The sequence below is a fragment of the Paenibacillus xylanexedens genome (assembly GCF_001908275.1).
In the GTDB taxonomy this organism is placed as follows: domain Bacteria; phylum Bacillota; class Bacilli; order Paenibacillales; family Paenibacillaceae; genus Paenibacillus; species Paenibacillus xylanexedens_A.
The window spans coordinates 4267691-4383033 of sequence record NZ_CP018620.1 but is presented as its reverse complement, the minus strand read 5'-3'; the positions used below and the strand labels follow the sequence as shown (position 1 = coordinate 4383033).

At 42.8% G+C, this 115343-nt stretch carries 104 protein-coding genes (2 of these 104 running past the window's edge); 30 read left to right on the top strand and 74 right to left on the bottom strand.

Annotated features, from left to right (window positions below; translation table 11 throughout):
• The 4 genes from BS614_RS19425 to BS614_RS19410 all read right to left on the bottom strand — a co-directional run.
• Positions 1 to 152, bottom strand: the 5' end (the start) of a protein-coding gene (locus BS614_RS19425; protein ID WP_074095196.1) for a sensor histidine kinase. It extends 1588 nt beyond the left edge of the window; only the first 152 of its 1740 coding nucleotides appear in the window; the start codon lies at positions 150 to 152; its stop codon lies off the left edge, out of view.
• 93 nt (positions 153 to 245) lie between these two features.
• Complete coding sequence (locus tag BS614_RS19420; protein WP_074095195.1) at positions 246 to 1832, bottom strand: extracellular solute-binding protein; 1587 nt, start codon at positions 1830 to 1832, stop codon at positions 246 to 248.
• Between the two features lie 65 nt (positions 1833 to 1897).
• Complete coding sequence (locus tag BS614_RS19415) at positions 1898 to 2767, bottom strand: carbohydrate ABC transporter permease (protein WP_074095194.1); 870 nt, start codon at positions 2765 to 2767, stop codon at positions 1898 to 1900.
• 13 nt (positions 2768 to 2780) lie between these two features.
• Positions 2781 to 3728 (bottom strand): ABC transporter permease, encoded by a 948-nt coding sequence (locus BS614_RS19410; protein ID WP_074095193.1) that lies wholly within the window; start codon positions 3726 to 3728, stop codon positions 2781 to 2783.
• Between the two features lie 166 nt (positions 3729 to 3894).
• Here BS614_RS19410 and BS614_RS32585 point away from each other — a divergent pair, with 166 nt between their 5' ends.
• Positions 3895 to 3978 (top strand): hypothetical protein, encoded by an 84-nt coding sequence (locus tag BS614_RS32585; RefSeq protein ID WP_425320282.1) that lies wholly within the window; start codon positions 3895 to 3897, stop codon positions 3976 to 3978.
• Positions 3979 to 4053: 75 nt separating this feature from the next.
• Here the strand turns inward: BS614_RS32585 and BS614_RS19405 are convergent, their stop codons facing one another.
• Positions 4054 to 5439, bottom strand: a complete 1386-nt coding sequence (locus BS614_RS19405) for an MATE family efflux transporter (RefSeq protein WP_244898162.1) — start codon at positions 5437 to 5439, stop codon at positions 4054 to 4056.
• A 179-nt stretch (positions 5440 to 5618) separates the two neighbouring features.
• On the opposite strand from BS614_RS19405, the gene BS614_RS19400 reads away from it, so the two are divergent.
• A complete protein-coding gene (locus tag BS614_RS19400; RefSeq protein WP_074095192.1) occupies positions 5619 to 6500 on the top strand; it encodes a LysR family transcriptional regulator in 882 nt (293 codons plus the stop codon).
• 91 nt (positions 6501 to 6591) lie between these two features.
• Here the strand turns inward: BS614_RS19400 and BS614_RS19395 are convergent, their stop codons facing one another.
• Positions 6592 to 7761 carry an MFS transporter gene (locus tag BS614_RS19395; RefSeq protein WP_074095191.1) on the bottom strand — a complete coding sequence of 390 codons (1170 nt, stop codon included), beginning with the start codon at positions 7759 to 7761 and terminating at the stop codon, positions 6592 to 6594.
• Between the two features lie 268 nt (positions 7762 to 8029).
• Between BS614_RS19395 and BS614_RS19390 the strand changes: the two genes are divergently transcribed.
• Complete coding sequence (locus BS614_RS19390) at positions 8030 to 8578, top strand: TetR/AcrR family transcriptional regulator (RefSeq protein WP_036615561.1); 549 nt, start codon at positions 8030 to 8032, stop codon at positions 8576 to 8578.
• Between the two features lie 111 nt (positions 8579 to 8689).
• Here the strand turns inward: BS614_RS19390 and BS614_RS19385 are convergent, their stop codons facing one another.
• A complete protein-coding gene (locus tag BS614_RS19385; RefSeq protein ID WP_074095190.1) occupies positions 8690 to 10942 on the bottom strand; it encodes a copper amine oxidase N-terminal domain-containing protein in 2253 nt (750 codons plus the stop codon).
• Between the two features lie 232 nt (positions 10943 to 11174).
• Here BS614_RS19385 and BS614_RS19380 point away from each other — a divergent pair, with 232 nt between their 5' ends.
• The 3 genes from BS614_RS19380 to BS614_RS19370 are packed head-to-tail and all read left to right on the top strand — an operon-like array spanning position 11175 to position 14837.
• A complete protein-coding gene (locus BS614_RS19380) occupies positions 11175 to 12638 on the top strand; it encodes a spore germination protein (RefSeq protein WP_074095189.1) in 1464 nt (487 codons plus the stop codon).
• Positions 12631 to 13719: a GerAB/ArcD/ProY family transporter gene (locus BS614_RS19375; protein WP_074095188.1), complete on the top strand. Its 1089-nt coding sequence runs from the start codon at positions 12631 to 12633 to the stop codon at positions 13717 to 13719. Before BS614_RS19380 ends, BS614_RS19375 begins: the two co-directional genes overlap by 8 nt.
• Positions 13716 to 14837 (top strand): Ger(x)C family spore germination protein, encoded by a 1122-nt coding sequence (locus tag BS614_RS19370; RefSeq protein ID WP_074095187.1) that lies wholly within the window; start codon positions 13716 to 13718, stop codon positions 14835 to 14837. Before BS614_RS19375 ends, BS614_RS19370 begins: the two co-directional genes overlap by 4 nt.
• 162 nt (positions 14838 to 14999) lie before the next feature.
• Here BS614_RS19370 and cls read toward each other — a convergent pair whose 3' ends face one another.
• Positions 15000 to 16439: a cardiolipin synthase gene (cls, locus tag BS614_RS19365; protein WP_084174617.1), complete on the bottom strand. Its 1440-nt coding sequence runs from the start codon at positions 16437 to 16439 to the stop codon at positions 15000 to 15002.
• A 186-nt stretch (positions 16440 to 16625) separates the two neighbouring features.
• Entirely contained in the window at positions 16626 to 17105 is a 480-nt protein-coding gene (locus BS614_RS19360; RefSeq protein ID WP_074095185.1) for a GyrI-like domain-containing protein, read from the bottom strand.
• Positions 17106 to 17210: 105 nt separating this feature from the next.
• Here BS614_RS19360 and BS614_RS19355 point away from each other — a divergent pair, with 105 nt between their 5' ends.
• The gene (locus BS614_RS19355) at positions 17211 to 18185 is read left to right on the top strand and encodes a helix-turn-helix transcriptional regulator (RefSeq protein ID WP_074095184.1); all 975 of its coding nucleotides are present in this window, start codon (positions 17211 to 17213) and stop codon (positions 18183 to 18185) included.
• 165 nt (positions 18186 to 18350) lie between these two features.
• Here the strand turns inward: BS614_RS19355 and BS614_RS19350 are convergent, their stop codons facing one another.
• The 7 genes from BS614_RS19350 to BS614_RS19320 all read right to left on the bottom strand — a co-directional run bounded on the left by BS614_RS19350 (position 18351) and on the right by BS614_RS19320 (position 24949).
• Positions 18351 to 19580 carry a multidrug effflux MFS transporter gene (locus BS614_RS19350; protein ID WP_074095183.1) on the bottom strand — a complete coding sequence of 410 codons (1230 nt, stop codon included), beginning with the start codon at positions 19578 to 19580 and terminating at the stop codon, positions 18351 to 18353.
• A gap of 138 nt (positions 19581 to 19718) precedes the next feature.
• Positions 19719 to 20942: a macrolide family glycosyltransferase gene (locus tag BS614_RS19345; protein WP_074095182.1), complete on the bottom strand. Its 1224-nt coding sequence runs from the start codon at positions 20940 to 20942 to the stop codon at positions 19719 to 19721.
• Between the two features lie 69 nt (positions 20943 to 21011).
• Entirely contained in the window at positions 21012 to 22451 is a 1440-nt protein-coding gene (locus BS614_RS19340) for an MFS transporter (RefSeq protein ID WP_074095181.1), read from the bottom strand.
• 121 nt (positions 22452 to 22572) lie between these two features.
• On the bottom strand, positions 22573 to 22860 hold the full coding sequence (locus tag BS614_RS19335; RefSeq protein WP_074095180.1) for a HesB/YadR/YfhF family protein: 288 nt from the start codon (positions 22858 to 22860) through the stop codon (positions 22573 to 22575).
• Positions 22861 to 22881: 21 nt separating this feature from the next.
• Positions 22882 to 23241, bottom strand: coding sequence for a HesB/IscA family protein (locus tag BS614_RS19330; RefSeq protein WP_157116130.1), 360 nt, complete (start codon positions 23239 to 23241; stop codon positions 22882 to 22884).
• Positions 23231 to 23578 carry a winged helix-turn-helix transcriptional regulator gene (locus BS614_RS32580; protein WP_425320258.1) on the bottom strand — a complete coding sequence of 116 codons (348 nt, stop codon included), beginning with the start codon at positions 23576 to 23578 and terminating at the stop codon, positions 23231 to 23233. Before BS614_RS32580 ends, BS614_RS19330 begins: the two co-directional genes overlap by 11 nt.
• Positions 23579 to 23590: 12 nt before the next feature.
• Complete coding sequence (locus tag BS614_RS19320; protein WP_074095178.1) at positions 23591 to 24949, bottom strand: MFS transporter; 1359 nt, start codon at positions 24947 to 24949, stop codon at positions 23591 to 23593.
• Between the two features lie 165 nt (positions 24950 to 25114).
• On the opposite strand from BS614_RS19320, the gene BS614_RS19315 reads away from it, so the two are divergent.
• A complete protein-coding gene (locus BS614_RS19315) occupies positions 25115 to 25774 on the top strand; it encodes a helix-turn-helix transcriptional regulator (RefSeq protein ID WP_074095177.1) in 660 nt (219 codons plus the stop codon).
• 200 nt (positions 25775 to 25974) lie between these two features.
• The gene (locus BS614_RS19310) at positions 25975 to 26376 is read left to right on the top strand and encodes a VOC family protein (RefSeq protein WP_074095176.1); all 402 of its coding nucleotides are present in this window, start codon (positions 25975 to 25977) and stop codon (positions 26374 to 26376) included.
• A 64-nt stretch (positions 26377 to 26440) separates the two neighbouring features.
• Here BS614_RS19310 and BS614_RS19305 read toward each other — a convergent pair whose 3' ends face one another.
• A complete protein-coding gene (locus tag BS614_RS19305; protein ID WP_074095175.1) occupies positions 26441 to 27322 on the bottom strand; it encodes an AraC family transcriptional regulator in 882 nt (293 codons plus the stop codon).
• Positions 27323 to 27476: 154 nt separating this feature from the next.
• Between BS614_RS19305 and BS614_RS19300 the strand changes: the two genes are divergently transcribed.
• Positions 27477 to 28409: a DMT family transporter gene (locus BS614_RS19300; protein ID WP_074095174.1), complete on the top strand. Its 933-nt coding sequence runs from the start codon at positions 27477 to 27479 to the stop codon at positions 28407 to 28409.
• A gap of 22 nt (positions 28410 to 28431) precedes the next feature.
• Positions 28432 to 28764 carry a chaperone CsaA gene (gene csaA / locus BS614_RS19295; protein ID WP_074095173.1) on the top strand — a complete coding sequence of 111 codons (333 nt, stop codon included), beginning with the start codon at positions 28432 to 28434 and terminating at the stop codon, positions 28762 to 28764.
• Positions 28765 to 28891: 127 nt separating this feature from the next.
• Here the strand turns inward: csaA and BS614_RS19290 are convergent, their stop codons facing one another.
• The gene (locus BS614_RS19290) at positions 28892 to 29572 is read right to left on the bottom strand and encodes a TetR/AcrR family transcriptional regulator C-terminal domain-containing protein (protein WP_074095172.1); all 681 of its coding nucleotides are present in this window, start codon (positions 29570 to 29572) and stop codon (positions 28892 to 28894) included.
• A gap of 136 nt (positions 29573 to 29708) precedes the next feature.
• Between BS614_RS19290 and BS614_RS19285 the strand changes: the two genes are divergently transcribed.
• Positions 29709 to 31061 carry an MATE family efflux transporter gene (locus BS614_RS19285; protein ID WP_074095171.1) on the top strand — a complete coding sequence of 451 codons (1353 nt, stop codon included), beginning with the start codon at positions 29709 to 29711 and terminating at the stop codon, positions 31059 to 31061.
• 110 nt (positions 31062 to 31171) lie between these two features.
• On the opposite strand, the gene BS614_RS19280 is transcribed toward BS614_RS19285, so the two are convergent.
• The 8 genes from BS614_RS19280 to BS614_RS19245 form a co-directional block, all read right to left on the bottom strand.
• Complete coding sequence (locus tag BS614_RS19280) at positions 31172 to 32188, bottom strand: alpha/beta hydrolase family protein (protein WP_074095170.1); 1017 nt, start codon at positions 32186 to 32188, stop codon at positions 31172 to 31174.
• Positions 32181 to 32825 carry a GNAT family N-acetyltransferase gene (locus BS614_RS19275; protein ID WP_074095169.1) on the bottom strand — a complete coding sequence of 215 codons (645 nt, stop codon included), beginning with the start codon at positions 32823 to 32825 and terminating at the stop codon, positions 32181 to 32183. The genes BS614_RS19280 and BS614_RS19275 overlap by 8 nt, the downstream gene beginning before the upstream one ends.
• 12 nt (positions 32826 to 32837) lie before the next feature.
• Entirely contained in the window at positions 32838 to 33602 is a 765-nt protein-coding gene (locus tag BS614_RS19270) for a MerR family transcriptional regulator (RefSeq protein WP_074095168.1), read from the bottom strand.
• A gap of 142 nt (positions 33603 to 33744) precedes the next feature.
• Positions 33745 to 34722: an alpha/beta hydrolase gene (locus BS614_RS19265; protein ID WP_074095167.1), complete on the bottom strand. Its 978-nt coding sequence runs from the start codon at positions 34720 to 34722 to the stop codon at positions 33745 to 33747.
• 164 nt (positions 34723 to 34886) lie between these two features.
• Complete coding sequence (locus BS614_RS19260) at positions 34887 to 36185, bottom strand: NCS2 family permease (protein ID WP_017688352.1); 1299 nt, start codon at positions 36183 to 36185, stop codon at positions 34887 to 34889.
• Between the two features lie 364 nt (positions 36186 to 36549).
• Entirely contained in the window at positions 36550 to 41007 is a 4458-nt protein-coding gene (locus tag BS614_RS19255; protein WP_074095166.1) for a carbohydrate binding domain-containing protein, read from the bottom strand.
• Positions 41008 to 41050: 43 nt separating this feature from the next.
• A complete protein-coding gene (locus tag BS614_RS19250) occupies positions 41051 to 41929 on the bottom strand; it encodes a carbohydrate ABC transporter permease (protein WP_017688354.1) in 879 nt (292 codons plus the stop codon).
• Between the two features lie 15 nt (positions 41930 to 41944).
• Positions 41945 to 42895, bottom strand: a complete 951-nt coding sequence (locus tag BS614_RS19245) for an ABC transporter permease (protein WP_017688355.1) — start codon at positions 42893 to 42895, stop codon at positions 41945 to 41947.
• Positions 42896 to 43041: 146 nt separating this feature from the next.
• Here BS614_RS19245 and BS614_RS19240 point away from each other — a divergent pair, with 146 nt between their 5' ends.
• Both BS614_RS19240 and BS614_RS19235 read left to right on the top strand, forming a co-directional pair.
• Entirely contained in the window at positions 43042 to 44751 is a 1710-nt protein-coding gene (locus BS614_RS19240) for a sensor histidine kinase (RefSeq protein WP_084174615.1), read from the top strand.
• An 11-nt stretch (positions 44752 to 44762) separates the two neighbouring features.
• Entirely contained in the window at positions 44763 to 46403 is a 1641-nt protein-coding gene (locus BS614_RS19235) for a response regulator (protein ID WP_074095165.1), read from the top strand.
• A 151-nt stretch (positions 46404 to 46554) separates the two neighbouring features.
• On the opposite strand, the gene BS614_RS19230 is transcribed toward BS614_RS19235, so the two are convergent.
• From BS614_RS19230 to BS614_RS19205, 6 genes are all read right to left on the bottom strand, one after another.
• Positions 46555 to 48201, bottom strand: coding sequence for an extracellular solute-binding protein (locus BS614_RS19230; protein ID WP_074096908.1), 1647 nt, complete (start codon positions 48199 to 48201; stop codon positions 46555 to 46557).
• Between the two features lie 228 nt (positions 48202 to 48429).
• Complete coding sequence (bglS, locus tag BS614_RS19225) at positions 48430 to 49143, bottom strand: beta-glucanase (RefSeq protein WP_074095164.1); 714 nt, start codon at positions 49141 to 49143, stop codon at positions 48430 to 48432.
• Between the two features lie 312 nt (positions 49144 to 49455).
• Positions 49456 to 50160: an ankyrin repeat domain-containing protein gene (locus tag BS614_RS19220; protein ID WP_074095163.1), complete on the bottom strand. Its 705-nt coding sequence runs from the start codon at positions 50158 to 50160 to the stop codon at positions 49456 to 49458.
• Positions 50161 to 50170: 10 nt separating this feature from the next.
• Positions 50171 to 51679: an S-layer homology domain-containing protein gene (locus BS614_RS19215; RefSeq protein ID WP_074095162.1), complete on the bottom strand. Its 1509-nt coding sequence runs from the start codon at positions 51677 to 51679 to the stop codon at positions 50171 to 50173.
• A 119-nt stretch (positions 51680 to 51798) separates the two neighbouring features.
• The gene (locus tag BS614_RS19210) at positions 51799 to 52491 is read right to left on the bottom strand and encodes a response regulator transcription factor (protein ID WP_036615636.1); all 693 of its coding nucleotides are present in this window, start codon (positions 52489 to 52491) and stop codon (positions 51799 to 51801) included.
• 6 nt (positions 52492 to 52497) lie between these two features.
• Positions 52498 to 53967, bottom strand: a complete 1470-nt coding sequence (locus BS614_RS19205) for a sensor histidine kinase (RefSeq protein ID WP_074095161.1) — start codon at positions 53965 to 53967, stop codon at positions 52498 to 52500.
• Between the two features lie 203 nt (positions 53968 to 54170).
• Between BS614_RS19205 and BS614_RS19200 the strand changes: the two genes are divergently transcribed.
• Together BS614_RS19200 and BS614_RS19195 are read left to right on the top strand one after the other, a co-directional pair.
• A complete protein-coding gene (locus BS614_RS19200) occupies positions 54171 to 54998 on the top strand; it encodes a helix-turn-helix transcriptional regulator (protein ID WP_074095160.1) in 828 nt (275 codons plus the stop codon).
• A gap of 79 nt (positions 54999 to 55077) precedes the next feature.
• On the top strand, positions 55078 to 55416 hold the full coding sequence (locus BS614_RS19195) for a cupin domain-containing protein (protein ID WP_074095159.1): 339 nt from the start codon (positions 55078 to 55080) through the stop codon (positions 55414 to 55416).
• 145 nt (positions 55417 to 55561) lie between these two features.
• On the opposite strand, the gene BS614_RS19190 is transcribed toward BS614_RS19195, so the two are convergent.
• The 4 genes from BS614_RS19190 to pdxS form a co-directional block, all read right to left on the bottom strand.
• Positions 55562 to 56698, bottom strand: coding sequence for an alpha/beta hydrolase (locus BS614_RS19190; protein ID WP_074095158.1), 1137 nt, complete (start codon positions 56696 to 56698; stop codon positions 55562 to 55564).
• Entirely contained in the window at positions 56695 to 57354 is a 660-nt protein-coding gene (locus tag BS614_RS19185) for a TetR/AcrR family transcriptional regulator (RefSeq protein ID WP_074095157.1), read from the bottom strand. The genes BS614_RS19190 and BS614_RS19185 overlap by 4 nt, the downstream gene beginning before the upstream one ends.
• A gap of 195 nt (positions 57355 to 57549) precedes the next feature.
• Positions 57550 to 58620, bottom strand: coding sequence for an ABC transporter substrate-binding protein (locus tag BS614_RS19180; protein WP_074095156.1), 1071 nt, complete (start codon positions 58618 to 58620; stop codon positions 57550 to 57552).
• 249 nt (positions 58621 to 58869) lie between these two features.
• The gene (pdxS, locus tag BS614_RS19175; protein WP_200868523.1) at positions 58870 to 59754 is read right to left on the bottom strand and encodes a pyridoxal 5'-phosphate synthase lyase subunit PdxS; all 885 of its coding nucleotides are present in this window, start codon (positions 59752 to 59754) and stop codon (positions 58870 to 58872) included.
• 147 nt (positions 59755 to 59901) lie between these two features.
• On the opposite strand from pdxS, the gene pdxR reads away from it, so the two are divergent.
• From pdxR to BS614_RS19160, 3 genes are all read left to right on the top strand, one after another.
• A complete protein-coding gene (gene pdxR, locus BS614_RS19170) occupies positions 59902 to 61392 on the top strand; it encodes a MocR-like pyridoxine biosynthesis transcription factor PdxR (RefSeq protein ID WP_074095155.1) in 1491 nt (496 codons plus the stop codon).
• A gap of 59 nt (positions 61393 to 61451) precedes the next feature.
• Complete coding sequence (locus BS614_RS19165) at positions 61452 to 63473, top strand: ATP-dependent DNA helicase (protein ID WP_074095154.1); 2022 nt, start codon at positions 61452 to 61454, stop codon at positions 63471 to 63473.
• 144 nt (positions 63474 to 63617) lie between these two features.
• Positions 63618 to 64133: a DinB family protein gene (locus tag BS614_RS19160; protein WP_074095153.1), complete on the top strand. Its 516-nt coding sequence runs from the start codon at positions 63618 to 63620 to the stop codon at positions 64131 to 64133.
• Positions 64134 to 64211: 78 nt separating this feature from the next.
• Here the strand turns inward: BS614_RS19160 and BS614_RS19155 are convergent, their stop codons facing one another.
• The 5 genes from BS614_RS19155 to BS614_RS19135 all read right to left on the bottom strand — a co-directional run bounded on the left by BS614_RS19155 (position 64212) and on the right by BS614_RS19135 (position 70501).
• Positions 64212 to 65153, bottom strand: a complete 942-nt coding sequence (locus BS614_RS19155; protein WP_074095152.1) for a family 43 glycosylhydrolase — start codon at positions 65151 to 65153, stop codon at positions 64212 to 64214.
• Between the two features lie 30 nt (positions 65154 to 65183).
• Entirely contained in the window at positions 65184 to 66899 is a 1716-nt protein-coding gene (locus tag BS614_RS19150) for a discoidin domain-containing protein (RefSeq protein WP_074095151.1), read from the bottom strand.
• 71 nt (positions 66900 to 66970) lie between these two features.
• Complete coding sequence (locus tag BS614_RS19145) at positions 66971 to 68656, bottom strand: type 2 periplasmic-binding domain-containing protein (RefSeq protein WP_074095150.1); 1686 nt, start codon at positions 68654 to 68656, stop codon at positions 66971 to 66973.
• Positions 68657 to 68818: 162 nt separating this feature from the next.
• Positions 68819 to 69688: a carbohydrate ABC transporter permease gene (locus BS614_RS19140; protein ID WP_047843039.1), complete on the bottom strand. Its 870-nt coding sequence runs from the start codon at positions 69686 to 69688 to the stop codon at positions 68819 to 68821.
• An 18-nt stretch (positions 69689 to 69706) separates the two neighbouring features.
• A complete protein-coding gene (locus tag BS614_RS19135; protein WP_244898161.1) occupies positions 69707 to 70501 on the bottom strand; it encodes an ABC transporter permease in 795 nt (264 codons plus the stop codon).
• Positions 70502 to 70908: 407 nt separating this feature from the next.
• Here BS614_RS19135 and BS614_RS19130 point away from each other — a divergent pair, with 407 nt between their 5' ends.
• Together BS614_RS19130 and BS614_RS19125 are read left to right on the top strand one after the other, a co-directional pair.
• Positions 70909 to 72618, top strand: a complete 1710-nt coding sequence (locus BS614_RS19130; protein ID WP_074095149.1) for a sensor histidine kinase — start codon at positions 70909 to 70911, stop codon at positions 72616 to 72618.
• Complete coding sequence (locus BS614_RS19125) at positions 72618 to 73967, top strand: response regulator (RefSeq protein WP_074095148.1); 1350 nt, start codon at positions 72618 to 72620, stop codon at positions 73965 to 73967. The genes BS614_RS19130 and BS614_RS19125 overlap by 1 nt, the downstream gene beginning before the upstream one ends.
• Positions 73968 to 74070: 103 nt before the next feature.
• Here BS614_RS19125 and BS614_RS19120 read toward each other — a convergent pair whose 3' ends face one another.
• The 19 genes from BS614_RS19120 to BS614_RS19030 all read right to left on the bottom strand — a co-directional run bounded on the left by BS614_RS19120 (position 74071) and on the right by BS614_RS19030 (position 90667).
• Positions 74071 to 74517, bottom strand: a complete 447-nt coding sequence (locus BS614_RS19120; protein WP_074095147.1) for a GNAT family N-acetyltransferase — start codon at positions 74515 to 74517, stop codon at positions 74071 to 74073.
• Positions 74518 to 74709: 192 nt separating this feature from the next.
• Positions 74710 to 75564 (bottom strand): AraC family transcriptional regulator, encoded by an 855-nt coding sequence (locus BS614_RS19115; protein ID WP_074095146.1) that lies wholly within the window; start codon positions 75562 to 75564, stop codon positions 74710 to 74712.
• A gap of 106 nt (positions 75565 to 75670) precedes the next feature.
• Entirely contained in the window at positions 75671 to 76795 is a 1125-nt protein-coding gene (gene dnaN, locus BS614_RS19110; protein ID WP_074095145.1) for a DNA polymerase III subunit beta, read from the bottom strand.
• Between the two features lie 27 nt (positions 76796 to 76822).
• Positions 76823 to 77059 carry a ribbon-helix-helix protein, CopG family gene (locus BS614_RS19105; protein WP_167544408.1) on the bottom strand — a complete coding sequence of 79 codons (237 nt, stop codon included), beginning with the start codon at positions 77057 to 77059 and terminating at the stop codon, positions 76823 to 76825.
• Between the two features lie 575 nt (positions 77060 to 77634).
• Positions 77635 to 78501, bottom strand: a complete 867-nt coding sequence (locus tag BS614_RS19100; protein ID WP_074095143.1) for an aldo/keto reductase — start codon at positions 78499 to 78501, stop codon at positions 77635 to 77637.
• Positions 78498 to 78890 (bottom strand): ArsR/SmtB family transcription factor, encoded by a 393-nt coding sequence (locus BS614_RS19095; protein ID WP_084174915.1) that lies wholly within the window; start codon positions 78888 to 78890, stop codon positions 78498 to 78500. The genes BS614_RS19100 and BS614_RS19095 overlap by 4 nt, the downstream gene beginning before the upstream one ends.
• 265 nt (positions 78891 to 79155) lie before the next feature.
• Complete coding sequence (locus BS614_RS19090; RefSeq protein WP_074095142.1) at positions 79156 to 79716, bottom strand: class I SAM-dependent methyltransferase; 561 nt, start codon at positions 79714 to 79716, stop codon at positions 79156 to 79158.
• Between the two features lie 478 nt (positions 79717 to 80194).
• On the bottom strand, positions 80195 to 80602 hold the full coding sequence (locus BS614_RS19085; RefSeq protein ID WP_074095141.1) for a DUF7674 family protein: 408 nt from the start codon (positions 80600 to 80602) through the stop codon (positions 80195 to 80197).
• A 718-nt stretch (positions 80603 to 81320) separates the two neighbouring features.
• A complete protein-coding gene (locus tag BS614_RS32180; protein ID WP_244898344.1) occupies positions 81321 to 81914 on the bottom strand; it encodes a DNA glycosylase AlkZ-like family protein in 594 nt (197 codons plus the stop codon).
• Between the two features lie 236 nt (positions 81915 to 82150).
• A complete protein-coding gene (locus tag BS614_RS32175; protein ID WP_244898160.1) occupies positions 82151 to 82513 on the bottom strand; it encodes a DNA glycosylase AlkZ-like family protein in 363 nt (120 codons plus the stop codon).
• A gap of 110 nt (positions 82514 to 82623) precedes the next feature.
• A complete protein-coding gene (locus tag BS614_RS19070) occupies positions 82624 to 83091 on the bottom strand; it encodes a DinB family protein (protein WP_074095139.1) in 468 nt (155 codons plus the stop codon).
• A gap of 634 nt (positions 83092 to 83725) precedes the next feature.
• Complete coding sequence (locus tag BS614_RS19065) at positions 83726 to 84964, bottom strand: DUF418 domain-containing protein (protein ID WP_074095138.1); 1239 nt, start codon at positions 84962 to 84964, stop codon at positions 83726 to 83728.
• A gap of 164 nt (positions 84965 to 85128) precedes the next feature.
• Positions 85129 to 85869 carry a type I methionyl aminopeptidase gene (map, locus tag BS614_RS19060; protein WP_074095137.1) on the bottom strand — a complete coding sequence of 247 codons (741 nt, stop codon included), beginning with the start codon at positions 85867 to 85869 and terminating at the stop codon, positions 85129 to 85131.
• A 172-nt stretch (positions 85870 to 86041) separates the two neighbouring features.
• Positions 86042 to 86695 carry a hypothetical protein gene (locus BS614_RS19055; RefSeq protein WP_074095136.1) on the bottom strand — a complete coding sequence of 218 codons (654 nt, stop codon included), beginning with the start codon at positions 86693 to 86695 and terminating at the stop codon, positions 86042 to 86044.
• A 13-nt stretch (positions 86696 to 86708) separates the two neighbouring features.
• On the bottom strand, positions 86709 to 87674 hold the full coding sequence (locus BS614_RS19050) for a zinc-binding alcohol dehydrogenase family protein (RefSeq protein ID WP_074095135.1): 966 nt from the start codon (positions 87672 to 87674) through the stop codon (positions 86709 to 86711).
• Between the two features lie 6 nt (positions 87675 to 87680).
• Positions 87681 to 88307, bottom strand: coding sequence for an ABC transporter permease (locus tag BS614_RS19045; protein ID WP_074095134.1), 627 nt, complete (start codon positions 88305 to 88307; stop codon positions 87681 to 87683).
• Positions 88304 to 89074, bottom strand: a complete 771-nt coding sequence (locus BS614_RS19040; protein ID WP_074096905.1) for an ABC transporter ATP-binding protein — start codon at positions 89072 to 89074, stop codon at positions 88304 to 88306. The genes BS614_RS19045 and BS614_RS19040 overlap by 4 nt, the downstream gene beginning before the upstream one ends.
• A gap of 13 nt (positions 89075 to 89087) precedes the next feature.
• The gene (locus BS614_RS19035; RefSeq protein ID WP_074095133.1) at positions 89088 to 90002 is read right to left on the bottom strand and encodes a glycine betaine ABC transporter substrate-binding protein; all 915 of its coding nucleotides are present in this window, start codon (positions 90000 to 90002) and stop codon (positions 89088 to 89090) included.
• An 8-nt stretch (positions 90003 to 90010) separates the two neighbouring features.
• Complete coding sequence (locus BS614_RS19030) at positions 90011 to 90667, bottom strand: ABC transporter permease (RefSeq protein WP_167544407.1); 657 nt, start codon at positions 90665 to 90667, stop codon at positions 90011 to 90013.
• Positions 90668 to 90798: 131 nt separating this feature from the next.
• Here BS614_RS19030 and BS614_RS19025 point away from each other — a divergent pair, with 131 nt between their 5' ends.
• A complete protein-coding gene (locus tag BS614_RS19025) occupies positions 90799 to 91149 on the top strand; it encodes a winged helix-turn-helix transcriptional regulator (RefSeq protein ID WP_074095131.1) in 351 nt (116 codons plus the stop codon).
• A gap of 51 nt (positions 91150 to 91200) precedes the next feature.
• Here the strand turns inward: BS614_RS19025 and BS614_RS19020 are convergent, their stop codons facing one another.
• Both BS614_RS19020 and BS614_RS19015 read right to left on the bottom strand, forming a co-directional pair.
• Entirely contained in the window at positions 91201 to 91731 is a 531-nt protein-coding gene (locus tag BS614_RS19020) for a VOC family protein (protein ID WP_074095130.1), read from the bottom strand.
• 85 nt (positions 91732 to 91816) lie between these two features.
• Positions 91817 to 92779 (bottom strand): helix-turn-helix transcriptional regulator, encoded by a 963-nt coding sequence (locus tag BS614_RS19015; protein WP_074095129.1) that lies wholly within the window; start codon positions 92777 to 92779, stop codon positions 91817 to 91819.
• 130 nt (positions 92780 to 92909) lie between these two features.
• Here BS614_RS19015 and BS614_RS19010 point away from each other — a divergent pair, with 130 nt between their 5' ends.
• The gene (locus BS614_RS19010) at positions 92910 to 94034 is read left to right on the top strand and encodes a GerAB/ArcD/ProY family transporter (protein ID WP_074095128.1); all 1125 of its coding nucleotides are present in this window, start codon (positions 92910 to 92912) and stop codon (positions 94032 to 94034) included.
• Positions 94035 to 94120: 86 nt separating this feature from the next.
• Here the strand turns inward: BS614_RS19010 and BS614_RS19005 are convergent, their stop codons facing one another.
• The 5 genes from BS614_RS19005 to BS614_RS18985 form a co-directional block, all read right to left on the bottom strand.
• The gene (locus tag BS614_RS19005) at positions 94121 to 95389 is read right to left on the bottom strand and encodes a cytosine deaminase (protein WP_074095127.1); all 1269 of its coding nucleotides are present in this window, start codon (positions 95387 to 95389) and stop codon (positions 94121 to 94123) included.
• Positions 95358 to 96635, bottom strand: a complete 1278-nt coding sequence (codB, locus tag BS614_RS19000) for a cytosine permease (RefSeq protein ID WP_074095126.1) — start codon at positions 96633 to 96635, stop codon at positions 95358 to 95360. Before codB ends, BS614_RS19005 begins: the two co-directional genes overlap by 32 nt.
• A gap of 359 nt (positions 96636 to 96994) precedes the next feature.
• On the bottom strand, positions 96995 to 97645 hold the full coding sequence (locus tag BS614_RS18995) for a hypothetical protein (RefSeq protein ID WP_074095125.1): 651 nt from the start codon (positions 97643 to 97645) through the stop codon (positions 96995 to 96997).
• A gap of 191 nt (positions 97646 to 97836) precedes the next feature.
• Positions 97837 to 98871, bottom strand: a complete 1035-nt coding sequence (locus BS614_RS18990; protein WP_074095124.1) for a ketopantoate reductase family protein — start codon at positions 98869 to 98871, stop codon at positions 97837 to 97839.
• A 14-nt stretch (positions 98872 to 98885) separates the two neighbouring features.
• Complete coding sequence (locus BS614_RS18985; protein WP_084174610.1) at positions 98886 to 99632, bottom strand: acetoacetate decarboxylase; 747 nt, start codon at positions 99630 to 99632, stop codon at positions 98886 to 98888.
• Positions 99633 to 99977: 345 nt separating this feature from the next.
• On the opposite strand from BS614_RS18985, the gene BS614_RS18980 reads away from it, so the two are divergent.
• A complete protein-coding gene (locus BS614_RS18980) occupies positions 99978 to 100865 on the top strand; it encodes a LysR family transcriptional regulator (protein ID WP_074095122.1) in 888 nt (295 codons plus the stop codon).
• A gap of 72 nt (positions 100866 to 100937) precedes the next feature.
• Here BS614_RS18980 and BS614_RS18975 read toward each other — a convergent pair whose 3' ends face one another.
• Positions 100938 to 102344, bottom strand: a complete 1407-nt coding sequence (locus tag BS614_RS18975; protein WP_074095121.1) for a family 4 glycosyl hydrolase — start codon at positions 102342 to 102344, stop codon at positions 100938 to 100940.
• 176 nt (positions 102345 to 102520) lie between these two features.
• Between BS614_RS18975 and BS614_RS18970 the strand changes: the two genes are divergently transcribed.
• Positions 102521 to 103372 (top strand): AraC family transcriptional regulator, encoded by an 852-nt coding sequence (locus BS614_RS18970; protein WP_074095120.1) that lies wholly within the window; start codon positions 102521 to 102523, stop codon positions 103370 to 103372.
• Between the two features lie 98 nt (positions 103373 to 103470).
• Here BS614_RS18970 and BS614_RS18965 read toward each other — a convergent pair whose 3' ends face one another.
• Both BS614_RS18965 and BS614_RS18960 read right to left on the bottom strand, forming a co-directional pair.
• Entirely contained in the window at positions 103471 to 104595 is a 1125-nt protein-coding gene (locus BS614_RS18965) for a phosphotransferase enzyme family protein (protein ID WP_244898158.1), read from the bottom strand.
• Positions 104596 to 104716: 121 nt separating this feature from the next.
• Entirely contained in the window at positions 104717 to 105643 is a 927-nt protein-coding gene (locus BS614_RS18960) for an ArsR/SmtB family transcription factor (RefSeq protein WP_074095119.1), read from the bottom strand.
• A 224-nt stretch (positions 105644 to 105867) separates the two neighbouring features.
• Here BS614_RS18960 and arfA point away from each other — a divergent pair, with 224 nt between their 5' ends.
• Positions 105868 to 107361, top strand: coding sequence for an arabinosylfuranosidase ArfA (arfA, locus tag BS614_RS18955; protein ID WP_074096903.1), 1494 nt, complete (start codon positions 105868 to 105870; stop codon positions 107359 to 107361).
• Positions 107362 to 107916: 555 nt separating this feature from the next.
• On the opposite strand, the gene BS614_RS18950 is transcribed toward arfA, so the two are convergent.
• Positions 107917 to 108489: a hypothetical protein gene (locus BS614_RS18950; RefSeq protein WP_074095118.1), complete on the bottom strand. Its 573-nt coding sequence runs from the start codon at positions 108487 to 108489 to the stop codon at positions 107917 to 107919.
• Between the two features lie 184 nt (positions 108490 to 108673).
• On the bottom strand, positions 108674 to 109588 hold the full coding sequence (locus BS614_RS18945) for a DsbA family oxidoreductase (RefSeq protein WP_074095117.1): 915 nt from the start codon (positions 109586 to 109588) through the stop codon (positions 108674 to 108676).
• Between the two features lie 134 nt (positions 109589 to 109722).
• On the opposite strand from BS614_RS18945, the gene BS614_RS18940 reads away from it, so the two are divergent.
• The gene (locus BS614_RS18940; RefSeq protein WP_074095116.1) at positions 109723 to 110070 is read left to right on the top strand and encodes a winged helix-turn-helix transcriptional regulator; all 348 of its coding nucleotides are present in this window, start codon (positions 109723 to 109725) and stop codon (positions 110068 to 110070) included.
• 162 nt (positions 110071 to 110232) lie between these two features.
• On the opposite strand, the gene BS614_RS18935 is transcribed toward BS614_RS18940, so the two are convergent.
• The gene (locus BS614_RS18935) at positions 110233 to 110697 is read right to left on the bottom strand and encodes an NUDIX domain-containing protein (RefSeq protein ID WP_074095115.1); all 465 of its coding nucleotides are present in this window, start codon (positions 110695 to 110697) and stop codon (positions 110233 to 110235) included.
• Between the two features lie 111 nt (positions 110698 to 110808).
• On the bottom strand, positions 110809 to 111693 hold the full coding sequence (locus BS614_RS18930) for a LysR family transcriptional regulator (RefSeq protein WP_074095114.1): 885 nt from the start codon (positions 111691 to 111693) through the stop codon (positions 110809 to 110811).
• A 124-nt stretch (positions 111694 to 111817) separates the two neighbouring features.
• Here BS614_RS18930 and BS614_RS18925 point away from each other — a divergent pair, with 124 nt between their 5' ends.
• From BS614_RS18925 to BS614_RS18915, 3 genes are all read left to right on the top strand, one after another.
• Entirely contained in the window at positions 111818 to 112828 is a 1011-nt protein-coding gene (locus BS614_RS18925; RefSeq protein WP_074095113.1) for an alpha/beta fold hydrolase, read from the top strand.
• Between the two features lie 186 nt (positions 112829 to 113014).
• A complete protein-coding gene (locus tag BS614_RS18920) occupies positions 113015 to 114619 on the top strand; it encodes a type 2 periplasmic-binding domain-containing protein (RefSeq protein ID WP_074095112.1) in 1605 nt (534 codons plus the stop codon).
• Positions 114620 to 114709: 90 nt separating this feature from the next.
• Positions 114710 to 115343 carry the 5' portion of an ABC transporter permease gene (locus BS614_RS18915; RefSeq protein WP_074095111.1) on the top strand. Its footprint extends 257 nt past the window's final position, so the window shows 634 of its 891 coding nt (coding positions 1-634); the start codon lies at positions 114710 to 114712; its stop codon lies beyond the right edge, outside the window.

The window sequence follows — 115343 nt, the reverse complement described above, 5'->3', positions numbered from 1 at the left end:
TCTAATATTTGATTGGTGTAAAAAATGTCATTGGTTCTTATTTCCTTTTGGACATAGCGATAAGACAATTGGCTTATCAAGATGATGCAGCCTAATACAAAGGCAAACACGATAAAAAATAATTTTAAAGGCAAGCTGATTCTTCTTCGCATCCATCATCTTCCTTTTAGTTCCGTTTTAAACTAAGAATAGCATATGCTAATAAAGAGAGGGGCTACGAATAGCCACTCTCTCTTCGTTTATTTTTACTTGATAAGGCCGGCTTCTTTAAATTGCTGGATTGCGGTTTCCTTATATTTCTGCATGTCAAACTTGGTATCCAGCGTCTGGAGGAAACTGTCCCAGTTGGAAAGAGGCTCTTTGCCCGTCATAAATTTAACTAAGCTTTCATTAATGAAACGTTTGCGGTCAGCATCCAAGGTATCGCTAGGGTCTGGGGTCAATAAATTTCCGGGCAACGTTGGCCCCACATATTGCTGATTGTCCTTGAAAGCTTCCGCTGTCTTCGGATTTTGGAAGCTGAAGTACTCCGCATCATCACCACGGCGTGGCATTCTATAATGATCGACCCACAGGTACTTTTCTTTCATTTCTTTTGATAACTCGGAGGTTTTATTTTTGATCTTGCCGTCTACGACATCCCAATGAATCCCTTTGATTCCGTATGCAAAGTTCGGATAGGCTTCCTCATCCGTAAAGAGATAATTCAGCATGGATAAGATCCGAATGATTTTTTCCTCGTCTGCTTTTGCGGATATGGCCCATGAATTACCTTGGAATGATTTTCTCTCTACAATTTGATCCCCGTAAGGACCTTTCATCGGAGGAATAACGATCCATTCCGGCACCTCGCCACTAATTTCTTTCATTTTCTGCTGATAATCCGGCTCCAGTCTGCGAGCATCTCTGATCATGAAGCCAACTCTACCCTTAAACATCTTTTGGTCCAACAGATCAGGCGAATTCATCGTCACCCAATCCGGGTCAACCACCTTGGCTGCCATCATTTTATTAATGTAAGCAAGAGCCTCTTTCATTTTGGGATCGATAAACAGAAATACCGGTTCATTATCTTTTATCTCAACGGCTGAAGGAGGGTTGACGCCAAACATCCACATCAAGCTATCAAAGCCGTAGGTTTGCAGATTGCCTTCTTTATTCATACCGCCGATGAATCCGTACGTATCGTTTTTGCCATTCCCGTCCGGATCTTTCTCTGTAAAGGCTTTCATAACTTCAAACAACTCATCAGGTGTCGTTGGTACCTCCATATTCAGCTTTTTCAGCCAATCGTTGCGGATGAAGAAGCTTCGACTGATACCGTTTACATTATCATAACCTGGAACTCCAATGGTTTTTCCTTGATAGGACATCGCCTCCCACGAGTCGGTGCCAAACCGTTTCTGTAGTTCAGGGAATTGGTCCATATACGGTGTCAAATCCGCAAGAACACCTTGGTCGTAATATTGCGCGAGATCAGCACGACTTTTCAAGAAGATCAAGTCTGGAATATCCCCGCCTGCAATGAGTGTATTCAGTTTGGTTGTTGCTTGCCCAGCCTGAGGAATCATCATCTCCAAGTCGATGTTCATCTCTTCTTCCAACATTTGGCGTTGAATATCTTCATCACGTGGAGGTACTGGAGCAGCAGCATTAAAAGTGCCTTGGTTAAACATTGAGATTTTCAGTTTGGTTGCAAACTGGCCAGACTGGCCTTGCGAATTACCCGAAGTTGTCGATGTAATTTCTTCATTTCCCCCACATCCTGACAATAGCGTTCCAAGTCCTAAGATTGCCGACAGAATAACAAATGAAATCTTTTTACGCTGCATATTGACCTCTCCTTTGCTTGTATATTATCACGGTTTCCCCGTAATAAGTTAGGTTGGAACACCTTTTATCCTTTAACAGATCCCAGGAGTACACCTTTGATAAAATGCTTTTGCAAAAATGGATAAACGATCAAAATCGGGACTGTAGTTACAACAACTGTAGCCATCTGCACAGCGAACGTACTGACAGCCCCGGAATTGGCGAGCGAATCAGCGCTTTGAGTTGCAACGTTAAGCAGAATGTTGCGCAAAATCACTTGAAGTGGCATGTAGTTGGAATCATTGATATATACAATGGCATCAAAATAACTGTTCCAATGCCCGACTGCGTAAAATAAGGAAATGGTGGACAGGACGGGTAAGGACAGGGGTAAAATGATCCGCCATAACGTCTGAAGTTCACTGGCACCGTCTACCCTCGCTGATTCCTCAATTTCACCAGGTAATTGTTCAAAAAAACCTTTGATGATCACCAGATTAAATGCACTAATGAGATTTGGAATAATCAATACCCAAGGACTGTTTAACAATCCCAAAGAGCGGATTAGTAAATAAGTCGGAATTAATCCCCCACTGAACATCATGGTAAACACAATGAAGAGTAAAAACGGACTTCTTCCGGGCAAATATTTTTTGGATAACGGGTAGGCCGCGATCACCGTAAAAAACACATTTAACGCAGTGCCTACAATTGTTCGAAATAACGTAATTTTATACGCCTGCCAGATCCCATGAGAAATGAATACTTCTTTATAGGCCAGAAAGGTAAAGGATTCTGGTATAATCACAATCCCTCTTCTTAATACTTCCGATTCTGGTGTTACGGAGACAGCAACCACATATAGAAAGGGTAGCACGCACAGTAGGGATAATATAATAAGAACTACATAAACGACGGTTTGCCAGACTTTTTCCCCGATTGTCATATGGATCATTCTAAAGACCACCTCACCAGATTTGCCCATCGAATTTTTTGGCGAGCTTATTCGCTGCCAATACTAAAGCAAATCCGATGACAGCTTTAAACAATCCTACAGCCGTAGCCAAGCCAATCTTAAGACGCTCCAACCCTTCCCGGTATACCCATGTGTCGATAATATCGATCTTCTCCTGGTTAAAGGTGTTGGCAAACATGAATATTTGGTCAAAACCCGCATCCAGGATATGGCTTAATTTAAGAATCAGCATCAGAATAATGACTCCTCGAATGCCAGGTAACGTGATATGCCAGAGCTGTCTCCATTTGGAAGCACCATCCATTCGAGCCGCTTCATATAAGCTTGGATCGATTCCTGCCAAGGCGGCAAGGTACAAAATCGCCCCCCATCCAATATCCTTCCATACTTCAGATAAGATGATCAGCATTCTGCCCCAGGCAGGTTCGGTTAGAAACGAAATGGGTTCAACACCAAAATCCTTCAAAATCATGTTAAAGAGACCATCGCCTGGGGCTAGTAAGGCTACCATAATTCCATAAACGATGACCCATGATAGAAAATGAGGCAAATAAGTGATTGTCTGTACGATTTTCTTAAACCATTGGCTGTACACTTCATTGAGGAGTAAAGCCAGCACGATGGGCGCGGAGAAACCAAACAATAGCTTATACAGCGATATGATGATCGTATTTTTCATGATGTCCCAGAAATAAACGCCGTTCATAAAATCGGTAAAATTTTTGAATCCCACCCATGGGCTATCCCATAGTCCCAAAGCCAGGTTGTAGTTTTTAAAAGCAATCATGATTCCCGCCATAGGAATGTATTTGAATACCGCAAAGTAAATTAAGGCTGGTAATAAGAGAGCATACATCACTTTGTGCTTTTGTATCGTCCTTATCCATGTCTTTCGCTTTTTGGAGATGGGAATGGCGTCCGCTGCCAACTTTGCTTGCATTTCATCACCTCGTCTTTGTTTGTATTTGTATAATAGCACCCGCCTATCGGATAAATTTCTGAAATATCAAGAATTTCTTATAAGATTTTAAGGAAGTGTGCCTGGGCTCGTTCCAACAGCTAATTCCGGCCAAGTGGAGGTTGAGCAGCAAGTGAGCGAATATACTATGTTCTATAACCAGAACCGATTCCAGAAAAGACTAAACGGGCGTTCCTCGGTTGAATACCGGGAAACGCCCGTAGCTTCTTAAATTCGTTGCGCCGCAGCTTGGAGCGCTTCTGTGAACTTCGATGCTTAAAGCCATCCCTTCAAGCAATTCGATTAATTATTCAGCTTTCCTGCCATTTAGCTCGGTAGCTTGGAATGTAGTCCATTTCCCATTAACATACCTCCAAATGAACAGCCCTCCTTTTATCAACCAATCACAATAGATAGCTATCCATGTTGCAAACATCCCCATATCAAATAGGTATACCAAGATATAAGCGAACATAATTCTACAGCAAAACATAGTAATCATACTCACTAGCATGGGGTATTTTGCATCTCCAGCAGCCCGAAATACCGATGGAAGTGCATTGCCGAAAGGCCAAATCAATATCATGACAATCGCATGGCTCCACACAATCTCAGTAGTCCACTGCGTTGCTTCTACTGAAAAATTATAAATGCTCAGTATACTTGGGAACAAGGCTAAACTCACCACGGAACTCACAATCTGTGCCACAAAAATGATACCAAGTATCTTTTTCGTATAGTATCTAGCCTGTGTAAAATCTCCAGCACCTACACATCTGGAAATGACTATGGACATACCTAAACCAATGGCCATTCCAGGTAAAGCTTGCAATGAAGTAATCGTACTGCCAACCGAATTTGCAGCTATAGCAGCTGTTCCAAATGTAGATACCAAACTTAGTATCAACAATCGTCCAAAATAGAATATTCCATTTTCTATTCCATAAGGTACACCAATTCGCATGATCTGTTTAATCATCATTGAATTAAACTTATGCTTTACGGTTTTATTCAGATGAAGAATTTGCTTAGGATTTGTTAGATGAATTAGAATGCATACTGCAGCACCTATCCTGGAAATTAAAGTAGGAATAGCAATCCCTGCAATCCCCATATTGAACCCATATATGAACAAGACATTGCCCGCTATATTCAGAATGTTCATAGCCAGCATAATTTTCATAGGCAATTTGGAGTTGCCCATCGTTCTGAATATGGCAGCTCCAGCGTTATAGAGAGCTAAAAAAGGAATAGAAGCTCCGATGATCAATAAATAAGTGTTGGCATAGTTATATACCTCGTCGGTGATATTGCCAAAGAGAATATCTAAAATAAAGCTTTTAAAGAGATAAATAAAAATCATAATAACAAGCCCTGCTGCTCCAGCAAACCAAACTAATTGATTCGAGGCTTCTCTGGCCTGATTTTCCTGTTTTTTTCCGAGATATTGCCCTACAATCACTGTGCCACCCGTAGCTAAAGCTGCGAATAAACTTATTAACAGTAACATAATCATTTCGACTAAAGAAACTGCAGATACGGCTGACTCTCCTATAGAAGCTGCCATGATTGAATCTGACAATCCGATCAAAGATGCTAAAATTTGTTCAATAATTAACGGAATAAATATTTTCATTAAATCTTTATCCGTAAATAACAACGGGGTCGAAAATGGCATTTTCGATTTATTCATAGTTTCAACCTCATATTCTATTATTCACTACATAACTCTCAAGTCACTTTCTCCATTCATTGTAAATTCCTATCTGTATAATTACTAATACCTATGGTGTATTTTGTATCATGCCTAATATGTATCGTATAATCATCTGTGAATGATTTATCCGATGCATTATGAAAGGATGATAAGTTGTGGATATTCGGGTTTTAAAATACTTTTTAACTGTGGCTAAAGTAGGCAATATAACAAAAGCAGCAGAAATCCTTCATATTACGCAACCAACACTAAGCAGGCAGCTTATGGATCTTGAAGAAGAACTGGATACGCGTTTGTTGATACGAGGAAAAAGACAGATTACACTAACAGATAGCGGTCTCTTGTATCAGCAACGGGTAAAAGAGATCATTTCCCTCTTAGACAAGACAGAAAGAGATCTGGCAGAACAAAAGGATTTAATTGGTGGAGTAGTTTCTATTGGATGTGTGGAGTCCATTGTATCCAAAGCGTTGGCAGAAATTGTAGAGAAATTCTCTAACCGGCATCCTAGAGTACAATATGAACTGTATAGTGCAGATGGAGATGACATTAGAGAAAAGCTTGATCGAGGAAATATCGATATTGGCATATTATTGGAACCCATTGAAACTGCAAAATATGACTATGTTCGATTACCCTATCCGGACAAGTGGGGCATTCTGATGAGACGAGATGATCCTCTTGCTCAGAAATCAACCATTGGGATTCAAGAAATACTTTCATTACCCTTAATTCCACCCCGTCGGACAATTGTGCAGAATGAGATTGCAAGTTGGCTTGGTGTGGAGAATGATCGTCTTACTATTTTTGCTTCCCATAATTTATTGACTAATGCGATGCAGTTGGTAGAACGGAAACTGGGGTATGCCATATGTGTAAGCGGATCATATACAATCCGGGAAAGTAATAGCACATGTTTTGTTCCCTTTGAACCTGAACGAATAACAAATCATGTACTCGCTTGGAAAAAGAATAGGATATTTAGCTCAGCTACCGCTCACTTTATTCAATTTATAAAGGATATCTATGGTTCATAATAAAAGTGCGCTTTACCTTTAGTGTGGTTATTCTTCAATAAAACAAGGACACGTTATTAACGTGTCCCCAAGATAACAAAAGGTTAAATTCTCAATGAGAGATTTGTTTTTTAGGAGTATACATATAAATTCTTAATAGGATAAACGCCAGGCTCAATATCAAAAATAACAGTCCACCTACTACAATGTACCGAAGCCCCATTCCTGATATAAACAACCCTCCGACAGTTGTTCCAATGGTTACGCCCAGGTTACCAGATGTTAGAAATAATCCATTCGCGAATTCAGGGGCTTCCGGAGCTGCTGACGTAATCCAATACTGACTAATATTGCTTGCGATTGCATACAGCACTCCCCATATAACAACAATAATGAACATAGGGACAGTGAATTGGCCCATAAAGAACAGGAAGATGTAGACTACTCCAAATACAAATGGATAGATCATTACGGACTTAATTGCATTTTTGGAAAGCAATCTTCCTCCTAATACGTTACCAAACAAACTGGCTGCACCAAATATAACTAACATTAGACTGAGGCCTTTCCCAGAAATATGAGTAATGGTCGCAAGATATTCGGCGAAGTAACTATACACTCCAGCCGTTGCTGCATTTACAAATATAACGGCAACAATAGATTGCCAAGTTATTGCTTTCTTCAATACACGTAGTTGAGATCCGTATGAAAGCCTTTCTCTGACAGGCATGGATGGAACAAATAGCAATACACCAATGAATGCTACTGCATTCACGATAGCAAAAAAAGTCATAGCAGCATCAATTGAAGCGATACTGGCAATAAAAGTTGTGATGGGTACACCTAGCACAATGCCAGCAGACACGCCCATAATGACTTTTGACACTGCTCTAGGGATCTCTTTCTCACTAACCGAACTAGCTGCTGCTGTCAGAGCGATCGAGATATAGACGGGATGTAAAAATGCCGGGATAACACGAGCAATTATTGCGAATGTAAAGTTTGTTGCAAATATAGAGAAAATGTTACTAATCACGAACACACCGAGTACAAGTAGCATTACCCCTCTGCGATTAAAACGCGAAAACACTAAAGGCAGAATGGGACCCGATATCGCAACTGCAAGTGCAAACAGACTTACTAGCAATCCTGCTTGAGACACGCTAACATTGAACTGTTCAGCAATTTGAGGCAATATCCCAATAACGCCCATTTCAGTATTTAAGATTCCGAAGACACCCAAAGTTAATATAAATATAAATAAATTATTTCGTTTAAACATGATTATTACCCCCACCGTTGCTCCATATTCTCTTTCTCATGCTGTACTCCGCCCAAGATGATATTCAAATGATTGAAACCAAACTCTCCTCCTTTTGGCTGTAATCATCTATTTTAATTTAAATTCACATTGAGGGCTTAATACTCATTTGTGTATTATTATATATAAATAAAATGTATCAACAACCACAAAACATCAGGATTCGTGCATTAATACACAACGCGACTCAAATTGTGAATTACTTTTCAAGAAAGTTAGGTGGATGTACATGCTTAAAGTGGACAGAAGAAGTTTGAAATCTCAAGAAGCTATCAAAAAAGCAGTGATAGAACTCATGTCTGAAAAAAGTTTTGATGACATTACGATTCAGGATATTGCTGATCAAGCTAATGTTAATCGTAGAACGATCTATCTGCATTACTTGGATAAGTACGATCTACTGGATAAGCTTATTGAAGAGCATATTGAGGAATTAAAGAGATTGTGTGAATTGGAAGCTGAAACGGATACATTAGAGGGTAGTGCAACATGGTTTTTATATTTTGAACAACATTATTCATTCTTTTCAGCAATGTTAACTAGTAAAGGAGCTCCTTTTTTCCGTAGCAGGTTCCTCGATTTTGTCACAGACGATATTAAGAATGGTTGGGATATGTCCGAGGGAAAAAAACAAGGAATAGATGAAGAGCTTCTTATTCAATTTATCTCACCAGCTTATGTAGGAATTGTAGAATGGTGGTTTATTAATGACATGCCCTATTCACCTCAAGTTATGGGAAAACAAGTGGGAATGTTATTGGAAAATAACCTCTCCTAAACAAAGATGATTCATTCCCAACTATAGTCTGATTTCTTCCAACGCAAAAAAAGGCAACCGAATCATTCCTGTTCGGTTGCCTTTGATTTAGATATAAAACTTTATATACCTTTACTTCTCCGATGGGAGTGGTGTAAAGAGCAGATTGACCGGCAGGTTGCTTCCTGGTGCGGCAGAGAATAGAATGGTCACGCTCTCTCCAGTTGAACCGGTGCGGTAAAGCACGCTTTGTTCACTTGAATTGGCAACCGCAACGTTACCTTCGGCAATCGATACCAACTGAGTGTTCACCAGAGCTACTCCGGAGTACTTCCCTCCACGAGGGTTAAAGGAGATAAGCGTACGTGGTGCAACATTGGTCAGCGTGATTTTGTACAATACGCCAAAATTACCCGCATTGGATGCGTCTGTGTATGCCATCGGATCTGTTCCTACCAGATTGGGATCGCTTGAATTGTCACCAAGTGGCAGACGGGCAGGTTTGATTCCCACGTGCTCATCGTACTTTATAACGCGAGTCGCATTCGGGTACGTACCCCGGTTGTGCACTCCGTCACGATCAAGCACAGGTAGCAATGGCAGAGCCTCGAACGGATCTTTATTTTCTTCCACCAGGATAACGTTATAGTCTAAGGAATAATCGCTATAAGCGTCCGAATAGAGAGAGATGACTTGTCCTTCTTTCATCGGCGTTTTATTAAGTTCGGTCAAAATGAGTTTGCTTTCTCCAGGTTGAAGGTACTCTTTCTTTTGATCCGCTCCAGTCTGAATCGACTTGAACCATTTATCAATAGACAATTTCCCAGCTACGGTAGCATAAGGTGTAGGTCCGGCGAAGCCCATATTCTGTTGTTCAAATACCGCTGGATTTGGATTGTTATTGGTTGCAATCACATACATTTTTACTCTTTTACCTGTATTGTTCACGTGATGAATCATGAAACGGGTCTGCCCTGAAGATGATTCTTTATATACAATGCCTTCCGTATTCACGGTTTCCGGACTGTTACTGCGGATCAGCAAACTTGGCTCATCCATGTACGTATAAGGCACTTTCTCCATCGTAGTCACTTCGCCGCCATTAAAGGTAAATTTCTGTCCTACTGGCGTGAAGAGTAAATTGAAGTCTGTAAATGAATATAATGTCTCATTCGTTATGGTGATGACTTTGGAGTACGTGTTCGTAGCGCCGTGATTGTCAGTAACCGTAAGTGTCACCGTTTTTGGACCCGGTTCAAAGAACGCAAGTGAATTGTTCTCCCATACTACTTTATCAATATTATTTTCGTCATCTGTACTTTGGTCTGTGTATGTTATTTTTTCGCCCATTTTATACTGTTCTTTATCCGTGGCGAACATGGCTACAGGAGGAAGATTAGGACTCAATACTTCAATCGTAGTTGAATAGGGATCGCTCCATTGACCATTGGAATCCTGTACTTGATATGAAATCGTATATGTACCTGCTTGATCAAATGAATCCTGGCGACCAGTCCAGCGTTCGTCAACGATATCCATTCCATTAGGTGAACTGGAAGAAGTCACGTAGTCTACTTGATCACCCGCAAAGATTTCCTTTTGGGAAATGGTAAAGCTTGCAACAGGTTTTGTATTAAGATTCAACACAACCGTTTTAGCCGACTGATTCACTTTATAGGTGATGTTCAGAGCTTGAGTAATGGAAGTTAACGGCACCATGAATGTACTTTTTTGCTGATAAGCAGGGCCTTTCATCGTTCTGGTCTCTCCATTTACCGTATAGTCCTTGCTGTTAGTTTTGAATCGGAGTTCATCTTCACCACTAATAATGATGGTTTCCTTGGTTTTGTTATCATATTTGACGCCATATCCCACACGGTCAACCAGCGCACGGATTGCAACATAGGATACACCGTTTTTTACAGCCATTGGCTGTCCAGCAAGATACGTTTTTCCATCCTGCTCCATTTTGTTGCTATTCATGTACAACGTCAGATTTCCACCTGCTACTGCAGGAGACGTCCCATCAACGGATGGTTGCTCTATCTGAGCAGGCGTAGCTGGCGTTTCAACCTTCTCAGGGGTTTCCTCTTGAACTAAAGGTTTCTCGCTCTCTGTTTTAGGTGTTGCCTCAGTGCCGGTTGAGGTTTGAGTGTCCTTGGCTTCAGTCGGCGGAGTATTGATAGATTTGTTATTGCTCTCCGTCTTCACTTCACGCTCTGCAATCGGCTGCTCTTGCTGTAACACCTCAACTGATTCTACATTGGCTGTGTTTACTGACGCGGTGTCACCTTGCGGTGCTGATTGCGCACTCACAGAACCGACTGCAAATGCTTGAAAAACGGCTAAAGCGGTAAAAATGGATAATTTCTTCTTCATATTCATGTGTTGTCTTTGGCTCCTTCTACTCTCTAGTAATGTATAACCCCTCAAAAAGTCATAGTATTAGACGCTAGATTTAGGAAAAAGTTTCTAATTGAATTGTAAATTATGGATTTTTGCGCAACTATTTTTTCAATGTTTGGTTATAAGTTCTTTGAATAAGAAGCGCCTATTGCATAATAGTCTTGATTTTGCACAAGATAATCCATGTCGTATTTTATAAAGAGGTGGATCAATGACCCCAACCAATCAGGCTTTCTCTGTATTAAAAATGAATATTTCTTATGTGGAACAGTCCCTCTACTGTACTGACGATTTGAAACAACAACAGCTTCTACTTAATGGTGTACAGAGTGTGCTTCTCTATATCGATTCACTTGTAGATCAGGAGATCATTCAAACACATGTCTTAACAGCACTGAATGGCCAAGCTCATTCGGAAATCTACCCATCGTTCACCACTTTAGAAAGTCGAAAAGATACGGATCTGCAACGTGGAATAGATTCACTTATTCAAGGGAAATGTCTTTACATAATCGACGGGCACCCGGAGTTTTACATTCTTTCTACCGAGAAAATGTATGTCCGAAGCACAACCGAACCGGAGAATGAAGGCGTTATTCGAGGGCCGCACAATGGATTCGTAGAGCAGCTTTCGGTTAATTTGAATCTGATCCGTAGACAAATTATTAGTCCATCCTTAATCGTTCGATATTTTAACGTCGGCGAGAAGACACATACCAAAATTGCAGTTGTATATCTTCAGGACTTGGCCAATCCGGAGTTAGTGAACGAAGTAAAAGAGCGAATTACGTCCATATCTTCAGATATGGTGCTCGCTCCAGGTTTTATTGAAGAGTTTATGGAGGATAACCCCTTCTCTCTGTTTCCCCAGCAGCTCAATACAGAAAGACCTGACCGGGTTATTGCCAACTTGATGGAAGGACGTGTCGCCATACTTGCGGAAGGAAGTCCTTCAGCTCTTATCGCTCCAGTTACGTTTTTTGCTTTTTATCAAAGTCCGGATGATTATCATGGTCGCTGGATTGTCAGTTCTTTTTTACGGTTAATTCGCATGATGAGTTTTGTCATTGCTTTTACATTACCTGCTGTTTATATTGCAACCATCTCTTTTCACTCCGCTATTTTACCGATCGAACTGGCACACACGATCAAGAAATCATTGCAGAACATCCCCTTTCCTGCACTTGTAGAGGCAATGTTGCTTGAATTGATCTTTGAAGTATTAAGAGAAGCCGGGGTCCGACTTCCCAGCCGAGTGGGCCAGACCATCGGCATCGTTGGCGGTTTGGTTATCGGAGATGCTATCGTTCGTGCGGGGCTTGTATCCTATACAATGATTATTGTGGTTTCACTAACCGCTATCTCGTCGTTTTTGGTGCCTTCGCATGAGATGAGTTCGGCAGTCCGTATTCTCCGCTTTCCAATGATGATTGGAGCGGCGCTTTTTGGATATATCGGCATCGCATTTGGTCTGGTGATTCTAACCATTCACCTCTGTAAGATGGAAAACTTCGGATCGCCTTATTTTGCTCCAGTGGCCCCTTTCCGATTAGCGGACATGAAGGATGTATGGATTCGATTTCCCATCTGGGCGCTTCGCGGGCGTCCTCATGATGCCCGCCCGCAGCGGCTGAATCAGCAGAAGTTCTCTAGGAGTTGGAAAAAACGTGAATAAGGAAACAACAATCACTCGGGGACAATTATTTTTGCTCATTATGAAATTTGAAATCGGTGTAGATATCTTGTCCCTCCCTTACCGTATACACCTTCTCTCTAAAGGCGGTGGGTGGATCTCTGTATTCCTTGGAGGGTTCCTGATCCAACTTGTCATATTGTTGTGCTGGCTTTTGATGCGAAGATTCCCGAGTTCATCCATTTATGACATTGTAACGCTGATTACGGGTAAATGGATTGGCAAATTGCTGATCATTGCCTACGTTGGATATTTCCTGTTAATGGGTACTTCTGTTCTGGTGAACGGTTACGGTGTGATTAACCGTTGGATGCTGCAGGATACGCCTCGATGGTCTATATTAGCCCTCTTCTTGTTCAGCAGTATCTATTTGGTTCGGCAAAAATTACGAATCATTGCCCGAGTACTTGTACTCATCTCCTTTTTGGTCTTGCCCATGATGGTATTGATCAGTTATGGACTCAAGGAAATCAATCTGTTATATCTTTTGCCTTTAACCGAAGCGGGATGGCCCAATATCATTAGTGGATCAACCGAAACATTAATGGCTATGTTCGGATTCGAGTTTTTTCTCGTTGTGTTTCCTATGGTTGAAGGTAGCAGCGGTGGCAAACTCAAGTCTGTTGCTTTAGCAAGTGCTGTAGTCGTGGTGTTGTATGCATTCACCGTGTTCATTTGTTCAACGGCGTTCAGTCCCCAGCAGCTTGACTTAATGCCTGAACCGGTCATATATCTGCTCCGCTCTATCCCACTCGGGACAATGGATCGGGCCGATTTCCTGTTCCTCCCTATCTGGTTAATATCCATTTTTGGGGCCATATGTGGCTATTACTATACGGCATCCTATGGTATAAGTTATCTCTTCAAACAAAAACACCATAAAAAAGCGGTGCCTTATGTCGTTCTTGCTTCTTGCATAATTGCCTATCTGCCACAACAGAAGGAAAAACTTGAGTTAATTAGTACGATAGCCAACAGATCGGCATACTTTTTTCTCATGATCCTGCCTCTGCTCCTGTTGGTCCTATCTTATATAATGAAACGAAAAGAGAAGATGATATGAGTAACCGGGGGAAAATCCTCATCCTGCTGCCCCTGCTCATGGTGATGACGGGATGTTGGGATCAGGATAGTTTAAAAGATGCAAGACTGGCTAATGCTTCGGCGTTTGACATCACCTCAGAGGGTGAAATTAAACAGACGCTTGAAATTGTCGATGATTCTGAGAGTCAACAAGGGAGCAGCGGTAATGAAGTCCACTCAGGCACCGGGAGATCCGTCCGTCAAAGTACAGATAGAATTCGCGCTAAAGTGACTGGTGATATCCGGTTTTTCAAATATGGGATGATCTTATACGGCAACAAACTCGCACAAAATGATATCTACCCCTACCTGGACGTCTTATATCGGGAACCCGATTACCCGACCTCACATGTGAAAATTGCGATTGTGGATGGCGATGCCGGAAATCTGTTACACCAAAAAAAAGTTGGCAGCATATTGATTGGTGATTTTATTACGAAAAAAATTAAGAGTCTGGAGGAATTATGTATTTTTCCGGAAATGACGTTAGAGACCCTTCTCCCTCCCATGCTGGATCCGGGACAGGATTTTACACTGCCCTATCTATATAAGGATGGAGAGGAGATTGATGCTCGGGGAATCGCCCTGTTTCATGGGCAAAGGTTCAATGGGAGTCTTACTACCGAACAGGCTCCTCTATACATTATTATGAGTGGGAAATGGAATAAAGCAGCGCGTTTTGTCAAAAAGGTCCACCCAGGGCCTTCCAACAACCCGCGGAACTATGTCACTTATGAAGCAAATATCGCACAAATTAAGCGCAAACTTGCGGTAAAGGTGGCAAGTGATAGCCAAATTGATGTGAACCTCCGTATCGAACTTCCAGTAACGATCGTTGAGTATGCAATGAATCATCTTCAGGAAAAAGACACAATTGAACGTCTGAACCGCAAGTTATCCGATGACATGACTCAGGACGCAGAACAAATTATCAAGACACTTCAGCAAAGTGGTTGTGATTCCTTTGGTATTGGCAGACATTTAATTGCCCATTACCCGGACTTATGGAAAAGCCTAAACTGGAATAAAGAATATGGCCAAGTTCGTTTTCACCCGGAAGTAAAGGTTACAATAGTCGGCAGTGGCGTTTTAAATTAATACATGCTGTCGTGCAATTGGGAAAGCTCTCTTCCATTTTGAAGAGAGCTTTTAACTGTTGACTTAAAAAGAAGGATTTGCTAATACTTTAGTCGTTAAGAAGCACGTCAGTGAAAAGTTTTATCGTACCTGGTTGAGTATAACATCGGCAGTGAAGCTGAGCTATAAAATAGGTGAAAGAAGACGTGATATTCCTTCTTTAAATTTTATAATAAGGGACCTATTTCTATAACGATCAGAAGTAAGTTCTGTACTTAACTGGCTATCTTGATGAAACAATTCTTGAAGTTGTTTCGCAACTCGCTCGTCATATACAATTGCATTCACCTCAAAATTCAACCTAAAGCTCCGGGAATCAATATTCATCGTCCCTACTGAAGCGACTTCTTCGTCTACTACAATGGTCTTTGCGTGTAAGAATCCATTATCATATAACAGAATCTTGGCTCCATAGTCCAATAATTCACCAGCGTACGCCCAAGTCGCCCAATATACAAACGGGTGATCGGGCTTATTGGGAATCATAATGCGCAGATCCACCCCGGATAGGAGTGCGATTTTACATGCATCCATAAAAGTGCTGTCAGGAATAAAGTAAGGCGTTTGAATATACACACTCTTTTTGGCATTTACTATAAGCTTGATGTACATATTCTTCAGGTGTTCCACCTGTGAGTTAGGACCACTAGACACAATCTGAACTGGACTTGAACCATCAAGCTTTGCTGTGTTGAAGGAGAATTGTTCGTAACTTACTTGATCCGATTTGCTGGCGTGTTTCCAATCCAAAATAAACCTTCCTTGAATATGATTAACGGCATCTCCGTGCATTTTAAAATGTGTATCACGCCAGTATCCAAACTTTTTATCCATGCCTAGATACTCATTCCCCAGATTAAATCCGCCAATATAAGCAATCTCCCCATCAATAATACAAAGTTTTCGATGATTTCGATTATTCATACGGAAATTTAATGGTCTAATCAGTGACGGGAAAAAGACCTCTACTTCTCCACCGGCAGAGATCAGTTCTCTGAAAAACTTCAATGAAAGTTTCTTTGAACCAATTTCGTCATAGAGAACTCGCACTTTTACGCCTTCTTTAGCTTTAATAGTTAATTCATCTCGTAATTTCTTCCCTAAGGAATCCGGTTGAATGATGTAATATTGGATGTTAATCTCTTTCTTGGCTTCCTTGATATCAGCAAATAAAGAATCAAATTTCTCTTGTCCATCATCGAAGATGAATATCTCATTGTCATTGGTTAGGATTGCATTGGATGAAGTGAGATTCAATTGAATCAGGTCAGCATATTTCATGAGCAGGGGGTTGTTTTCCTTACGTTGCTCCTTCAATGTCACTAACTGGTTCTCGACAATTAACTTTAGGGAGTTTCTCTCTTCAGCTGAAAGTCCGTAGAAATTTTTCTTTTTGAGGTTACGTCCCAGAAAGAGATAAACGATAAAACCTAAAATAGGAATGAAGTAAAATATCATGAGCCAGGCCCAAGTATAACCAATGTCTCTCCTTTCAAAAAACAAAAATACCGCTGAGAGTAATATGTTTATAATCATAACGAGCGAAAGTATCAGCGTGACCATACTGCTATATCTCCTGCCTTCCATTGACTTTATGTAAATAATAAAAAGCCGTCATCACAAAGAATATGATAACATACTTGAGGAAAACTAAATCTATTAAATGATAATCAATAGACATCGAACTAAAAAAAGAATCCACTTCCTATAAAAGAAGGGATTCTTTTGCATTGAATATTTATGCTTAAGTTAATTCCTTACAACAGGAACCCACATTTCACCATATACCACGCCGTTTTTCTCTCCCATTTCAACTGTTGTATTAGGACCGCCAACATAGGCATAATCCTTTTCTACGGGGAGGGCTTGACCAAAAGCAATGCCAGTAAGCATGTTACTGAGCGCATCAGCCGTCTCTGCTTCGCCTTTCACAACAAGGTATTCTCCCTTAGGAAATTGGATTACTCTCGTTGCTTCTGGCAGAGATTCTTCTGTCATGACACCAGCATAATGCATCATCTTGTTATTCACTGCTTCGTTCACAGCAAAAATGTATTCATTTGTTGCCAGGGACTTTAGTTTGTCCAGGCTTCCATCCTCTTTCACCGTGGACCAAAAATCCGCCTTCTCCTTGCTGATGCCAGCATAATCTGTGTAGTCGCTCTTAAGATCTGTTCCAATACCTAGTACGATGAAGCTTTCTTTCTCTTCGAAATGATAATTACTCATGGTTTACACCGTCCTCTTTAAATTTTCAATTGATTTGTGTTTTCACTTGATAGGTTTATAATAACCTTAAATCATGTCAGAATATGATACTGTTTAGGGGGCCCAATGAAAAAAGTTGAACGCATTAATATCATCACGCGGTATATCAATAACCGTGCCCACTTTACCATTTCTGAAATCATGCGAGAATTTAACATTTCTCGTTCAACAGCCATTCGAGATATCAGAGAAATTGAAGCCATGGGAATGCCTCTTGTCGCTGAAGTTGGGCGGGACGGAGGTTATTTTGTTATGAACAACTCCCTCCTGCCCACGGTCCGGTTTACCGATAATGAAATCAAAGCGTTATTCATTGCCTTTATGGCGACAAGAAATCAACAGCTTCCTTATCTGAAGAGTCGTCAATCTTTGGCTGAAAAATTATTGGGCCTTATCTCAGAAAATCAGCAAGATGACCTGGTGCATTTGAATCAAATATTGCTTTTTGAAGGGACCAATCCCCATAATCCAGACTTGCTTGATCTGTCAGACCTGCCTCACCCTACCTTGGAAAAACTCATCCAAATTCTTCTTATAGAACGTTATTTGTTAGTCACTGTTCAAGAAGAGAAGGAAACAAAGTCCTATCCCATTGTTCTCTTGCACCTTCATCATCAAAATGGCCATTGGATCATTGAAGGTTTTGACTTGGAGGAAGAAAAGAGACGAATCGTATCCGTTGACAACCTCATCCATGTCGAAGCATACCCGGCGAAAAAAAGACTGAGTACGAGAAAGATTGTTGAACAACTCAAAAGAAATACGCAGGAAGAAGTTATCAACCTTGTCCTGGAACTTGGTCCAAAGGCGATTGCGCAATTCAAAAAATACCATCCATTAAAGTTTTCCATTGCCTATACAAATCCATACCAAACTACGGCCCTCCTAAAGGCATTTATGAATATTCATAACTCAGAAGAATTAACCGAAATCACCAATTGGTTGCTTTTTTTAGGAGAAGATATCAAGGTGAAGGAGATTCCGGAAGAAGTCCTGAATGCTGTACAAGAGAGATTAAGCTTATACCAAATGAAGCAGTGAACAGCCCCCTCCTCCCTAGTCTCTCCACTTTTAACAACCTCTTACCGGAATTCAGGCTGAGGGTTCAGTACGGAAAACCAAAAAAAGCCGCTATTGCAGCGACTTGTAATGGAATCATATTCATTCATGTCTCACGCCAATGCTTGGTGTGCTGTTCCTTCCATACTAAAAGTCAGCATTAGACTGGGCATGATTAGGTGTATGCTGCGGGACGTTTTTAACGAGTAGAAAATAAGTAACAATCGCAATGATACTGGTCATTAATAAAGTGAGTCCTAACGGGACGGCAGTGTCCTCACCTGCGATACCGACCAGAGGAGCAACCAGTGCACCCAGAAGAAAAGGAACAACGCCGAGCAGTGCTGCTGCACTTCCGGCCATCTTAGCTTGACTCTCCATGGCAAGCGGGAATGCCGCTGTAGACGTAATGCCGATCGAGCATACGAAGAAGAACAATGGAATCACCAACGCGAAAAGTGGACCATGAGCCAGGGTTACGACCAAAGCAGCAACACTTGCTATTATAGCAAGCCATAGTCCCGATAATAGCAGCGTCTGCTCTGGGATACGTTTGGCCAATCGACCCACGATTTGAGATCCGATGATCAAGCTGATGCCGTTCGAAGCAAATAATATAGCAAATACAGTGGGTGTGACGCCATATATATTTTGGTAAATAAATGGTGTTCCCGCCACATAAGCAAAGACCCCTGCTGTCATGATTCCCTGTGCCAGCATGTAACCAACAAATTTGCGGTCACGCAGAAGCATTCTGTAATTACCCAATTGCTGTTTGAAGTCAGGAACTATACGTCTTTCGATAGGGTGTGTTTCTTTTAAGCTCCACTTTGTCATGATTAATAAGAAAATTCCCAAGAATGAAAGGCAGATAAACACGCCAATCCAGGTTGTGAATGAAAGAACCCCACTTCCCGCGATGGGTGCTGCCAGAGGCCCCAAATTCCCTACAAGCAACAGCAAAGAGAAAAATTTAGTGAGTTCATGTCCACTGTATAGATCTCTGGCTATCGCACGGGAAATGACAATTCCAGCTGAAGCTGCAAATCCTTGCGTGAAACGAAACAAAATTAATAGTCCGATATTCGGAGCAAAAGCACATGCCAAGGAACAAATAATATAGGCTGCCATACAGATCAACAATGGTCTACGTCTACCGTACGCGTCACTCAAAGGACCCATAACGAGTTGTCCTACACCCAGTCCTAATAAACAAGCAGTTAGGCTAAATTGTACAAGTGATGCCGTTGTATTCATATTTTGTGCAATCTCCGGAAAAGCCGGTAAATACATATCAATCGTAAATGGACCTAATGTAGAAAATAAACCTAGTAGTATTGCCAGTCCAAAAACATTCCAATTCGAGCTCTTCGCCATAATAAATAAAATCTCCAATTCCTCATATAATTTGCAAGCCTAATCGAGTATAAGACATAGAGTTAACTGTAGGTCAAGTCTTAAGACTATTAAAACCAAAAAAAGCCGCTTATTAAGCGACTTTGAATGGAAAACTATTTAAATTGTGTAACTCCCCCGGCCTGAACCCATGTGACTCATGATCATTTCGGCAGCTCGCTTGTAACCGCCAGCCTGCCTTAGAGATTCACCAATGAGGTAAGCCTGGCGTCTATAAAGTGAATTGTGTAGCACTTCTGTTAATGCCTCTCTCAAATTAGTTGCACTGAGGTTATGTTTATTTAAAGTAATACCCGCGCCGAGCTCCTGTACCCGATTGGCGACAAGAGGCTGATCCGATGTTAATGGAATCATCACCATCGGAACGTTGTAATATAACGCCTCACTTGTGCTGTTCATTCCAGCATGTGTAATAAAAACATCGGTATGCTGCAACATGTCCAACTGGGCAATGTATGGCTTGACGATAAAATTAGGAGGAACTTGATCCGCCAGTGGCGTCATGTCCGTGTATTTTCCTGAAGATAAAACAACATTCACGGGTAGATCCCCTAATGCTTCAAAGCAAAGCTGATAGAAATCCAAATTTTTATTTAAAATCGTACCCATAGCAATGTAGACCGTTTGCGGGTAACGTTCACGAAGCAACTCAAACGAGAAGGTGGGAGCATCTTGACGTGTTATGATCGAAGGACCCGTGAAAATAAAACGATCATCCAGCTTTTCTGCCTGCGGCTGAAAATAACGGCTGGTGTACACGAGCTTTAACTGACCTGCATGTGCTGGTATTTCTTCGATGGCTGGAATACTCACTTGAAACTCTTCGGCTAACTCCGTTGTTATCTTCATCGTAGCCTCATAAAGCTCCTTCGTCTCCGTCTCATTCAGAACTGAGCTAGACCCCAGAGGCTCCACAAAAGCAAAGGACGCAATCGAGCACACCGCAGGAATTCCCAGTTTTTCTGCAAGAATAGTCCCTCCCCATCCCATCAGGGAATCAAAGATCATATAATCAAACTTTTGATCCTCGATCACCTGCAGAACATTGGGGATGATCCTCCGGATTATACCGCTTACCATCATATAAATGAACTGATAAGGATGGTTGTATTCCTGGGGTTTCAACACCGGATCATGAGAGAAGGCATCTTGTGGAAATGGATAGGTAATGATCTGGGCACCGGTTTGTTCAATTCGGGAACGGTACTCCTCCGTGCACACATAGATGATTTCCTCACCATTGTTCGTCAACTGAGTAACTAATCCTAACGATGGATTCACATGTCCTTCAGCTGGAGTAATGACTACTAATACACGTGCCATCTTAACTACCTCCCAATGCAATTAGTCCCCCCGTTCTTCATGATGTATTAGCGACGCGGTAGTCATCCGTTACATAGATATGTTGTCTTTCACCTGGCTGATTGGATGATGTTCTTGATGAACGAGTTTGGTAATTCGTAGTGATGCCAAGAAACTTAACAAGACCCATAATAATTGCAGTGTTAACACGATTAAAACACCTGTCGATATGCCCCACTGTAACGTTTCGGACAAGGCAATCAGAGCGCCACCAACGCCAATGCTTACGCCCATATAGAAGGAATCCACAAATTGCAGATTCGCAGACATTTCGCCCTCTTTCCTGGGCAAGGCATGTTGTAAAGCAATGGCTGCCGTTGTAGGGTTGGCCAATCCAACACCGAACCCTGTAATCATTTGTGAGAGAAGGATGAGTATAATCCCGCCGTCCGTCAAAATAAGAGCCAGGATCACAAGTGCAGTTCCAACGATCATAATCCCAATGCCCGTCATGACCCTACCCTTTCGGGCACGACCTTGATCTCGTGCATCAAGCTTGGCTTGTAACCACGCTGCGGCGGACCAGCTCAGAGAACCTGCTGCTACAATGAGGCCAGCAAGGTCAGCTGATAATCCCTTCACTTCGGTTAGCGCCAAGATCACAAAACTTTCCGTTGTAAAATAACAAGCAACATATAGCCCTCTCGATACCAAAGTAGCAGGCAATCCTTTTTTTACCAAAAAAGTCCCTACTGGCAGCAATTTACGCATTGGTGTGATCATGACGACTAATCCAGCCAAAGTGAGTACTATGCCTCTCCAATCGGTTATCATACCAAGTCCTGTGAGTAACAGCCCCGTTCCAACCGCAAGCAGAATCGCATACATAATCTTTGAGTCGGTTGCTCGCGCTGGACCTGACAGATCTTGCTGAAGCTGCAAATTACGGAAAGAACGGAATGTGAGACTCAACGCTATTCCAATCAAGGGTAAAACGATCCAGAAAACATATCGCCACGAGATGTAGGAAGCTATAAGGCCTGCTGCATAAGGTCCGATTAAGGTAGGCAGGACAAATGCCATGGAGAATGCGGCCAGGATTTGAGTACGAAGTGTATCTGGATAATGTAACGTCACACAGGTATAAACACATGTGATCAGGGCCCCCGCTCCAAAACCTTGAAGGGCTCTTCCGGCAATAAGCATGTGCATATCGAAAGAAATAGCGGAGACCACAGTTCCTAATACAAAAACACTAAAAGATATCAGCATAGATGTAAAAACACCGCGCTTGTCAATCTGCTGACCCATAACCAAAGTTCCAATAAGCTGAGATAACAAAAATGCGCTGAAGATCCAACCGTATAAATGAATACCCTCTAAACTTTGTGCCATTTTCGCGGCAATCGTTGTGATAGCCAGTCCTTCAAAAGCTACGGTTGCCAGAACCAGCATAATGCCAATTGTAGGCGCCCTGTACTGAGCATCAAAAATCCCAATCTGATTGTTGTTTGTCTTCCACACCTCCATAATTTGATGGATATTATGGTAAAATAAACCTTTTTACTCCCTGAATATACATGAAGTGTTATACTTTGTAAAGTTAAATGTTTAAAAAGTAAGATCATGATTTAGAATAGGGTTCCCATGTTCAATAGGAGATTTTGCTTGATAATATGCCATGTTCATTACAGTCAATTTGGAGAAGTTCATCCTGCAGGATCCAGGCATCTGTTTTTTCAACAAAGAAATGAAATCCTCCAATGGATTGAATCAATGCGGGATCGACCGGTGTAGCACTCGCATTTATGCCAATTGTAAAAGCATCGGAGCCTCCTCCAACATATTTTGCATAAATCCTTACATATTGGTCTTCTTCCAATTCCCATTCATTCTTAAATGAATTGATCGCTTGATCAGATACTACAAATGAAATCATTGCTCTGCACTCCTTCCTTCATTAATCACATTTTTTTACTTCGCCACGATAATTGGCCATTCTGAAACTGGCCCCGCATCCACACGAAACTTTGGCATTTGGATTATTCATGGTGAATCCGCCTAACATTCCGCTCTCTTCATAGTCAATCTCAAGACCCTCAATATATGGAATACTGTTTGCGTGAACCAATATCTTAAATTGCTTTTTATTTAACACAATGTCTTCTTCTGCCTGCTGTTCATCCACGATAAGGGTATAAGATAAACCACTGCATCCCCCTTCATCAACGCCTACTCTAAGAAAGGCATTTTGGATATCCGCACTTGATAAGATCTCAACGATTTTGTCCGATGCTGTATCACTGACCTCAATGATCATCTTTATTCCTCCCGGTGGTATCATTTTGAAATTTGGTATCCCAGTCCATTAGACAGGGTATGAATGCTGCAAGAGCAGCTCCTTTTGGCGTAAGTTTATAAATAATTTGTGTAGGGCGTGTCCGTATTGTTCTTTTGACCAAATGATCATGTTGAAGACCCTTTAAACGTCTGGAGAGGATCATTTCGGAAATGGAAGGAATGTTATCGAATATTTCACCGAATCTCTTCGGGCCTTGAGACAGAGCACATAAAATATGGATCGTCCATTTCGTTCCGATGATGCGATAAGCTGTAAATAGTTTATTCGGGTCTTCAGTGAGCAATGGTCTGTACACCCACTTTCTTATTCATCCGCGTGGTGAGATCCGAGTGCTGGCAATGATACTCGTGACGATCAACAAGAGATGGAAACCCATGGCTACAATTAAGCCGGATTGAAGTGACATACCGCCAGCCTGACACACGACAAGGATGGAACCACCAATGCCGATCACTACCCCAGGTGTAAAAGAATCTGCAAATTGCAGATTTGCTGAGGTTTGGCCCACGCCTTCCTCCCCCGTTTGGGAAAATGCGACAACACCGCTAATCGGATGCGCCAATCCAATACCAACTCCTGCAATGATCTGACCAAGAACTGCGATGGTAACGGTCACAACAGGTACCCAAAATACGATGGCAATCCCTATGGCAAGCAGCAATACCCCAATAAAAATTCTCATATGACGTCCACGGCCCTGATCTGCCGCATCCCACCGTCCTTGCAGATACGCAATGATACACCAACTTAATGCAGCACTCGCGACAATTAATCCGGCTTGTGAAGGTGTAATTCCTTTCACATCGATTAGAGCTAATACCAGGAAATTCTGTGTGCTGGTATAGGCAGCGAAGAACAACCCACGTGTTGCCAGAATTGCTGGCATACCTCTTCGCAACGTAAGTGTTCCCTTCGGTAGTAATTTACGGAGCGGAAATAACATCAATATCAGGCCAATCACGACTAAAACAAATCCCATAATGCTCGGAAGCATACTTAAACCAACCAGGAAAATCCCTGTACCTAACGTTAAGAGTAACGCCATCCAAGTGGATGAAGATCCGCTATCCCCTTCCGTCTTCTGCACTTTTAATTTTCTAAAGGCAGGTAAACTAAGCAATGCTGAAACCACCAGCACAGGTAAGATCCCCCAGAAAACAAACCGCCAGGACCACTGATCTGCGATAACTCCTGCTACATATGGACCAAGCATGGACGGAAGAACATAGGCTGTACCAAATGCTCCAAGAATTTTGGCACGTAACTCATCCGGGTAACTTAACGATATAGCCGTATACACACAAGTCATCATAGCTCCGGCACCCAAACCCTGCAGGGCCCGTGATCCTATCATGGTATACATGTCGCCTGCGGTTGCGGCAGCGATCAGCCCTACGATAAACAACAGAAGTGCAAAAGTGAACGGTGCTGCAGGTCCTCTTTTATCAATGATTCGACCGACGACCAGCGTTCCGATAATCTGCGCAAGCAGATAGGTACTGAATATCCATCCGAACAGGCTAAGGCCGTTCAAGTCTCCAGCAATTGAAGGAGCAATGGTGGTGACGGATAAACCTTCGAATCCAACGGCCATCACTGACAAAATAATCCCTATGGTTAGTGCAAAATAACGCGGGCTGAAAATACTTTGATGATTAGACGACATGAAATGTGACCTCCAAGAAAATTGGTATGTATACATCGTATCCGGATACTTAGTAAACATTTTTGTTTATAATGTCTAAGCTACAGTTCGGCTTTGACTTTGTCAACATTTTTGTTTAAAATGTAGTTAGTCATGTAGATTCAGTTCGTCACAAGGAGGTGCACCATGAGCGGAAATCAAACCAAAAAAGATGTCTCGACCAGTACCCGGAGAGCAATTATTAATCTGTTAAAAGAGCGCGGGGGAATGGATGTTGTCACTCTCTCCTCTCAGTTTTCGTTATCCGGAATGGCTATTCGTCAACATCTGAATGCGCTAAAAGAAGAAGGATTGGTTACCACTGTGGAAGAGGCCCGTCCCATGGGTCGCCCCACCAAGCTATGGATATTAACTCCCGCGGCTAATCGTTTTTTTCCAAGTGGATATTCGGATTTATCCGTCAGCCTCATCAATTCGATGAAAGAAGCTTTTGGTACTGAAGGGCTGGACAAGCTGCTGGATGTTCGAAATAAAAATATGCAAGATCAATATCTTCAGCATCTTGGCGATTCATCAGGAGTCAGAGAGAGATTGGAGAAATTGGCCGAAATTCGCACCAATGAAGGTTATATGGCCGAGGTTAAGGAGCAGGATGATGGCAGTCTTCTATTTATTGAGAAGCATTGTCCGATCTGTGAAGCGGCCGCGGTATGTACCGGGTTATGCAAGAATGAGTTACATTTATTCAAAACAGTTCTAGGCGATAATGTTCATATTGAACGGGGAGAATACATTCTAGCCGGAGGAAGAAACTGCGTATACACCGTTAGGCAAAATAAGCCATGACCAAAAGAGCAACCTCATTGGAGATTGCTCTTTTGGTTTGGATTCTGAACTGATTAGAACGATGCAGATTTCTCTAAATTATCCTTCATTATACCCGTTATTTCTAACTCCTTCATAATCGTATGTACACGATTATGTAATTTTGAATTGACGTAGAGTATATTAAGAGTGTCGAAAATATACTCTAGGAGGCTACTGCCATGTCACAAAAAATCTGGATGAACCTGCCGGTGAAAGATGTTGTGCAATCCACTACCTTTTTCAATGAGATTGGATTCCATGGGGAGAATGTTGGCAGCGAGAGAGCCCAGCTTGTCATAGGCTCAACAACGATTCTCCTGTTTCCGGAAGCAACCTTCGAGAAATTTACAGGTGCCAAAACCGCAGATACTTCCCATAGCGCAGAAGTGATATTTTCCATTGGTGCTGACAGCAGAGAAGAAGTTGATGCTTTTATTAAAAAAGTCGAGTTAGCTGGAGGAACCATCTTTGGCAAGCCGGGTGAAATAGACGGCTGGATGTACGGCGCGGGATTTGCCGACCTGGACGGTCACCGCTGGAACCTGTTGTATATGGATGAGAGCAAAATTCCGAAAAACTAATATGAAAACGCCGGTCCGTGTTTAAGGTCACTGGCGTTTTTCTATAGTCTCTGTTGTCTCAGTATCATCTTCTTGAGTTACGAAACTCTTTTGGTGTTTTTTCCTCATGCTTTTTAAAAGACTGGATAAAGTGATTAACGTGATTAAAGCCCACTTTCTGAGCGATCTCGGTTATTGTATCATTCGTCGATACTAAGAGATCTTTACTCTTCTTAATCCGGTATTTGATTAGATACTCGTATGGCGTCATATGAGCCGTTTTCTTAAAACATCTGGTGCACTCTGAAATGCTCAAATGCGCGACATCAGCAATCTCACGAAGCGTAACCGGATGAGCATAATTTTGATGGATAAAACTGAGCATTAACTGAAGTCTTTCCTGCTGACGCTTCTCGCTTCTTGGGGTTTCCTCGGAAGGGATCAAAATGTTGGATATCAATACAAACCATAGTTGTACCGTTTTAATTGAGATTTCGTATTCCCATCCCCAGTTTTTCCGTGTATTAAACGTCTCTCTCATTTCCCAGAGCATATCCAATATCTGCTTTTCCCACTCCAACTCTCTTCTAATCACGAGCGAAACCAAAGAAGAATTCGTATAAGGAAGTACATAATTTTTTTCCATTGCACTGTCTACATGAAAGGCTAATAGCTTTTCGGGAAAATTGAAACTAACATATTCACCATCATGTGTCAGCTCTGTTGTGATATGAAGAATTCTCTTGTTGATCAGGATCGCCTGACCCGTTTCCAATGTATGATCAATTCCGTTAATTTGCATAACCAGTTTGCCTTTTGTGACTAAAGTGATCTGTAGATCTTCGTGCCAATGCAAATCGTTGAATCCTCTGCCTTCGGGGATGCTTGTATGACGTGTATGTGTGTACATGATATAGGGAAACGAAAGATCGGAATACAAAATATCCTCATAAAGTTGCTTCACCATTCTATGACGTTCCTTTCTTTGACGATATATCTATATTATATAGTGATTTAACTGCACGAAATTCACAAAAATAATGATATTATTATATCAAATCTTTAACTTATCACAATAGCCTGTGCACAGACGACCGGATAAGAACTTTGGAGGCTTATATGTGAAAGAAAATAAATCATCGCTGCTTTTTCATCCGTATGTATTGCTTTTTATCGCCATTTTGTCGGTATCCGTCTCTTCAATCATGATCAAATCTTCGGATACTCCGACCGCTATAGCCGGTATGTACAGGCTGTATATATCAGCCATTATTATGCTTCCGTTTATCCCCTGGAAAACGATCCGCTTATTAAAAATGGATTCAAGGGATTGGATCACAGTTTTTCTGGCTGGCCTGCTTCTTGGTCTATATTTTTTATTTTGGATGGAATCGCTGGTGTATACCTCGGTGGCTAGTTCCATGGTCATTCTGGCGCTGCAACCTTTGTTTGTGATGATCGGGTCATACTTTATGTTTAAGGAAAGAGCGAGTATACCTACCATTCTATGTTTGATTACCGCCCTGTTCGGTTCGGTGATCATCGCCTGGGGAGATATTGGCGTTTCAAGAGAGGCTTTGATCGGAGACGGTCTGTCACTAATAGGAACCATACTGGTGTCGGCTTATATGCTGGTGGGACAGAAAGTCAGTCGAAAAATCGACGCGAATATATATAGTGTTGTTGTCTTTATTATTGGCGGAAGTGTCCTGCTGTTCTACAGTTTATTGAATAACTTTTCGTTGACCCATTACGACTCATCCGATTGGATGTATTTCCTGCTACTTGCGATCATACCCACCATTTTTGGTCAGTACATTTTCAATCTGCTGCTCAAATCCATTGGTGCAACAACGGTTTCTGTAGGCATTATCGGTGAACCCGTTCTGGCCATTATGCTGGCTTATCTACTGTTGGGAGAAACCATCTCTGCTTTTCAATTCGTAGGCGGATTAATTACATTGTCAGGCATGCTGATGTACTTTGGGCTGAAATCTTACCATGTTCAACTGTCGAAGTTCCTGCGCTTTAATCGATTTAGGAAATTAGGATAATAAAGAAAGAAGTGAATTTAAAATGGCAACTTTTGATGATTTCTTAAAATTAGATCTGCGTGTCGGCACGGTCACCAAAGCTGATTTTTTTGCAAAAGCTAAAATCCCTGCTATCAAACTTGAAATTGATTTTGGACCAGAAATTGGATTAAAAACATCCAGTGCACAAATCACGAAAAGGTATTCATCCGAATCTATTATCGGAAGGCAGATTATAGGTGTAGTTAATTTCCCTCCCCGTCGTATAGCCGGATTCAATTCAGAAGTGTTGGTGCTTGGCGGGCTGCCCGAACAGGGAGATGTTGTTTTGTTGAAACCTGATTTCGAGCTACCAAATGGTACTTCGATTGGATGATAAGAAGAAACCCACTGGAGTTTTATACTCGGTGGGTTTCTTGTTTTAAAACATTAGTTCTATGTAGAACTAATATTTCTCCTACATGGTTGAGTTTAATCTACTCAGATCGTGGTGTTCTACTTTTCTACTTCTCATGTTCCTTTATCACTTGTTCGATCCCGAGCAAAATAAGCTTCAAGCCAAACTCGAAAGCTCCGTCGGTTCCCATCACCTCAAACAGACCATTCTTATACATCCTGCTGAAAAGTCCAGCTTCCTTCTCACTCATAGAATCCAGAAGGTGGATCATCTCTTCACCCCGAAGTGCTTCCTGGTCCTTAAGAACAGCAGAGATATTGCGCTGATGCTGATAATCGTCCAGAACGAAATAGAATACATAGTTCACAAGTGTGAGAACGGCCTGTAATTTCTGCTCTTGCTCTAGTGGTGTTGATTCCATGCAGAGCAACATGCGGTTGGTGAAGCGGATCATGTCCGGTTCATGGGGCAACGTCATCATCATGAGCTGTGTGGAGCACGGGTATCTACTGAGCACACTCCGTACCGTCACCGCAAGCCCCTCCATCTGCTCCTTCCAGTCCCCTTCAGTGTGAAACTCGTCCAGAATAATTTTCGATATCTGGTTGGCCAGACGCTGGTAGAGTGTCTGCTTGCTCTTGAAGTACCAGTATAGAGATGGAGCCTGAATCCCCAGTTTGTCTGCCAATCGTCTCATGCTGAATTTCTCGATGCCCTCTTCCGCCAAAAGCTCCCACGAAGTTTCCAAAATCTTATCTTCCGAAATCTGAGGCTGTTGTTTTTTCATCGGTATCCGCCCTTTTATCTAACAGTGTAAGTTTATGCTTTACAGGTTCATAAGTTCATGATAACATCTAACACTGTAAGGTTCAATCTAACGGTGTTAGATTAGATCAATATTAACGAAGAAAGTAGTGATCCACATGGATGCAGAAAACCTCCATTACTTTGAAAAAGCACCAATCGCCAAAGCCGTAGCTCACTTTGCTGTCCCAATGATGCTAGGCACGTCAATGAGTGTTATTTACTCCATCTTGAATACCTATTTCCTTGGCACACTGGGTAATACGGCAATGTTAACCGCACTCGCATTAACTTTACCTTTATTCGCGGTCATCATGGCCCTTGGTAATTTAATTGGTATAGGCAGCGGCACATTCATCTCCCGTTTGCTGGGAGAGAAAAAAGTAGATGATCTGAAGCATGTATCTTCATTTGCCTTTTACAGCAGTTTAGTTCTCGGAATTATTGTGATGGCCGTTGGGCTCCCGCTGATTGAACCAATCGTTCATGGGCTGGGGGCAACGCCAGAGTCCTTCGGATTTACGAAAGAGTATGTCACGATTATGCTTATGGGTTCACCCTTCGTCATCTTATTCTTCACCCTGGAGAATATCGTGCGCTCAGAAGGTTCAGCAATGACTTCTATGACCGGTATGATTCTCAGTGTTGTTATAAATATTATCCTCGATGCACTATTCATTTTTGTCTTCCATTGGGGCGTGGTTGGCGTTGCATCTGCTACCGTCATCTCCAACTTGGTTGCGAGTGCATTTTACGCTTACCATATGAGTTATAAGAGTCAATTCTTAACCGTCTCCCTGAAATGGTTCAAGGTGACCAAGGACATCCTGAGCAATGTGTTCAAAATCGGTGTTCCCGTCTTTGTTATGAGTGTCTTCTTGGGTGCAATGTCGCTTATTCTTAACCTTTTTCTTGTCGAATATGGGGATCAGGCCGTTGCGGGGTATGGAATCTCATCACGTTTATTGCAATTTCCTGAGTTTATTCTGATGGGTTTGTGCGAGGGAGTTGTGCCGTTGATTGCCTTCTCATTCACAGCGAACAAATTACGCATGAAACAAACGATTGGATTCACGATCAAAGCTATTTTGGGCTTAGCCGTCCTGTTCGGTGTTATCGTTTATCTGATCTCTGACCACTTGATTGGTTTATTTACGACTGACCCGCAATTAATTGAAATGGGTAGCTACATTCTTCATGTAACCTTCTTATCCTTGTTTATTACAGGAATGACTTCTTTGTTTATGGGGATCTTCCAAGCAACAGCCCAAGGAACCGCCGCGTTTGTTATGTCCATAATTCAAGGGATTACACTAATTCCTGTCTTGTATATCGCTAACCATATGAACGGCTTTCATGGAGTGATCTGGTCGCTCGTTATTGCGGATGCCGTGGCGTTCCTAGTTGGGGCCATTATGTTATATGTTTTGCGGACCAAATTGCAGCCGGATCTGGAACATTTGGCACAGTAGTTAACGTATAACACGCAAAAAGGCAGGATAAGGGCGCTCCCTGACCCTGCTCTTTCATTTCGAAATGACAATTATCTATCTGGTGATACGAAGAGATCGTAAACCGTCAGTTATAAGGAAGAAGCGGTCAACATATGTTCTATTTCATCCATATACCCATCCACTGTAATGCTTCTCGGAGCAAACAGAAATCGTAGTGATTGTTTCCATTCCGAGCCTGCAATAGAGGTTGGTAACATCGAATGTTCTGTATTAGAGAAGATTTTCACATGAAGCAAGGGAGATGGCTGAATTCCTTTACGGTATGCTTGCTCTGTATCAACAATGTCCACATTCACATCATCTTCTCCAAGCAGAAGTAGTACAGGGGTTTTGAAATGTTGCAAATCCGCTGTGGCATCTGAAGCAAAATTTTTCTTTATGAAGTTCCAGCGTTCTTTGGAAATCAGATCATGCTCTCGAGCAATCTTAGTGTACTCTTCATATGTGCCATGTTTCTTTAAAATCTCTTTAATCTGGTTTTCATAATCGACCTGATTTTGAATCTCCTCGGTGGAATGACCATCCTTCGCCATCTGGCTGCGTGTGTTGTATTCTCCCTGTTCCAACCAGTTTATCGCTGGTGATACCAAGATACTGAAGGCGAGATGTTCTTTCCCAGCAAGCTTAGGAATCACCCAGCCTGCTTGGCTGGCACCCCATACGCCTATTTTGGAATCATCAATGATGGATTGTTCTTTCGCCCATGCAATTGCTTGTTGTGCCTCCACAACACGATCATCCATGCTTTGATCTAGCCAGTTTCCCTCTGAACCCCCGATTCCCCGTTTATCTAGCGATAAGGATGCATACCCGATCGATGCCAGTCGCTCCCATAACGGTTTGTATCCCTCACCATGAGTAGAGTCTATCGGACCGTCACCGTGAATAAACAGCACTAGACCTAGCTTGCCTGAATGGTTTCTGGGTAATGTGAGCGTACCTGTTAACTTGCCCTGGGGTGATTGAATTTCAACGGATTGTTCCACCATGTCAAATTCACTTTGAGCGACTATGTACAGTCCTGCACCAACCATCAGTAAGATTGCCACAATAACTGAGATGTATCGTTTTTTCCAATTAAACATAACTATCTCCTTTGTAAATCATGTAATGCCATTGGTTTTCGCCTAAGAGCAGGCCGGTCAGAAAGCTGTTTGTACTATACTGCTTGCGAAATTGATAGCGTTCATATAACTGTATTGCTTGATGATTCTGACTTGCCACATGCAAGCTAAGAAATGACATTGATTTGGATTGCAACATATATTTCTGTGCCCATTGAAGTAACTGTGTACCAATTCCCTTGCCTTGGTGCTGTGGATGTACAACCAGATCTTCCACATAACATTCGCCTAATGTAGGAGTATGCTTCAGCAGATGTAAACCAGTTATTAACTGAAGCAGTTTCCACATGCCAACCCTATTGCACTGGCCCCACCAATGAGAATTGGCACGAACGCTTGTTATTGCTGCTCTGTTATCTGCTTCCTTCCATTTCAAGCACATGGTGCCAACAATCTCCTCATTTTCACGAGCAATGACTCGAAGAGTACTTTGTTCCATGGGCGGATGATTAAGCAACTGTTCAAATACGTAAGCCAGATCAATTATGGACAATGAAGTGATCTTTTGAAATTTGTGTCCAAAACCATAAGCCATGAGTTCAGCAACAGTTTGATGAAACTGGGGACAAACGGGTTCTATCTTAATGGAAGTTGTCACTGTGTGCCTCCCCTACTCGATCATTTGTAACAATAGCTCATAATGAAGCTTTTCTGGTGTGAATAAAGATAAATAAGATTTCTCTACCATAATAAGTGGACCGTGATACGGATAGCCCTGGTGTTCTGCATAAGCATAAAATTCGTTGATATGTTCTTTGAGTTCAGCTTCAATTTGTACATATACATGACGAGAAAGGTATTTTCCTCTAGGCAAAACTAAATCGTTCGCTCCCTCCTTTTGTGTATAAATTCCTACGGTGTCCGTCTCGTCGTACGCATAATGGATGTCGGCTTCAAATAGATTGGGAATGTTTCCTTTATGTTGGGTCAGTTGCCTTGCTTGCAAGTACCCTTGCGCTTCCATATGGAACCACAGTGATAAGTGAATCTCCTCACGAGTAACAATATAATAAGTCACTTGATCCTCAAGCGGAATATGCTCTTTCTCATGCAACAACTTGCTGATAAGGTGCTTTGTGTGCTGAAGCTGAGTGATAGCTGCTTCCGTGTCTGCCAACGCTTGGCGAAATAATGATGTGATTTGAATGGTTGTCAGATTACTCAAACATTCCTTGATCATTTGAACAGACAGTCCCATTTTGCGAAGCAACAAAATATGAGATAGACGGTAAATTTCATCTACCCCATACATCCTGTATTGGTTTTCTGCTATATAAGCAGGGTTCAACACCCCTTTTTCTTCGAAGTATCGAATTTGATGTACAGAGACTTTCATCAGCTTTGCCAGCTCGCTAATCGTAATTTCATCACTCAACCAATTCACCACCTTTGCTGTTTTTCATATTACAAGCATAAACCTTAGGTCTGACCTAAGGTCAAGTCTTTATTTTAGTCTCTCCTGATAACAAAAAAACCACGGCACCAATTTTGGCACCGCAGTTTATTAATCAATCATGCTATTGAATTTGTTTCATGTAAGATTTGAATTCCTCGGCAATTTCTTTGTATTTCGTATGATGCAGGTAATGTGAACCTTCCATCGGGATCATTTTTCCCTGTGCGGATTGTTTCACTTGCTCCTCATGTAATGGAATCCACTGAGGATTTTGCTCGTTATTGGATTGAACGAAGAGCAGCATCGGCAGATCACGAGGGTAAGTGAGTTTTTCTCCATTTTTGAAATTGGAACCCAGATGTTTAAGCTCATCTACTAATGTCGGATTTGTCGAGACTTGATTCGAAATCAACTTCATCTGTTCTTTGGTATGTTCATCATAGTCAAGTGATGCATATGAATCACCACTCACTTTATTGAGTACTCTCATTAAGCCTGATTTTTGAAGGAATTTCATTAAGTTCAAAGGTAATTTAACATCCATGCCAGGTTGATTTGGAACACTGCTATCGATCCCGACAAAAGCAGAGACTTCATCCGGATACGTGTTCACATAAGTCGCCGCGTACAGTCCCGTGATGGAATGCCCCATCAGAATATAACGATCTATACCGAGCTGCTGTACAGCTTCATGAATTTCACTAACAATATTCTCGGTGGTTCTCTCCGTTTCGGTTTGGTCACTTAACCCATAACCAAAAGGCTCAATCGCCACAACTTTGTAATCAGAAGTTAATTCATCGATTAACAATTTGAAATCAAGTACTGGTGACGGTGTTCCTTGTCCGGGAAGTAACACGATGGTTTGTTCGCCGCTACCTTGAATGGATACATTCATATTCTTCCCATCAACATTGACATATTGGCCGTACGATTCGATTTTCTTTTTCTCTGCCCCATTACTTATCGTATGAACGACAAACGTGATGCCCATGAACAGCACCAGCGCGCCGACAATACCACCTATTATTTTCAACCATAAGTTCCGTTTTTTACGGCCCTTAGTCCCCGTTGTTGTTACATCCACTGCTTCTGCCATTTCCATCTTCTCCTGTCGTTTATATCTGTAGAGCCGCTCTTGCGACATAGGTATAGTGTAACCATGAAAGATGTCCCCTTCGTGACGGGAATATGAACGGAGTATGAACAAGTAAAAAAAGAGAGCTGCTTGTTGAGAGCAGTTCTCCATAGGATAAGACAGTTTTAGTGGTCCAGGAACACAAGCTGAATGAAGAACAATACCGCAAAAATGTAGAAGATTGGATGAACATCTTTACCTTTTCCACGAAGCAGCTTGAGTACCGGATAAAAGATGAAACCTACGCCGATGCCTGTCGCAATACTATGCGTCAATGGAGTAAGGATGATAATCAGGAAGGCAGGAAATGCTTCTTCGAGATCATCCCATTTGATTTTGCTGATAACGTTAATCATAAAGTATCCAACAATGATCAGTGCCGGAGAAGTGATCGCCGGAATGCTTGATATTACACTTACGATCGGTGTGAAGAACAACGTCAGCGCAAGCAGCACACTTACCGTTACAGCGGTCAGTCCCGTTCTTCCTCCTGCAGCTACCCCTGTGCTGGATTCGATGTAAGCCGATGTTGGACTTGTTCCGAGCAAAGCACCTGAGGTTGTTCCTACGGCATCTGCCAATAATGCGCCACGCGAGCGTGGAAATTTACCATCCTTAAGCAATCCTGCTTGTTCAGCAACGCCGAGCATCGTGCCCGTCGTATCAAACAGTGTGATCAACAAGAAGGTAAATATGATCGTATATAAACCATTCGAGAATACCCCTGCCAGATCCAGTTGCAAAGCCGTTGAAGCGAGGCCTTGCGGCATGGATACAATCGATTCAGGCATTTGGAATAGTCCCATGATCCAGGCAAGTATCGCTGTTACCACCATTCCGATGAACAGGTAACCTTTCACATTGTAAGCCATCAGCACAACGGTAATAATCAATCCGATAATAGTCAGATAAGCCATCGGCTCAGCCAAGTTTCCGATCGTAATCAAATTCGATTCTGAATCGGCAATAATCCCGGCATTTTGCAAACCTACCGTTGTAATAAACAATCCGATCCCTGCGGTTATGGCATGTTTTAAGCTAGCAGGAATTGCATCTAGCAACATGTAACGGAATGAAGTCAGTGATAAAATAATAAACAAAATCCCTGCTATGAATACGGCTCCCAGTGCAACCTGCCAAGATACGCCATATCCGGCAACTACGCTATAGGCAAAGAATGCATTCAGGCCCATACCCGGCGCGATGACGATTGGATAATTGGACCATATTCCCATAATCAGAGTTCCCACAATACTTGCAAGTACCGTTGCTATGAATACTCCGTTAAAGTCCATGCCTGTGCTGCTGAGTATTCCTGGGTTTACGATAACTATGTATACCATTGTGAAGAATGTTGTAACCCCTGCGATAATTTCTGTGGGGATAGTCGTGCCTCGTTCTTTAAGTTTGAACCATTTGTCCATGGTAAAGCCAGCCTCCAACTTTCAAATTATACTCCAAAGCTAAAAACAAAAAATCCTAATCTTCATATAGGATTGTAATATTGTCGCTCCTATATTCGTTGTTAGGATTTAAAGATTCAACAGCTAAGCTCTAAACTAAACATAAAGATACTCATATCTGTTTTCAACCTGAAGTCCATTTCGTATTTTAATTAAAATTACATGCAATGTCAATGAATTAACGATTTGTTCACAGTTATTTACGAACTATACAGACATTATATCTTGTGTTCATTCGTTTTTAGAATAGAGATGGAAAGATTGTCAAAAAATCCGATTCCAATATACCGGAATCGGATTCTTCATTATATAAAGAATTCAGAAGTTAATTGGCAGGACCCAGATTAATCAAGCTAACTTCGGACAATGAGACGGTTGTGTTGCCATCTTGCTCACCATCAATGTTACCCAGATCAAATGAAATTCGAGTATTCGCATAGCTGTCTTCTGTTGCATCAAATGTAAACGTGAACTCCTGTTCTTCTGGGGTCAAATCAACTCGTGCCCCAAAGAACCCATGCCATTCATAGTTGGCAGCTGCATCGACCCATCCAATCCCCAAACCCAATTTCCTGGACTTCTCCGCTTTGGCTTTAAACGTTAATTTATATTTAAAACCTTGCTGTATGCCGAATCCTTCATTGATGACTTGACGATCCCATGGATGCTGGCCTGCATAACCAATCTTGGTTTGAAGCTGTTGATTGCTAACTTGCATCTCAAGGTCCGCTGCATTACCATCCGCGTGGGTAAACCAACCTTCCTTACCTTTGGAGAAGTCTCCATTAGGAATAAGGTTAACATGAGCTGGCTGACCTCCTTGATCTGCATTCGGATTAACTTCATATAATTGCACGTTATTGATGTGAATCGAGTGTTCACCTGTAGATAGCGGATATCCTAATCCAAATGCAAGCAAAGCTGCCGAATCGGAGCTATCCCCCATAGTGAAGGTGTAAGTATATGACTTTTGATCTGCGGTTAATTCCACTTCTTCTTCAAAATACTTCACAAAATCCCCTGCATTCTGAGAAAGAACCGCTTGCATGGATTTAGGACTTGAAGCAGATGCCTCGAAGGTAAGTCGGTACGTTTTGTTTGCATCAAGTTTGATCTGCCCTTGTTGCAACAAAGCATCCCACCAATGTTCACTTGTACCAGGCAAATTAACCGTTAATCCTGCGCCCTCGTCATGTGAGGCTGTTAGATCATTAGGAATTAGCTCCCAATGATTCAGATCAGCTGTTAGCTCACTGTTCTGAATTTTGTTTTGTGAAATATCCACCCAACGTGTATTATAATCTGCTCCTTCAAAATTCACATAATAGGGTTTGCCTGCTGTCAAGTTAACCCCTGGAAAATACACCGTTTTATATGCTTGCCATCCACCCGTGTCTCCGAGACTCAGGTCTGATTGTGCAACGGTTGTCCCTTGTTCATCCTGAATGCTGAACTGAACCTTGGAATCACTTTTTCCACTTGCCATTCGGGCAGACAGAACATATACTCCGTCGTGAGCTACATCGATTTTATATTGCAGCAGATCTCCCTGATCCATGTAACTGACATGTTTTCCTCCTTCTACGGAGTCCTCCAGTTGTAAGCCCTGCATCATCCAGGCTTCGGTTGCAGGTACATGGGCGTAGCCATTCACTGACAGAGGTTTGCCGCGTTTCGTCAGACGAACATTGTCCACATATACCTTACCTTCAGAACTGCCGAATAACAGTCTTAACTCGGATTGTGCGATTGGTGCTCCATCTCCAATGATGATTTCTCCAGTGAATGTTTTCATTTCTTGGTTCAAGGAGAGGTTTTGCCCTTGATGAACCTGTACTGTATGCCCATTACTGCTGACAACATCAATGTCGATACTTCGCGGTGTGTCTGCCTTGGCATCTAAGGAGAAACCATACGTTGTATTCGCTTCCAGTTTCAAATCCGGTTGGTTCACCGAAACTTGTTGTGGGTCATTATTCGTTTGAGTAACATCAACAACCAGTTGACGCTCCATAATTGGGAATTTCGAAAAGTTATTTACACTTATATTGGCTGCCGCACTGTCCTGAATGCTGCTTGACCAGAATCCCAGACGCTCCTTGCCTTGATCGAATGTGCCATTGTAAATAAAGTTGCCATCAGGTAGCGCGTTTCGTTCGACAGTTAACGGATCAGCTTCACCCACCTCGATCAGCCTGACATTGGCAAACCAAACGGTTGTATCATCCAACCCCAGATTAAATTCGAATCTGGCATTGTTATCCGTGCCATCCCGCATATTGAAGGTATAGTCATAGGATTGCCAATCTGTCGTGAGTGCAAAGGTGTTATCACCCGAATAATTGGTCCAACTTTTTTCAAATTGATTCAGTTTGGACATGATTGTACGGTTAGCAGATGCTTTCGCATCAAATTGTATCTTGTACTTTTTGTTTTTCTTGATGTACATCGGCATCTGAGTCAGTTGAACCGAGTAGTTTTCAGTACCCGATGCATCAATGGTAACTTGTGCTGCTTTCCCTTTCTGCTCATCCGTTACAACTTTGACACTGCCAGCTCCATCAGCATTTGTGATGAATTTCCACTGAAGAGGCACTCCATTGTCTTCAGACCCTTCCGCAAAACGATCATTGTAGATTTGATTGCCATCGGTTTGTGGTTCCCGCTGTTGCGCAGGCTCGATGGGATTTGTTGTTACATCAGGCCATGTGTCTAGATTTTTGTAAGAATATACACGCACAAAATCAACATTCATCTTTTCGGAAGTGAAGTTGCTTTCAGGTGCCCCCGGCCAGTCTCCTCCAACTGCCAGATTCAGAATCAGATAGAATGGACGATCAAATGGTGCAGGGAACGTATAATACTCGGGTTGGCCCGCGGCCTTCGTTTGCCAGTTGGTCACTTCATGGTGCAGCTTACCATCCACATAGAAACGAATCATACCCGGCAACCATTCCACCTGGAAATCATGATAATCGTCAGTGAAAGTTTCTCCCTTCGGAAGAGTAAGACTTCCCTGATCATGTCCATGGGAGCCGTCAGGCTTCACACTGTCATAATGCAATGTGCTATATACCTTGTTATTACTCTCTTTGCCACCAATTAACTCCATAATATCGATTTCACCAGAGGCAGGCCATCCACCATAATGTGCTTCATCTGTTGGCATCATCCATATGGCAGGCCACATGCCTTTTTCAATCGGAAGCTTTGCACGTACAACTACTTTACCGTAGGTCCAGTCTCCTTTTCCCATGGAGATCAGTTTGCCAGAGCTGTAATCTTTACCGTTTTTCAGACCCTTTTTTGCTTCAATCTGCAACACGCTTCGTTTCTGATCTTTTGTAATACGAGTGTTATCCGGGCTGTAATATTGCATTTCATTGTTATAAACGAGTCCTGTATCCTGCACGGTCCATTTGGAAGCATCAATCGAAGGTCCGTTAAACTCATCATTCCAGACCAGCTCCCATTGATCATGCGGAATCGTTGTTGCTGGAACCGGTTTTTCGCCCGCAGGATTGCTTGGTGTTGATGGTGTAGACGGTGATTGCCCGTCTGGAGAAGATGGTGTGGGTGTACTTGTCACATTTGTTGAACCACCAGGCTGCGATGAAGCAGGTTGTTGGGTTTCATCCACCATGGATGTGCGCAATCCTTGTTTTACTTTCTCTCCGTTGATCACCACATCATCGGCATCTACACTCAATTTTTGGATCGTACCTTTGGTATCCATTCGAGTCTGACTCGCTTCTGCATGAATATTCATGGAATCAATCAGGCTGTTTGAAGAGATCTCCAGAATGGATTTCTGCTTTACATGCATCTCCTGAATGTTACTTTCTTCCGTAATGGAGATTCTGACGGGTTCCCCACGTTTGTCAACGACTACTCGATTCAGCTTGGAGTTGTTAATGTTGATGGAATGACTGCCTCCGCCTTTAATGATGACACTTCCTGTGACAGTTACGCCCTGAAGAACAACAGATCCTTCACCAATGCCTTCTGCCAGCAGCAGATTTCCATTAACAGTCATATTTTTCAACATGACATCCGTTGAATTAATAATCAAGTTGCCATCCACCCGGGACTCATATATACCAGGAGCACTTTTCACATCAGCAATCATCGCCGACAACATTGTTGCCGTCTCTGCTCGTGTAATCGGGGATTTGGGATTTAATTTACCTTGGAAGCCTTTAAGAATATTTTCGGTCACCAGATAGGTAAGCGCTTTCTTTGCATAACCGGAAATATCATCTGCATCCTGAAATTTCAATTGTTCACTTTCTTCATTTGTAACCGCTGAAAGTTGAAAAGCTCGATCTACCATAACCGCTGCATCTTGGCGTGTAATCGGTTGTTGTGGTGACAGATGTTCACGGTCTGTCCCTTCGATGATGCCAGAACCATTCGCTCGTACCATCACGTCATAGTACCAATCGTCTGAAGTCATATCCGCATATGAACCAGTCGCCGCATTACCGGTGAAACCAAAGGCCCGATCCAGAATCATCACGAATTCAGCTCGGCTAATGACCTGACTGGGCTTGAACGTACCGTCCGTATAACCTTTCAATAAATTCAAGTCTTGCAACCGTGTAACTGCAGATTGTGACCAATGCCCCGTCAGGTCTGTATAGGGAACAGAGAAGTGCAGGCTTTTCGCCTGCACATTTCCCACCTCCGCTTGACCCTGTACACTTTCTGCTCCAGCAGTTGCTGGATAAACGAGAGAAGCCATTAAACTCCATGCCACCATACATGCCAGTCCTTTTCTCATCCTTCTTCCTCCCTCAGCTCAGTTATCCTTGCATTTGCATAGCCTATTCCTTGACTGCTCCAATAACGATCCCCTTAACGAAGAAACGTTGTAAAAACGGGTATACCATCAGGATCGGAAGCGCGCCGATAAAGATCTGTGCTGCGCGTACGGTTCGCTGCGAGATATTCTCCAACATGGAAGGATCGACGTTGATTTTGCTGAGATCTTGCTGAACAATAATGGTCTGTAATAGAGAAGCAAGTGGATAATTTTTAATATCAGACATATAGATCATGCCGTCGAACCAGGAGTTCCACTGATACACCATCGTAAATAAGGACAAGGTTGCGATAGCTGGAAGTGAAAGCGGTACGTAGACCAGAATCAACGTTTTGATATGACCTGCTCCATCCAAATAAGCTGCTTCCTCAAGTTCTTTGGGCAGACCGCGGAAGAAGTTCATCATGAGAATAACGTTCCACACGGACAGTGCGCCAGGCAGAATAAGCGCCCAGATTGTATTCATCAAGCCAAGCTTCTGGATCAGAATGTAACTTGGAATCAAACCGCCGCTGAACAAAATGGTAAATACGAAAAACCACGTATATAAGGAGCGACCTTTAAAACTGATGTCTTCCTTCGACAACGGAAATGCGGTTAAGAGCATGATGACCATACCAATGATCGTCGCAATTACAGTCCGTTTAAGTGATACGATCAAGGAGTTGATGAAGTTTGAATTCCCGAATGTTTTTACATATGCGTCCGTTGTGAACCCGATGGGCCAGAAGGTAACCAGGTTTGATGATGCTGGCGCCATACTGCTGAATGAAACAGCCAATATATGAATAATTGGTAAAATGCAGAGTATCGATAATATCCCAAGAAAAGTATAGTTAGCGATGCTGAATATGCGGTATCCTTTTGTTTTATAATACAAGCCCTTTTCTCCTCTCTAGAAAACTCGATAATTAGCTAGTTTGTAAGCCATTCTGTAAGATATAACAATCAAAATGGTAGCAACCACAGATTTGAACAACCCTACTGCTGTGGCAAAACTCATCTTCCCGTTCAGAATCCCGAGTCGATATACAAAGGTGTCAATGATGTCGCCTTTGTCATACACAAGCGGATTGTACAAGTTGAATACCTGATCAAAACCGGCGTTCAGGATATTGCCGATAGAGAGTGTCATCAGCACGATTGTAATCGGCATTAATGCCGGAATCGTAATGTGTAGCGTCTGTTTAAATCGGTTGGCCCCATCCACCTCGGCAGCCTCGTAGAGTGCAGGATTAATTCCTGAGAGAGAAGCCAGAAATACGATCGTACCAAAACCAAATTCTTTCCACACATCACTGAGGATCAGCGTTATCCGGAACCATGTACCGTCTCCCAGGAAGAAGATCGGTTCTCCTCCAAAGGCTACGACAAGCTGGTTGACCATGCCGCCCTGAGGAGACAGGATATCGAGCAGAATACCACCGAGAATAACCCATGATAGGAAATGCGGTAGATACACAAGCGTTTGACTTACTCTCTTGAATGCCGTCAAGCGTACTTCATTGAGCAAAATGGCAAACAGGAATGGAGCGAATAGTCCTGCGATGATTTTGAAAAATGCAATGACCAGCGTATTCCAGATCACCTGACCTACGTCCGGATATAAGAATAAATATCGGAAATTGTCCCAACCCACCCATTTGGATTCAGAAAATCCCAAGTATGGTTTGAAATCCTGAAAAGCAATTACAATGCCGCCCATCGGTATGTACTGAAACACCAGTGCCAGCAATACAGCTGGAATGAGCATCATATGCAAGGTCCAGTTCCGTTGCATATTCCAGCGCTGTTTAACCCTGGTGGAGCGCCGTTTATGCGGCGTTTCTAACGTATGTTCCTTCACTCCTGCATCCCCCATGTTCTAAATTTTGTATTTTACAAGTCATCGTGAACTTGTATATTAAAATTATAGCAATGGAAATTTGTGATCTATATCCTAATATTGCAACAACGATATCAATATTTTAATAAGATTAAGGAGGTTGGACTTTGTTCACACGCTTGAATGTCTTTACCAAAATTACACTGTTGTTTGTGATGCTGCTTATTCTGGTGCTGTTTCTCTATACATACTCGAACCGGGAAAGCGTGCGTGTTATCGAACACGAGATTCAGAACAATACGATGAATCATCTCTCGACATTTGCTGATTCAGTAGAATCCAACATTTACCAACTGTCATTGTATGGGATGTCTATTGGGCAAGATTCGAGTATTCAGGAATATCAACGTCCCGACTACAAGGACATTCCCTATGAACGTGTGAAAGTTGGAAGTGCCATTCTGGAGAAGATGAATCTGTACAACGCAGCAAGCAAATGGCATTCGACCATCACACTATACTTCCCAAGGATGCAAAAAGTGATATCAACGGATTATTATGCTTACATTCCGTACAGGGATGATGAATTTAAGGAGCCTCTCTCGCAATCCTGGACCTATGCTGACAATCAGTTTATCTGGTACACTACCGATCCAACGACAGCGATGGCGAGACCTGGCAAAGCCAGATTGATTACCAAAATCAGTTTTCCAGTTCATCACTTAACTGCACTTCTTAATCAAAACAAGTTAAATAATAAAGGCGACCCGTTCATGTTCCATCCCGATTATGGATTAATCAGCAATAGTTCTGGAAAGGAGACCTTGAACGCAATCCTGCCTTCCCTGAAAGAAGCAAAACTGCAGGCCAGCGGTGGCTTCAGTACAACGTTGAACAAAACGGAATATTACGTCTCCTACATTCAATCCAAGAGCCTCGGCTGGTATTATATTGACTATGTGCCTATGCAGCAGATTTTGAAACCGATTACGAGCAGCCGGAATCTTTTTTACGCTTCAATTGCCGTTCTGATCGTGATGAGCGTTGTAGTATTATATACACTCTACCGAAGTGTACAGCTTCCACTCTTACAGTTGGTGAAAGGGACAAATCGCTTGTCCACCGGGGACTTTTCCGTTCGGCTTCATCATTCTGCACGCAATGAGTTCAGCTTGTTATTTGCACGTTTCAACATCATGGCTCAACGAATTCAAGAATTAATCGAGAATGTATATGAGGAGAAATTAAGAAGTCGGGAAGCCACGCTCAAACAGTTGCAATCGCAGATTAATCCGCATTTTCTATATAACTGTCTGTTCTATATCAAGAACATGGCCCGAATGAAAAATGAAAAGGCCGTAGTAGCCATGGCACTGAATCTGGGAGAGTATTACCGATACATAACCAGGTCCGAAAAGGATCAAGCCACGCTTCGTGAAGAGCTGACAATGGTCAAAAATTATTTGGAAATCCAGTCACTTCGTCTGGAACGGATGCATTTTACAATCGAAGTGCCCCATGATATTTTAGATAAAACGGTTCCCAGACTGACCCTGCAGCCTATCATTGAGAACGCTATCATTCATGGCTTGGAGCCCAAATCACAGAACGGTGAGATCAAAATTTATGCGGACTGCAAGGATGATGTATACACGATTACAGTGGAAGACAGCGGACTGGGCATGTCTGATGAACAACTTGAGGACTTGAAAAATAATCTTCACAAACCCCTTGATGAGAACATGGGTTGCGGTACATGGAACGTCCATCAGCGTTTATCATTTCTGTATGGTGATGGATCAGGACTTGCCTATGATCATTCTGCATTGGGTGGTGTAAAAGTTAACATCGTATGGCACGACAATACTAACAAGTAGGTGAAAGCCCCATGCTGCAAATATTACTCGTGGACGATGAACGTTCAGTTGTGGAGACCCTGTCAGAGACCATTCCGTGGGAAAGCTGCGGGATCGGCACGGTCCATGAAGCATTATCCGGCGCGGTAGCGTTGGAAATCATGGAAAACCACGACATTGACATTGTCATTACAGACATACGGATGCCCGAAATGTCGGGTATTGCACTTATTACAGCGATTCATGAAAAATGGCCCCAAGTACAGACGATCCTGTTATCAGGTCACGCAGATTTTGAATACGCAAAACAGGCTATTGCGCAGGAAAGCTTCGATTACTTGCTAAAACCGGTTAGCGATGAAGATCTCATCGAATCGGTCCAACGTCTCGTTCATCGAATTAAAGATAAATGGGAAGCTGCGGCTTCCCATCAGAGAGCCCTCCACGCCTTTCAGGATCATCTGCCGTTACTGCAATCCACGATGCTGCATGAGCTGTTGACAGGAAAAGTCTATGATCAGAAGACGCTGGAAAACAAGCTGGATCTGCTGGAGCTTCCCTACTTCGTTGGTGAGGATCTGGGCATGTTGATTATCCGTATGGAGAAACATCTATCCGATATGGCACACGGCGACCTGGCCCTAATGGAATATGCGATATGTAATATCATAAGTGAAGTGATGCATAATCATTTTCATATCTGGCACACACGAGACGTTCATGATTACATTGTTGTTCTCGTAAGCATGAAACATTCCACAACGATGAGTTATAGCAGGAGTGAGACGCCTCAGACATTGCTTGAGCAGTATGCTGCCCAGATTCAAACCAATGTTCAGTTATACCTGAAAGGTGCAATCTCCATTTCCGTCTCCAGTTGGGGCAAGTTTCCCCACGAAATTGGAGAACTCTATGAGCGAACGGTTATGTCCATGCGTAAACGGATGGGTCAGGTGCAAGGTTTGTTTGTCACCGCTTCCGATGAAACGGATGCCAACCCTCTACATACGATCAGGTCGCTGTATCAGCCACCAACGTTGATTAGCCTGCTCGAAGCTGGTCGCTTTGAGGATGTGGAACAGAAAATCGAGCACATTTTTGAGGAACTGCTGCATTCCAATGAACATCATGATATTGCCGAGTCAACCTTTGAGGTGTATTTTGCTATTGCGGGCGCGTTTGCGTACATCATTCATAAAAATGGCAAACAAATCTCTTCTTTGATACCAGCAGAGTCCTATCGTTACTTTCAAGCTCCCAGCTATTCCACTGCGCAGCAGCTACAGGACTGGTCCGTGCGTACACTTCATTACATACGAGATGATGCTGAACAAGAGCTTAGAGACAATCACAGCACCATTGTGCGCAGCGTCAAAAGTTTTGTCGACCTTCATCTGGCTGGAGATGTATCACTGCCTGCAATTGCCGACCATGTGCATCTGCACCCAGTCTACTTGTCCAAGGTATACAAGGCGGAGACAGGTGAAGCACTTACTGCCTATGTGTACCGGTTAAGAATGGAGAAAGCAGCCTATCATTTGCGAACATCAACCGCCAAAGTGTTTGAGATTGCAGAACTTGTCGGTTACAACAATACCGCATATTTCATCCGAGTTTTCAAGAAATTTTATGATCTTACACCGCAGGAATATCGGGAAAATCTGCCGGTTTAAGAGAGTACACAGACCAGACTTGACGTTCTGGTAATCTCTCCGCTTTCCCCTTCTCCATATCAAATACAAAAAGGCATTGCCGGAGATCTTCTCCTGCAATGCCTTTTTGGTGCTTATGTGGCTGCGATGATTCAATTCAGCCAGCGTCATCCTATTTTCCGCTTTTCACGGAATCATACCACTCGTTAACTTCTTTCGTAATCTGATCTCCACCTGAAGATTTCCACTTCTCAACAAATGAGTCGAACGCATCAACAGAGGTTTTGCCATATACAATTTGAGAGAAGGTATCCTTCTCCATCTTTGTCAAAATGTCATTGTTCATCTGCATTGTCATTGAAGGTGCACCGGTAAACATCTGATTGAACACGATATCTTTTTGATCCAAAACAATCTTGGCTGCATCAAGCATAGGTACTGGTACACCTGATTTGATTTTCTTCTCAAACGGTGTAGTTGCTTCTTCACCGCTTGCCAGCTTGGCAAGTGTTGTCATACTTAGATTGGGAATACGCGCTCCATCAAAAGTCAACGTGTACTTCTCGGGAGCATAACCCCCCGTAAGACTTGCATCGGTTGATGGTTTCCCATCTACCATAACCCAATCGTATCCTTCCGCAAATCCATGCTCAAACTCATCGCCCTCTTTAGGATTCGCATAGTGATCAAAGAGATAGTTCTGATAGGTGAAAAAGGCTTCCGGATTTTTCATGTCTTTGTTAATCAGAACTACGCCATTTCCGTTTGACGTACCATGTCTGCCTGCTTGACCGTTTGGACCTGAAGGGATTGGATACGCCTTGTATTCAGCCTCAGGATTGTTTTTCTTCACATCCTCCAGCGGCCATGATGGCATCCAGTGAGGACCGACCACAATACCTGCTTTTCCGGCAGTAAATTCTTCAGCTGCTTTTGTCTCATCATACACGCCGGCTTCTTCCGGGATATAACCTTTGCTCATCCAGCTCTGTAATTTGGCCAAAGCCTGCTTTGCACCAGGTGTAACGGAACCGTATTCAAGTTTTCCATCTGCCGTCAGATTCCATTGGTTTGGCATTGTACCATAAGCGCCAAATACCCACCCAGCTTCTGACATCCATGTGTTCAGCCAGTTCTTGAAGCCAATGGTGAGTCCGTAAGTGTCCTGCTTCCCATTGCCATCCGGATCTTGATTCGTAAACGTTTCCATAATGACTTCAAGATCATCTATAGTTTTAGGTGCTTCCAGATTGAATTTCTTCATCCAGTCTTCACGAATCCACATGACAGGATCACCATTATAGGAATAGTCCAGAATCGGAATACCGATCTTTTTGCCATCTTGCATGTATGGATACCATACGGAAGGATCTTCGTTTACGGCTGCTTTCCATGTGTCGCTGGCATATTTGTCAAACAATTCACCGGCATCGACAAATTTTCCGGACTCAATCAATTCACGCACCAGATTGAATTCGCCGCGATACGAAATAATGTCTGGCATGTCTGCATTAGAAGCCAGTGACAGGCGCAGTTTCGTCTCAAATGCATTATTGGTAGAAGGAGATATCCACTGGTTTTTCAACTCAATTCCGAGTTTCTCCTTAGCCCATTTGGTATGGACGTTGTTATCCTGATCCTCGCCTGGCTTAAACTTCACGTCTGGACCCCATGGTCGTAAATACGTAATGGATACTGGTGGATCATACTTTCCATTTTTGAGCTCCAACGTTGTCGCTGGTGTACTCGATTCTGTTTTCTTGTCGCTCCCGTTACTACACCCACTCAAGGCTGCAGATAGGGCCAATACACCGATCATGACCAAACTGCCTACTCGTCTCTTTTTACTTGTGTCCAACTTCGTTCCCCCAGTCTATGTAATGTTGCTTACAGGTTAATCATAATGAATGTTTGATATTTATGCCCATACTAATATTGCAACATTTATTGCATTAATTTAGGATATTGGATATTGAATACATATATTGAATAAATACAATTCCAGAATATAGAAAAAAAGCAGCCCCTAACGGCTGCTTCAGTCTGCTTAATTACTCGTATATTTGACCCAATCGTACTCTGCATAGAGCGGATTGGCACCGTTATAAGGACCGAGCCAGCTATCTACTCCTGTTCCATTCCAGAGGTTCATCATGATTTTTCCGGGTGTTTTAGGAATATCGCTGGTTGCCGTATGCTTCAATACCCCATCAACATACCATTTGATATGTCCCGGCTGCCAGTCAAATGCGTAAGTATGGAAGCCCTGGGATGCATCAAACCCTAGATTGATAATCTTCTCATGATTACCAACCCCATTGGTATAATAATTAAACTGAACTTTGGTTGTGTCTTTTCCTAAAAATTCGATATCAATCTCATCCCATTGGGTGCCATGTGCAGGGCCTGTGTATGTGAAAAATGAGGAAACTACACCTGTGTTCTTGGCAGGTTTCATACTGACTTCATACAAGCCGTACCCATACGTATTCGTGGTACGATACTCTCCGCAATCAAACTTGTTCTGTGCAGAGCTGGTCAAACCAAGCTTAAGCTTGCCGTCACTTGTAAAATTAACATTGTTAGCCCTCCACGTACAGTTAAACATGTTCCCATTGGAATACCCATCCGCTTTTTGCCACGTACTTGCGTTAAAATAGGTTAGAGGTTCCCAGAACACATAACCCGCGAAAGCGCTTACCGAAAAAAACAAAGAGATGACACCAGTTACCGCCAAAGTATACCAAGACTTCCTCTTCATCATACACCTCCATGAATGATTCCAACATGTATAATCAGCGCAATAATAGATAGCGCTTACATGGTTGGTATTTCCATTTTATCCGGAAGCATGGTGGTAAACTATAGCAAACTTTAAAGCAGAGATATTCAATTTTTAAGATCTTCGTTCTTGTATCTAATCATGTTATGTTAAGACTATGCCAGTTTCATACACGTAAGATGGATTGAATGAAGCGCCTGCCCTTCAGCATAGAAGGAATCAGGCGCTCCATGAAAACCATTTTTACATATATCTCAACATGTTTGTTAATTTATTCACCCTAAAAGGGTTTTATTTCGCACCAGCTTGTACCAAAATGTCTTCAATTTCTTTAAAACCATTATTCTTCGCATGACTGAGCGGTGATACGCCATCACGATCCGGTATGTTCACGTCTGCTCCATGATCAATGAGTAATTGTATCGTCTCCTGCTGCCGAGAATTGCCATCGTTAAGAATGATCGCTTCGAGTAGTGCTGTCCATCCCAATTGATTCACATGGTCCACATCCACCGAAGTTTGAGTGAGTAGTTCTTGCACTACATCCACATATCCATGCTCCGAAGCTGGAATAAGTGCTGTCCCTCCATATCGATTCGTTATCGCTGGGTCCGCTCCCGCCTCGATTGTCAGCTTCAAAATATCCAAGTATCCTTCAGCGCCAGCATACAGAAACGGGGTATTTTTCATATCGTCCTGTATACTCACATCTGCCCCCGCTTCAATTAACACTTTAGCCGATGTTAGATCATTATTGTAAGTTGCAATCATTGTAGCGGTTCGTCCACTCTGATCTTGAGCATTGATATTGGCGCCCGCTTGAATCATTTGTTCGATGCGTTCAGTATCGCTGTCCTCTACTGCCTTGAACAGCTGTTCATCTGCTGAAGTCACGGCCTTTTCCTCCACATTGGATTCATTTCTCACTTCAGGCACGCAACCTTGAACGATCAACATACTGCTTATCAGGACAACGATGATCAGCGATTTACTCATACTGCCTCCCTTACTCCAGTGTCAAGGTGACCGAAGAAGCGACACTCCAATCGCCAACTGGATTTATTGTATACGTAGTACCTGGAATCAACTTCCCATCATTCGTTATGTCGAATACACCCGTCACACCTTTTCGACTTGAATATTTATAAGTGGCTGTCAGAACATCCCCGCTTGGTGAAGTTAACGTTACACTTCGACCAGAGAACAGTTCATCCCCAGGGTCCTGGTCAAGTGTAACTTCAATGGATGTTTCGCTCACTGCTTGAGCACTTGCAACCACTAGTGGATCAAACGATTTCGCCGTAAATGAAGCATTTTCGATGTTGGCCCAATCCGAAGAAACCGTATATGTGACACCTGATTTCAGCGTTTGTCCCTCAGGCAAACGGAACTTCGGTTCTTGTTTACCGTCTGTGGATTGCGTGAACGGAACATATCTGGCAACGATAGGCTCGCCACCTTCTGGCGTAATTACAACTTGTCTTGCCTGCATGGAAGAGATGATCTGATACGTTTTGCCTCCTGCTTGCTCTTGATCATTCAGCACAAATGCATTAGCTCCTCGACCACCACTGTAAGCCGAAATGATGTAACCATAATCCACGACACTGTTCACTTGCAATGCTTCAATCTCGAATGTATCATTCGTTACTTGACTAACCGTTGTCATGTTTATTTTCGTACCACTGCCTTCAAAGGAACCAGCGTCTTGGCCTTTGTAAGTCAGGTTGTACACTTCACTAGCATCTTGTACGGACGTTGGAACGATGTAAGTCGCGATTGACCCTGTTTTCAAACGGGGCATATTGGTTAACGTCAACCTGCCACTAAACGCAAAGTCCGTTTGTGCCTTGGCAAAAGCTTCATTCGCTGCTGTCAGCGGCTTGTCAAAAGTTACAATTAACGTAATGGCATTCAGTGATCTAACGCTCTTGATTTGAGCTTGCTCCGAAGGAATAGCTTGGTGTGCAGTTTGCAACAGCACTGCTGTTTCGCCGCGCGTTGCTGTACCGTTCTCGGAGTAGAACTCGCTCATCCAATGGTGAACGGACTTTACATCACGTTGCATCGCTTTGGATACGACCTGTTCGAGTTCAGCATCCGACACTTGAGTTTGCGGATTGAATTGTCCATCGTTAGCCTGCATGATGCCAAGTTCAACAAGCTTTGACGCATATGGCGCATACCATGCATTCGGATTCACATCCGTCAATTCTACGGTTTCTCCCGTCTTGCTCTCCAAATTAAACGTTTTGAAAACCAATGAAGCTAACTCCGCACGGGTAATTGCTCGATGTTCACCCATAGATTGATCTGCATACCCGTTCATGATCCCCAAGCTATTCAGATCCTTGATAGCAGCTTCAATCTGTTGTTGGTTAGGCTGTGTGGTTGTTGCCGCAATGTTAGTAACGTATGTAGCTGCATGTACTTGATTCGCAGTTAACGGGAACACTGCTGTACCTAATGCAGTTATGGTTAGAAATGTAGCGATTTTGCGGGTTGTAGAATTCATGGTTGAATTCCTCCTCTATAGGTTGTAGTTGCCTGTATCTATAGAATAGAGGACAAAAAGAAACTCCCAAGGCTAAAGTTATTAACAAACTATAAACTGGCTCTAAATTTTCACGAAACTTATGCAGTAAACCGGTAGCCTGCACCCCAGACGGTTTCAATATACTCCGGATTTTTGGGGTCTGTCTCCAGCTTCCCCCGCAGTTTGCGAATATGGACGGTAACCGTTGCAATGTCTCCGGTGGAATCCATGCCCCAGATCCGCTCGAACAGATCTGATTTGCTGAATACACGGTTGGGATGACTCGCAAGAAATACAAGTAACTCGAATTCCTTGGTTGTAATCGCCACCTCTTCTCCATTAACAAAAACGCGGCGTGATCCTTTGTCAATGTGAAGCCCGCGAATGTGGATTTCATCCTGCTCAGTTGGTTTGTTTTTGCCAAGTAGTCTCTCGTATCGGGTCAAATGAGCCTTTGCTCGTGCAACCAACTCACTTGGGCTAAACGGTTTTGTAATAAAGTCATCCACTCCCAGATTAAACGTCCGGATCTTATCGATTTCTTCCTTTTTCGCAGAAACAACAAGGATGGGCACTTCCTTTACCTCGCGAATGCGCCTGCAACATTCGAAACCGTCCAGTCCCGGAAGCATCAGATCAACAATGATCAGATTATAGTCCCCCTCCAGTGCCTGCTTCAGACCTTCATCTCCAGTATGGCAGAGATCCACGGAAAATCCGTTGAGCTCAAAATAATCCCGTTCCAGTTCCGCAATCGTTGTTTCATCTTCAATGATCAAAATGTTTGCCATTACTCATTAGTCCCTCTCTTCACTCAGCCGTTTAAGCTTGATATATATGCTCGTGCCATCATTGGGCTGGCTTTCAGCCCAGATGAAGCCCCCATGTCCATCAATGATTTGGCGGGCAATTGCTAGCCCGAGCCCACTTCCGCCCGTTGAGGAATTGCGGGATTGTTCTGCACGATAGAAGCGTTCAAATATATAAGGTAGTGCCTCTTCAGGTATTCCCTTGCCATTATCTTTAAACGCCATCGTAATCCATTTCTCATCAGCTTGAAGTGTAATCTCGAATCGTTTGTGTTCATTCTCCATGTATTTGAGTGCATTATCCACCACATTAACAACGGTACGTTTTAACTTCTCCGGATCCACAGCAGCCATAGCGGGACCAGACACCTGGTTATTCCAATCCAGGGCAACACCTTTATCCTCCAGATCATATCTCAGCTCTTCAATGCTATCTTCAAGGAAATCAGCGAGATCAACTGTTTTGAATAGGAAAGGCTCTTGGTTCAAGTCGAGCTTGGAATACAAAAACAGCTCATCCACCAGCTTATCCATACTAACTGCTTTGGAGTGAATGATATTAACATAACTCTCCATTTTCTCTGGAGTATTAGCCACTCCGTCACGAATACCTTCAATATACCCTTTGATATTGGTAATCGGTGTACGGAGATCATGCGAAATGTTGGAGATAAGCTCTTTGCGGTTCACTTCGTCCTGCTGACGTAACGCATAGGAGAGCTGTAATTGATTCCGCATGCTCTCAAACGCTTCGCTGAGTTGACCAACCTCGTCATTAGAGTTTAGCTGAAGTTTAAAGGATAGATTACCATCTTTAATATGTTCGGCTGAACTTCGTAGTTGATTCAATGGTTTAATGAAGCTGCGCGTGATCCAGCGGAACAAGAGCAGATTTGCAATGATGAGAACGCCAATAAGCAGAAATGACATCACAGGCAGCAACTTGCGAGTAAGCTCCGCAAAGGGGCTTCTCTCACGAATGACAAAGATACTCCCCCGTTCCCCATCTGAATATTGAAAATCAAATTTTGCATACGCGTAAAATCGCTCACCAATATTGAAGGTGCTCCGAATCTGATAATTGTTAAGATCATAGGCAGGCAGTGCTTGCTTCAGTTCTGGCTGGTTGAAGGTCAGCGATTCGAAGATCTGACTATTCTCTCGTCTGATGTAGAGCCCGGACTTCTCAGCTCGAAGCTTCATATCATATTCACGCAGCAAAACCTTGTTCTGCAGGTCATCCGGGTCATTTTTGGCCAGAAACTTCATCTCTTGAAAGATCGATTCTCCCTGTTCAGTCAGGGGGTTGATCTGATAATGTACCTTGTATATATCACGGAAACTCTGTAGATCCCCTGTGGCCGCAATCGTATACAGACTTGCCGTAAGCAGGATGAACAGTAGACTTATAACAAGCATGCCCGTAAAGGACAGCAGCATTTTTATTCGAATTGACATGGGTTCCCCTTCTCAAGCAAACAATTGGATTAGTTAGTGCACATGTTAACACAAGATGGATTCTATTGCCCATATGTAAAAAAGAGCTTTCTTTTTCATTATATATGTTGACAGTGATAATCGTTATCAATAATGTTGGAGTAAGGTGCACAACGATTTATCTTAGAATGACCGGCAAACACTTTTGAAATGAGGTACGTAATGTGAAAGTAGACGTTAATCAGTTAGCAGCGCATTTTGCACACATTCCTTTTCAAGTCGAAGGAGTATATCGATATGCTAGAAATCCAGGGGTTCCCCAGGCTGACTATACCGATTCTTTTCCTGGATTTGTATTTCCTCTTACAGGAAAAATACAATTTCAATTTGATGGTACACCCTATATTTTTTCACCAGGAAAAGTTGTACATGGGGGCGCGAAAATGAAACTGGATCAAACCGTGTTTCATAGAACGGACTGGGAATACATCCTCGTTTTATACCGGATATGTAGTTCGGACCTCGAAGAGACAAGCTTTTCCCATCAGCATTTTGAATTATCAACGGGTCAATCCCCACGTCTGATTGAATTAATCACGCGTCTTTGGCATGTGTATAATCAGCGCGGAGGTATTTCAAAGTTTCAGACCGAGATGCTGTTTCGCGATGTACTGAATGAGACTTTAATATGTGTTGATCATAGGCAAAATAGTTGTGAATCAGATGTTTTATTCGAACGGGTCTCTACCTATATCCAAGAATACTATGATCAAAGTCTGACTGTCGCATCGCTTGCAGAACAAAATAACGTTAATCGAAATCGACTTTCCTACGTGTTTAGAAGACATGCAGGTATGGGTCCAGCAGAATATGTATTGAAATATCGTATAAACATGGCACAGCAAATGTTATTGGCAAGTGATGCGTCTGTACAACAGATAGCTGAGACCGTTGGCATTGCTGACCCCTTTTATTTTAGCAGAGTGTTCAAGAAACAATGTGGTATTTCTCCTACGGAGTATCGTCTGAAGTTCATCAATAATCCATCCTGATTTCAATAGGCATCCATGTTATACAAAAGCTTGGATCAGTATACTGAACATATAAGATTAATACACAGGAGGAATGACGATGCACTATCAAGCTATTAAATTAAATGAGGAATTTTCGAAATTAAACGATCTTTGGTCTCCGAAACTCATTGGTGAAATGAATGACTATCAATTTAAAATCGTTAAGATTGCTGGAGATTTTGAGTGGCATGTTCATGAGGAGACTGACAAGTTATTTTTTGTGCTCGAGGGGGAAATGATAATTGATTTTCGTGATGGGCAAGTGAAGATTTCCAAGGGCGAGATGTATATTGTGCCTAAAGGAGTCGAGATCAAACCTTCCGCCGAAAAGGAATGTCATATCATGTTGATGGAGCCTGGAAGCGAAGTAAACACTGGCGGGACTAAGGCCGAATAAGCATCAGTTATTGGAACCAGGATGTCAATTTGCAATATCAGAGAGCCGATAACCGCGTAATAGGGGTTATCGGCTCTGCGTCTGTACGACTAGCTCTTTGACATGCATTAATTGACATATATGAATCAGTAGTCTCTCGGTTATGTCACTTGTTGCTAGTCTTCTTGATCAATTCCACACCATCGTATGCCAGACTTTCCACACTTGTTGCCTTCTGCAGTATGTAATGATCAAAAAAGTTCTTCGCATAGTCTGTAACAATATTTCGCATCTCCATAGCATCCCGTTCGCCTCTGTGTTCCTCATTAACACTGGTAAACACGATGTCACAGTAATCTAAATGTGCAACACGATCAACTGAAAAATAATAGGTTTCCATGCTATTGTTAGCGCCAATAATCGCATTCATATTATAGTTAGGTTCACAAAACAGGAGCAAGAAAGGTTTCTTAAGATCGCTGTCAAGAAGGCCAAACGCACCGCTATCCAATCCAATCCCGCAGGCGAACCGCTCGTCATCCCGGCAAACCATCGCCGTCGTAGGCCCTCCATAAGAATGTCCGACTATACCCATGCCGATGTCAAGTAGCAATCTACCCTTAAAGATGGAATTCAGCTCTCCAGAGTCTAGTTTGTAAAGATAATCGGCTACATACCTTACATCTTCTGCCTGTGATTCACTATACTCTGTTATCTTGGAAAGTATCGGTAGTGCAAGCACGTTACGGCACATCTCAATGGCAGTTCCATCGTCAGGCCGCATCTCCATCTTACCAGCCAACGCCAGCATCTCCGGATCTTCACCAAACGCTGTAAGGACATCCGAAAAATCCTTGGATACATTAAACAGGCGCCCATCTTTACGTTTATACATCGTGCTATTCTGATGGCCGATGCTTACCACAACATACCCCATGCTTGCCAAGTCTGTACAGAGCACTGTACCCCATTCTGGAGAACCGCCTCCACCGCACACATAGAATAACACCGGATAGCGCTTTTCCTTCCCGGAGAGAGCAAGGTCGTCGTAACACTGGGTCTTGATATCTATAGAGAAAACATCCTTCAACGCAGTGACAAGTGGCTGCTCATTAAACATCTCGTAGACTTCAGGAAACATGTACGTTGATGTAGTCTTACCTTCGCTACTCTCGGACGGATAGTACACAAAAGCGGTCGGTTCTCTTTTGGAGTAATCTGATGCCGTGTACTCCAAATCCATCTGGGTTCGACCGACAGTATAGCCCCCAATTGGTTCTGGAAATGCGTCATAGGTTTTCATTTTCTTTCCCCCTTAAGATCGCTAACCATTTCAGAATATTTATGATCTTCAAGCAGCCCATGACCCATAAATTCAGCAAAGTACTTGCTGATCTTATGTTGCAGCTCAGAGTCCTTAATATCGAATTCTCTAAAAAACAAGATTAAATTAAGCTGCATTGACTCAAACATAAAAGAAATCAGGTCGTCGTCAACATCCGGTCGAAGATATCCATCAACCCTCATTCGGCGTAAAATGTCCTTGATCATGGGGAATGACTCGCCCTTTAACACATTCACATATACTTTCAGCAAAATGTCCTCGGGAATATATGAAAATGTTTTAGTCAGTTTAATTTCCAACTCATTCAGTGGCTCGGTCACCATGCCATTAACGTTACCAAATAAGCCAGTAAGGAAATAGCTGTAAAGGGAATCTTCATCACTGTTACTAAAATATGCAGCTCTTTTCTGGGTCACATTACGTATTAAGTGACAATAAAGGTCATCTTTGTCTTCAAAATACCGATAAAATGTTCCGGGGTGCATGGACAAACTATCCAAAACCATCTTCATAGTTATATCCTCGTAAAGATTATCAACAAAAAGCTGCATAGCGCTATTCGATATTTCCTCGCGCCTTGTTTCATCTAAACGAAAGAAAGTATTTTTTGGCATAGATTACTCCTTAATATGAAGTGTGAACTGATTCACACTATAACGATAATAAATTCACAAGTCAAGCCGTATTAAAATAGAGTGTTCACTCCATTCTCGCTATCATTCAGGCTGACCGGGAACAGCTTGAAACAAGAATTTGGTCCCTGATAACAAAAAAAAGCCGCTAAAATAACGACTTTTAATGGTACTCATTTACAACCCGAGATCATCAGCGAGTCCTTCAACACCTGTGAAGATGGAATCCCCGTAACCCCAGAAGTTGTTGAAATCAATAATGTAGATTTTTTTGTTTTTAACTGCGTTAATGTTTTGTACCTGTTTGTTGGCAAGCAGCTTTTCAATCGTCTGCTCAGGATCAATGCCACCTGCATACCTCGAAATAATCATTGCATCCGGATTAATCTCGATTAACTTCTCCAGGCTGAGTGTGCCAGTTTCATTAATCAGCATATTATGCATATTGATTAATGACATTGCACTTTCAATAAACGTATCACCATTTCCGTTGTAAATGCCAATGGTTCCATCACCATTATCCGAAAATGATGCATAGTTGATCGTCTCAGCGCTAGCTCGGGCCGACAAGGCATTTTCGCGTGCTTTAAGCGTCTCAATATATGCCGCTGCATTGGCTTGTACGTTGAATATCTCACCTAATTCAGTAATATCCTGATACAGACTATCTAACGATGCATCAGGAACACTGGTGCTTTGTACATACGTTTTAATCCCCATATCATTCAAGCTGCTTACTGTACCAACACCCCAATCCGCATCCTCAAACAATCCACCACGCCCTACAACCAGATCAGGCGTAGCGCCTATCGTCACTTCCTTACCTACATAGCCTTCAGCAAGCACAGGAATTTTTTTAAACTCATCAGCAATATCGTCAGGTACACTACCAAACAACGCAGCCACACCTACAAGTTTGTCTGTCAAACCAAGGCGAATCATCAGCTCGGCTGCACCTTGGGTATTGGCAACAACTCGTTCAGGTGCTTTATCGAAGGTTTGTTCTTTAGCCACCCATGTGCCGTTCTCTGTTGTATAATTTGAAACGGTTACCGGGTAAGTTGTTTCAGCAGGTGCTGAAGTCTCTGCATCCGATGTCTTCTCATCTGTTGCAACATTTTTCGCTGCTTGCTGCGAGTTATTGTTTGCCTGATCGCTACCATCACTATTATTGGAGCAGGCTGCAAGTACAACAACAAGTGCAGCAATAAAACAAAATAACATTCCTTTTTTAAAGCGTGTAGACATTTAATTCTCTCCCTTTTGAATCCTTAATTTTCTATTTATGCATTATGTAAAATAGTTATTGTCAGTATACAGCAAATGTCGAATCTCGTAAATGATAATTATAATCATTCTCAATTGACGAAAAAAGGACATTCTCCTCTCCGTTTTTTTCTTTTGCTTTCGTCATGAATAACCAAAAAAGCCGATCAATTTGTATCCATTGATCGGCTTTGCTTGATACTATTTATTCTCCAGTTGTTCTATATACTCTTACCATCCGCGGTTGGACATGCGATCTTCTGGAGCCAATTTAGAAATTTCGATCCCTTTCATCGGGGCACCCAAGTTTTTGGATACTTCGGCAATCAGTTTGTAATCCGTGTAATGTGTTGTCGCTTCAACGATTGCACGAGCGAATTTCTCAGGGCTATCGGATTTGAAAATACCTGATCCTACAAAAACACCGTCTGCTCCCAGGTGCATCATTAATGCTGCGTCAGCCGGAGTAGCTACACCGCCTGCTGCAAAGTTAACGACAGGAAGTTTGCCGTTTTCATGAACTTCGCGCAGTAATTCATAAGCTACACCCAGATTTTTTGCTTCAGCGTACAACTCGTCTTTGGACATGTTTTGCACTTTGCGGAGCTGGCTGTTAATTAGACGCATATGACGAACTGCCTCAACAATGTTGCCCGTTCCAGGCTCACCTTTTGTACGAATCATCGATGCACCCTCACCAATACGGCGAAGAGCTTCTCCCAAATCTTTGGCTCCACATACAAATGGTACAGTAAACTCATGTTTATCGATATGGAACACTTCGTCTGCAGGCGTAAGAACTTCACTTTCATCGAGATAGTCCACACCTAGGGATTCAAGCACTTTGGCTTCTATGTAATGACCGATACGTGCTTTAGCCATAACTGGGATAGATACAACCTTCATAACCTCTTCAACGATGGTAGGATCTGCCATACGAGCTACACCACCAGCTGCACGAATATCAGATGGTACCCGCTCAAGAGCCATAACAGCTGTTGCCCCTGCCGCCTCAGCGATTTTAGCTTGCTCTGCATTCATAACGTCCATGATGACGCCACCTTTTTGCATCTCAGCCATTCCTCTTTTTACACGATCTGTACCTGTTTGCATGATTGTAGTCCTCCTAATTAACTTTTGGGTGGTTTTCAATAAAGGCATCGCTCTAATCTATGATTTAGTATAGAATGAGAATGGTCATATAAAAAGATCCAATATTTTTGGTTTTTATTGTACCACTTCAATAATAACTCTGGAGGTCCTATGCAATTTCATGTAGCTTACAGTTCATATCTGAACCGAAAATATACGAAGATGAAAGCTCTATATCATGCCATTCGTGATGCAATTCATGAAGGTAATCTTATACATGGCGAGAAGTTACCCTCTACTCGAGAGTTAGCCGCGACGTATCACATTTCCAGAGGAACTGTGAATCAGGTCTATGATACGTTGACTGCTCAAGGTTACATTCATTCAGAGCATGGAAGAGGAACCTTTGTTGCTTACCAGTTGGATTTGAACAATAATGCGTCCACCGAGAAAGCTTGTACGCATCACTTATCCGCCTGGGGGAATCGTATTCAGCAGTTTGAACAGCAGTCGATTCAAAGAAATACACCAGCCAATGCTCATACACATGATTCCAGAATGAATAGCGACGAAGTAATTGACTTTAGCAAATATCAACCTGATTTCTCCAAGTTTCCTTACGATGAATGGAATAATCGATTGTATGCAGAGATAAGGCAGCGTGAGCATCACCTGAAAACAACCTCTGCTATGGTTAGTTCAACCGGGGATCCAAAATTGAGAGAAGCCATTGCTGCCTATCTGCGGAGGATGCGGGGCATTCAAGTTGATCCGGATCATATTGCAGTAACTGCAGGCTCCATGCAAGCTATAGCTCTACTCACTCAATTACTTGCAGATCCTGGGGATTATGTAGTGACAGAGAGTCCTTGTTATGTCGGGATTTCTAAAGCCATATTGGCTGCGGGTGCTAAGTTGATTGAAGCTAATCTCGATGGTCAGGGCGTTGTGCCCCAGGACTGGGAAGCACGTATGTTGTTTGTCACGCCGTCACGACAATTTCCTACTGGTGAAATGCTCAGTCTGGAACGCAGACAAACCTTGCTGGACTGGGCACAGCGAAATGATGCCATGATTGTTGAGGATGATTATGATAGTGAATTCCGATATCGCGGAATGCATGTTGAACCACTGAAAACACTCGATAAAGCAGGACGTGTAATCTACCTGGGTAGCTTTACCAAAACCTTGCCTTTAGAAGTACGACTTGGTTATGTGGTTCTTCCCCCTACCTTGGCTGACACCTTTAGAAAGGCACAAGCATTATACGAGCCAAGACCCGTCAACCTGATCGAACAACGGGCATTAGCTGCATTCATGACAAGCGGTCAATATGAGCGTCATCTGCGCAGAATGAATCGATTATACAGTCGGAAATTCCATCTGTTACTCAAACTTTTGAACAAGCAGCTCTCTATATGGTTTGATTGGGTGGAGAATGAAGCGGGTCTACACGTGTTTGGTTGGTGGCGAGGTAATGTGACCACTTATGAGGCCTTTAGGGAATCAGCTCGGTCACAAGGTGTGGTATACTCAGAAGTCAGCAGTTCAACGTCTGTTGGTACGAAGTATGGTATCTATTTGTCTTTTGCACATTTGTCAGATGAACAATTACAGGAAGGCGTATCCAGATTGAAAAATGCCGTTACAACTGCATTGTGAGGTAAATCGTCTCCAAAGTGAGTACAAGAAGATCATCATTCGGAAGAGGGGCGATCGTTATGAATTGGTTAAATGAACTTTATAAAATGAATAAGCAGGAACCGGACAAGGAAATCGAACGTTCTTTGGTTAACGCCATCTTCCGAATATATGACCGGTTCCCCCGAATTGGCCTTAGAGAGCGGATCGGACAGCAAGAAATGTCTCTCGATATCGCCGATGCTTATATCCATGGACATAACGCCATGATTGAAGCTGGTGTCGGAATTGGTAAGTCTTTTGCGTACCTGATCCCAAGTCTGCTCACAAATCAAATGTCTCAGAAACCAGTCATTATAGCTACCTCCTCCATACAGCTTTCGGAACAGATACATAAAGATTTAAGGATCATTGGTAGTCGGTTAGGATTCTCAACGGTTCGCTCCGTGGTGGGGAAAGGCATGGGTCAGTATGCTTGCCGAAGTAGAGCAGCGGAATGGATCAGTCTTGATGATGCAAACTCCTCCGTGTCTGCCCTTGCGCAGCGCATATTAGATTATGAAATTGATGAAAGAGCCGATATTAAAGCTGGAATTAGTGATGCCGAATGGTCCCACGTTTCCGTGAATGATTGCAAATTTGAACGTTGTCATTATAAAAATGCATGTTTGTTTTACGATATGAGAGCGAAATTGAATGCAAAAGCTCACGAGATTGATTTTATTATCGTGAACCAGGACTTGCTCATACGGGATTTAATGAAGAAAAAAGAAGGAACCAAGAGCATCATCTCGGAACAGCCTGCTCTGATCGTCATTGATGAAGCGCATAATCTGGAAACAAAAGTTCGAGATTCCAGAACACTCGAGTTCACTTATCGGGGAATCTGCCGCATTCTGGATACCACGGTGCAGCTTCTCACGAAGCAGTCCGGCGATAAAAGTCTCTTCTCACAATCCAAGTTCATTAAAAACTGCGCTGAGCGCATCTTCAAACAGGTAAACGCGGATTTGCTCGACCATGCCAAGCAGGATAACGACCGAATCAAAGTGTCGGAGATCAAAGGAATACCGTTAAACCAAGTCTTAAACGATTTAAAAGATCTCAGTCTGCGCCTTTCCATTTTGACCTCACGCCACGAGCGGGAGATCGATGACGCTTTTGAAGCCATCAACGGGCTTATTACCCTCATTAGTGTCTTATCTGAAATAGAGGACAACTATCTTTTATGGGCAAGCAGTCCCCTTAGAGTAACCACAATCAGCATCTGTCCCAAAGATATAAGCCAATTTCTGAAATACGCTTTATTTAATGGCAAGGTACCTGTAATCCTAACATCAGCAACACTGTGCCAAGGCGGGGATACGCTGGAGGAACAATATTCTTATATGACGCACTCCCTTGGTTATAAGGGAGATTTCCTAGAGCGCCAACCCTCCCCTTTTGACTACACCAACCATGCCATGATGTATATTTCGAACAAAGTTCCCTATTACCACCACGATCAGCGCGAAAACTATCTTGAAGCAGCGTACAACGAAGTGGTTCAACTCTGTAATCTAACTCAGGGAAGAACAATCGTCCTTTTTTCAGCAAAAGAGGACATGAAGTACATTCACAAAAAGCTGATCTCAAGGGCTAATGAATACACATGGGCAGTCCATGTTCAAAAAGAAGGATCTTCCCAGGACAGTGTCATCGCTGAATTCAGGAAAAGTAAAGGTGTACTCCTGGGTACTGGTGTATTCTGGGAAGGCGTGAATATCGAGGGTTCTGACCTGTCACAGGTCATTGTTTTCCGTCTGCCCTTCCCTGTTCCTTCAGATCCTGTTTATGAATATAAGGCATCTGTAACGGAGAATCCCTTTATGGAGGTGTTTGTACCGGACATGCTTCTTCGGTTACGCCAAGGAACTGGACGCTTGATTCGTAGTGAAACAGACCTTGGCATACTCAGCATACTTGACTCCCGTCTCAGTGTAGCGGCAAAAAAGAGTTATCGGGAACAGGTGCTGGACACGTTACCGTTCAAAAAAGTGACAGAGGATTTTGCGGTTTTGGATAAATTTGTGCAAATTAAGGGGATACGACGTACGGATTAGAAGTGGTATAATACGTAACCTTGAAAAACTGCCTAAATTACATGAAACGGCCCTTTCGCTCATAAAGCGGAGGGGCTCATTTCATGCTGTAGGATATATGCTACAATATATTCCAGATCTACGAATCCCAAAGGAGGCATTTACATGGTTGAAAGACCAACTAAAGAGGAATATGCAGCTTATTATGAGCTTGTTCCTGAAGGGAACATCATCGAACGCTTAGAGCTGCAAGCCAACATCATACCAACTTTACTCTCTTCATTGACAGAGGAGCAAGTAAATTATCGGTACGCCGAAGACAAATGGAGCGTGAAAGAGGTCATCGGCCACCTTTTGGATAACGAACGAATTATGAGCAGCCGATTGCTTCGCATCGCCAGAGGTGACCAAGCGAATCATCCCGGCTACGATCAGGACGTGCTTATGCAGAGCCATCCCTTCAATGCGTATACCGTAGCTGATTTGAATGAAGAATATGCTGTCACACGTCGCTCAACCATTCTTATGCTCCGTCGCCTCACCCCGGAAGCATGGCTCTGTAAAGGGATCGTCAGTGATAATCCTGCTTCAGCTCGATCGATTGCATTTGTTATGGCTGGACATGAGCTCCACCATTTATCCGTACTTCGCGATCGCTATTCGTTAGACTTGAAATTATAAAATTCATCCAAAAAGACTTTGAACCTGCATTCGCAGTAAGATCAAAGTCTTTTCTCATCAGTCGTTTTATCGTTCAAATTATCGTTCAAAATGAATCAGAAGTGTATCCTCTCCCAAAGATAACGTGGAATAATCATTCAAAATCGGAATGTCTTCATTGAATTCAATGGGCAGGACCACATAGCTGGATTGGAAGTAATCGGATCCGTTCCAGCGATCTGCAAAATACAGGTACTCCTCCGCTGATCGCTTCAGTACAAACGCTGGTTGCGTTTGGTACGTCGTTTCATCGCCAAAATCACTTAGCGTCCCCCATGGTCCATCCATCGTATAAGCCATCGCGTATTTCCCTTGATTGGGAGCCCAACCTGTGCAAAATGAGGTCACCATATAATACTTCCCGTTCCGCTTGAAGACAGCTGGTGCCTCCCGATACTCCCCTTGCCACAGCTTACCCACAAGACTTTCTACATTAAGATAATCCTCCTGCAGACGATAGATGTGCAGGTCTGCATTGTCTCTGGCAGCCGAAATAAAATATGCCGTCCCGTCATCGTCCTGAAAGAGCGTGCAGTCACGCGACATATACCCGTACGGATTAAAGCTGCCATGATACACGAAATGACTATCCGGAGAATCCGATGTGGCAATGGCGCATGCTGCATCGTTGTAATTATTACCATTCTCATAGTGAACCCAGAGGACGAACTTCTTTGTCACCGTGTTGAAAAGTACTTTAGGCCGTTCAAGATTCACCTTTCCACCTTTATCGTTCACTAGTGCAAGATTCGTCCGGACTCGAATGGGTGCAGCTGGCGTAGAGGTCGTTAAGATATGGTTTCGAAACTCCCAGTAGAATAGATCTTTGGAACGGTAACAACTAACATATATATCGTCCCTCCGATCTTCCCCATACCAGTAATAATAGTCGTCATGGAATAACATATGTCCACCATGGGCATGGATCGGCTGACCACTTGAGTCATTCCAGATGCCGCCATTGGTTAATTGATTATTCACACCGTTACCTCTCTTCTTTGAAGAACATCGTTAATTCGTGTCCGATCCAAATACCTTCACTTCCCAAAGTCTTGGCGTGTACCAATTGTTGGGGTTGTTATGAAGTGCCGCATTTTGCATGTTAATTCGTACGTATCTGGCAGCAGTGCTCGATAGCGTATCTGAGGTGAAACCGTAAGATGTGTTGTTGGTTCGATCCAGTGCTACGGTCCAGTTTACATTATCCGTGCTGGTCTCAATTTTGTATTTGTAAAATCCTTCGGAGCCTTTTTGCATCCACCAGGAGATTTGCACATTATTTAACTGTTGAACGGAGCCGAGGTCTACCTTCCACCAATGTGGCCAGGAACTGCCTGTGCCGATCCATTCGGTTTGATAGTTACCATCATTAGCATAACTTGCCGGATTTGTTCCAGTAGCCGTTTGGGCTGTTGCCGGTTTACCCTGAGACAGCAGTTTTCCATTCTGAACCGGAATTAGGACATCATCGCTTGTGTTGTACAGGACTTGATCAAAATAATCATAAAATGCGTAACCATCGGAGAACCACACAGGAAGAAGTCGTTCCTCCGTTGTTCCGTTTTGCGTACCTGCCCAGCCGAACATCCAGCGATACGCAACCATAACTACGTTGTTGCCCGTATCTGGCTTCACCCGCATAACGGAACCGGACTGCGCCGAGAAGGTTGACGTGTTGCCAATTGTCCGTAATTCAGACCAATTTCCGTCTATGCTATTTGCTGATGAATACAAGGGTATACTCGGGTACCAACCTGCCGCTTGGGAAGAGAACAAATAATAAATGCCATCTTTTTTGATCATCTTGGGCAGTTCCCTGTGTTGATTTTGATAAATAACAGAAACTTGGTGATCCACATCCAGCCAATCGGAGGTTAACTTATATAAGATGGTGTCCGAATTATTATTGGCGGTAGAGATCAGATAAGCCGAATCATCATCATCTTTGAAAATGGAGATATCCCGGGATTGGTTCCCTTCCGGTCGAAAGCTTTTGTGAAATGTAAAGTCTTCTCCAGGAGTGGCCGAAGCCACCGATACTCTGGCAAGTGTGTAGTCTGTACTGTTTTCATAGTGAGCCCAAAAAACGAATTTGTTTGTGGGCGCATGGTATAGAATATTAATCCCCTCAAATTTGGAGTTCGCCAGATCGGGATGATCCGTGTAGGACAGGACCACTTTGTCGTTACCGTAGGTGATATCATCTGTTGATGTCTGTTGAATCATTTCTCCAAATCCACCTGATGGCTTTTGAACAAAATTAAACCTGTAGTAGGTATCCCCAACTTTAAGTTCATTCGGGAGCATAAGCGTTGATTGCGTTGTGTTATCAAAAGTTGTGAGGTCTTCTGGAAGGCTGTAAGGGGTATATTCTGGCGAGACAGCGGAGGTTAACAAGGAAGTTCCGCCATATGCCTTCACTTGATACTTGTATGTGTTACCTATGTTGAGGTCATAATCATCCGTCGTTGTACCGGTTAAGGTCTGTAATAACGTATAAGGCGCATTGTTCTCGGATCTGTATAACTCGTATGCAGTCGCTCCCTGGACAGGTACCCAATGAATTTTGGCATTGGATACTTCGGATTCATTCTTCAGTACAAACAGTGTTGCAGCAATATGGGTCTCTTCACCAGCAGCGTGAACGGTTTGAGCTGAGGAGGTTAAATGAACTGTTAACAACATCAATGCAATGACGATAGCCATCCACGATTTACCTTTGATCATGTCTCATCATCTCCTTTTTTAGAAGACCAACCTTCCTGTTGCCGGAAGGCTGGTTCAGGTGAAACTAGACTTTATTTCAAATTCATCAGTGTCATTACATCCGTCTCGCTAGCTTGGTTGTACCATTCGTTAACTTCTTCGATCACGGTGTCTCCGCCTTTTTCATGCCACTGTTTCACAAAGGTATCAAATGCTTCAAGCGGCTCATTGCCATATATGATTTTGGTAAAAGTCTCTTGTTCCATGGTGGTCAACTGTTCCCACACATTTTGCATCGTTGGCGTTGGTGGACCGTTAAACTCATTTGGCAGTAAAACATCTCTGTTTTCATACGAAATCCGATATCCGTCCTGCGTTGTTTGATCTTTTGAAGCGCTCTGAATGAGGACACCCGTGTCGGCTTTAACTCCATTCGCCAGATCGTAGTACGATTGGCCAGGACCATCAACACTCGGTGTATTTTTGGTAAATGCCATTTTGCCAACGCCTTGCACAGCCTCTAATGGCGTATTAAATTTTGTTGGATCAAAAGTGACTTCATCGTTAACGATATCGTAATCGTATCCTTGAGCGTACCCGTATTTGAAATCCCCCGTGCTGAACGCCGCATCATACATTTTATCGTAGTACAGGAAGAAGGCTTCCATGTTCTGAAAATCCTTGTTAAACATGAACACACCATCGTTCAACTGGGCGGATTGATAGGTCTTATCACCATTCACGCCTTGAATGGTCGGATAAGCACTAATTTTTGCACCATCCACATTTTTCTCTACGTCCTTCACACTGTCGTACAGCCAAGGACGACCAATGATGATACCAGCTTTCCCCTCCGTAAAATCAGACAGTGCATCCCAGGCCCCTTGGGTGGCCAGTTCTTTGTTCAAGTACCCTTTTGCATACCAATCACGTAACTTGGCCAGTGCCTCTTTGTTGCCAGGAGCCACAGATCCATAGGTGAGTTTGCCGTTGTCGTTATGCCATTGTCTTGGAAGATGTTTGCCCGTGTATGCGCTGAATATCATGACCGGATCGCTGACCCAGCCCGTATTGTAGGAATCTTTACCTGAAAAAGTAAAGCCGTATGTGTCTTTCTTCCCGTTCCCATCTGGGTCCTCATTAGTGAACGCCACGATGACTTGTTCAAACTCATCAATCGTTGTTGGCGCTTCCAAGTTTAATCTGTCCAACCAGTCCTGGCGGATCAACATGACTTCGCCTTCCGTCAAATTCGGCGCAATCGCCATCCCGTAGACCTTGCCCTCCCTAACCACTGGATTGAAGGTGGTCGGGTATTGTTTGTATATTTCTTTTATCCGGTCAGGCATGTAGGTTGAGATGTCTTCCGTAATCTCCTTGACCTGCCCCGACTCGATCAGATCATTGACCAGCATGGTATCATAGACGGGCAGAACGTCTGGCAGCTTCTCGGAACCTGTCAGTGCCAGCCTCAGCTTGGTATTATATTGTGAAGCATCACCTCCCAGCAGGGTGGTTTGGATTTTGATACCCAGGTTTTGTTCGCCCCAGCGGGTCAATACATTGTCATTCAACGTCTCACCGTTGATGTACTTTCCAGCATTTTCATCCTGTTGTTTGGCGATGGTGATCGTAAACGGTGGATCATATTTTCCGTCCTTCAGCACTGATGCCGGTGCGGTCTCGGAAGCACTCTCCCCTTTGCTACAGCCAGCCACAAGAACAGCTGACAGCATAACCATACTTACCATTTTCCATAAATCAGTTCTTTTCTTCATGGAAACATGCCCCCTTCACTCATACTCAATTTGTTTTCTATATAAGTTCAACTAATTGCATATTTACACTGGTACTCCGATGACAGAACAACCTTCCGATCGCTGTTATCGTGTAAATTTTTAGTTGAACTTATATAGCGATCCAATTTTTCGTAATCCTAATTATTCTTTGACGGCTCCTAGTACAATTCCCTTCACGAAATAACGTTGTAAAAAAGGATAGACCAAAATGATCGGAAGCGTGCTTACAAAAATTTGGGCTGCCTTGATACTTTGTTCCGACATGGCTGCCACCTCAGACTGGCTCATCGCCATATTTTGCATATTGCTCTGCACAACGACCGTCTGTAAGAACGAAGCCAACGGATACTTACTTGCATCCGACATGTACAAAATCCCGTCAAACCAGGAGTTCCAGTGCCCTACCATAATGAACAAGGATACGGTCGCTATGCCAGGCAGAGATAATGGTAAATATATTTTGCTAAGAATTACGAAGAAGGACGCTCCGTCAATGAAAGCTGCTTCTTCCAGGGCTTTGGGAATCGTTTTGAAAAAATTGACGAGAAGAATCAAATTATAAGCACCGAAAGCTCCCGGTAACACAAGAGCCCAGATGGTATCCTTTAAACCAAGGGCTGTGATCAATATGTAAGAAGGTATCAATCCCCCCGAGAAGAGCATGGTAAAGATAAAAAACCACATGAGCACGTTGCGTCCCCTGAATTCCTTGGACAGGGCATATCCTGCACAGGTAAGAATAAACATACTGATCGTCGTACCCAATACGGTTCGAGTGATTGATGTCAGCATGGCACCGTTGAAATTAGAATTGTTGAACGTTTTGATATAGGCATCCACATTGAACCCGACCGGCCAAAATGAAACCATATTACCGCTAATGGCCGCTTTACTGCTTAGCGATTGTGCCAACAAATGAAGCAGTGGAAGAAAACACGCCAGACCCGCCAGTATCATGAACGCGTAATTAAAATAGGAGAATACTCTATAACCTGTCGTCTTATGGTACATGATCCCTCTCCCTCCTTGTTAAAATATTTTGTAATTGGCATACTTATAGGCCAGCCTGTAAGAGACAACGATCAAGATCAAGCTAATCCCCGATTTGAACAGTCCTACAGCTGTCCCGAAGCCGTATTGCCCGTTTAACAAGGATGAACGGTAAACATAGGTGTCAATGATATCTCCCGTACTGTAGACAAGCGGATTGTACAGATTAAAGACCTGATCAAAGCCGGCATCCAGAATATTGCCCAGACTCAGCGTAGAAATGACGATAATCATGGGCAACATGCTAGGCAAAGTTACGTATCGAATTTGCTGCCGGCGTGTGGCACCATCAATCTCGGCCGCTTCGTAATAAGAAGGATTAATTCCCGCAATGGTCGCCAGATAAACAATCATGCCAAAGCCAAAGCTCTTCCACACATCGCTGATCACAACCGTGAATCGAAACAGATCAGGATCTCCCAAGAAGTAAATGGGATCGTTCCCGAAAATCTGGGTCAAGATGTGGTTGATTCCTCCGTCTAATCCGAGAATATCAATCATCAACCCCGCGACCGTAACCCAAGACAAGAAATGCGGCAGATATACCAGTGTCTGTACACTTTTCTTAATGCCCATATTTCGGATCTCACTCAGCAGAATAGCCATGACGATCGGAACGATAATACCAACGATTATTTTGGAAACGGCAATGATCAGTGTATTAACAATCGCTTGTGTGGCTTCTTTATACTGGAAAATTCGTTCGAAATTATCTAACCCGATCCACCGTGAACCTGTGATGCCCAGCCATGGTTTGTAGTCCTGAAATGCCATGAGCAAACCTACCATCGGGCCATAAGAAAAGATGCAGACAAACACAAAAGCGGGAATACACAGTACATACAAAGGCCAGCTTTTCTTGAGTTCCTTTTTGAATGAAGTTCGCTGGGGAAGCTTTGTTTTTGTTTTTTTTGCGGATCTGGCGGGCACGATCTCGTTAATGTTGCATACCTCCTCTATGATGGCTCTTCGAAAGCGATCCTTGAAGATAAGCTTAACAAAAGCGCTTTCACTCCAAAATGCCAAAATTTCAAGATCATCACCCCACGCTGAACCATTTTAAAACCGCTTTCATTTATCGCGGATGCTGCCCTTCCGCTTTTCGAAGGTTTGGCTTATATTAAAGTTAATCCGATCTGGAGTTTGAACTTCTACGTTTGGCGATATGAAAGGAAACACATATGATCAGAAAAATGTATATGAAGCGATTCATCTATTTCTTTGTTTTTTTTCTGCTGCTGACGTTGAGTTTGTTTTTCGTGATGAACCGATTGAGCTCCAAGACACTTGAAGAAAATCTGATTGGTGCTTCCAAAAACCAGCTTGATTATGTGAAAGGCATATTAGACGGGATTATATACGAAGCTAACATGTACGGGGTTCAGTATGCGGCAGACAGTGATGTCCGATTTTATCAGAGGCATGTTATCGAGCTGAGCAATTACGATTCCCAAATGAAAAAAAACGATATCGTGGATCGCTTGCGGCAAACGCTCCTTTCCAGTCGATCCATTGAATCGATCGGCATTTACTGGAAGACTGAAGAAGCGTTTCTCTCCACGAACAATACGCAGGAGGCAAGACTTCCGTTCAAGGATGTTCATGAGCGGGGATGGCAAATCGTCGGTAACAGCTTGTATTACTTTGCCCTCTACCCTTACATCCAGAAATCAGGACAAAATGAACCGACTCAGTACGTGGTTGGTGTAAAGCTGAATACCGATTATTTAAAAAGCCTGCTGAAAAAGGCCGTGAATAACGACAGCTCGAACGCTTTTTTTCTTTTTGACCCCCAGCAGTTATGGAGTGAGAAAGAAATCGACAACGATCTATTGAAAGCGGTTACTGAAATGATTTCGCCCCAGCCAGAAGTCACTTTAAAATATGATTATCATACCAATTCGGATGACTACTATGTTCTTTCGCGATATATTGAATCGATCGACGGCTACCTGATTACATATACACAGACGAACGATTTTCTGCAACCGCTTGACCGCAATCGCAAATTGTTCTTTGCCAGCATTTTAGCCGTGTTCACGCTTGGTCTGGTTGTGATCTTTACGTTTTATCGGAACTACTACCGTAATCTCCGTTTGTTGGAGAGAAAGTTTTCACAGGTCGAGCAAGGTAATCACAACACGCGGATCACCGAAAATACGGGCAAAGAGTTTTACAGCCTGTTCAGAAGTTTTAATCATATGGTTACCGAGATCCAGGATCTGTTTGTATCCTTGAAGACTGAAACGGAACTAAGACGAAGTGCGGAACTTCAACAACTCCAAGCTCAGATCAATCCTCATTTTTTGTACAACAGTTTGTTTTTCATCATGTCGGTGGCTCAGTTCTCACCTGATTCTGTCATGCGCATGAGCAAACATCTAGCTGAATATTATCGTTATTTAACCAAGTTGGACCGGCATGAAGTCACGCTGGAAAGCGAGCTTCAGTTTGCGGAACATTTCCTGATTATTATGGCTCTCAGCAAAAAAATGGAGTACAACATTGATCTGCCGCCGGAACTGTCTTCCCTTCCCCTCATGCCGCTGATCATCCAGCCAGTGGTTGAAAATGCGATTCAACATGGAATCGAAGGACAACAAGGTGCCCATCGGGTTACGATTGATGTAAAACAGACGGAGGCTGCGATAACGATCAAGGTCTCCGATGACGGAAAAGGTCTTTCGCTCGATGATATCCGCAGCCTGGAGGCTCGGCTTGAGAGTGATGCCCCGCCTGAAGGAATTAAAGGCGTAGGGCTCTGGAATGTAAATCAACGTCTGAAAAATACGTACGGTGAACTTAGCGGGTTACATTTTACTACTAATGATTGGGGCGGCTTGTCCGTCCTGCTGCTCATCAGCATTCCCGAGGTGAAAGGAGATAACTAATGCGATTATTAATTGTGGATGACGGACATTATGTCGTTGAGTATATGAAGCACTTGCTCGATTGGAACACCTTTGGCATTGATCAGATCGAGACGATGACCAATTCGATTGAAGCCCGAGAGATGTTGACTCAAAACCACATCGATATTCTGATCACTGACATACGAATGCCTGAGGTGTCCGGTATTGATCTGCTTCAACATATCCACCAACATAACTTGCCAACCAAAGTGATCATCCTTTCTGGCTACTCCGAGTTCGAATATGCGCAACAAGGAATCCGTTTAGGTGCGCTGGACTACTTGCTCAAACCTGTCGACAAAGATGATGTGGAGAAAGCCATGTCCAAAGCCATCAACAATATTACAAAGACTAAGCCCGCTCAATCTGTTGCATGGGAGAACTTCGATGGATTGGAGTATCTGCTTTCCTTGCTTGTTCACAATGAGACATTAAGGAAGCAATATGATGCGTATACTGAATTTTTAGGGCATCGTCGTATGTGCTGCTTCAAGCTGGAGGGTTTCACACAGGAACATGAGGATGCTATAAAACATGCTGTCGGAGACAAATTGGATCGTCTCGTGTGGGCTGCGGGAACGCGACTGTTCGGTCTTGTTCCGGAAGAAACTGCTGGGGAACTGATCATCAAACTGGAGCAATCGGTCGTGTCTCCTCCCGTTTCATTGACCGACCGAAACGTGACCCGGCAGATGTTCTACCGATTCTTTCTTAATGAGGACATACACTTAGAAGACTTCAATGGCATATTCAACCATTCTCCGTCATGCGGTGATTGGGAGTCGGCGGGAAATATCATTAAAAAATATGATCAAATCCATCTCCATAAGCAAAAAACAATCTTTCTCATGGAGACCATTCGATATGTATATCTGACGGATAAGGATCGCGATCCCTCTGAAACCGTGGAGTGGATATTCAACCAGTTACGCTATCCTGATGAACTATCCTCAACTCTCATGGATCGGGTCAATCGAATCAGAAACAACAAACAGATGTCGATTCAAACTATCGTTGACAAAGTACAAACGTATATCGAAGACCATCTGTCACATGGCCTTAGCCTGGATGAACTGGGGAAAGTTGCACATCTCCATCCTGTTTATTTTTCCAAACTATTCAAACAAGAAACGGGCGAAAATGTGTCAAATTACATTTCGAGGAAGAGGTTGGAGAAGGCTTCTCAATTGCTTCAAGATTCGGAACTCCGTGTAGCCGATATAGCGCAGATGGTTGGTTACCGAAAAAATCAATATTTTATCCAGTTGTTCAAAGTGGAATACGGAGTTACGCCTTACCAGTACCGGAGAAATATGATCCATCAATGACTTCGGTTGAATATATTACATAATTGATATGTCTAATGCAGTACCGAAAAAGCCCAACTTCCACTCTTCAGTTTAAAGAGTGAGTTGGGTCTTTGTAGTGCAATTAATGGGTTAAGTCGATCACCTTATCAAAGCAATATGAATCTCTGTCATAGCCGTTATGCTCATAAAAAGCATGGGCGTTGGTTCGCTTCATTCCGCTACATAAAATAATACTTGATATTCCCCGTTCTTTAGCATAATTTTCAGTCTGTCTTAGTAGTTTTGTACCTATCCCTCTATTTTGCAGCTCCCTTTTAACAGCAAGAGCTTGAATATGTAGATAACCAATTGGAACTCCTACGGATAATGCCTGTACAATAGTTACAAAACCGACCACATTATTTTCTATCAATGCGACAAATGTTTTGTAATTCCCGGCCTTATTCATCTCTTCCATAGTCACTCGGAAGTTTGCATCATTAACATTACGAATTTCAAGTACATCATTCCATAAAAGAACAACTTCAGCATAATCATCTGATATAATTTCTCGAATTTTAATATCCATACTAAACAACCTCCTCAAGATAAAATAATCGAACAATATCCCTATCCCTATCCCTCTATTTGTGTTAAGGTTCTCCGCGCTATGTGCAACGGCAAGTTATAGGGCCATCCTTTGTGGGGATGACCCTATAATAATCTAGATTTGTTCAGTTTTCATCTTCGTTAACGCCTGCATTTCGCTCGTATAAAAGCGTTATTTTTTCTTCACCGGTATCCAGATTTCTCCTGAAACATTCCCATGCCGTGCCATTCCATAATACATTTCGAAAGTAGGGCCCTCAACCTGTTCGTATTCAGATGTCGGAAACCACTCAGAATAGATTCGTTCCCATAGTTTTTGCATATCACACTGCGGCTCCGGGAAGACCGCCCACGTTAATGTTGGGATAGCAAGTTTTGTGAATCTCTCCGGAATCTCAAACCCCTTAGGTACATGATAACAGATCATGTATTTGAAAGATTCTTTAGTGTGATCATAAAGGGCGGCATGTAACATGGTATCACCAAAACGTCCCAATAAGTCGTTCATAAGATCAACGCTGCCATCATCATCACATTTTATACGGAATTGAGGAACTTCAGAGAAGGCTGTTTTCTGGTCTGCATTTATAATTCCATATACTCCAAACATCTCAAAAGAATCTCTTTGCTCAATACGGTAATTCATTTCGACATCCCCTTTTATTGAAATATGAAAGGACATTCGAGGATAGGCTTTCAGAGAAACGCCTGTATCACGCGCAGATGTAGGCATAATGCCATGAAGATTTTTAAAGGCCCGTGCAAACGCCTCCGGCGAATCATATCCATATTTCATGGCTACATCAATAACCTTTGAGCCTGTTGTCTGCAGTTCGAATGCCGCCAACGTCAACCGTCGACGTCGAATATACTCCGATAACGATACGCCAGTAATAAATGGAAACATTCTTTGAAAATGATAGGTAGAGCAACAGGCTCTCTGTGCGATTTTATCAAATGAAATAGTGTTTTCTAGATTTGTTTCGATATACTCCATGGCACTATTCATCCTGTCTAACCAATCCATCGTACTCCCTCCCTTCAAGGTAATTTTATGGGAAATAAATAATGAATACCTTGCAATTTCTGCACGAAAAAGTCAGTAAAAAACTTGCCGTTATTTATGATACGGTTCACCGGGTCATCACTGGAGTAATCAAAAACAGAGTTGACATGAGCGAATCATCTGGAAGTACGACGATGGGACTTGTTTTCCCGGCGTATCTTAATAGGACGCTAGCGCAATCCATATTGCGAAGTATATCGATAAAAAACTTTCCATTTATTGATACCACAAATTCTTCCCCACACATCTCTAATAGTGGAATTTCATTCTGAATATCTCCAACATCGGCTGTTTTGGACATTAGTTTTAATGTGTCTGTATTAGCTACTAATCTAATCACTTGTTCACTAGCCATCACAGTTACACATTCAACTGCTTTCAACAAACATGCTGTATCAACTGCGATTTCACACAAATAAGATTGAGGGATTACATTCTTTATGGATGGGAACGTTCCTTCAATAAGAGCAGACTCCACTTTCAGTCCAGTTGTCACGAATTTAACTCGATTATTACTCACTTCAATTTCAGTTGTGTCATCTGTTTTGTTTAATATTTTCGATAATTCATAGAGATTTTTTGCTGGAATAACAGCGTTCAAACTGTTGTGGGTAGCATCTTCTAAATGCAAAGCGCGGTATGCAAGCCGCACTCCATCTGTAGCAATTAGGTTTAGACGATCATTACTGCATTCCAAAGAAACTCCTGTTAATATGGGGCTCGTCTCGGACGTTGATGCTACGATTGCTAGCTGTTTAATAGTCAAACGAAGTAAGGTAGTATTAATGCGTAGTTTAGTAGAAGGGAACGCCTCTCCATCATCGTTGGAAGGGAATTCTGTAGGGTCCATTCCGCATAAACGTAATTGAGAATGACCGGATACAATCGAAAGAATCATTGGCTCTTTAATTTCAAGTATAACTTTGTCATGATTAAATTTACGAATAATATCGTGAAAATAACGCGATGGTATAACAATAGCCCCTGTTCTTTTTACAGTCAGAGAAACACCATCTTGAGCAATCATAGACTGTATCGTCATACTTGTATTACTTGCCGTAAAAGTAACGCCATCTGCACCTGCTTGAATATGTATTCCTTGAAGAATAGGTATTGAACTATTTGCTGCTACTGCCTTTATCACATATTGTATGGCATTCATAAGAGAATTTTTTGTTATCTCTACCAGCAAAGACCTCACCTACCTCGAATAAAAAAATTATTTTGTATAGAAGGACTCAATGATGTTACGTATAGCCTCCGAACGAGAAAGTTTATGCTCTGTGCAATGGTTTTCGATTTTTCCCCACATGTCCTCTGTTAGAGTTAAAGATATTTTTTTAGTCACACCTATACTCTTTCTCCCGGAACCTTCTCGCAGACCACCTCTCGAAAAGACAAAACCTAACTGGCCTTCTTTATTAGAGACACCAACTTTAATGTTATTGTTGTTCAATATAATAACACTCCCAAATTTTGATTTAGGTAACCTCATTCAAATGGATCTATACTCATCTTATCATAGCTCTATATAGATTTACAATATATTCAAATCGAACACTGAGAACAAGGAATGAAATGTAAAGATGGGACTACCTCAAAAGGAATTCCCTTCGCTTCAAGCGCTAACGAATCTACCGTACTCTATACGGCGACTTTTTAAGGAACGCAGCATGTAACGAACCTCATTAACTTTATTCCATCGTAAACCGCCTAAACATCATATAAATGGACCAACTCGATGAAATAACGTCTCTATGATTCGTTAGAATTCAAACCTATGCAAATGGGAGCAAATAGCGTGTGCTAGGGCGTTAGAACTGCATAATCCTGACAAAGGGCTGTACCCGGTCATGCTCATGACTCACAGGACAGCCCCAATAAAACAATTACCTATAGACACCTTTTTTATATACTCAACTGGACTTCGGGAATCGAAGTGTCGCTTTATGTTCGGGAAGAAAGAATCTTTTGGGGAACGACCACCAAATTTGAGTACTCGGTTGTTGTTCAAAATCGAATTATGATCCATCAATGAGAGCGAATAAATAACTTCATTAAATGGATATAAATCGGGTTGACCATGTAGCCATTCGGACTTACGGAATATCTCTTACCCGTGTCCAATCGTCGTATTTGTTCCATTTCCTTCTCATTCAACTCAAAGTCGAATATTTCATTGTTCTCTTTAATCCTTTGAGGATTCGATGATTTGGGGATGACAATAATTCCACGTTGCAAATGCCAGCGCAAAATGACTTGGGCAACCGACTTCTGATGGCAAAGGGCAATTGCCGCCAGCTCCGGATGCTCCAGCAGCGCTTTGCTTCCCTGCCCCAACGGTCCCCAAGCCTCATGCAGAATCCGATGCCGAACCATATAATCATGCACTCCGTGTTGCGGAAATTCCGGATGGGTCTCGATCTGATTTACCATCGGCGAAATCCGGGAATGCTTCTTCAGATGCTCCAGATGCCGGATCTCGAAATTGGCTACACCTATAACTTTGATTTTACCTGCGTCGTATAATTCTTCCATCGCCTTCCAGGCATTCACGTATTGAGGACCGGCAAAATGAATCAAATACATATCGAGATACGTTACGTTCAGCTTCTGGCAAGTCTGCTCGAACGCCTTTTTCGTTGCACGGTACTCCAGGTCTGTCGTCCATACCTTGGAGGTAATGAAGAACTCCTCCCTGGGAATGCCGCTATTTTGGATGACCCGACCTAGTGCCGCTTCATTACCGTAAATTTTGGCCGTATCGAAATGGCGATAACCCATTCGAATAGCCTCCTCGACAGTCCTCTCAAAAGTCCCCCTGTCTTTGATCTTATATAGGCCGAACCCGAGTTGAGGAATGTCCACTCCGTTTGCCGCTGCGACTGTCTGATTCATTCGCAACTCCCCCTCCCCATGTTTCCTAATTCTTGTTCCGAAGCTTGTTCTTCACATTGCGTTAGCAACTTTTCTATCTCGTTCACCAGGTTTTTCAATAATTTCAACTTGCTACCGGAGTCAAGGCTGTAATAGTTGAGAGTTCCTTCTTTACGAACACTTATTATCTGTGATTCTTTCAATATTTTCAGATGATGTGATACGGTCGGTCGGGAAAGGTGAGTTTTCATCCTGATCTCTCCTACGCGCATGCCGGGTTTTTGCGGCCCTTGAATCAAGGCTATGAGGATGGCTTGCCGAGTCTCGTCTCCGATCGCATTCAATACCTTCTGATTGTTCTTAAATTCGATAGCAATCGTTGTCGCAAGTTCCTGATTCAGGTAAATTATCCCCTTCCATTTAAAACGTGTAATACTTTTGTAGATACAGCCTATCACAATCTCGGATTCGGCTGTACATCGGGAAAGAAATTCAAGAACCTATTTTTCCCATGTCTTAAGACAAAGGATATATGTCCAGATGGAAACTGTTCCTATTTAATGCGTTAGTTGCCTCTCAGTTCTCCGAAAAAATGTGCTCCTAGTTATGATGCTGTTGAACATTAGCAAAAGAAGAAGCCCCCCAGACGAATGGAGTGGCTTCTATAAATTGAACTTATTTATTTTTCTGTGCAAGGATGATATAGATGGGTTGGTTAGCAACTTGTGTTGGTAAATGGATCGTATTAATAACTGAGAAACCTGCCTTTACAATTTCCTTTTCCATTTCCTTGGATGAAACTCTTGGACCAGTAGGCTTCGTCGACTCCTCTAATTCAATGCACACAAAGATCCCTTTGTCTTTCAATACTCTATGGATTTCAAGCAGTACGGACGAAAGAGGTTGAACTTCGTGTAACGATATGGAAGCAACGGCCTTTTCGAATCTTTCGTTCGCGAGTGGCATCTCTTTGAAATTTGCGGCAGTGGTTTCAATGTTGGTTATGCCTTTTTCCTTAGCTTTCACCTCTAGATACTGTAAAATATCAGCATCGTAATCCAATGCAACTACTCTTTTCACATAATTAGCAAAAGCAAAGCTTATATAACCTGTGCCAGCCCCAAGGTCTAATAGTTCGTCCTCTTTATTAAGCTGTATAAATTCAAATAACTCCTCTGCTGGGAACCTCTCGATATTCTCCAACTGCTCAATTTTTCTTTGTATCTTAGGATTCATTTTCATACTCCTCACCTAATTGTATTTGCCAGAGCATTTACGGTTCACTTGTTTGGAACTAAAATTGTAGATATAAATTGTCTTTAATGACTATAATATATAGAACAAAATTTGTAAATAACAAATATCCCTCCGATTCATATGGCGTAAAGCAAATCCCACAAGCCTATTGACTGCTGAGATTTAGAAAAACGGAATGTACACACATAAATCTTTTCCAGATTCGCTGAGTCGCTGCCCAAGTCAATAATCCCGGCAGATCAGGCTTAACTCTGTAATGTAGCAAACTCCTTCATTGCTTCCACCCCACTGGTTGATGCGATTGGAGGCGTATCAAAAGCAAAAGTTATCCATAATTATCTAATCGATCATTGGAATAAGTTCTTTTCCCTCAACCTTTGAGATAGGCAATTACATGAATAAAATAAAAAAAAGCCGCTGCTTTAGCGACTTTGAATGATATTATAAAACCAACGATTCAAACTCTTGAATACCTAATCTCCAGCAGAGTATTCCATGAAAAATATTTCCCTGAGTGCAGATCTTCTATTTCTTGAGAAAGTCTTTTAGTATGCGGCTTCATATAACATTGAGCTTTTTTTAAAATATCGGTATGCCCACCTAGATCATACAAGATTGTAGTAGATAACACTTGTACAATATAAAGGCTCGTTTGAGTTGCCATCCATTCAAAAAAATTGAAAAACTTCTCAATTTGTTCTGTGTCATCATTTTCACAAAGCAATCCTTCAACATAAGTAGCCACTTCATCACCAAAAAACACATGTCCTAGAAACTCTTGATTTAAATCCAAATGTTCTATGTAACAATCGTGGAATTCAGGAAAAAGTTCTAAGAATTGATTGATTAAAATGTCACTGTCCATTCTCAAACCTCCATACTCACTGTTCTTTTCGTTTAAAAAACATCTTGCCAACCATAAGTCCCATAGCGGTTGAGCAGATCAGATATCCAAAGAACAAGAAAAGTAAATAAACAACATGAAGATCTGCAGGAATCTGTTTCAAACCTTCAAACCAAGCAAAACGAAAAGGATAAAAGATAACTACCCATATGATCAGCAAGAAAAGAAGAAAATTAATAATTTTTAGCACAATAACGATCCTTTCAAGCCTGAGTGGAAAAAGTTGAATGTATATGCTACATCTATCATTTCGCATTACCTTACCACTGCCCGCACTATAATAGTTAGCTTATGTATTAGAGTTGATATGTTGAATCTATAAAACTACAAATTGTAACAGGAAACATTAGGGATATTTCTTATTCTTCAGTGAGTATAGCAAATAAAGGTAATATAAGCACACAAAATTAATTATGGTCATTCTTCGAGCTAGAACAAACTACCTACTTTTAGGGGCAATACCAGCGTAACTGACACCACCCGCAAACATATGGATAAAAATGCAATAACCCTCCTAGTCTGGAGAGTTCTTTTATGAGTGATAAATGTACCAATTGTGGCCTGTTTGTTAAACTAACGTTATCCGTTAGCGGAATGACCTTTTTTAATTTATGGTTGGTGAGGATGTCGATTCAGAACGGTATCCAAATTCATTACCTATATACAAATACAGGAAATATCAGTTTATAGACTCTGCCGAAATCGTCTCACACCCGTTGAATATCGCAAACTTTTGGAAACAACTGTTCAAGGCTGTTCGCAATTGCGTTGTTTGCTTCACACCGTTCTCGTACCAGATGTTTTTAAGAACGAGCGTTCCAGTTTTACGCTCCACGATTATCTCGGCCCGTCCAATGAAGCTTTCTCCATATAATAGAGGCAGCACATAATAGCCGAATTCTCGTTTGATTGCAGGCGTGTAAATCTCCCAGGTGTAATCGAAGCCAAACAATTTGTTGATCAGTTTTCTGTCCCATATGAAATTATCTAGAGGGGCAATAAGCTCACAACGCAATTTCTGCTCCTGATTTCTCAGAACGGCTTCAATAAGTGGTAAATCTTCCGCGAGGCAGTACAGCATATCCTTCATTTGTTCCACAGCAACAGCAACAATGCGATTTTCGTGTAATAGCTGGCGAAAAACCTCGGTGCGCTGTGCTGCTTTCAGCCCCCATATATTCAGCCATGCATCTGACGCACGATTCCATAAGAGACCAACAGAGCCGATTCGACGCAGTACCCGCCACTTATGATGCTCAAGCTCATCCTCCAGCGGTTCTGATGCATTCAGCAGATTTGGTTGTATGTACTTCTTGGCTATATCGTAATATTTACGGTTCCTTTTTTATGATGGATAATCAACTCACCCGTCGAATACATCTGTTCCAGCACCGATCGAGATGAATTGTTTCCACCGCTCCAGTGGATGGCTGATTGCCAAGAGAAATCCCCATCCAATTTTAAATCATCCGAACTTAGTGCACCGTGATTTTGGATATGAACCCGTACTTACGTAGTCAACGCTTCCATTTCGGGATAACGTTCGGCATGTTGCCTTGCGGCTTGCCTGTATCGCTCAAAATACGGCCAGTCCTCGACAGAGATAATGGCTAGGTTCTTGTCGGGATAATCGACAAGGCTTCTATCCTCATACAGCAACTCGGCGAGCATTCCCTTGGTAAATCCCTTGATTCGCGACTGTAGCACCAATTCGGCGTTTTTTCCGCAAACATCGATGGGGTCGTATTGAATGCAGCTGACCTGCCGAGCAAAGTCCAATACGCCCTGCTTTTCACTAAATTTATATTCGCCCAAAAGTCCATGCTTCAGCAATAGAAATTGCCGTGCCTGGCGGTTTGTTAATTGGATCATGTTTGCACCTACCTCTAATTTAAATGCAATACCGAACTCAAACCAATCAATCAGCCGCCTATTAAAGACTCTAACTTTGAGGAGCCACTACCAAGAAAGACATCTATTCGTTATTGCATTTCTTTTGTTGGACCCATCACGGGCGGTACTGGTAAGCCTGCTTGACGTAATAGCACCATCATTTGGCCGCGGTGATGTGTTTGGTGGTCAATTAAGAAACGTAATAATGAACCTTTTGTTGCAAGACTTTCTAAGCCTGTTTCTGTTAGCAAGTCCTCATTTGATAGCTTGGCTACCTCTTCCTTGACCGCCTCTGCTGCTTTTTCGTAAGCTGCTACAATTTCTCTTGCTGTCGCTGGAACTGGCTCATCTTGACCAATCATTGGTACAGTTAAACCTGCTAAATGACTAAAATAACCTGTTGTTTCTACTAAATGCCAGCCTAACCAACCTAGTGTACTATGCCCTTCAAAAATACTTTGTCCTAATTTGTCATCTGTTACGGCTTGTAATACTTGCAATGTTCCTTTCACAGCCACTGCCCATTCCTTTAAAAAATCATCCACTTGTCGATACATCCAAACTCCTCCTCTACCAACGTCTCTTGTATCATACAAAATATTTACTCAAAAGAAAAGGAAAAAACAAACATATGTTCTTGTCGAAAAATGCGTACAAAAAACATCTGTATCGGCTAAACTTAACTGTCCGTCCCCATTAATAAAATAAGTACCGAATTTATTTTTGTATACAGAACTTCGAGCTATTTGAGACTCTTATTATCTAAAATATACATTTTGATATACTTATTACAATTGAAAGTTCCTATACTGGCAGTACTTTAATTTCGGACTTGAAGCCCTTATCTAATACTTCAAGCCAGGAGTTACCTGAACCGCATCTTGTCACCTATTCGAGTAAAGAAGAAATCACAGCTGCCCTTAAGGAAGCGGGAATTAACAAGTTTCACTACATCGATGATCCGTGGTTTAACTTGCTTCCAGATGGTATTATTGAGGTTTTTGTGAAGCAACAAAATGTATATTTCAGTGATTCCCCTTAGTAGCAGATGAAACAGATAAGCTGTACTTTATGAAAAAGGAAGGATCCGACTGGCGTATCTTATCTGTTACAAATTAGTATCTTACAAAAAAAGAAGCCCTTTCTTTATCAGAACGAGCTTCTTTTTGCGTTTCACGATAACACTTATGCTTACTGGACACCAGGCGCGTTTTCATTCGCAGTTAAATTCGATCTTTTCTTCTTTCTGGGCTGCCCTTTCCAGGACAGATATGTCCAAATCCGTAGTAGGTACTCGACAGGACCATTGCTAAATTTCTTGAGATATAGCGGACTGAGCCACAATTGAATACCGTAGACAGCAAGCGCAATAATTGCTCCGATAAACACGCCAGCACTTCCAAACAGTCCCAGGCCATATCCATAGAAAATTGTTGTACAGATTACGCTCTGCATCAGATAATTCGTCAACGAGAGACGGCCGACCGCCTCGAACCTGCCCATCAGGCTGAAACGGCGGTTTCCAGCATACAACAGCGCGAATGCGTATATGTATCCGAGTGCAAGCAACGCTCCTCCAAGCGTCCCGCCGATTCCGATTCCGAGCCAACCTTCCGCACCCAATTGTGGTGCCAATACACCGTATGCTTTGAGTATCAAACCTACCGGAATCAATAATGATGCCCGGCGAAGATACATAGCTCGCATCGTTTGGGGATCGCTAAACGTGCCTATTCTGGCAGCGTGCATGCCGAGCAGGAACATCGGCACCGTCATAAGTGGTGCTAACATCAGGGCTATCAGGGCAAATGACAGCTCCAAATCCCCGCCGAATGGATCGCCGTTATTACTGAAATTCCTGATTTCCGCGTATGTGCCGTTGCCGTATACATCCTGACTTTGAATGATGTAGTTCTCCATATGAATGGACTCAATCGCCAGCGGGTTCATCGGATTAGATGCCGGGAGACCAAGTATGCCCGCTCCCATGAGTAGCAGTACCGCCCATATGAGCAGCGTTTTGGGCTTCCGATTAAGGAACATGAGCAAGAAGAAACCGAGTACACCATAAAATGCCAGGATATCCCCTTCCCACAGATAGATGATGTGCAGTAATCCGATTCCAAACAGTAGTAGAAAACGGCGTGCCAGATGACACTTTGGTCGTAAATCTCGTGATTTTAGGCTTTCCGAGAGCTTAACCATTCCAAAGCCAAACATAAATGCAAAAATCGGCATAAAACTTCCCACCACAGTGATCAGCAGGAATGAGAGGAAAGCCTGATCTGCTCCGCCAATCCCGAACAGTTGGGGCTTGCTCTGGCCATACATTCCATATTGGAAAGCCAGCATATTCGCCAGCACAATGCCGACCAGACTGAATCCACGCAGTCCATCAATGACTTGAACGCGCTTTTTTGATGTGCTCAATCAATCACCTCTGTCTATAACATAAAGATCAGATCTAAATATACGTTAAATCCTTCCATAATTTCAACATAAATTAATAAGCGAACGTTTATATTTTGATTTAATTTGACGTACCAATAAAATAAAAAAAGTCGCTAAATTTAGCGACTTTCAGTTTGAACACCTTAAAGAGTGACAATAATCGGACCATTTTTAGTAAGAATAATGGTATGTTCTATTTGAGCTACATAGCTGTTTTTAGTAACAAAGGTCCAGCCGTCTCCTGTTTGGTCTACTTCTTCTTCTGAAGTTGAGATAAATGGCTCGAATGCGATAACCATCCCTTCTTTTAACAATTCATCATCCGATGGATCATTATAATTATAGATGTGATCAGGTGCTTCGTGTATTCCACGTCCAACACCATGTCCTGTAAGGTTTTTGATAACCGTTAATTCATGCTGTCTGGCAGTTTGGAATACGGCCTTTCCGATTCCGCTTTTTTTGGAGCCCGGTTTTGCTTTTTTAAGACCTGCTTCAAATGCCAGTTTAACAACGTCGCATATTTTCGTTAACACTTCTTCACCTTCGCCTACGACAAACGAGATTCCCGTATCTGCAAAATAACTGTTCTTGGAGCCAGACACATCAATATTGACGATGTCCCCTTCTTGAATAACCCGGTCTCCCGGAATACCATGTGCCACTTCTTCATTAACACTAATACAAGTAAATCCCGGGAAATTATATTCACTTTTTGGAGCAGAAACTGCGCCAGCTTTCTCAAAAAGCTCTCCTGCCAAATCATCAAGCTCTTTAGTGGTTATGCCTGGGATGGTTCTTTGAACCAATTCATCTCTAATTGAAGCCACAATTTTGCCAATTTCCTTCAAGCCATTAAAATCTTCTTCTGTTCTTGCGATCATTTTTTCTACCTCACTATCTTTTATCACTAATTGATTACATAAGTATTTTTTTGATTGAACATTAGATAATCATATCCAAAGCAGCAAAGCTTCGCAACTTTTTTATCAAGTTCAAAGATCAAAATCCGATGAGTTCAAACCGTTTTGTTTTTAGTAGCACACAATGACGTGATCAATTGGAGATCGTAATTCGAAGGTCAGAAAAGAAAGCCTCTGTCCCGATGTCTACGAATAGACCGATATCTCCAGTGATTACTGTCGCTTTAGTCTTATCTATAGTTATACAATCGGTTTCATCAACATATGCTTTCAGATTCGAATCATCGATGACTAGCGTAAGATTAACCCACTCCCCAGGACCAATGTCTGCACCCGCTTCGAAACGACCATCCGGGTATTCCTCTCGCAGACGATTGAATTTCCAATCAGGGTATGCGAAATACTGAAGGGCACGTTTGTCATGAGGCGCCTCAGGTTGTGTCTTCAAGCCATTAAGCGGACGAATATAAACGGCTTCAAAGGCATCCGTATGGTCACTTATACGATATGCCAATCCTGCAAATCCGCGTGCATAAGCCGGAGCATCATCTCGTAACCTGCTTAATATGTCCACTGATAAAGTTCCATTCTTAAATTCGACAGGAATTTTCAAGAATGTCGGCATGTCGATGAAATCAACGTTGGGTTCCCCTTTGGATACCTCATCCGTTAACGTAACTCGTAATGTCTGACGACTACCCATTCGAACTGGGGTGGCAGTTACCGAGTGAGGTCGTGCTCCGTCTGGAATCGTCTCCAGATTGTAATGGATGATCCGATTGCTCATAACTTTTTCCTCCTCATTCATTAATGATTACGATTTTACCATTCGCGGTATTACTCTCCATGAACAGATGAGCCGCTGCTATTTCTTCAAGCTTGAACACTTTGGCAATGGGCGGGATAAGCGCATGGTCCTTGATATGATTAAACAGATTGACCAACACCGTTTCTTTAATAACTTCACTGGTAAAGGCGGTAAAGAAAACACCTGTCGGTATATCAACCAATGGTTCAAATGAATTAAGGGTCCATTCATTGCCTAAGATGCCTGACATGCATAAGATTCCTCGCTCCGAAACTAATTGCAAAGACTCCTTCAAGGTCACCGTTCCGATCAATTCCAGCGCCTTTTCTACGCCATTTGGAGCAATTTCAACTACTTTATTTGTAAAATGTTCATCATCCAGTATTGCGAAGTCCGCACCCGCCTGTTGAAGATAAGCCAGCTTTCCGCTGTCACGAGTGGTCGATATTACGGTGGCTCCTACGCTTTTGGCAAGCTGGAGGGCAGCCAGGCCAACGGAACTGGTCCCGCCACGAATGAGAAGCACTTCTCCCGTAGTTAATTGAAGACTTTCAAATAACGATGCGTATGCCGTGTAATACATTTCCGGAATGGCAGCGAGCGTAGTCCACTCCATTCCTTCAGGAATGAGATACACCTGCTCTGAAGGAATCAAAGCATACTCCGCATAGCTTCCATCAAATTCTCGCCCCAACCCTCCCATCAGAGAAGCAACATGCTGTCCTTTTTGGAATGTGCTATCCGATGCGTCCTCGATCTCCCCCACGCACTCAATACCAATGATCCGCGGAAATTGTACGGAGGGTGAGTGCCCCTGCCTTGTATACATTTCTGAGCGGTTAATACCAAATGCTCTGATTTTGATTAACACCCAGCCTGGTTTAACTTCGGGAATAGGAACCTCCTGTACGTTTAGTTCTTCAGGTGCACAGGCACCTTCCAGTACAACTGCCTTCATCACAATTTATCTCCCCGCTCCGATATAGATTCGTTTTTCCAACTGAATGAATAATGTATTTGTCGCTAGGGCAAGTCCTGCGGACAGGATGCTTCCCCATAGAATTTTATCGATATTCATGGTGCGTAAACCATCATATAAGATCGTCCCTAACCCGCCTGCGTTGATAAATGCAGCAATGGTCGCCATGCCAATCGTAGATACAGATGCAAGTCGCAGTCCTGTGAAAAGGGTTTGAATTGCCAAGGGTGCCCGAATCTGAATCAATATTTGCAAACGATTCATGCCCAACCCGGTAGCTGCCTCAATGATAGGTTGGTCCACATGATTCAAACCGGCGATAAAGTGGCGCAGAAGAATGTATTGATTATATAGAATCAGCACGATGATTGCCGTCGTTGTACCCAACCCCGTCACAGGAATCATGATAGTGAACAAAGCCAGGCTGGGGATGGAATACAGAATGGAAAAAACATAAATGAAAACGCGTGATACCCAGTCTGAAGTTAAGACTACGATGGTTAGAAGCACGGCAACAATAATGGAGATCAACATGGTTATGACCAGGATTTCCACATGCTCAAACAGTGCATTTCCCCACTTATCTGGATGTTTGATGGCATAGTCGATCATTCTAAGTCCTCCCAGAAACGTTCTTGCTCCCTTGAAGATTGAATAAGCGACGCTACGAATTCATCGGCAGGATGCTTAACGATTTCTTTTGGCGTATCAAACTGGCACACTTTACCTTGATTCATAATAATGACCCGGGTCCCCAACTTGAATGCTTCATTAATATCATGTGTCACGAACAGGAATGTCTTATTCGATCCTCTATGGATTTTCAATATTTCGTCCTGTAAATGGAGACGGGTAATCGCGTCCAAAGCGCCAAAAGGCTCGTCCAGAAGCATGATCGCAGGATTGGTCGCTAAAGCTCGGGCGAGTCCAATTCGCTGTTGTTGTCCTCCAGATAATTGGGAAGGATAGCGATGTTCATACGTCCGAGGGTCCAGTCCCACCAGATGCAGTAATTCGGAGACCCTCTGCTCAGTTTTCTCTTTACCCCATTTCAATAGACGAGGTACGGTAGCGATATTTTTCGCGATAGTCATATGCGGGAACAATCCAACCTGCTGGATGACGTAACCAATCTTTCTTCTTAGCATCACGGGATCTATAGCCGCAATATCTTCTCCAAACAGCTGAATGTTTCCTTGAGAAGGTTCATACAAGCGGTTTACCATTTTCAAAAGCGTTGTTTTTCCAGATCCAGAGGAGCCTAGTATCGTAATAAACTCCCCTTCTTCAATAGACAAATTCACATCATTAACTGCGTATTCATTGGATTTTGAATAAGTTTTACACACATGATGAAATTTGATGGCTGGTGGCCCCATATTACCATTACGTTTATTGGATGGATTCATAAAAGGCCTTTGCCACGTCTTCATATTCTTCTTGCTCGACATCCACTTTCGCATTAAGTGCTGTGATTGTGTCTGTGTCCAGTGCCGAACTAATCTTATTGATGACTTCAGCAATATCTGGATGTGCAGACAGTACTTCATCCCGGATGACAGGAGCCAAGTTGTACGGGGGCCATACTTGTTTGTCATCTTCCAATAGGATGTACTGATCTTTATTTACGAGTTGTCCTTCCGTCGTATACGCAGGTGCAACATCTGCCTCGTTATTTTTTAGTACTTCATATTTGAGACTATTGTCGTAGACTTTGGAGGATTTCCAGTTTAGTTTGCCATATACTTTTTCCAATGCCGGAATACCGTCTGCACGCTGATCCACTTCTCCTTGGGAGGCAAATCGAAGCTCGGTTGCATGCTTTTGCAAATCAGTAATCGTCTTGATCCCCAATTTTTCCGAGGCTTCTGCACGAATGACGAGTCCTGCTCCATCATTGGCTTTGGAATATTCCAGCCAGGTTAAGTTGAATTTTTTTTTATATTCTTCCTTCACTGTGGCATATACTTCATCCGGATCAGTCAATAAGTCCAGCTTCAGGATGGCTAACAAACCGGTGCCTGTGTATTCTGGGTACATATCGATATCTTGATTTACAATGGAAGAATGGATCACAGAACCCGTAATGTTAGGTACACGCTCTACTTGGTAACCAGCATCCTCCAAGGCCAAAGCGTAAAGCTCCCCCACAATCAGATTTTCAGTGAAATCTTTGGTGCCGATTCGAATCGATGTCTCTTTATTTTTTGAAGCCTGATTTTTTTGCTGACTACAGGCACTCAAAACAAGCGATAATACGATGATAAGAGAAGTTATGATATAGATTGTTTTCTTTTTGATTTTCATGTCGTTTCCTACCTTTGCAAAAATTGATATCGAAATAAAATTCGTTCAGATATATCAAGCAAAACTCCGATGAAGATGGCTAAGATTGCCACAGCTCCCCCGCCGATTAGAAGCAAATCCATTCGATTGAGTCCCAGACCGGTAAAAATGATTTCACCGAATCCCCCAGCTCCGATCTTGGCCGCCAAGGTGGCACTGGCGATAATTTCAATGGCAGCTGTTTTGATGCCTGTCAGAATGAGTGGTGCAGCAAGAGGGAACTTGATCTTCCACATCATTTGACGATCTGACATGCCCGCCCCTTGAGCAGATTCAAGAACGGATAGAGGAATATGATTCAACCCGGTAATGGTATTCATGAGTATAGGAGGTACCCCCAATAAGATTAACGCAATCAACGCTGGCTTCGTGCCAGTGCCCATCAACGGAATTAATAGAAGTAACACAGCCAGGCTAGGTACAATCCGCAAAATCTGAATGAGCGATACAATCCACTTTTCCGAGCGTTTGTATGTGATGGTTAGATATCCCAGTGTTATTCCGATCCATGCAGAACAAAGCAATGCCAGTAAACTGACCTGTATATGCTCTCGTCCCAGAGCGAAGAAAGCACGCCCATGATCTGAGAAATAGTTTACCAATTGCATCCACAAGCTTTCTTGCAATATGTTCCCTCCCTTCATTCAATTTGCTTTTCCCTCGACAGCTTTATAATATAAGCATTATAATCGTTTTGAAAGTAGGCACCTTTTTATTAGATAGGAACCAAAAAGTAACTATTGGAGGATTAGCTTAAATGTTTACCAAAAAAGAGTTGCCTGAATGCCCTGTAGCAACAACTGTTGGCTTAATAGGGAACAAGTGGAAATTACTTATCATGAGAGATCTTCTGAAAGGAACCCAACGGTTCGGTGAGCTTCGCAAAAGTATTCCGGAAATCAGTCAAAAGGTATTAACCGAAAATTTGCGTTCCATGGAAGGAGACGGTATCGTCATTCGCACCGTATATGCGGAGGTACCGCCCAGAGTTGAATACAGCTTGAGTGATTTAGGTAATACGCTGAGGCCCATCATTAGTGTGATGGAAACATGGGGAATAGATTATAAGAAGCTCAATGAGGATACTTCGACCGATACAGATAAATAGGATTACGGACAGTAAAAAACGAGCGCATCCATGTTTAGGATGCGCTCTGAACTAGCTGTTCATGGAGAAATCACTTTTGGCCCACTCCGCAACCCTTCGACTACTTTCTTCTTCCGATAAATCCTCAATCCGGGTAAGAATAGACCAGCGTACGCCAAAAGGGTCTAGTATACTTCCGAATCGATCACCAGACGCAAAGTTAATAATCTCTTCTCTTACTTTCGCCCCTCTGGATACGGCGGTTGCAATGGTTTCATCCACACTAATGACATAAATCCCTAAAGAATAACATGCATGATCTTGATCTGGGGGCAAAGCCAATTGATGTGCCGGGTTTGCAGCCCCCAGCTGCAAAAAACCATTTCCAAAATCTAATTCGGCATGAAGAATAATCGTATTACCATTTCCATCTGGATGCTCAGTGATATCCTTCACCCTTGCATTGAAAACAACTTTATAGAAATGGATTGCTGCAGAAGGATCCTTCACTGTTATAAATGGGGTAATCGATGTAACGCCGTTAGGTGTACCCTTCTTTGTATATTTTCCTGATACTGCCTTGTGTTTTGTCTGTTCACTCATATGTCTACTCCGCCTTCCTTCTCAGTAATCCGAGATTGTCATCATTATAAAACAACTTCACTGACATCTACTGTCAGTGAAGTTGTTAAAGTTGATAGTATTCCATTAACTCGGATACAACAGCAACAAGTCTGTCCTTCAAACGCTGTGGTTCGATGACTTGAATGGATTTCCCATAGGATAGGAGAAAATAGGGGACATATGTATCAATTGATTTTTCATCAAATAAAAAGATGGCTTGATTAGAAGTCCGCTCTTTCAGATAATGTCCCATAAACCAATGCAGCCCCAAGTCATCCAATGCCTCTGATCGGCCTTCGATAACCAAGGAAATTAACCCCTCTTTCCCTCCTACATCAGGTAACAAATTTTGCATAAATAATTCACGAGCAGAAAAAGATTCAGAACGCTTAAAGCGAAGCGAAGTAGGCTTGATTCGCAGAATACGATCTGCCCGAAAGCTGCGGAATTCATTTCTCAAGTGGCAAAACGCAATGGTATACCATTTATTATTCCAGTAAACCATTCCATACGGGTCTATTACTCTTTTTTTGGGTTGTTCATCACGGCTTCTGCGATAATTAATTTCAACAGAGCAATCATTAGCCACGGCTTGCTCCAATTCCGCCAAGATCGGCTGAACGGATGGGTCTCCCATACGATTGATAACGTTAAACCCGGCTAAATGACGACGAAGTGTGTTTTCCTGATCCTGATTTGTATACATTTTCAATTTGGATGTGGCATTGTCCAATGCCTCACTCAAAGGGTATCCAGCCTCTTTTGCAAACACAGCAGCTTGGAGAAGTGCCTTTTTTTCTTCCATATCGAATAACAAAGGTGCTTTAATATGCTGATTCAACAAACTATACCCGCCGTTGTGACCCGTATCGGAAATGATCGGTACTCCACTGGAACATAACGCATCAATATAACGATATACCGTTCTTATATTGATTTCTAACTTTTCGGACATTTGTTTTGCAGTTATTTTGGTGCCTGAATTCAGCATCCATAGAATCGCTAACATATTATCGTTCTTTGGCATAACCTACATCCTTATCTTCAGTTCATTATTGGATATCTCTACATTATATCAGTACAGCATATTTTACATAAAACAACTTCCTTGGGCGATACTACCTAGAAATATATTCTCCGGTTTGGAGCGAAGGCCAATGAAGCAATCCACATCTAATATTAATACCTCCGAGGTTATTATTGTAGTTATCAATTCAATACTCGGAGCTGGAATTCTAACACTCCCTCGCACAATTAGTAAAGCAGTAGGAACACCAGATGTATGGATTTCTGTCATTTTATCAGGATTAATTGTTACCACAATCAGCATCCTCCTTGTAACCTTGTGTCGTAGATTCCCCGGTAAAACGGTATTCGAATTTATACCCGAAATCACAGGTCAGTGGATTGCTTATCTATTGGGACTTTTAATTATCGTGTATTTTGTTGTTCTTTGTTCATTCGAAGTTAGAGTCATGGCCGAAATTACAAGTATGTACATCCTTGAGCGCACGCCTACTTGGGTCACCATTATGGTCAGTTTGTGGATTGGTATTTATATGTTAACGGGTGGTCTTAAGGTCATCATCCGCGTCTTTTCAATCGTGTTGCCCGTTACGCTTGTATTACTAGCGCTGGTTTTCCTTTTAAGCACCAAGATGTTTGAACTTAATAACCTCAGACCACTCCTGGGCGATGGATTCATGCCTGTGTTGAAAGGTCTTAAACCTTCGTGTCTCTCCTATTCTGGATATGAAGTGTTACTCATCATCACAGCTTACATGGTGGACGTGAAAGCAAGCAGTAAAGCTGCTATATACAGCATACTTAGTTGTACGATCATATATTTGGTCACGATTGTTACCGTTGTAGGAAACTTATCTTTGCCAGGAATTCAAACACGAATGTGGCCAACGTTCGACATGGTTCGAAGTTTTGAGATTGAGGGATTTCTATTTGAGCGATATGAATCGCTGTTCATTGTGTTTTGGCTGATGCAGATCTTTGCAACCTATGCTTTTAAACACTATTTTGCGGCAATCGGGGTCCGAGATTTGTTTCGTCTCAAAAATATTACGAGCATACAATTCGCGATGTTGCCAGTCTTGTATGTCATTGCTTACTTGCCTAAAAACTTGGAGGAAACGTTAGCTTTGGGTGATTTTCTCGGAAACTTGTCCATTTTCTTATTTGGCTTGTTACCACTGCTGCTGCTCATCATTAGTTTCATTCGCAAAAAAGGCGGGAAGCAGGCTTCTAGTGAAGCCCTTAAGGCAAGCTGAATTTTTGGTTCTTATTGTATGTAGACAGTACAAAAAAGAAAAAAAGCCGCTAAAATAGCGACTTTAATGGGAGTATATTTTCTTCATTATTTATTAAAAGTAACCTTTTCTGTACCGCCTTCAAAAATGATGGATGTGTCCCGCGGCTTCGATTCCGCAATTTTACGGCCGCCTCTGTAGGAATAAAGTACGCCGGCTTGTTTGCGAACAGCCTCATATTCGTTCTCTGCTTCAAGTACGATGAAGTTGGCAGGTTTACCTTCTTCAATACCGTACACATCCTCAATGTGTAACGTTCTTGCGCTGTTTTTCGTAATGAGGTCGATCGAATTCACGATCTGGTCGTAACCAAGCAACTGCGAAGCATGAATCCCCATGTGCAGTACTTGCAGCATGTTGCCTGTACCGAGCGGATACCAAGGATCAAAGATGTCATCATGACCGAAGCATACATTCAGACCTGCTTCCTGCAACTCTTTGACACGCGTCAGCCCTCTTCTCTTCGGATACGTGTCGAAGCGTCCTTGCAGGTGAATGTTAACCAGCGGATTGGAGACAAAGTTCAAATCGGCCATCTTCAGCAAACGGAACAACTTGTACGTATAAGCGTCATTGTATGACCCCATTGCTGTCGTGTGGCTTGCCGTTGTTCGTGAACCCAGTCCACGTTCGTAAGCTTCCTTGGCAACAACTTCTACGAAACGGGATTGCTCGTCATCGATTTCATCGCAATGGATATCGATAAGACGATCGTATTTTTCGGCCAGATCAAACGCAACTTTCATTGAATCAACGCCGTATTCCCGTGTGAATTCGAAGTGTGGAATGCCGCCGACCACGTCAACGCCCATTTTCAGCGACTCTTCCAGCAATTCTGCCCCGTTTGGATAAGAGTGAATGCCTTCCTGTGGAAAAGCAACAAGCTGGATGTCCATATATGGAGCCATTTCTTCTTTCACTTCAAGCATTGCTTTAACGGCAATTAAGCTTGGATCAGTAACGTCCACATGAGTCCGTACATGTTGGATACCCTGTGCCAATTGCCACTTCAGTGCCGTTTTAGACCGTGTTTTGACATCTTCATGTGTCAAGAAAGCCTTGCGCTCTGACCAGCGTTGGATGCCTTCGAACAGCGTTCCGCTTAGATTCCATTCCGGCTCACCTGCTGTGAGCGTTGTATCGAGATGAATATGCGGCTCAATGAACGGTGGCAGCACAAGCGATCCGTTGACATCCAGGATCTCTTCATTTTCGGTCGTTTCCAGCAATTGTGTGATTCGTTCGAACTTTCCGTCTTTCACAACGATATTCCATAGTCCTTCTTTACCCCGCAATTTTGCGTTCTGTATAATCATTTATTTTCCCCATTTCTTTGGATTCTTTCGCAGGAACAATCAGCATCAAGACGATATAGGCCACTGCTGTACCAAGCAGTGCGTTCAATGGTGTTACGCCAGGAGCCAGTTGGGCGAATGCCACGCCGATGGCCCATGCGACCATCGCTACCCAGTTTACATTTTTGAATGACATGTCAGCAAATGGCTTATAGTTTCTACGTTTTACAATGAAGTAATCTGCGATAATAATAGCCCCGATGGATGGTACCGCCGCGCCCAGTACGTTCAGGAAACTGACGAAGTTGTTGTACATCCACATGGCGAATACGGTACCCACAATGCCGTTTACGATGACGAAAAATTTCTTTGAGATTTTGGTGATGTTCGCAAAACCAAGACCCGAAGCGTACAGTGCATTATCGTTGGTCGTCCAGATATTAAGCCCCAGAACGATGATTGCCGGGATGATCAATCCTTGCAGGAACATGACCTCCGAGATATCAGCTAGGTTATAGGCCATTGCTCCAACTGCACCGAAGAGAAACATGAGTGAGTTACCCAGGAAAAATGCAATAACTGTTGCGGTAACTGCCTGTTTCGATGTTCGGGAAAACCGGGCAAAATCGGGTGTCAGCGTTCCGCCGCTTATGAATGATCCAATACAGATCGTTAATGCCGCCGCCGCGGTAAGCGACTGTGTTGGCGTGTATTCTAGCAACCCTTGCAGACCTCCCAGCGAACCTGCACCTTCGAACATGGAGTAACCACCGAGAATCGCAATCGCAGGAACCGCGATATATCCGAGAATGACGAGTGACTTCATACCAAAGATAGCTGATGCTGTCATGGCAAGTCCGAACACGATAATCAACAGGTACACATTCCAATCCATGGCTTTGGCGACCGGAATCGCGAACATGGCTACGCCTACTCCGAACCATCCGACCTGTGTGAAGCCTAGCAGGAATGAAGGTAGATACGACCCTTTTGCACCAAAAGCATATTTAGCGAGCAAATGTGTGGACAAGCCCGTTTTGGCGGCGATATGTGCCAGTGCCCCTGTGTAGATACCGAGCACCAGATTACCTGCAAGTACGATGCCAATAAACTCCATGAACGTCAAGCTTACTCCCAACGTGCCTCCTGCCAGCATGCTTGCAGAGAAGAAAGTGAAACCGAGCATGACGGATAACGTCTTCCAAAAGTGGTTTCTTTGTGATTTCGGCACAGCTTGCCATGAAAACTCTTGATCTTGTTTGCTCATCAGAATACCCCCAACGTAAAGTGTATCTGATACCAAAAAAAGCAGAAAAAAGAGGCTACTCGTCAAGTTATACACTGACAAGTAGCCTCTTTTTGCATCATAATCCGCGCGAAGACACAGAGCATCCTATTACGGAATATGCCCTGATTCTCGCGTGATTATGAAATCCGCTGCCCTTGCCAGCCTCTCTGGACTGAATTAAAGGTACCAGTATTCAATTACATTCTATTATTTTGGAAAAACCTGCAGTTGTCAATGTCATTATTATCCAAATGTTATTAATTCCTTATACAGCAAGCTGTTTTTGATCATTTCTCCTTAACCAGTGGCCTGGAATAAGCAAATAAATAATGTCGAGTTTATGATATGTGTTCAACAACTTCTGGTAATACCCTTTCATATTCCTTATACAAGACATAACGATTAACACCTCTGGAAGAGTTAAGTGCTTCATGCGCGTGCTGGATGGCGGTATCACGGTTGTTTGCTTTGACTTCAATACCCGCGAGCAATGTTGATCTCATCCACTGTTTTTTAATGGATTGAAGTCTTTCACGCGCATCTTCACTTTTCCCGTCTTCCAAGAGTAGAATAGTTTCGTAATATGTACGGTAGTCCGATAAGCCGATATGAGGTACAGCTTGCCGAATGGCGAACATATCCTTGCGATATAATCCGTAAGCTGCCTTAAACTGTGCTTGTGACGTTCTTCGCTTATATTTCTGCATAATTTGCTCCATAACTAGTTCTACCTCATCATCAAGTCTGTTTGCAAGAACATAAATAATGTATGTCCCAGGTGTATTTTGCTGCTTGGATAAAAAGGACGCTAAACGATCTATACGCTTATCGAATACTAAAGGATAAAAAACATGCTTAATAAACGCGATAAGAATGGTAACGACTACACCCCCTATTGTCCAAAATAGTGAATAGTCATTCCAGGTCATAAATAAAACAAAGACAAACACCGCCAAATAAAAGACGAATTCCCCCCAAGATTTCCTCATATGTATCTCCTTCGAATATAAAAATAACCAGCAAGTCTATATTATATCAAATTTAATTCCCCTTTTTGTATAATCTTAGGAAACAAAAATCACGAAGAATATTCTATCTGTCGCAAAATCAAGCCTGACTAGATTTACTGATACAACAAAAAAGCCGCTATATTAGCGACTTTCAGTTGAAATAATTGAATTTATTTTTGAACACTTAATAGTTCTTCAAAAGCTTTTATGTTCGTGTCAAAATCAGGAACGGTTTGAGTTTCTTCAGCAGATTTAACCAGTTTTACAACTAAATCATTATAAGGTGTCGCAATTCTCGTACCTTCTGCCCTGCTTGAAACAACTCCGTTAATGTAATCAATCTCCGTTTTGCGGTTCTTCTCCAGATCTTGAAGCATGCTTGCTTTGAGCAATCTGGAGGGCTCCATCACGTAACGTAGTGTTTTCACCCGTTCAGGGATTTCTTCTTCGCTGTTCAGTTCGAGTGAAGCGATGTCGAATCCATTCATTTTAACCAAGGTGACCCCATTGGCGCGAACAACTTTAATTGTCTCGTCCGCAATATGGGCTGCACTCACAATGCCGGCTTCATGATCAATAATGTCCCCATATTCACCATTCAATGCAGCCGATAAACCACTGAAGGCATTGTTGATCAACAATTTGGACCATTTGGTTCCAACCAGGTTATCGGAAATATGTGTTCCACCCACAAGATCCAACACCGATTTCACGCGCTGAATTCGTTCGGTGATTTCACCATTTAATTCGCCAATCTGAAAAGCGTACTGCTTAAATTGAGTGTACTCGGTAGTCAGACTTGATACACCTGGTTCAATGAACGTAGCGCCGAATTCAACGGAGCCAGCAATAACACGTTTTTCACCCACGATGGACGCCACTTTTTCTTCGGGAATCCCGTTCTGCAAGGAACACACCATACTGTCTTCATTCAAGAATGGAAGTAATTCCTGAAGGATGGAATCGTTGTAGAGTTGTTTGGTTAAAAGTAACACGAGGTCATATTGTCCTGATTTCTGATCAGGAGTAATTGCTTTTACTTTTGCCTGAAACTCTGTGGTACCCGTCACTTTAGCACCGGTCTGATTTAAAGCATCTACATGTTCTTGATATGCATCAATTAACTCAACGTCCAGTCCACCATCCGCAAGATATGCGCCTACGATGGTTCCCAAAGATCCTGCTCCTACAATTGCAATTCTCATTTTATTTTTCCTCCTTATTTTTCTTCCAGGTAGTTATATACAGGTTGTGCAGCGTTTAAGGTTAGGTTGGTAAGGATATGAGAAGCGGACACCACTTCCAACACAGGTAGATCTGCAAGAGGTGCCAACGCATGTTCGAACAATTGAAGCCGGGCAGGTCCTGTCCAAGCCTCCCTCACTTCGATGTCCGTAATTTGAGTACGGATCAGATCACATATTCTTAAATTCCCGGTATAGTCGGTAGCAATCTTAATCATAAAATTAGGTCGGCATATTTCACGTTTGGCGAACTCTTTATCCATCTCCACATGTTTATATCCCATCGTTGCCGTGGCTACACGCAGCGTTCCATAATCTAGTGTGCCAACAAGTGTATCCGAATCGGTATACAACTTGGGTGCACCCAGCTTTTTCGGATAGGCGGTGAGCTCTCGACCACTTGCAATCGCGGGGAAATTGTCTACGTACATCGAATGCACATAATCGCCTTCCTCCCCATTGAATTGCACAGGGATAACTTGTCCAGCTTCTGTATAAGCACCCAGCCCAGAAACATCCGGCATCCACATCACTTCGAATTTAACCAAAGGTTCCGTAATTTCCAGAGGTTCTGGTACGGCTGCCCGTAAAGCTTTTTCATCGGTCCGGTAAATAATATTCAAGTATTCACGATTCACGAATTTGTACGGTGGCATTGGGTATGCCGGAGCCGTTAGGGGTGTATTCAGATTTTTAGCTATGTTATTCACATCGATTTTCATCAAAGACACCTACCTTATGTTTTGGTTCTATATAAGTTGAACTCAAGATTATTTACACTGACACTACGATGACAGAACAACCTTCCAATCGCTGTTATCCCCAGATTTTTCGATTCCCTTTTTTAAGGGGAAAATCCGGGGATAAAGGCGAACGCTTCGCTTTTTCAGATTTTTTCTGTCCTCTCCGTTATTGTGTAAATGATTAGTTCAACTTATATAGTCAAGTTTTGTTTTATAAAATTTGATCTGTATCTCATAAAAAAATTCTACATCAATATTTAAATTTAATATAATACATAATAAGTACTATATATATTTATCAGAATAAATAAGGAGTGCAGATAAATGGAATTGCTTCAGCTCAAATACTTTCAGACCGTTGCCTATACTGAACATATCTCCAAGGCAGCTGCGCAATTGAATATTGCTCAACCTTCCCTAAGCTTAACGATTAAAAGACTTGAGGATGAACTGGGTACCCCCCTATTCCACAGGAGAGGAAGAAACATTCAATTGAATTCCTCAGGTGAGATTTTATTGAAGCATGTAAACCGGATTTTTATTGAAATTGAAAATGCAGAGATGGAGATTAAAGCGGAGGAACAGCAAATATCCAATACGATCAGGATCTCGATTACGAATACCCGATTCCTCACAGGTCTCATTAGTGACTATATCAACGGTTCCCCGGAAACCAAGCTTCATCAGGGTATTGGGACACGCAGTGAAATTATTACAGGATTGAAGAAAGGTGACATGCATCTGGGCATTACGGGGCATCCGATTCAGGATGAGGAGATTGAGAGTGTTGTTCTTGTTGAGGAGGACATTGTTCTTGTTGTGCCCACGGATCATGCATACGGCGGAGAGACAAGCATTTCATTAAGTGTTGTTGCAAATGAGCCCTTTATTTCTCTTGCTGATAATAAGGAGTACAGTCGGTTTACAACCATGCTCTGTGAAAAAGCAGGCTTCCTGCCCAATCATGCATTTGAGGTCGATTCTCATACCCTGCTTGAAATTATCAAGCTTAATCAGGGTGTGGTATTACTTCCTATCTCTGTATGTAGAACACTGGGGTTACGTTATGTAAAAATTGCTGATGAATCAGCGATATATCCAATTAGCCTATCCTGGGTCAAACAAAAATGGTTATCTCCTGCTGTAAGAGAATTTCGTGATTTTATTACTTCGTACTATGAAGACCATGCTGGCTTGTTTAAAGTGGAGTAGGATTTCTTGATAAATGATAAGACCACGTTAGCCCTTGAAGGAGCTGACGTGGTCTATTATCGTTCTCTATTCTTAGCTATACTGCAGTCTGTCCTTATACCAAACGTCCGGAATCATCTTACGCTCCAGTTCCAACAATTCATGGATGATCTTGTCCGCGTCACTGATGGAATTCACGAGTGGGTCAGTGAGCATCGCCCTTCTCAGCTTCTCGTAGCTCTGTTCGAGAACAGCTTCAACCGTAAGCTCATGCGTATCCAGTACAAGTTCTTGCATACCTCTAATTCCGCGCGGCATCTCGCCTACATGGAGTGGCTTCACCCCATCCATATCTACATCGCACAGTAGCTCCAGGAACGAATCGGTATTCATATTGGTTACCGCACCTTGATTGAGCGTATTGATGAAGAATTTTTTGCCCAAGTTCCCCACCATATTTTCGATGATGTCAGTCGCATGATCTGGTCCGAAGGTGCTCATATAATCGGGAATCGGGATGTTCCCTGCAAGAAAGTCATCCACCTGACGCCACATTTCGTCATGACGCTCATATCTGTCCTCTGTCTCCCAGATCGATAATGGCGGAATGGCGTCCGCAGTTTTGCCAAGACCCTGCCAATACCGAACGTATTCCTTCGTATGCGCCGTGCAAGTGGGAATGATTCCAAAAATATCATACAGTTCATAGGTAATTGCATCGTTAAAAAGAGCTTTTGCACCGCGATCACCACCGTTATTCTCATCACCTGCCAGCTTGCGCATGGCTTCTGCAATTGTGGGCATCACATTTTTTCCTTCATACTCGGCTTTGAGCAGCCAAGTGAAATGATTGACACCCGCGATACGAAAATCGAATTTCTGGTTGATCTCCTCAGTGAACTGGCTATTGTCTCCAATGATACCCGCTCTTACGGCGTAATAGGCTTTCTTATGCGGCATATGATGACTATCACACAGCGCAAACGATTTAAGCTTCGGAGCATAGCGATGTAATGCGATGCCATGAACGGTAGACGGGTTAATATAATTGATCACCCAAGCATCAGGACACAACTCCTCAATGTCTTTGGCGCATTCCATAATAACTGGCAGTTCCCGCATCGCGCGAAAGATTCCGCCCGGGCCAATCGTATCGCCGGAACACATGCGAATCCCATACTTTAGAGAAACCTGGCAGTCGATGCCCCGATATTTCACCGATTCTTCCGCAAAGCTGAGCACAACGAAGTCAGCTCCCGGCAGCACCTGTCTTCGATCCACTGAACCCTCAATCTTTAGGGATACATTGTTCTCCTTGGCGACCATTTCCGCTAGTTTTACCATTTTCGAGAGCCGTTCCTCGTCCGTATCCACCAAGGCCAGCGTTCCCTGATTCAAATATGGGGAGTGAACCATCTGCCAGATGGACTGACGACCGAAAAACAGGCTGCCCGCCCCAATAACAACCACCTTTGGATGTTGTGTACTTGTAGCATTCATCAATAACCCCTCCTCGTAACGATATAAGTTCATTATAGGGGAGTGGGCTGGAATCGGAATGTGTGATAGTTTTCAAAACATGTCATATCGTACGATAATTAACAAGAAGTAAAACCTTTGATATGATAGTTAAAAATAGAGGATGTCATAAAGTAGAGAGGAATGAGTTGGGTTAGATGCATGCAGGAACTATAAATATGAGTATAATCAATGAACTTTCGGAGTATATCACACTTCGCATGAGCTCTTATTTGGAACAAACGCACGACAGTAATTGGACGGAGCACAAGTCTCATTCCGATTATGATCTGTGGTTCATTACAGCAGGCTCCGTGCAGATTACCATCGATGGAATCGAGCATATGGCGAACCCGGGTGACGTCGTGTTTTTTTATCCGGATATGCCCTACACTGCTTCCACGACCGGAGAGTTGTGCCGATTCGTATACATGCACTTTGATTTCAGCATCGCTGAGCAGAAGCGGATTCTCGGCGAGTTTCAACTCCCGGGCATTGTACCTGGAAATCTGATTCAAGAGGAATCAACGCTCTTCACCTCGTCCTATCGAAGATTCAAGCAGAGCAGCGGCGCTTCCGCCAGTCCACTTTACTTGAAAGCCTCTCTGCTTCTCGTCATCGCCAAAATTTTGGAATTACATAGGCAAGGCCTGTATCACGGTGAGTTTCTGAAAGACCGAAAACCGAGGAAAATTGAAGGAAGTCTGGAGGTTCTGCAAAATGTCTTCCCATACGTGGATGCGAATCTGCATCGTGCCATCCGAGTTAACGAGCTTGCAGACATTGCTGGCGTCTCTGAGAAATATTTTATTTCGTTGTTTAAAAAAATTCTCGGTATAACACCTGGGCAGTATATCAATCAGATCAAAATGAACCGGGCCAGAGACTATCTGTACGAGAAAAAATATACGATCCAGCAAATTGCCGGATTTCTGGGTTATCCCGATCCCTTTACGTTCTCCAAAGCATTCAAAAAATTCTACAATGTGCCCCCTTCCAAATTTGAATAACATACCGCAGACAAACAAAGAGGCACCCGGTCGATCCGGCTGCCTCCACACTTGATGAATCCTTGGTTATTCAGGGTTTAGTTTACGTACAGGTCCCTTCAGCGTCCCTCATACTCAAACGGAGCTTCACTCGAATAAATGTCATCGAAAAATCCCTTATACGGTATATCCTCTTCCAGACATTTAATGAGATACAACAGCTCTTTGTCAACTTCCGGTTCTTCGCCAGCACGCTGCATTTCCTCAAATTGACCTAGAATAATTTCCAGAAGGGTGACTTGAATAAATAAAGGCAGCTTCTCCAACATCGAATCTTCGATCTTGGTCTCGGAAGTATATCCAGCGAGGGCAGTTTGGAAATACTCATCCATGAACTGTTTGCGTTTATCCGCATCCGGCTCAAATTGAACCCAGCCTACTCCGTGTGTCCATAGATCGGCCAGATCATACATATACCAACCGAAGCATGAATTATCGAAATCATACACGGTGATCTGTCCGGTATCAAAATCGATCGAGTAATTTCCATCGTTGTAATCAAAATGGATCATGCCGAATGTTTCCTGGTTTGTATCCAAACCTTGTAAGGTATTCAGGAGCTCAACCATCTTCTCTTTAAGCAAAGGGAATGATTCAGGTACCAAGTTATCGATATATTCACCGCTGTAATTGTCAATCAAATGATGCCGGCGATGGACGGGAGTGTACCCTTTCGATAGCTGATGTATTTTGCCCAGAATTTTGCCGCTACTATAATAGTATTCGGTAAGCGGAACCCCTTCACGATACTGATAATGGTTCTCTACCAGCAACTTTCCCTTGGCCTTCACAAACATACAGACAAAGAATGTATGCTCATCATAAGTGATCTCTTCTACCAGATGGCCCTTTTTCGAGTTGACCACATTCGAGACACTTGCACCGTGCTCAAACAGATACCGCACATACTCCAGCTCGGCAATGTAATCTTCCCGCTTTCTGTCAGGCAAAAAAGACACCCGTAGAATTAGCGATTCACGCCCCTCTCGCTCGCAAGTGTAAACAACATTCCGTCCACCCTCATGAGGCGGAATAAGCTGAATATTGTAACCCTCCAGATGAAACAGCTCGGGTACCAGCGCCAGTACATGCGTATTGCTAATGTTAACAGCTTCGTTAAAGTTAATTACGATCTCCTCCAGTAAACATTGTCGGGACAGTTTCCCGCATTGTAATGTCCACAAAAGGAATCCCTGTAACGCAAATATCCTTCTGTGAACCTAAAGCACAATCACCTTGTTAGACATTTGAAAACGCTCCTTTTTATTCAGATGGTTATATCTTAACCTTATTTTCCAGATTATTCTATTGCTTTTTCAACGCTGCAGCCTCGTAATAGTACCGAATCAAAATGTCCTGATCGTAGTTGCCGAACCCTTTCCCAAACAACGTGAGTCCGCCTCGACCGGGGACCCCTTCTTCCGGTCTTAATCCAAACGTCCAGTAAGTGGATGAATCCAGCTCCAGATCATGGATACGCACATCTGAGATGCGCTGGCTATCCATAAACGTCCCTTCTCCGTTAATACGCAGCACCTTCAGTACACCATACTGGTTGACGTCCAATTTCCACCATAGCGGTGTATGTTTTCCTTTCCGATCTCCAAAATCCCCTGGGCTTGTCCAGGTTCCGAGGTGATGACCATTAAGGGAGAAACGGATGTCGGAAGGCCAGTTTTCATTGACTTGAGGTGCTTCCGAACTGAGTTCGAGTGAAATTTCAATTTCCTGGAGATGCTGTTCTGTATTCAGATAATTGGGAATCTTATATTCCAGAAAACCTCGTGCCAACCAAAGAATACCCGCATTGACCCGATCCGGGTCCATAAAGCAGGCCGGAGTATCATATTGCCCAATCATTTGCGTCGTTGTTGCGATGCCACAGGTGGGCCAGGCTTCGTAATCCGTATACTGACCAACCGGAATCGAGACTTCATGGTAAGGAGCATCAACTGGTTCAGGGGAGAGATTGATAGTCATAAATTCTTGCAGAATAAAGCAGTATTTATACGTTCCACCGTTCTCACGCTTCATGCGGCTGCCTACGATACCTGCTTTCTGCAATTTGCTCACATGTGTACTAACGATGGCTTTGCTCAGATACAGCTCTTTGGCAAGCGCATTGATATGCATCTCCCTGTTTTGCAATAATAAGCGAACGATATTTAAACGTGCCTCGCTGGCGAGGGCCTCATAGATGATCAAGGACGAGGCATCGGTGCCAAGCATCATGAACTTCACTTCCCTATCTCTTCAGAATTCATATATTATCGATTTAGAATTCGTTATTTAGCGAATCCTTCTAAATAAACTTGCTCAACATAATAGCATTATGATACACATTAGATAACAAATCAATGATTTGATTTTGCTTTTATGCGAACTCAGCGTGAAATAAAGTTTATTACACAGTTAAAATTAATTCTATGGAGGTTTTCCCATTGCTTACATCCAAAATGCTTATTGATAAAGATTTTCAGATTGCTGAAGTAGATCCGCGTGTCTATGGTTCATTTATAGAACATCTGGGACGGGCCGTATACGGCGGTATTTATGATCCAGGTCACCCTACGGCAGATGCTCAAGGTTTCCGTCAGGATGCCATTGAAGCGATCAAGGCTCTGAATGTGCCAATTGTTCGTTATCCGGGCGGCAATTTCGTATCCGGTTACAATTGGGAGGACGGCGTTGGTCCGGTAGCAGAGCGTAAACGCAGACTTGAACTGGCATGGTGGACGATTGAAACAAATGCGGTAGGAACAAACGAATTTGCAGATTGGGCCAAACTGGTTGGAACCGAAGTGATGATGGCTGTAAATCTGGGTACTCGCGGCATTGATGCGGCCAGAAACCTGATCGAATACTGTAACCACCCATCTGGCACATACTGGAGTGATCTGCGTATCTCTCACGGTTACAAGGACCCGCATAAATTCAAAACCTGGTGTCTAGGCAACGAAATGGACGGCCCTTGGCAGATTGGTGCAATGACTGCATATGAATATGGCCGTATTGCCAATGAGACCGCTAAAGCGATGAAATGGGTAGACCCGGATATCGAGCTTGTGGCTTGCGGCAGTTCCAGCCGTGACATGAGTACATTTGCAGATTGGGAAGCAACCGTGCTGGATCTCACCTATGAAAATGTGGACTACTTGTCCCTGCATCAGTATTACAACAACAACAAAGACAACACGTATGACTTCCTGGCGACATCGCTGGATCTGGATCAATTTATTGATAGTGTGGCTTCAATCTGTGATTTTGTACAAGCCAAGAAACGCAGCAAAAAGAAATTAATGCTGTCTCTGGATGAATGGAATGTCTGGAAATCCATCGGCACAAGCCGTATGGAAGAACGGTGGCAGATTGCGCCTCCAGAGTTTGAAGATGTGTACACACATGAAGATGCACTAGCTGTGGGCTGTTATCTGATTACCATACTCAAGCACGCCGACCGTGTAAAAATGGCTTGCCTTGCTCAGTTAATTAACACCATTGCACCAATTATGACCGAGAATAACGGAGCGATCTGGTTCCAGACGACGTATTTCCCATTCATGCACGCATCCAACTTCGGTCGTGGTACGGTGTTGCGATCCATCACAACTTCACCTAAATATGATTCCAAAGACTTTACAGATGTGCCTTATCTCGAAGCGATCAGTGTGCATGATGAAGAGAACGGCACGATCACAATCTTTGCGGTGAACAGACATCTGGATGAGAAGTTGGAACTGAATGTGGATCTGCGTTCCTTCGGAGAAACCACATTTGTGGAGCATATCGTATTGGAGAACAACGACTTGAAAGCCACCAATACCAAAGAAAACCCACGTAACGTTGTTCCTCACAACGGCGGATATACAACGGTTGACCAGGGTAAAGTGCAAGCAGTCTTGAACAAAGCATCATGGAACGTGATTCGCCTCAAAACCAAACAGGCTTAATAAGAGCGGGATAGAGTTTTCTCCTACTCTGCAACATTAGCATTGTTTTTCGCACCGAGTGCAGCCCCCTGCGCGCGGTGCTTTTTGTTGTATGACAGTGGTCGGTCGAACTACATGGTATCAAAGTTAGATGTTAGACGCGTATTTGAAATCTCATTTTTTATTCCTCGCAACGAACGAATTTAACGAACACAGGAGAAGTTATGCTGCAGAATCAGCCCCTTTTTCACACTATATCTTACATTTTGCAGCGAATAGGGTTTGCCATGTTTGTTAGCATTTTAATGGCTTGATATTGACCCGAATAAGGTTTCTGAGGTTCGTTAGCACTGAGCAAGCATGCGAAATCGAGCTGGTTCGAACCTCATATACAGCATAAGCAAATAAGCCACCCTCCGTTTGGCATACGGAGAGCAGCTTGCAGTTAAGCATCTAGCGGAGAAGATAAGGAACAGACCAGATCAGAAAGAAATCAGATCACCCAACATACTAGCAATCCTTCCTTCCCAAATGCAACGAAGGTTGTGTTCTATTTCACGATTTTCATTTCAAGTATTATCCTTGTTGTGCTTCCTCTTCACCTTCGGTTTCAGCCTGAGCTGCCTGGCTTGCTGGAGTCATCAGCCCTTGAACTGCCCCCATAAATGGCTGAATCTGCTTAATCATGCCATACCCCATTTTGACCACAGGTGTAAACCGCTGGATCATGCCAAACAACCGCATACCCCCGCCTAACATACCTCCAATCGAGCCTGCACCGCCAAAGCCACCTAACAATGAGCCTAGCATAGGCATGAAAGAGGATACCTGGGCTTGCCTAGACGTTGAGCGAGACATCGACCGGGATCGTACTTGCGACTTACGTGTGCTGTTCACCCGTTTACGGTTTCGAGAGGATGCTGTTTTTCTCGTAGCCCCTGCTTTAGGTTTGGTTTTGCGAGCACTGCCTTCAGATGAGGGTGCTGTGATTGCGGCCTGAGTAAGCTTTCCGCCCCCGGTAAGCACTACGCCTTCGCTGTTAACGCCAGAGATGTACCCGACGTACGTCTCGCCATTATGAAGAGTCACGCAGACTGGGCGATCCTTGAGCCGTTTCACCCGGACGTGTATTTCATTGGTTTTAGCCATGGAATTCACCTCCACTTGACTTGATCTACTTCAGTCTACGCAATGGGTGGACGACTTGCCTGTGCGAATAACACATCCGTGCTGCCTGCGGATATTTAAAATCCCACCGGATCGAGGCTCATATCAATATTGATAATAATCCTTCGGTAAAAATGTGCTAATTCGATTTCTTGTTTTTCCTGTCTCAGATATGCTCGATATACATCTCATTCAAGATATGACCCATACGATATGTGTGCTCTGCCAATTCAGATTTCACATATGATTCAATATCAGTCTTTTCGATATTGTACACGACCTCCATTTCTTTAGAAAAAAGAAGGTGTCCCTCATTGATTTTCTGCTCCAACGAGGTTATTTGTTTGGGTTTCAGATCACCACCGAGCACCTGCTGAAGTGCTTGCACATATGTTTCAAGAGAACGGGCTCCGACAATTTTCATACCCTGGTTCTCTTCATTCACAATGATAATTGATGGGAAACCTCTAACGCCCAAACTAGCGACACTCTCAAAGTCTTCCTCTAATAACTCTTGTGCAGATTGCTCTGCAGCCGCCTCAACCACTTCTTTTCCATTCAAGCCCAGTTGATTGACGATATCCGTCAGCACATCATCTTCTCCAATATTTCGATTAAATACAAACACGGCTTCACGCGCACGTCTTAAGAAGTCCTGCTCTTTACCAGGGTGCGTACTCTGAATGACCTTAAATACGCGAGATGGCGGATAGGAAGAAAGTATTGGATTATCGTGCCATAAGGAACCGTCGATGGGCATGCGTGAATGTTCACCCACTTCCTTCCAATGCTCTGCAACGTCCGAAGGTTTCTGAATCCCGTTAGCGCCATCCGAGAAACCATTCCAGTTAGCCAGTAGCCCACCCATTTTAATTTGCAGCGTAAAATAATGACCGTATTCCTCAATAAACCGATGAAGCACAGGCTCAAGCGCCCAGCAGTGAGAGCAGATCGGATCTGTTGCGTAATAAAGAGTTATCCTTTTCTCAATGTGATTCAGATTGATTTCTTGCATCACCTCTTCTTCGCTCACACCACATACGCCTGTTTCCAGATCACACATCATAGATTCGTTACTCACGTGTATCCCGCCTTTATATTGTCTTATGAATTGATTTTCTTGTGTTAGTTTGATTATAATGTCTACAATCTTCTGAACAAGTACGATTCTTTTTCTGACTTAGTATCAAAAAGTATACTATTGGAGGGTATCAAGTGAAATACGACTTTAATTTCGATCAGTTATGTCCAGCGACTTATGCATTTCAGGTCATTGGAGGCAAGTGGAATCTTCCGATCCTGGCAATCCTCAGTGAAAATGACTGTATACGTTACAATGAATTAAAAAGAAGACTGCCTGGCATTACCGGAACGATGTTAACGAACTGTTTGAAAGATTTGATTCATTCCGGCATCGTGCATCGGGAGCAATATAACGAGGTGCCACCGAGAGTGGAGTATTCGCTCACAGAATCAGGCAAGGAATTGGTTCCTTTAATTGAATCCATGGTAATGTGGGGTCAGAAAAATATGAAAGCAGGCGTGAAGCAACAAGATATATAACTCCTGGCCTATTGTAACCCCTTATCATAGATGTTCATTATCTAATCGCTCTGCACAATTTGTTCAACGGCAAAAAGACTATTTCACTGGACCATCATGTCCTTTGAAATAGCCTTTCCTTTATAAATACAAGACGGCCGCTTGTTTACGACGTGTGCACATCTAACTATTCAGGTCGTCATCTTCCTCATTTCCTAAATACATAACCGTTTTTTCTCCCTCAACCAATCTAATGATCTGCTTTCGTAATTTTGCAGGAAATAAAGGTAGTTCGTATATATTTTTAATTTCGAGCCATTCAAATTCCACCTGATTTTCGTCACTTGGCAGAATAGAACTATCTTGGTCCATCAAACCTATGTACTCGCATAAAAAAACAAAATCTACACGATGAAGAGCTTCACCGTATACCCCTTCAATTACGAATTCCAGTGATAACGGTTCTACATCTATTCCGATTTCTTCCGCAACTTCACGCTTCACCGCATCCGTCAGGGTTTCACCTGCATTCTGGCTCCCACCAGGCAGAATGTAGATGACTTCATCATTATCATCCTGCTTCATTGCAAGCATTCTCCCGTCTTTAATGATCAATGCTTTTGCAGAATTTCTAATCTTTCTCTCCATTGCTAATCCCCCATATATATCTGTATCATGTTGTTGAAGGTTGATTCCATTTAACCTCACGATCTCCATGAAGAATATTTTAACACATACATCTAAACAAATTCTGAACAATCAAATCAACTCACTCTTGGCGACCTCCATGAAAGCAGCCATAGACGGAGAGATCCATTTTTCCCGATGCCAGAGCATTTGCGCAGAAAAGGATACATCTGATAAATCCCACGGCAGAGCAACCACTTCCCCTTCTCTCAACTCTTTCTTCAAAGCCATTTCAGGTAATAAAGCGATCCCTAGACCAGCCACAACACATTGTTTAATGGCTTCTACACTATGAAACTCCAGCTCTGTCAGAGCATCCACACCTTTCTTTGTTATGGATTGATCAAAATGAGTGCGATACGAACAGTTCTTTTCGGTCAGTAAAAAATGCTGTTTGTGGAAGTCATCGATGACCAACTCGTAACGCGATGCTAACATATGATCGGGAGAAACCACCATTTGAAAGGTCTCATCCTTTAAAAACTCTGACTGAAGGTCTTTGGAATTAATTGGCTCATCCAATACAAATACGACATCGGCATGCCCTTCTCTCAGACTCGATTTGAGCTCTTGCCCAGACAAGGGGCGGAACAATAACCGCACACCAGGATAGTCCGCTCGGAAGCGTTTGAACAAGGCTGGAAGAAGATATGCACACAGCACTTCGTCTGCTCCGATCACCACCGTTCCCGCCAATTCTCCGTGCTGACTGGATATGCACTTTGCTTCCTCTACATCGTTTAAAATCTTAGTGGCGTACGGCAGAAACTGTTGGCCAGCATCCGTTAACACGACCTTTTTGCCTAATCGATCCAGCAATTTCACCCCAAGCTCTTCTTCCAGCGATTTGATTTGCATGGTTATGGTAGACGGTACATAGCTCAATAATTCAGCAGTTTGACTAAAGCTGCAGGTCGATGCAAGCGTCCAAAAGGTTTTTAGCTGGCGTATTTCCATGAGTCAGGCACCTCCTAAGTTCAAAATAAATGAATGATATGTTCGATAACGTTTCGTTGAATTGATAATAGACGTATTGTAGAGTGAAATCAAGTTATTACTATTTTATAAGGAGAATCAATCTATGAACGATTATGAAACATATAACCTTGGAGATACATTACTTCAATCGGGACAACAGCTCCCTCAAGCCTTTATCGCTTACAAGACCTATGGAAACTTAAGCGCGGCAAAGGACAATGTTATTGTTGTCCCAACATGGTTTGCTGGAATTCACACAGATAATGAATGGTTAATTGGAACGGACAAAGCACTGGACCCCAGTCGCTATTTTATCGTTGTGCCCAATATGTTGGGTAACGGTTTATCTTCCTCTCCAAGTAATACCCCTGCCCCATATGATAAGAACAACTTCCCCCTCATCTCCATGTATGACAATGTGCGTGCCCAACATCAACTCATCACTCAAAAATTCGGTATCTCCAAAATCAAACTTGTTGTGGGCTGGTCTCTGGGAGCCATGCAGGTTTATCAATGGGGAACCAGTTATCCTGAGATGGTCGAGCGTATTGCCCCCTTTGGCGGAACGGCAAAGAGCAGACCCCATACACAGTTGGTATTCGAAGCAATGATCGCGGCGTTACAGGCAGATTCAAATTATGAAAATGGTAGATATGAACGCCCTCCGGTTGCCGGTCTCGCAGCGATGGGAAGAGCTTATGCTCCATGGGGGTTCTCGCAGGCGTACTATTTGGAGAAATTGTATCAATCTGAGGGTTACGACTCCTTGAAATCTTATGTAGAAGATTACTGGGATCAGGTATTTCTTCCCTTCGATGCTAACGACTTGATTACCATGTTGCGTACAGGAATCTATGGAGACATTAGCGATAATCCCGTAGATGACGGCAACTTCGAACAGGCGTTAAGCAAGATCACTGCTCCCGCACTCGTTATGCCAGGATCAAGTGACTTGTTTTTCACGCCAGAAGATAGTGTGTATGATGCTAAGCATATGCCAAACGCTGTGTATCAACCTATAGAGTCCAAGTGGGGACACTGCTTTGGAATCGGAGCAAACGAAGAGGATTCAATCGTTATCGATCGTCATCTAAAGCAATTTTTGGAGTCATGAGTAAAAAAAGAAGGAGCACAAAGTAAAAAAAGTGCACAAAGCTCATTATTCTTTTCTCCGCTACAACTCAAAAGTAAAAAAAGATACCGGTTCTCGTCAATAACCTTTATATCACGTTCCCCCTTTCTCGTTTAGAATATTTTCAAGTAAGCGTTATTGAAATATGACTGATAAGGGGGAAAAGAAATGAACAAGAAAACGAAAGCCTTAGTCTTGTCTGTGTGCATGTCAACCTTATTACTCGCAGCCTGTAGCAATGGAAGCGGTGCTGATAAAGGTTCAACAACGGACACGGATTCCAACGAGGCTGGAACGACAACCATTCATACCGTAACATCAGAATACACTTCTGCAAAATATCCAAAGGGCGACGATATCACCAACAATGTATGGATTAAGCGATACAAAGAGAAGTTTAATATCGATGTCAAAACAGACTGGGTTAGCGATGAGTACGATACAAAACTCAATTTGGCTATCGCATCGAACGATCTTCCTGACGTATTCAGAGTTAATCCATCACAATTGAGACAGTTAGTCGAAGCAGATATGGTCATGGACCTTTCCGAGGCCTTTGATCAACACGCTTCAGATCGTCTCAAAGGTTATATGGAAGCAGATGCAGACAGTTACGAATCTGGAAAGAAGGACGGTAAGCTGTACGGGATACCACAGATGCACTGGGGATTAATTGAACAACCAGACTTCATCTGGATTCGGAACGACTGGAAAGAAGAATTGGGACTCCAAGATCCGAAATCTGTGGAAGACATCAAAAATATCGCACTAAAATTCATGGAAAAGCACGGTGGTTATGGTATAGCGGTAGACCAATCCTTGGATTACCTCAACCTGCTCGCCATTGCATGGAATGCGCATCCGGATATGTGGATGGAGGATAGCAATGGAAAACTCGTGTACGGCTCCGTGCAGCCTGAGATGAAAAATGCGCTGGCTGAGTGGTCAGAATGGTACAAGCGAGGCATCATTGATCCGGAATTTGCAATCAAAGACTTTAATGCGATGAACGCGGATATCGTAGCCGGCAAAGTGGGAATGCAACCTTATTACCAATGGTGGGGTTATAATCCGGGTGTCGACACAGTATCCAATCTGGGTAAGGACGCTATCTTCTACCCTTATATCATCCCTACCGTTGATGGAAAAGAAGCCAAACAATCCATTTTCTTCGCCAACAACAATTATATCGTTATGAAAAAGGGATTCAAAAGCCCTGAAGAAGTAATCAAAATTTTGAACGACTATGCTTATATTGTGGATGAAGGCAATGGCAAGGAATCCACAGAAACGTTATCCGCCTTACTGGACAACGATATTGCCCATGTTGTTGGAGCGTTCCGTGTACTTAATCCGAATTCCGATTACGAGCAATTTGAGGCGGTCTCCGCTGCCCTCCAATCCAAGGATACCAGTGGACTCACGACTTCGGGAATGTGGCAAAAATATAACAACAGTGTTGAATTCATGGAGAATGCAACCCCAGGAGCAGTTGGTGATTATTTGCAACAAGGGGCTCCAAAGAATGCGTATGGTCTTGCCAAGAAAGTACTGGACAGCGAGAACTATACAAAGACGGCCCTATGGGGTGTTACGCCAGAAATACTTTCAAGCTACGGTACAACCTTGGATGATATCCTGACCGAAGGTTTCACCAAGATCATTATGGGTAGTGAAAGTATCGATTATTTCGATGTTATTGTCCAGAATTGGCTTGCAGCCGGAGGTGATAACGCAACCCAGGCAGTGAATGAAGCCTACGGGAAGAAATAATCTCGTTTGTCACAAAGACGGGATGAGGGTCATCTCTCCCCTTTATTTGATAGCGATTACATTTGGCGTACAAGGAACGGAGGAATATGTATGTTGAGAAAATGGAAGCAGCAGAGTCCTTACCATCTCATGTTGATTCCAAGCCTGGTCTTGGTCTTCATCTTTTGTTACATCCCTTTCTACGGACTTATTATTGCATTTCAGAAGTATAATCCGGGCCTTGGCTTCAACTCGCCATGGGTAGGATGGGATAATTTTACCCACATATTTAATCAGCCGAACTTCGTAAGAACGATCTGGAATACATTGTACATGTCTGTCTTCAAGATTATCGGTGGTATAATCGTGCCCGTGATTTTTGCATTACTGCTTAACGAGGTACTGCACAGTGGAATCAAACGTACATTTCAAACACTTGTCTACATTCCAAACTTCCTCTCTTGGGTCATTATGGCCGGCATCATGCTGGATATCCTTAGCTCCGACGGCATTATCAATACGTTTTTAGGTGTATTTGGTATTGCACCGATCTCCTTTCTTGGTACACCCTCTATTTTTCCTTGGACGATGATTGTGAGTGACATATGGAAAGGTTTTGGGTTTGGTACGGTTGTTTATTTGGCAGCCCTGACCAGTATTGATCCGGGACTTTACGAAGCCGCGGTGATCGACGGAGCCAAACGCTGGAAGCAAACCATCTACATTACATTGCCTCTCCTCATGC

What these genes read in the sequence shown, in the direction of transcription:
- BS614_RS19070 (WP_074095139.1), bottom strand. Translation starts at nt 83,091, where the DNA reads ATGTATCGACAAGTGGATGATTTTTTAAAGGAATGGGCAGTGGCTGTG.
- BS614_RS19260 (WP_017688352.1), bottom strand. Translation starts at nt 36,185, where the DNA reads ATGGACAAATGGTTCAAACTTAAAGAACGAGGCACGACTATCCCCACA.
- cls (WP_084174617.1), bottom strand. Translation starts at nt 16,439, where the DNA reads ATGGTCACGCTGATACTTTCGCTCGTTATGATTATAAACATATTACTC.
- BS614_RS19020 (WP_074095130.1), bottom strand. Translation starts at nt 91,731, where the DNA reads ATGAGTGAACAGACAAAACACAAGGCAGTATCAGGAAAATATACAAAG.
- BS614_RS19205 (WP_074095161.1), bottom strand. Translation starts at nt 53,967, where the DNA reads ATGTCAATTCGAATAAAAATGCTGCTGTCCTTTACGGGCATGCTTGTT.
- BS614_RS19385 (WP_074095190.1), bottom strand. Translation starts at nt 10,942, where the DNA reads ATGAATATGAAGAAGAAATTATCCATTTTTACCGCTTTAGCCGTTTTT.
- BS614_RS19055 (WP_074095136.1), bottom strand. Translation starts at nt 86,695, where the DNA reads ATGAGCAATCGGATCATCCATTACAATCTGGAGACGATTCCAGACGGA.
- BS614_RS19280 (WP_074095170.1), bottom strand. Translation starts at nt 32,188, where the DNA reads ATGTTTAATTGGAAAAAACGATACATCTCAGTTATTGTGGCAATCTTA.
- BS614_RS18995 (WP_074095125.1), bottom strand. Translation starts at nt 97,645, where the DNA reads ATGAGGAAATCTTGGGGGGAATTCGTCTTTTATTTGGCGGTGTTTGTC.
- BS614_RS18990 (WP_074095124.1), bottom strand. Translation starts at nt 98,871, where the DNA reads ATGAGAATTGCAATTGTAGGAGCAGGATCTTTGGGAACCATCGTAGGC.
- BS614_RS18930 (WP_074095114.1), bottom strand. Translation starts at nt 111,693, where the DNA reads ATGGAAATACGCCAGCTAAAAACCTTTTGGACGCTTGCATCGACCTGC.
- BS614_RS19120 (WP_074095147.1), bottom strand. Translation starts at nt 74,517, where the DNA reads ATGGATATTAAAATTCGAGAAATTATATCAGATGATTATGCTGAAGTT.
- BS614_RS19340 (WP_074095181.1), bottom strand. Translation starts at nt 22,451, where the DNA reads ATGGAGGTGTGGAAGACAAACAACAATCAGATTGGGATTTTTGATGCT.
- BS614_RS19395 (WP_074095191.1), bottom strand. Translation starts at nt 7,761, where the DNA reads ATGTTTAAACGAAATAATTTATTTATATTTATATTAACTTTGGGTGTC.
- BS614_RS19125 (WP_074095148.1), top strand. Translation starts at nt 72,618, where the DNA reads ATGCGATTATTAATTGTGGATGACGGACATTATGTCGTTGAGTATATG.
- BS614_RS18960 (WP_074095119.1), bottom strand. Translation starts at nt 105,643, where the DNA reads ATGATGCTTGGCACCGATGCCTCGTCCTTGATCATCTATGAGGCCCTC.
- BS614_RS19390 (WP_036615561.1), top strand. Translation starts at nt 8,030, where the DNA reads ATGCTTAAAGTGGACAGAAGAAGTTTGAAATCTCAAGAAGCTATCAAA.
- BS614_RS19355 (WP_074095184.1), top strand. Translation starts at nt 17,211, where the DNA reads ATGAAAAAAGTTGAACGCATTAATATCATCACGCGGTATATCAATAAC.
- BS614_RS19290 (WP_074095172.1), bottom strand. Translation starts at nt 29,572, where the DNA reads ATGAAAAAACAACAGCCTCAGATTTCGGAAGATAAGATTTTGGAAACT.
- BS614_RS19350 (WP_074095183.1), bottom strand. Translation starts at nt 19,580, where the DNA reads ATGGCGAAGAGCTCGAATTGGAATGTTTTTGGACTGGCAATACTACTA.
- BS614_RS19140 (WP_047843039.1), bottom strand. Translation starts at nt 69,688, where the DNA reads ATGTACCATAAGACGACAGGTTATAGAGTATTCTCCTATTTTAATTAC.
- BS614_RS19380 (WP_074095189.1), top strand. Translation starts at nt 11,175, where the DNA reads ATGACCCCAACCAATCAGGCTTTCTCTGTATTAAAAATGAATATTTCT.
- BS614_RS19085 (WP_074095141.1), bottom strand. Translation starts at nt 80,602, where the DNA reads ATGGACAGTGACATTTTAATCAATCAATTCTTAGAACTTTTTCCTGAA.
- BS614_RS19145 (WP_074095150.1), bottom strand. Translation starts at nt 68,656, where the DNA reads ATGAAGAAAAGAACTGATTTATGGAAAATGGTAAGTATGGTTATGCTG.
- BS614_RS19335 (WP_074095180.1), bottom strand. Translation starts at nt 22,860, where the DNA reads ATGATTTCATTTGTAGTATCTGATCAAGCGATCAATTCATTTAAGAAT.
- BS614_RS19415 (WP_074095194.1), bottom strand. Translation starts at nt 2,767, where the DNA reads ATGATCCATATGACAATCGGGGAAAAAGTCTGGCAAACCGTCGTTTAT.
- BS614_RS19130 (WP_074095149.1), top strand. Translation starts at nt 70,909, where the DNA reads ATGATCAGAAAAATGTATATGAAGCGATTCATCTATTTCTTTGTTTTT.
- BS614_RS19230 (WP_074096908.1), bottom strand. Translation starts at nt 48,201, where the DNA reads ATGATCGGTGTATTGGCCCTATCTGCAGCCTTGAGTGGGTGTAGTAAC.
- bglS (WP_074095164.1), bottom strand. Translation starts at nt 49,143, where the DNA reads ATGAAGAGGAAGTCTTGGTATACTTTGGCGGTAACTGGTGTCATCTCT.
- BS614_RS19370 (WP_074095187.1), top strand. Translation starts at nt 13,716, where the DNA reads ATGAGTAACCGGGGGAAAATCCTCATCCTGCTGCCCCTGCTCATGGTG.
- BS614_RS19100 (WP_074095143.1), bottom strand. Translation starts at nt 78,501, where the DNA reads ATGAATCAGACAGTCGCAGCGGCAAACGGAGTGGACATTCCTCAACTC.
- BS614_RS18925 (WP_074095113.1), top strand. Translation starts at nt 111,818, where the DNA reads ATGAACGATTATGAAACATATAACCTTGGAGATACATTACTTCAATCG.
- BS614_RS19025 (WP_074095131.1), top strand. Translation starts at nt 90,799, where the DNA reads ATGTTTACCAAAAAAGAGTTGCCTGAATGCCCTGTAGCAACAACTGTT.
- BS614_RS18970 (WP_074095120.1), top strand. Translation starts at nt 102,521, where the DNA reads ATGCATGCAGGAACTATAAATATGAGTATAATCAATGAACTTTCGGAG.
- BS614_RS19345 (WP_074095182.1), bottom strand. Translation starts at nt 20,942, where the DNA reads ATGGCACGTGTATTAGTAGTCATTACTCCAGCTGAAGGACATGTGAAT.
- BS614_RS19185 (WP_074095157.1), bottom strand. Translation starts at nt 57,354, where the DNA reads ATGCCAAAAAATACTTTCTTTCGTTTAGATGAAACAAGGCGCGAGGAA.
- BS614_RS19265 (WP_074095167.1), bottom strand. Translation starts at nt 34,722, where the DNA reads ATGGCAGAAGCAGTGGATGTAACAACAACGGGGACTAAGGGCCGTAAA.
- BS614_RS19195 (WP_074095159.1), top strand. Translation starts at nt 55,078, where the DNA reads ATGCACTATCAAGCTATTAAATTAAATGAGGAATTTTCGAAATTAAAC.
- BS614_RS19215 (WP_074095162.1), bottom strand. Translation starts at nt 51,679, where the DNA reads ATGAATTCTACAACCCGCAAAATCGCTACATTTCTAACCATAACTGCA.
- BS614_RS19315 (WP_074095177.1), top strand. Translation starts at nt 25,115, where the DNA reads ATGAGCGGAAATCAAACCAAAAAAGATGTCTCGACCAGTACCCGGAGA.
- BS614_RS18975 (WP_074095121.1), bottom strand. Translation starts at nt 102,344, where the DNA reads ATGAATGCTACAAGTACACAACATCCAAAGGTGGTTGTTATTGGGGCG.
- BS614_RS32585 (WP_425320282.1), top strand. Translation starts at nt 3,895, where the DNA reads ATGTTCTATAACCAGAACCGATTCCAGAAAAGACTAAACGGGCGTTCC.
- BS614_RS19285 (WP_074095171.1), top strand. Translation starts at nt 29,709, where the DNA reads ATGGATGCAGAAAACCTCCATTACTTTGAAAAAGCACCAATCGCCAAA.
- BS614_RS19410 (WP_074095193.1), bottom strand. Translation starts at nt 3,728, where the DNA reads ATGCAAGCAAAGTTGGCAGCGGACGCCATTCCCATCTCCAAAAAGCGA.
- BS614_RS19010 (WP_074095128.1), top strand. Translation starts at nt 92,910, where the DNA reads ATGAAGCAATCCACATCTAATATTAATACCTCCGAGGTTATTATTGTA.
- BS614_RS18980 (WP_074095122.1), top strand. Translation starts at nt 99,978, where the DNA reads ATGGAATTGCTTCAGCTCAAATACTTTCAGACCGTTGCCTATACTGAA.
- BS614_RS19135 (WP_244898161.1), bottom strand. Translation starts at nt 70,501, where the DNA reads ATGGCATTTCAGGACTACAAACCATGGCTGGGCATCACAGGTTCACGG.
- BS614_RS19405 (WP_244898162.1), bottom strand. Translation starts at nt 5,439, where the DNA reads ATGAATAAATCGAAAATGCCATTTTCGACCCCGTTGTTATTTACGGAT.
- BS614_RS18920 (WP_074095112.1), top strand. Translation starts at nt 113,015, where the DNA reads ATGAACAAGAAAACGAAAGCCTTAGTCTTGTCTGTGTGCATGTCAACC.
- BS614_RS19150 (WP_074095151.1), bottom strand. Translation starts at nt 66,899, where the DNA reads ATGATCAAAGGTAAATCGTGGATGGCTATCGTCATTGCATTGATGTTG.
- BS614_RS19050 (WP_074095135.1), bottom strand. Translation starts at nt 87,674, where the DNA reads ATGAAGGCAGTTGTACTGGAAGGTGCCTGTGCACCTGAAGAACTAAAC.
- BS614_RS19005 (WP_074095127.1), bottom strand. Translation starts at nt 95,389, where the DNA reads ATGATTATACAGAACGCAAAATTGCGGGGTAAAGAAGGACTATGGAAT.
- BS614_RS19210 (WP_036615636.1), bottom strand. Translation starts at nt 52,491, where the DNA reads ATGGCAAACATTTTGATCATTGAAGATGAAACAACGATTGCGGAACTG.
- BS614_RS19305 (WP_074095175.1), bottom strand. Translation starts at nt 27,322, where the DNA reads ATGGTGAAGCAACTTTATGAGGATATTTTGTATTCCGATCTTTCGTTT.
- pdxR (WP_074095155.1), top strand. Translation starts at nt 59,902, where the DNA reads ATGCAATTTCATGTAGCTTACAGTTCATATCTGAACCGAAAATATACG.
- BS614_RS19420 (WP_074095195.1), bottom strand. Translation starts at nt 1,832, where the DNA reads ATGCAGCGTAAAAAGATTTCATTTGTTATTCTGTCGGCAATCTTAGGA.
- BS614_RS19255 (WP_074095166.1), bottom strand. Translation starts at nt 41,007, where the DNA reads ATGAGAAAAGGACTGGCATGTATGGTGGCATGGAGTTTAATGGCTTCT.
- BS614_RS19310 (WP_074095176.1), top strand. Translation starts at nt 25,975, where the DNA reads ATGTCACAAAAAATCTGGATGAACCTGCCGGTGAAAGATGTTGTGCAA.
- BS614_RS19220 (WP_074095163.1), bottom strand. Translation starts at nt 50,160, where the DNA reads ATGAGTAAATCGCTGATCATCGTTGTCCTGATAAGCAGTATGTTGATC.
- arfA (WP_074096903.1), top strand. Translation starts at nt 105,868, where the DNA reads ATGCTTATTGATAAAGATTTTCAGATTGCTGAAGTAGATCCGCGTGTC.
- BS614_RS19180 (WP_074095156.1), bottom strand. Translation starts at nt 58,620, where the DNA reads ATGTCTACACGCTTTAAAAAAGGAATGTTATTTTGTTTTATTGCTGCA.
- csaA (WP_074095173.1), top strand. Translation starts at nt 28,432, where the DNA reads ATGGCAACTTTTGATGATTTCTTAAAATTAGATCTGCGTGTCGGCACG.
- BS614_RS19320 (WP_074095178.1), bottom strand. Translation starts at nt 24,949, where the DNA reads ATGTCGTCTAATCATCAAAGTATTTTCAGCCCGCGTTATTTTGCACTA.
- BS614_RS32175 (WP_244898160.1), bottom strand. Translation starts at nt 82,513, where the DNA reads ATGATCCAATTAACAAACCGCCAGGCACGGCAATTTCTATTGCTGAAG.
- BS614_RS19190 (WP_074095158.1), bottom strand. Translation starts at nt 56,698, where the DNA reads ATGAAAACCTATGACGCATTTCCAGAACCAATTGGGGGCTATACTGTC.
- BS614_RS19330 (WP_157116130.1), bottom strand. Translation starts at nt 23,241, where the DNA reads ATGATCATTGAGGTCAGTGATACAGCATCGGACAAAATCGTTGAGATC.
- BS614_RS19015 (WP_074095129.1), bottom strand. Translation starts at nt 92,779, where the DNA reads ATGCCAAAGAACGATAATATGTTAGCGATTCTATGGATGCTGAATTCA.
- BS614_RS19040 (WP_074096905.1), bottom strand. Translation starts at nt 89,074, where the DNA reads ATGGGGCCACCAGCCATCAAATTTCATCATGTGTGTAAAACTTATTCA.
- BS614_RS19165 (WP_074095154.1), top strand. Translation starts at nt 61,452, where the DNA reads ATGAATTGGTTAAATGAACTTTATAAAATGAATAAGCAGGAACCGGAC.
- BS614_RS19035 (WP_074095133.1), bottom strand. Translation starts at nt 90,002, where the DNA reads ATGAAAATCAAAAAGAAAACAATCTATATCATAACTTCTCTTATCATC.
- BS614_RS19360 (WP_074095185.1), bottom strand. Translation starts at nt 17,105, where the DNA reads ATGAGTAATTATCATTTCGAAGAGAAAGAAAGCTTCATCGTACTAGGT.
- BS614_RS19160 (WP_074095153.1), top strand. Translation starts at nt 63,618, where the DNA reads ATGGTTGAAAGACCAACTAAAGAGGAATATGCAGCTTATTATGAGCTT.
- BS614_RS19045 (WP_074095134.1), bottom strand. Translation starts at nt 88,307, where the DNA reads ATGATCGACTATGCCATCAAACATCCAGATAAGTGGGGAAATGCACTG.
- map (WP_074095137.1), bottom strand. Translation starts at nt 85,869, where the DNA reads ATGATCGCAAGAACAGAAGAAGATTTTAATGGCTTGAAGGAAATTGGC.
- BS614_RS19115 (WP_074095146.1), bottom strand. Translation starts at nt 75,564, where the DNA reads ATGGATTGGTTAGACAGGATGAATAGTGCCATGGAGTATATCGAAACA.
- BS614_RS18950 (WP_074095118.1), bottom strand. Translation starts at nt 108,489, where the DNA reads ATGGCTAAAACCAATGAAATACACGTCCGGGTGAAACGGCTCAAGGAT.
- BS614_RS18985 (WP_084174610.1), bottom strand. Translation starts at nt 99,632, where the DNA reads ATGAAAATCGATGTGAATAACATAGCTAAAAATCTGAATACACCCCTA.
- BS614_RS19090 (WP_074095142.1), bottom strand. Translation starts at nt 79,716, where the DNA reads ATGAATCCTAAGATACAAAGAAAAATTGAGCAGTTGGAGAATATCGAG.
- codB (WP_074095126.1), bottom strand. Translation starts at nt 96,635, where the DNA reads ATGAGCAAACAAGATCAAGAGTTTTCATGGCAAGCTGTGCCGAAATCA.
- BS614_RS19235 (WP_074095165.1), top strand. Translation starts at nt 44,763, where the DNA reads ATGCTGCAAATATTACTCGTGGACGATGAACGTTCAGTTGTGGAGACC.
- BS614_RS18935 (WP_074095115.1), bottom strand. Translation starts at nt 110,697, where the DNA reads ATGGAGAGAAAGATTAGAAATTCTGCAAAAGCATTGATCATTAAAGAC.